The organism is Labrenzia sp. C1B70 (assembly GCF_000475395.1).
GTDB lineage: Bacteria > Pseudomonadota > Alphaproteobacteria > Rhizobiales > Stappiaceae > Roseibium > Roseibium algicola.
This window is the reverse complement of the sequence record NZ_AXCE01000014.1, coordinates 115,343-206,264: the sequence shown is the minus strand read 5'-3', so window position 1 is coordinate 206,264 and position 90,922 is coordinate 115,343. Positions and strand designations below refer to the sequence as shown.

Here is a 90,922-nt window from a genome sequence, read left to right as displayed (position 1 = left end):
AGCCGCCTTGACGGACGGTGCGCCGACATCGGCGCTTCTGCTGCTGGATGCCGAGGCGACCGGTGTTGAGCTGGCTGCGATGTCCGCTTCGGCCCCGACCGATGCCGACCGGAAACAACCGATTGATCCCGCGCACCCGGCCTACGTCATCTACACGTCCGGCTCGACTGGTAAGCCGAAAGGTGTCGTCGTTACACGCGAGGGACTCAAGAACCTTCTGTGTTGCCTGAGTACCGAGCTTCGCCTTCTGCCGCAGGACAAGATGCTCAGCGCGACCACGATCGGGTTCGACATTGCCGGTCTTGAGCTCTACGGCCCGCTGCTGGTTGGTGCAAGTGTAGTGCTGTTTGAAGGCAACCAGCGCGAAGCGGACCGTCTCCATGACTGGATCGAGCAGGAAAAACCAACGGTCATGCAGGCAACGCCATCACTCTGGCGGTCGCTTCTGGAGGTTGGTCCACTGCCGCGTTTGCAGGTTCTTGTGGGCGGTGAGGCTCTGGACGGCGGACTAGCGTCGCAGCTGCAAGCCGCAGGGCCGGTGACGAATGTCTATGGCCCGACCGAGACAACGATCTGGTCTGTGAGCGCACTTGTTCGCCCTGAAAGTTCGGGCATTCCGTCTATCGGGCAACCTTTGTGGAACTCGCAGGTCTACGTACTTGATGAGACCCTTCAGCCTGTCGCCGTAGGTATTTCCGGCGAACTCTACATTGGTGGGCTTGGGCTCGCACGTGGCTATCATGGGCGTTCGGACCTGACGAGCGAACGCTTTGTTGCCGATCCGTTTGCAGGCCATGGAGCGCGCATGTACCGGACCGGGGACACGGTCTATCGCAGAAGCAACGGTGAGCTTGTGTTCCTGGGACGCGGAGACAGCCAGGTCAAGATCCGAGGCCATCGTATCGAGCTTGGCGAGATCGAGGCGACTATCGCATCGATGACGAACATTGCGCAAGCGGTGGTCTTGGACCGGCCGGATGGAGCGCGAGGTTCTTCGCTCGTTGCCTATGTTGTTCCGGAAGAAGGGGCTGAACTCAAAACTGAAGAGCTTCGTTCCGTGCTCCAGCGAAACCTGCCTGACTACATGGTGCCTGGCGCTTTTATCGTACTCCCGGAATTGCCGCTGACACCAAATGGAAAGCTGAACCGTCTGGCGCTGCCGGATCCTGTCTGGAAACAGGGAGAAACAAGTCCGGCAACACTCCAGGAAACGTTGTTGTGCAATCTCTTCGCTGAACTGCTGCCCGGCGTAGTGCCGGGACCGGAAGACAGTTTCTTTGATATGGGGGGGCATTCGCTGCTCGCCGCACGCCTGAAGGCACTGATGAAGGAACGCATGGGCCTGGACGTCAGCCTTCGAGATATTTTCGAAACACCGACGGTGCGCGGTCTGCTGTCGCTCCGGCAAGGTCGCAAGACCGGTTTGCTGGAGCCGGTGCTGCAGATCCGGCGGGCAGGATGTCAGGCGCCACTATTCTGCGTTCATCCGGGCTTCGGTCTTGGTTGGACGTATGCCGGTCTTGCTTCCGTCCTGCCAGCCGATGTCCCGATCATCGCCCTTCAGGCGCGCGGCTACATCGGCAAGGCCGATTTGCCTTCAACGCTGAACCAAATGGCGGCCGATTACGTCGCAAGTGTCAACAAGGTGGCCAGCCCGGGCCCGGTTCGGTTGCTTGGCTGGTCGTTCGGAGGGCTGGCTGCCTTCGAAATGGCACGTCTTTTGGAAGAAAGCGGCAGAGACGTCGAGTTCCTGATGCTTCTGGACAGTTATCCGATGCACGAAGGAGACCCGTTGCCGGATCTTTCAGATAGTGGAGCGCGCGGTGCGTTCCTTGAAATGATCGGCTTCGATCCGCATGGACGCGTACCCGAAGACATTACCTTTGAGGATGTCCGGAGATTTCTGGAAGACAGTGCCCATCCTCTGGCAGACCTCAGCCCAGTCGACTTCAACAACATGCTGCGGATCGCCCGAAACAACGCGCTGCTCGCACATGGCTATCGGCCCAAGACGTTAAACTGTCCCCTGGTGCATTACGCTTCGAACGATACGAAGCGTATGCTGGGTGTTGAGGCCGATCCCTGGGAAAACCGGACAAACGGACAATTCGAGGCGCACGCACTCGACTGTACACACCATGAAATGACATCGCAGCAGGCCCTTTGTGAAATCGGTGAGGGGCTGAATGCTTTGATGAACCTTGGCGATCAGCCGTTCAGGCAGGCCGTTGCGGAAGGGAGACTAAAGAATGTCGGTTGATATCCTCAATCCCGTGGAACCTGAACACGCTGTACAGCGCGCGATACCGATGACCGGCGCGGAGTTCATCGACAGTCTCCAGGACCAGCGCTGTGTCTATTTCAATGGAGAGCGGGTGACCGACCTGACGGGTCATCCTGCCTTTCGCAACTCGGTACGTTCCCTGGCACGGCTTTACGATGCCCTGCATCAGGACCACGATAGCGGCACCAATGTCCTGACCGCACCTGCCGATGCCGATCCAACCGGTTACACACACCGATATTTCAAGGTGGCCAGATCGGCAGAGGACCTGCTCGGTCAACAGAAGGCGATCGCGGAATGGGCGAAGCTGAGCTACGGCTGGATGGGACGCTCACCGGACTACAAGGCAGCGATCGTCAACACGCTGGACGCCAACGCGGCCTATTATGGGCCTTTCGCAGACAACGCGCGTTGCTGGTATCATCTGGCTCAGCAGCGCACCTATTTCATGAACCATGCTGTGGCCAATCCGCCAATTGACCGGGCGAAGCCTTTCAGCGATGCAAAAGACATCCTGGTTCATGTTGTCAAGGAAACAGACGCGGGGCTTTATCTTTCAGGTGCAAAGGTCGTCGCGACTTCGGCAGCACTGACCCACTACAACTTTCTCAGCCACCACGCGGTCTCGGAAACCAACGAACCGCCTACGGCTTTCATGTTCTTTCTCGACATGTCGACGCCGGGCATCAAGCTGATCTGCCGGAATTCCTACGAATATGCGGCGAGCCAATCCTCGACGCCGTTCGACAGCCCGCTGTCTTCCCGCTTCGACGAAAACGACGCCATTCTCGTTCTCGACAACGTTTTCGTGCCCTGGGAGAACGTGCTGGTTTATGGGCCTGCACACAAGCCGATCGACTTCCTGATGGACACGGGCTACCTGCAAGGCACCTGTTTCCACGGATGCACCCGGTTTGCGGTGAAGCTGGACTTTCTCGCCGGTCTGCTAACCAGGGCTTTGCACATCACCAGCGGTGACGAGTTTCGCGGAAATCAGGTTCTGCAAGGGGAGGTGATCGCCCTGCGTCACCTGTTCTGGTCGTTGTCGGATGCAATGGCCCGGACACCAGAAACCTTTGCAGACGGCGCTTTCCTGCCGGGACTATCGGCCGCGCAGGCCTATCGCGCGCTTGCGCCCGATGCCTACGGTCGTGTGAAGGAGATTGTCCAGAAGATCGTCGCGTCCGCGCTGATCTATCTGCCGTCTTCCGCAAAGGATTTCCAGAACCCTGAAATCGACGGTTATCTGGAACGGTACGTGCGCGGCTCCAACGGCGTTGGCTACAAGGACCGTATCAAGCTGATGAAGCTGCTGTGGGATGCCACGGGCTCGGAATTTGCAGGGCGTCACGAGCTTTACGAGCGCAATTATGCCGGCAATCATGAAGAGGTGAAACTTCAGCTTCCTGCAATCGCACGGCGCGACGGTTCAATGGACCAGATGCTGTCGCTTGTTGACCAGTGCCTTGATGATTATGATGAATTCGGCTGGTGCAACACGGCGTGGAAAGACTGACGCGCAAGGTTGGGAGAGACGGCGATGACAAATCCATTCGACGATCCGGACGGCATTTTCCATGTGCTGGTGAATGACGAGGAACAGCATTCTCTCTGGCCCGAATTCGTGCCGATCCCCGATGGCTGGCGGTCGGTCTTCGGCCCCGGCAAGCGGCAGGACTGCGTGGACTACGTCAACGCCAACTGGACCGACATCCGCCCGAAAAGCCTTCGGGATGCTGCCCTGAACTGACATATTTCTCAAACGGTGATGATCCACCTGGAGCGCCTGGTCTTCGATGAATTTCTTTCGTCTCTTGTATCGTGAAGCGGGCGACAGCAAACGCACCTTCCTGCTGCTTTCCCTGGTGCCCGGGCTGGTCATGGGGTTGATCATTGCCGTCATCAACGCGGTGACGAACTATCAGCAGAATACCGGTCTGCAGTGGCAGTATCTCGGTCTCTTCGTGCTTGGCTGCGCGACGGTTCTTTTCACGATGAATCGCGCCCTCAACATGGCAACCGCAATCATCGCCGATTATCTGTGTCGTTTGCGGATCCGGGTGACCGCGCAAGTCCGCAGTCTGAACCTCGCAACCGTAGAAGAAATCGGCCTGACGCGTATCAGGGCAGCAGTTGGTCGTGACCATCAGACAATCGAGGAAACAGCGCCTGCGCTTGTCGGTCTGATCTATTTCGTCATGCAGTTGGTCATGTCGGCGCTCTACATCTGCTATCTCTCGCCGCTTGCCTTTATCGTCACCCTGGCGTTTCTGGCCGGCGCCATCTTCTTCTATCGCAAGAGCTACCGCGATGCGGAGGAACTGATGCGCCAGGCAAGCCTGAGCGAACAGGCCTTTCACAACAGCTTCGAGAATATTCTCAGCGGCTTCAAGGAAGTGAAACTGAACGCGCAGCGCAGCGACGATCTCTTCCACAACTACATCATTCCGCGGTCGGAGCAGGTCGAGGATCTACGGGTGGAATCCGGCCGCTCCTTCAACTATGGCCAGTCTGTCAGTGATGTCTTCTTCTACACGCTTATGGGAACGCTGGTCTTTGCCATACCGTTTTATGTGTCGGATCTCTCGATCCCGGGCAAGATTGTCACGGTGATCGTCTTTGCCAGCGGCGCGATCACCTCGATCATCCGCATGTTGCCGGTGGTTTCGCGCGCCAATCTGGCGGTCTCCAATATCGAGGAATTGAGAGAGCTTCTGGAAAAACACAGCGAAGCCTCGGAAGAGCGCAGCGAAGTGCGGCAGGCAAGGCTTTCCAAGGGCATATCCCTGAAGAAGATTGCCTACACCTACCATAGTGAAGATGGCGATCGCCCGTTTTCGATCGGGCCGTGTGATCTGGAAATTGCATCGGGCGAAATGGTCTTCATCGTTGGTGGCAACGGCAGCGGCAAGTCGACCCTCGCGAAGATCCTGACCGGTCTCTATGAGTCGGATGGCGGTCATCTGTCGTGGGACGACAAGGTCGTCAAACCTGAAAACATCGACCGTTATCGCAGCCTGTTTTCGGTCATCTTCTCCGATTTCCACCTCTTCGACCGGCTATATGGTGTGGATCTGTCGGACGAGCAGAAGCTTTATGACCTGCTGGAAGACATGAAACTGGACGACAAGGTTCACTACCGGAACAACCGGTTCAGCACGACGAACCTGTCCACCGGCCAGAGAAAGCGGCTCGCCATGGTCGTTGCCCTGCTGGAAGACAGGGATGTCTACCTCTTTGACGAATGGGCCGCCGATCAGGATCCGGAGTATCGGCGCTGGTTCTATACCGATTTCCTGATGAAACTGAAGAAAGAGGGCCGCACAGTCATCGCGATCACGCATGACGACCGGTACTTCGATGTTGCAGACAAGATCGTCTGGATGGAAGAGGGCAGGATCAGCAAAGTATCCAGTCCGGCTGATGCCATTGTGTGAAACCGTCGGCAGAGTTCTTCACGGTGGAGCCTGGCCAGTGTCCAGGTCACTTCTCAACAGGGTGAAACAGTCTGCCCTCCGATTACCATCTCCAGAGTTCCGGGAGTAAACTTGCCAGGCACCAAGGCGATCATTCTGGAGACGACCGGCTGCAGCTTCGAGGATCTCGAAGCTGCGCTGGAAATTCTCTCGGAGGACGAACTTCAGCGGTTTCACGCGTTTCATTTCGATCAGGACCGGAAGGACTACGCGCTTGCACATGCGTTACTGCGGAAAACCCTGAGTGATTTGGAACCCAGTACGGCACCGCGCGACTGGCAGTTCGCGCCAATGGCTACGGGAAAGCCGGCAGTCGCCGGACGGTCAGACCTTGACTTCAGCCTGACGCATACACGTTGCCTGGTTGCCTGCGCCGTGACGAGAGAGGGCGTGATCGGCATTGATGCGGAAACGGATCAGCGCGCGGTCGAAGTAGACATGTTGATGCGCGACGTCTGTTCACCGGGAGAAAGACAAGAGCTGGCGAAGGTTGAAGGAGCTGACAAAACCTCCAGATTTCTGGATTTCTGGACCCTGAAAGAGGCGTATCTGAAAGCTGTCGGCCTGGGCATTTCAGCCGATCTGACCACCGTCAGCTTTACCTTGGCTGACGATCGGGACATCGCAATTTCCGCGCCGCCCGACCTCCGCCGTCCGGCCAGTTCCTTCCTGATCAGCCGGCGCCCAGGGCACTGGCGTGTCGCGCTGGCGGTCTTTGGCGGAATAGACGCTAAGGACGTTGAAATCACCCTTTGTGAAATGCGGAGCTTTTGAAAAGCCCCGAAATTTGTTATTTCGCGTCTACTAAAGTCGATCGACATGAGAACATGCTTGGATAACGCACCTCACTGCGTGTCCAGCCTGGACGGTGGACGTCCGGAACCAGTTCCTTGCAGTTGAAGAAAAATGCAAAAGTATCAAGAGCATAAGTTTTCCATCGCCCCCATGATGGAATGGACGGATCGCCACTGCCGCGCGTTTCACCGGCAACTGACGCGGCATGCGCTGCTCTATACGGAGATGGTGACGACTGGTGCGGTGATCCATGGCGACCGGCAGCATCTCCTAGGCTTTTCCGATATTGAGCACCCGGTTGCCTGTCAGTTGGGCGGATCTGATCCGAAGGACATGGCAGAAGCCGCGCGGATTGTTGCCGATTTTGGCTATGACGAGGTCAATATCAACGTGGGTTGCCCGTCCGACCGGGTACAGTCCGGCCGCTTCGGCGCGTGCCTGATGGAAGAACCCGCCTTGGTAGCGTCATGTGTCGAAGCCATGAAGGCTGCCGTCGATATTCCCGTAACCGTGAAATGCCGGATCGGTGTCGACGAACAGGACACTGAAGCGGCGCTTGACGCCATGGCGGATGCCGTTTTTGCTGCGGGTGCAGATGCCTTGTGGGTACACGCGCGCAAGGCGTGGCTCAAGGGACTCAGCCCAAAGGAAAACAGGGACATTCCGCCGCTCGACTATGAGCGGGTTCTGCGCCTGAAGCAGCGTCTGCCGGACAGGTTCATCGGCCTCAACGGTGGCTTGCAGACGCTGGACCAGGCGGAACCATTCCTGGAGACCCTGGATGGCCTGATGTTTGGCCGTGCTGCCTATCACACTCCGCAGATCATGGGAGAGGTCGACCGGCGGCTCTATGGCGCCAGCGGACCGGACGTCTCGCCATGGGATGCAGTGAAGGCGCATATGGCTTATCTGGAAGATCAATTGGGCAAGGGCGTAAAGCTGGCACATATGACGCGGCACATGCTGGGCCTGTTCCACGGGCGTCCGGGGGCGAGGTCCTGGCGGCGCATTCTGACAGTGGAGGCGATCAAGCCCGGTGCTGGTCTGGAAGTGGTCGAAAAGGCGCTTACAGCGGTCAGTCCTGCAGGAGCCGAACTGGCGGCAGCCGAATAGGACTATCGCGCGGTTCCCGATCCGCTCAAGGCGTCATGATCAGCTTGTCGCCTTCGATGCGCCAACTGCGCAGATGATCAAGTGCGGTCATGCCGAAAAGGCTGGAATCGAGCGTCCCCTGACGCCCGACGAAACCGCGGATGTTGCGCAGTGTGTGATCGCCGATCGTGATCGTGTCGATCTTTACCGGCGCGACCAGTGCACGGCCGTTGGCGGTGAAAACCGGTACTGAAAATGTCAGGTCTTGTGGCCGGTAGCCGGCACGCAGCGCGTCTTCATAGGTCAGGACAACGGCACTGGCGCCTGTATCAAGCAGAAACTCCGCACGGGCACCGTTGATGCGTCCATCCAGCACAAAATGCCCGCCAGCATCGCGGACAATCAGAATGGTGCCGTCGGGCTGGGTCACGGCAAGTCCGGGTGCCAGTGCCCCAAGAACGCGGTAACCCGCCTGAACCAGTTCCGCCTTGTAGACATAGCCGACAACGAGCAGCGCACAGAACCCACCCCAGAAAACCGTGCCATGCAGGATTTCGCGGGCTTTCGGCTGGCCGAACAGGAAACTGGCCAGAAAAACGAAGGCGAGTGCGGAAAGGGCAACAACCCGGGGGCCAGTGTCATCGAAGTTGACATTCGCCGGGTCGGTCGGGTCACCAAAAAACGCATAGAAAGCGGCAACGGCCATGACCAGCACCAGAATGACAACCATCAGGCCGCGGTAGTTTCTGGGATTGTTCATCCGCGCACTCCGGGCTCAGTGGTCGGCTGAGGCCGGTTCGCCAATTCTGCGAGGATCTGGTTGCGTTTGGCCTCACTGTAACTCGCCCAGGACGCGATTTCGTCAAGAGTGCGCAGGCAGCCTGTGCAAAGGCCTGATTTGGCGTCGATCTGGCAGATGTTGATACAAGGTGACTTCATAAAGCGCATATGGCCGCAGATTGTGGCGTTGCCAAGACTGTATTGGGCGGAAAACAGCGAAAAATGACCGGATCAATAGCCGCCTGACGCATAGGTGAACGGCGCGGTGATGACCTTGATCGGCAAGGTAACTGCTGCCTGTGCCGTCGTGCCCACAAAGGACCCCAGGTCATCGCCAAGATTCGCGCCACGGTTGTGGTCGGCACCGGACCCGAGTGCGGAGCTGCCGAGTGCCTTGCGCAAGTCAGGCTGCAGCTGTGCGAGCTGCGCAAATTTCGAATGGTTCGTGCTGTCCAGCGATTCAAGCTCGGTCACATCGATAACGACCGCACCGAGTTCCGCCAGTTCCTGATCGTTGGAAAAAGCCCCGACTCGTTCCTTGCCGCCTGCAATGGTGCGCGAGATGCGCAGGGCCTTGTCATCACGCGAAACGATAACGGTAAAGGGCCGGGGCATCGGGCCAATCCGCTTGAGCTGGGACTTGAAGAGGTCGATATCGATGTCGGGTGCCGCCAGAACGATGTCGTTGACATGCTTTGCGACAAGCCGGCGGTTTTCCGGTCGTGCCTGTACCGCGGTTTCCATCAACAGCCAATTGCCCATGGAGTGGGCGAGAATGGTGATGTTGTCGGCATTGGTCTTGGCAAGTTCCACAAGCGTTTCTTCAAGGGCTCCGCGAGCAATCGCGGCGCTGTTGAGGTCGTAGACGTAATCCTGAAGCTTGCCGCGTGAGGCCCAGGTAAACAGAACTGGTACCCCCTGGAACTGACTGTCGTTGACAATCTGCGCGAACCGGTAAAGCCCTTCCGGAAAGCGCGTATTGTAGCCGTGAATGAACAGCATGATGTCACGTTCACCGCGCGGCAAACTGGCAAGCCTGGCGTTGACGGAACGCCGGAAGGCGGCCTTGTCGGCAATGTAGTCGGCCTTGCGCGCAACAAAATCGGTCTTGGGGTTTCCCGGCAGACTTTCGGGCCACTCGATCTGGCCCGGTTTGTGAGACGGCGGTACCGAAATCGAGGCTTCCGCGTAATTGACCGCGGCTGAACGCTCACCGCTGAAATAGGTGTCGGGGCGGTCGTCCCGCTGGCGGGTGGTGACGATCAGGATATCATTCACCCTGGCTCCTGCGACCGGGTCTTCGTTGAGCGCGAGCGCTCCGACTTCCGGCCTTCCGGAACAGGCGGACAAGATGGCAAAAACGATCAACAGGGTTGCTGCACGCAAACCTGTTGCTTCTCGTCTAACTGAATTGCCCGATACTGACATGTGAGCCATTCCCGCCACCAAGGCATCTACCCGCTACTCACGGCACCATAAGCATCCCTGCAAGAAAGCCAAGAGCGGTGAGTTGTTGAACTGCGCCTAAAACATCGCCAGTAGCTCCGCCAATCTTGGAAACGGCAAGCCGGCCGGTCGCATGTGCTGCGGCGGTGGCGATGGCAAGAGCCAATAGCAAGGCCGGCAGGGAGAGCAGGAAGAACGCAGGCAGCATCACGGGCAACGTCACAAGAAAAGCTTGTTGCACGGTTGACCGGGAAGGTTTTCCAAAGCGGGCACCGAGCCCTTCAGGTCTTGCTGATGGCAGACATTGCCACTGCCAGACAAGCAGCATCCGGCTGAGGGCTTCTCCCGCCAGAAAAAGCAGCGCTGCATCAGCCGGCCCGAATTTTTGCCATAGCGCTGCAAGCAGGACGGTGCGCAGAAATACCGAGATCATCAGGGCGAGAGCCCCAAAAGCTCCAATGCGGCTGTCCTTCATGATGTCGAGCCGTCTTTCGCGGGTTGCACCGCCGAAGAAGCCGTCGGCTACGTCGCTCAAGCCATCTTCGTGAAGGGCTCCGGTCGTTGCCGCAAGAACCGCGGTCAGGAGAACTGCAACGGCCAGAAGTGGCAGTTGAGTAAAACCGAGCGCAACTCCAACGCCGGCCGCGGGCAGGGCAATGATTGCGCCTGCCAGAGGCGCTGCACGGGCGATCCGAACAAAATCCGGCGGGGACATCGGGTTGTCTTCGGTGTTGACTGCAGGCAGGGGAAGCCGGGAGAAGAATCGTACGCAAGCTGCGGTGTCCGCGGCGAGTGCCTTGCCCCCGTGCAGCCAGACCTGGTGTCGATCCCAGGTTTTTCTGGACCGCGTTTCAGCCTGTGAATCAGGCCCTTGGTCGGTTTCAGAGCTCATCAGGCCGGTCCCGTGCTTGAGTTTTTATCGGGCGAAGTTATAGAACAGCGGCTAAGCGAGACCAAGTGGCCGCTCGACGGCCGCGAACAACCGGAACCCAAATAACATGTCCCTCTCCGAGACCGCGCTGCCCTTTGACGATATCCGTAATCTGGTGAAATCCATGCCGGGGCCGGACGAGGAAGCGCTCGCGAGGGTGAAGGCCCGGGATGCGGAGTTGACCAAACCTGCCGGTTCGCTCGGAAGGCTTGAGGAAATTGCCGAATGGCTGGCCGCATGGTCCGGCAAGGCTCCGCCCAAGATCACGCGGCCGATGGTCGGCATCTTCGCGACCGCCCATGGGGTTGCGGATGAAGGCGTGTCCGCATTTCCGAGTGCGGTCAACCGGCAGATGGTCGAGAACTTCGCGGCTGGCGGCGCTGCAATCAATCAGATCTGCCGGGCTTATGACATCGGCCTGAAGGTGTTCGACCTGGCGGTCGACATGCCGACCCCCAGCATCACGCGGGAAGACGCGATGGACGAAGCCAATTGCGCTGCGACCATGGCATACGGCATGGAAGCGCTTGCCGGCGGGATTGACCTGATCTGTCTTGGCGAAATGGGGATCGGCAACACCACAGTCGCTGCTGCGGTTATCAATGCGCTGTTCGGCGGCAAGGCTGAAGACTGGATCGGGCGCGGCACCGGTGTTGACGACGAGGGCCTTGCCCGCAAGCGCGAAGCTGTCGAAAAAGCGGTTGCTCGACTGAACGGCGAACGTGATCCGCTGGAGATCCTGCGTCGCATCGGTGGCCGCGAGATTGCAGCCATGACCGGCCTCATCATTGCCGCACGCCTGCAGCGCGTTCCGGTGATTGTCGATGGCTTTGTCACGACGGCTGCTGCCGCTGTTGTCTATGCGATGGACCCGGCCGGTCTCGACCACTGCCTCTTCGCCCATGTTTCGGCAGAGCAGGCCCATGCGAAGGTGCTCGAGCACATGAGCAAGGATGCGCTGCTCGATTTTGGCATGCGTCTGGGGGAAGGCTCCGGTGCAGCTCTCGCTGCAGGTATTGCCAAGGCAGCCGCCGAAATGCACTCCGGCATGGCCACCTTTGCGGACGCCGGTGTGTCCGAAAAAGACGACTGAAGCTCTTTCAGGAATTGAAGCGGCCTGAAACCGCTGATGCGGATCAGGCCGATCTTGCCTTGCCGGACGGTACGCCGCTGTCCTTGTCGTTCGGGTCCACCCAGATGACATCCGGCGAATAGTTCATGATCCTGGCTCTCGGCAGGGTGACGATCACCTCCGTGCCTTCGCCGGGCCTGGACTTCAGCGAGAACTTGCCGTCGTGCATGTTGATCAGCGCCTGGACGATGGACAGGCCAAGACCGGTCCCCGGTTCTGCCGTCTTGATGGCATGAGACCCCTGACCGAAAGCTTCCAGCACCGTCGGAATTTCGTCTTCCGGAATGCCGGGGCCCGTATCCTTTATCGAGACGTATTGTCCGCCATCTGACGTTGGTCCGACCTTGATCCAGACTTCGCCGTTCACCGGTGTGAACTTCACGGCGTTGGACAGGAGGTTGAGCACCACCTGACGCAGGGCTCGCTCGTCCGCCCAAACGCGCGGCAGGTCAGGCTCGTGGGTGTGGTGAAGCGAAATCGTCTTGGCCTTCGCCCGAACCTTCATCATGGTTCCGCATTCCTCGACGATATCGTCCAGGAAGATCGGTTCCTCATGCAATTCGTGCCGACCGGCTTCGATGCGGGACAGGTCCAGAATTTCGTTGATCAGGTTGAGCAGGTGTTGTCCCGAGCCGTGAATGTCTTCGGCATAGGACTGGTAGTTCTTGTTGTGCATCTTGCCGAGCACTTCATCCTTCATGATTTCGGAAAATCCGAGGATGGCGTTGAGCGGTGTCCGCAGTTCATGGCTCATCGTGGCCAGGAAGCGGGACTTGGCAAGGTTGGCAGCTTCTGCGCGGCGACGTGCTTCGTCGGACATCGCGTTCGCAGTTTCCAACTCGGCGATCAGGTGATCCTTGTCGGCCCGGTATTCCAGCATGGTGTTGGCGTTCTTCAGAAGCTGGTTGCCCAGGATCAGGAAGAAACCCTGCGCGCCGATCGCCATGGCGGCGAGCGTATAGTGGATCGGGTTCACCTGCTGCAGGAAGCTGACGGTGACGATCAGTGTCATGGGCAAGGTGCTGGCAAGCAGGCATTTCGGCAGGGTGGCCGACTGCATCGTGTTCATGGCAACCACGATCAGCAGCGTCGCGAAATGAAAGATGACAAATCCGTCGCCGGATTCACTGGTCTGAGGCAGCAAAAAGAAGCTGGCCCAGCTGCAGCCGTAGACGAAGTCACCAAAGGCGAACCTGCGCCGCCAGTAGATGCGGGCTTTCTGGTCGGACGGAGCCTTCTCGTAGGAATGGCTGGTGATCACCATCATGAAGTGGGTGCAAAGCGTCGCCGTAAACCAGGCGCCGATGAAGAGCGGGTTGATCCACAGAACGGAGATCGCGGCAACGATCAGGGCGAGAAGGGGGACCGCGTAGGCAGCGTTGATGCGGGTGTCGGCAAACAGATGCTGCCGTTCCAGATCGAAAGACGTGTACCAGTTTTCAGGCGTACCAAGGCGGCTGCGCACATCGTTGGCCGAGCGCGCCATCTCACGACGGCGCTTGGCGCGCTGTTCGTTGATGGTGACTTTGTCGTCGCCGGTTTCTGACGCAACCGATGCCATTTGCTGCCCAAAGTTTTGATTTTGTTATCGCGCTGCCGCGTGTTTATTCAACCTGACTCACCATTCCTTAAGATCGTCCTCAAGATCGTGGTAAGGGAAGTGTTAACAGGCTGTGCCAAGGTGCAACTCATTGTCAGAAAAGACGAATTCGAAAACACTCGACAGACTTGCGGCTGACGTTCGGTCGTGCCGCATCTGCGTTGAGAAACCTGAAAAGTCGGCATTGCCGCATGAGCCCAGGCCAGTTCTGCAAGTGTCTGGAACAGCAAGGCTTTGTGTCTGCGGACAAGCGCCAGGCACACGCGTTCACCAGAGCGGCAGACCGTTCACCGATCCCTCAGGTGACCGGTTGAGAAACTGGATGGGCATCGACGAGGATATTTTCTACGACGCCGGTAAACTGGCCATCGTGCCGATGGGGTTTTGTTTTCCTGGACTGGACGCAAAAGGGGGCGATCTGCCGCCGCGCGCCGAATGCCGCAAGGCCTGGCATGACCGCTTGTTTGCCGCCATGCCGCAGATCGAACTGGTGCTGGTTATCGGCCAATACGCCCAAGCCTATCATCTCGGTTCAAACCGCCAGAAATCCCTTACCGAGACAGTGTCGAACTGGCGTCAGCATTTCGCTCGGCAGATGGACGGCAAACCGGCGGTCCTGCCGTTGCCGCATCCTTCCTGGCGCAACAACGCGTGGCTGAGAAAGAACCCGTGGTTTGAAACCGAGCTGCTGCCGGTTCTGAGAGGCGAGGTTCAGCGCCTTACAATGGTGCAGTAATTTCTGGAATTCGAAAATAATTCTCATTTCGGTGAGAATTGACATTTTCATTGAAACTCCGTTACGAGTTTTTATCTTCAATGAAAATGATTTCCCAACATGTTGCGGTCTGCGCGGTCGGGAATCTCTGTTGCTCCTGGGCGGATCTTGAATTCATGATTGATCGTATCGACCGTCGTATCCTGTCCATTCTCCAGGAAGATTGTACCGTTCCGGTGGCTGAAATCGGCCGCAGGGTGGGGCTGTCGACCACGCCGTGCTGGCGGCGCATCCAGAAAATGGAAGAAGACGGGGTCATCACCGGCCGCGTCGCCTTGCTGGACCCGGCAAAGGTCAATGCGAAGGTAACGGCCTTCGTCGCCATTACCACGAGCCAGCACTCCGAAGACTGGCTGAAGAAATTCGCCGATGTCATCCGGGAGTTTCCCGAAGTGGTCGAATTCTACAGGATGGCAGGTCAGGTCGACTATCTGCTGCGTGTCGCCGTGCCGGACATCGAGGCCTATGACGCCTTTTACAAGAAGCTGATTTCCCGGATCGACATCTCGGATGTCTCGACCACCTTCGCCATGGAGCAGATCAAGAACACCACGGCCTTGCCGCTCAGCTATGTTGCCCCGGAAAAACCTAAACCCGACCGGGACAAGTGAACTGGCCGGCAACACGTTCCGTTCCGGCCAGCGAACTCCTCAGGTGCATTCATTCTTCTGGTTGGTTCACGTGGACGTTTTGGGCCAATAGGTGCCGATGCTCCAGATGTTTCCTTCAGGATCCTGGCAAATGAATTCCCGGCTGCCGTAGTCCCGGTTCGTCAACCCCTCCAGGATTGTCGCCCCAGCAGCAGTGGCGCGGTCGAACAGTTTGTCGGCATTCTCCACCGCCAGATAGATCGCCTTGCCGCAAGGGCCGTCCGGATGCCCGATGATCTTTGCAAAAGCGTCGTCGCGGGCCTGACCGACCATGATCATGGCTGATCCGAAAGCCAGCTCTGCATGCACCACAGTGCCGTGGTCGTCCCGGTGCACTTCGTGTTCGACAAACCCGAATGAATCTGCGAGCCACTTGATCATCGCATTGGCATTGCCGAACCGGAAAACGGGATAAATTCTGCTTGCTTCATGAGACATGTCGTACCTCCTTTGATGAAGGAGGTGATAGCTCTTCGCGATTTTGCGGGATTGAAGTTTTGTTACCTACCAGGTGTTGGCAGTGCCATTCAGCAGCCGTGCGCGCCAGGCTTCCGGTGACTGACCGGAAAACTCGGAAAAGTCCCGAATGAGATGGGCCTGATCGGCGTAACCACAATCGACCGCCAAACCGGCCCAATCGATGTCGCAGCAGTTCTGAGCATGTTTGAGCACCTTGCCGAAGCGGATCACCCGGGCAACCGTCTTGGGTCGAAGGCCGATATCCTTCCGAAATTTTTGTGCCAGGTGCTTTCGGCTCCAGCCAATCTCCTTAGCCAACGATGTGACTGAGACCTGGCCTCCGGTTTCAAGTAGCCGTCGCAACACATGGTCCGCCGGGGTCAGTTGGACGGTGTCTTGCCGTAGGCGTTTGATGACGTAGGCAAGGGCAAGATCAAGCCGCGCATTCCAGCTTGTCAGATCCTCGATCCGGCGGACAAATTCAGCCAGTTCCGGTTCCGCGACATCGGCAAACGGCAACATCTGGTCCGTCAGCAGGTCCATTGGGAACCGGAAAAAATGACGGGCACCGACGGGAGTAAAGTTGATCTGCAGGCATTTGGCACGGCCATTTGACTGAATGAAAACCGGAGAACTACTGAGCCCAGCCAGAAAGGTGGGACGCTCATTTTCAGCGGTTGGATGCTGACCGAGTGCGATTTCAAACGGATCGCCGAAACTCAGGATGAGCGGAATGGTCAGCGAGGCGGTTTCAACCTGCCTGTTCGTCTGCGGGTTTCGCTCTTCGTAGCCGATGATGTCGGTGAAAAGGCTGCGCAAGTCCGGCGGTGCTGTCCGGCGCCAGAAACCGGCATCAATGCCGGGGGGAACTGAGGAGGAGGGGGGTGAGGCGTCTTGCGAGGTGGTCATGATCCTTCCTTGTCGGGGCAGGATAGGTTCAACTCGGGTCGTGGTCACCCATAATCATTCAGTCTTACCGGGACCCAGCGGATGGCGCGCGCGAAATCTGGCGAATTCGGCATCGGATACGGTTTTCCCGGTAAAGATTTCGATGTAGTGGGGCATGCGCTGAAGCCTGGGGCCAAGCGGCTCGCTCGGCCGATCCTTGACGATGGAAATATAGCCGATCTGCGTCAGATACATGGTGTTGGCTCTCACGTCGGCCGAGGCGTGTTCATAGCCAAAACGTTCGAACATCGCGGTAAAAGCCTCGATCCGCACCCGGTCGGCTTCTTCCAGCATGGGCGTCAGGTCCGGATCCGCGTGTGCCCAGTTGCGCATTGCAAATTCCAGCCGGGAATCGAACAACTCCGGCAGCAGCCACAAATCGAAAAGGTTCAGGATCGCCTCGGTGATTGTCTCCGCGTAATCCTCGGTCCGTTTGACCAGATTGCCGGTGTTTTTCGTTTGCCACTGGGTGATCAAGGCGTCGAGCAGGTCGTTCCGGTCTGAGAAATGGCCATAGAAACTGGTGCGCGACAGACCGAGCCTGTCGGCCAGGGGCATCACCTTGACGGCATCAATGCCATGTTCAATCAGCGCCTGATAGGCAGCTTCGATCCAGATTTCACGCGTGCCGCGCCAACCGGACGTTTTTTCGATCAATAGGTCGCTCATGTGCTTGCGATAACAAAGCACCGGCGTACCGGCAATCAAAATTGACACCAATGTCGACAAAAGCGACACCTATGTCGCTTTTCAGACTTTTCAAAGATGATCGGTGGGAATTAATCTTTGCAAACCTGAGGAAATCCGTGACGCGGTGGAATGCCCGGAGAGGAAAGAGATGTCGAAAGATCCGTTGTTGCAGCCCTATCAGCTGAAACATTTGACGCTGAAAAACCGGATCATGATCACGTCGCACGAGCCTGCCTATCCTGAGGATGGCATGCCGAAGGACCGGTATCGCGCCTATCACGAGGTCCGGGCAAAGGCCGGTGTCGCACTGACCATGACCGCCGGCTCCGCGGCCGTCTCTCGCAACTCGCCGCCCGTCTTCAACAATATCCTTGCCTACAAGGACGAAGTCGTGCCGTGGATCAAGCGGCTCACGGATGCCTGCCACGAACACGATTGTGCGGTGATGATCCAGCTGACCCATCTTGGTCGCCGAACACACTGGAACAAGGGGGACTGGTTACCCGCGGTTTCGTCCAGCCATGAACGTGAAGCGGCGCACCGGGCCTTTCCCAAGCAAGTCGAAGAGTGGGACATCGCCCGCATCATAGCCGACTATGCCGACGCGGCTGAACGCATGAAGGCCGGCGGAATGGATGGCATAGAGCTGCAGGCCTACGGTCACCTGATGGACCAGTTCTGGTCGCCGGTCACCAACACGCTGGATGGGCCGTACGGTGGTTCACTGGAAAACCGGATGCGCTTTTCACTCGAAGTCATCGAGGCGGTTCGGCAGAGGGTTGGTGACGACTTCATTCTGGGCATCCGTTTTACCGCGGACGAGGATCTGGACGGAGGCATCACGGAAGACGAAGGTCTTGAAATTGCCCGTCGCCTGAAGGCTACGGGACAGGTCGACTTCCTCAATGTCATTCGGGGCCACATCGACACTGATCCGGGGCTCACCGACGTGATTCCCGTCCAGGGCATGCGCAACGCCCCGCATCTGGATTTCGCCGGCCGCATCAAGAAGGAAGTCGGCATGCCGACCTTCCATGCAGCCAAGATCCCCGATGTTGCAACAGCACGCCATGCGATCGCCGAAGGGCTTCTGGACATGGTCGGCATGACGCGGGCACATATGGCCGACCCGATGGTGGTCAGGAAAATTGCCGAAAAGCGGGAAGGGGATATCCGCCCCTGTGTGGGAGCAACCTATTGTCTCGACCGCATCTATCAGGCTGGTGATGCACTTTGCATCCACAACCCGGCAACCGGTCGGGAATTGACCATGCCCCACGAGATCCCACTCGCGGACACGAAAAAGAAGGTGGTCGTCGTTGGCGCAGGGCCCGCCGGCATGGAAGCGGCGCGCGTTGCAGGCGAACGGGGGCACGATGTGATCGTGTTCGAGGCAGCGCCACATGCCGGTGGTCAGGTCCGGCTGACAGCGCAATCCGAGCGCAGGCGCGAAATGATCTCCATAATCGACTGGCGAATGGACCAGTGCCTGGCGAAAGACGTGAAGTTCCGTTTCAACACTTTTGCAGAAGCAGAAGATATCGCAGGAGAAAACCCGGATGTGGTGATCGTCGCAACAGGAGGCTTGCCGCATACGGAAGTCCTGAGCGAAGGCAATGATCTTGTTGTCTCTGCCTGGGATATCATTGCTGGTGACGTCAAGCCGGGCAAACGTGTTCTCGTCTACGACGATGCCGGTGATCATCCCGCACTTCAGGCGGCCGAGATGATCGCAAAATCCGGCGCTCACGTGGAGATCATGACGCCGGACAGGTCCTTCGCCCCGGATGTCATGGCAATGAACCTGGTGCCTTACATGCGATCGCTGCAGGACAAGGACGTTCGTTTCACGGTCACCTACCGCCTGAAAGCTGCAAAGCGTTCCGGGAACTTGATCACCGCTGTTGTCGGAACAGACTATTCCAGCCACACGGAAGAGCGGGAATTCGACCAAATCGTCGTCAATCACGGTACTATACCGATGGACGAACTCTATTTCGAGCTGAAGTCGATGTCGAAAAACCTTGGTGCAGTTCAGCAAGAAGCGTTGATTTTTGGCCGCCCGCAGCCTCTCGAGGCCAACCCGGATGGCACATTCGCGCTTTTCCGCATCGGCGATGCGGTTGCGGCTCGCAACACCCATGCGGCAATCTATGATGCGTTACGTTTGGTCAAGGACATTTGACGTGATGCTGCACCGCACGCGGAAAATTTGGGCAGCGTCTTACATGGATAACCAAATGACGCTTTTGCGCTACGGCGGTGGGGTCGGGTGGGCCTAACGTTCCCGGCAAGGACAGGCCGGGAGACTCGGCCAAAGAGGATGTGTCACCATGTTCAGCGATGCGGAAATTCTATCACTTCTGATGGGCCGACGAGCCGGGTATTCTTTGCCCCAGGCCTTCTACACCGATGCCGACGTCTACCAGGCGGACCTGAAGAACATCTGGCAGAAGGAATGGATTTTCGCCATTCCGTCTGCCGAGCTGCCGAAGTCGGGAAATTACGTCACGCTTCAGATCGGTGATTACAACATCATCATCGTGCGTGGAGCCGACGGTGTCATTCGCTCATTCCACAATTCCTGCCGTCACCGCGGCAGCCGCATTTGTGCAGCATCCAAAGGTTCGGCGCCCAAGCTGGTCTGTCCGTACCACCAGTGGACCTACGAACTCGACGGCAAGCTTCTGTGGGCGCGTGAAATGGGGCCGGAGTTCAAGCCGGAAAACCATGGACTGAAGACCGTACACTGCGTGACCGTTTCAGGCATGGTGTTCATCTGCCTTGCTGCCGTTGCTCCCGACACCACGGAACTGGAAAAGCAGGCTGAACGCTATCTCGGCCCGCACGACCTTTCCAACCTCAAGGTTGCCCACCAGTCGACCATCGTCGAGCAGGGCAACTGGAAGCTTGTTCTGGAGAACAACCGCGAGTGCTATCACTGCTCCGGGTCGCATCCGTCGCTATGCCGGACATTCCCGGACGATCCCAACCTCGTCGGTGGTGACGATTCAACCTCTTCCAACGTCGGCAAGGCGCATGTGGAACGTTGCGAAGGCGCAGGGCTTCCGTCCAGGTTCCTGATTTCGCCGTCCGAGCAATGGCGTTTCGTGCGCATTCCGTTCCTGGGAGATGCGGTCAGCTACACCATGGATGGCAAGGCAGCCGTTTCCAAGCGTATCGGGTCCGTGCCCTTCGACAACGCGGGGTCTTGCCTGTTCTTCCATTATCCGAACACCTGGAACCACTTCCTGTCCGACCAGGTGCTGACATTCCGCGTTCTGCCGATCAGTCCCATGGAAACCGAGGTGACAACCACCTGGCTGGTGCACAAGGACGCTCAGGAAGGGGTCGACTACGACCTCAAGCGGCTGACGGAAGTCTGGGTACACACCAACGATGAGGATCGTCAGATCGTTGAGGAAAACCAGATCGGCATCAAGTCGCCGGCCTATGAACCGGGGCCGTATTCTCCGGCTCAGGAAAGCGGCGTCATCCAGTTCGTCGACTGGTACGCCCGAACCCTGGAAAACGGTCTGATGGGCCGTTTCCGTGTCGCGGCGGAGTAGTACGATGATCCCGATGCCCGGACGCGATACGCCGGTCTGGTCCGACAGTGAAGTTCTGGAATGCGTGAGTGTTCTGCCCGAGGCGCCGGGGGTGAAAACCTTCACCTTCCGTCCGCCATCAGGCGCGACTTTCGTCTATCGGGCAGGCCAGTTCATCACGCTCGATCTCCCGGTGCCTGGCGGAAACGTTCAACGCACCTATACGATTTCCTCTTCGCCGGTGACCAACGCCTATATCTCCGTAACGGTAAAGGTCCAGCAGGACAGCGTCGGTACGAAATGGATGCTGGAGAACCTTGTTCCCGGCATGCAGATCAAGGCTTATGGACCGGCTGGACTGTTCCATCTGCCGCGCAATCCGGACAACAAGTACCTGTTCATTTCAGCCGGCTCCGGCGTTACGCCCATGATGTCGATGGCGACGACGCTCTTCGAGCGCGGTGAGGATCCGGACATTTGTTTCATCCAGTGCGCAACGCGGCCTGTTGATCTGATCTTCCGCAAGCGGCTTGAGTACATGGCGAGCCGCGTGAACGGTTTGCAACTGCACTTCGTCGTCACGAAGAGCGATCCTTACGAGGTCTGGACCGGTTATCGCGGGCACTTCAACCAGCTGATGCTGGGCCTGATGTGCAACGACTATCTGGAGCGCGAAGTCTATTGCTGCGGCCCCGAAGGATTCATGGAATCCGTGCGCGAAATCCTGAACTCGCTCGGTTTCAACATGGAAAACTATTTCCAGGAAAGCTTCCAGGCGCCGGCAGAAACCAAGGCTGAACTGACAGAGTTCGATGACGTCGTACCTCAGGATGACGTGCAGGCCCAGATCGTCTTTGCCAACTCCAAGGTGTCTTCGTGGTGTTCGGAAACCGACACGGTTCTGGCCGTTGCAAAGGATGCAGGGCTCAATATCCCGTCGGGCTGTACGTTCGGTGTGTGTGGCACCTGCAAGGTGAAGAAACTTTCCGGTGAAGTTCACATGGTCCACTCCGGTGGCATCAGCGATGAAGATATCGAGGCCGGTTTCATTCTGGCGTGCTGCTCCAATCCGATCGGTACAGTCGAGGTCGATATCTGAGCCGGAGATAGTCGAGGAAATATTCAAAATTTGCGATGTATCAATGGCGCGGGCATGAAGAGCGGAGTATTCTGGTCTTCATGCTCGGGAGGACGTCGCATGTTTGAAAGTTTCAGGAAGCCGTTTCGGATCGCAATTGCTTTTGTGGGCCTCGCAGCTTGCGGCACCGGAGCCGTCAGCGCCCAGACAATTCCGGAAGGCGTTACCGCCTACCAGGTTTCAGCGGCCTTTGATGATGTGCGTTTCGATGTTGAAAATGCCATCGTCAATCATGGCCTGGTCATCGATTACGTCTCACACATAGGCGACATGCTGGACCGCACATCACAAGATGTCGGTGGTCAGAAGCAGATCTTCGTCAAGGCGCAGGCCATGTTGTTCTGCTCTGCCAATCTCTCGCGCAAGGTGATGGAGGCTGACGCTGCGAACATCGCCTATTGCCCCTATTCGGTATTCGTCTACGAAACTCCGGACCAGCCTGGCACCGTAACAGTCGGATATCGTCATCTCGGCGAAACAGGCTCTGAGGAATCCAAGGCGGCTATCGGTGAAGTGAATGCCTTGCTGGATGCCATCGCCAAGGAAGCGGCAGGTCAGTAAGCGGCAGTCGATAATAGATCGACAGCAACATTTGACTAGATGTCTGCAGCCTTGTTGAGGCGGTTCAGAACCTTCTCGGACGAAAGCTCCCAGGCAGCCGCATTGCCGACCTTGCGGGCTGTCCGGTTTTCGGATGTTGCCAGGTCTTCGGCAATCGCGAGAGCGGCGCCATGCAGAGGCAAGGAGCGTTTGCCGATTTGGCGGAGGGCCCAGTGCACCGCTTTCCAGACAAAGTTTCGCTCGTCCGTGGCAGCAGCGCGGATCAAGGGAAAGTAGTCTAGAAACTCGGTTTCGGGCGCTGTCTTGGCGTGGACGGCGCGCCAGGCGATCAGTGCAAAGGCGGCCCGCCGGACGAATTCGCGTTCGTCTGCGGCAAGTGCCGGAACCAGTTCATTTGAACCGGCACGACGGGCCAGAACATTCATGAGCTGATCGCACAGATCCCAGGAATTGATGTCGTTCAGCCATTGAAGGGCGAGCTCGGGTGCCAGGTGCCTGGGTGGGGTCAGAAGGATTGCCAAGAGCCGCGCTTCGTGAAAGCCGCTGGCCCAGAGTTCCCGTGCAAGGTCCGGGGAAGGGCCTATGGATCTGGCCAACGGTCGCAGCGCAGAGAGTGGAACGCCGAAGGCCCGATCTGTTTCGATGCCGAACCGCGCCATTCCAGCACGGTTCGGCTCCGTTCCCGCTTCACGCAGATCGTTCAATACGTTTTCAAGCGTGAAGGTCGTGTCCGGGACTTGGGGCATATGGGTGCCCGTTTATGACTTGTCGGCATTTTCCAGGCGGGCAATCAGGCTGGACGTATCCCAACGTTTGCCACCCATGGCCTGAACTTCGGCATAGAACTGATCGACCAGCGCCGTAACAGGCAGGCGGGCACCGGTATCATTTGCGGTCTTCAGGCAGATGCCGAGATCCTTGCGCATCCAGTCGACCGCAAAGCCATAGTCAAACTTGCCGGCATTCATGGTCTCCCACCGGTTTTCCATCTGCCAGGATTGGGCAGCCCCGCCTTTAATTGCGGAGATGACCTTGGCGACGTCGAGATCCGCTTTCTTGGCAAAGTGGATGGCTTCGGAGAGGCCCTGCACCAGGCCGGCAATGCAGATCTGGTTGACCATCTTGGTCAATTGCCCTGCGCCGCTTTCTCCCATCAGACCGACGAATTTTGCGAAGCATTCGATGACCGGCTTGGCCTTGTCGAAAGCATCCTGATCTCCGCCGCACATTACTGTCAGGACGCCGTTTTCGGCACCTGCCTGGCCACCGGAAACCGGAGCATCGATGAAGCCGCAGCCCTTGTCCTTGGCCGCTGCATAAAGTTCACGGGCAACTTCGGCAGACGCGGTGGTGTTGTCGACAAAAATCGCGCCTTCTTTCAATCCATGAAAGGCACCATCTTCGCCGGTCGTCACGGAGCGCAGATCATCGTCGTTTCCGACGCAGGAAAAGACGAAGTCGCAACCTTCAGCTGCTTCCTTCGGGGTCTTGGCGAAGTTGCCGCCATATTCGGCAGCCCATTTCTCGGCCTTCGCAGTCGTGCGGTTATAGACCGTGACGTCGTGCCCACCCTTGGTTTTCAGGTATCCGGCCATCGGATATCCCATGACGCCCAGACCGATAAATGCAACCTTTGCCATGACGACGCTCCCTTCGCATGCGAAGGCCCGGCACGAGCCGGGCCTTTAATTGAACTGGTTCATCATGGTTTTAGGCCATTTGCCTCGTGCTGTCAGCTTAGATCCAATAGGGCCCGCGCTGCCAGAGCCGCAAATGACGTTCCCGCTTCGCCGACTGGGCGTCCAGGTGCCGCTGGGTGCGCGGATCCGGACGGGTGTTGCTGGAGAACCGGGTTGCTTCCAGGAAGCTACGTGCGTAAATATCAAACATATTCTTACATCCTCTCGCTGCGTTGTGTGAGAGTAATGTGGCTGTTTACGGCTGCTGATGCCAGTCAGGAAGATTTTCAAAATGTAAGGTGAAATTACATATGGATTGGCGATCTCTCCCATCCCTGAACAGTCTGAGAACCTTTACTGCCGTTGCCGAGACCTGCAGTCTCTCGGCCGCGGGAAGAGAATTGAACGTCACTCACGCGGCCGTCAGTCAACAGGTCAAGGCTCTGGAGCAGTTTCTGGGGTTGAAACTGATTGTCCGTGAGGGCAGGGGCATTGCATTGACCCCTGAAGGCAAGCAGCTCTTTGAAGGTCTGAGCGAAGGCTTTGAAATCATCAGGGAGACAGTCGATGAATTGACGCGGGAAGATCTGGTCCGTCCGCTCAACATCACCATGACGCCGTCCTTTGCCATAAGTTGGCTGATGCCGCGGATTAGCGATTTCCGGCACAAGCATCCCGACATCGAACTGATGCTCAATCCGACGGCCGAAGTGGTTGAACTCAGACCTGGCGGCGTCGACCTGGCGATCCGTTTCGGCAAGGGCAACTGGACAGGGCTTGAATCGGAACTGTTCATCCCGACGAATTTTGCGGTGATCGGTGCCAATTGCCTGATCGGAGACAAGAAGATCGAAAGCCCTGAAGATCTTCTGGAGTTTCCCTGGTTGCAGGAATACGGCACCAACGAATTGACCATCTGGCTGGAGCGCCAGGGCGTCGTGCCCAAGGGCAAGCTCAACATCACCCATTTGCCCGGCTATATGGTGCTGGAAGGGTTGCGGCGGGGCGATGGTATTTCGGCCACCGCCAAGACCTTTGTCGAGCCTGAAATCGAGGCGGGTAACCTCAGGGTCCTATTTGAAGACGGCGTTTATCCGGGGACGGGATACCATCTGGTAACCCGCCCCGGTGTCAACCGTCCACCACTCAAGGCCTTCATGAGCTGGCTCAGGGCCATGCGCGCCGAACAGCTCGCCGATTAGCCTGGGCAGACGTCAGATTGCAGTGAGGGCCTGCTCCATGTCCGCAATCAGGTCGTCGCAATGCTCGATGCCGATGGACAGCCGCAACAGGTTCTCCGGAATGCCGGAGCCTTCGCCCTCGATGGTGAAACGATGCTCGACAAGACTCTCGGTGCCGCCGAGGGAGGTTGCTCGCTGGAACAGGTCAAGCGCACCGGTGACATTCAGGGTGGCCGTTTTGTTGCCCTTGACCTGAATGGACATGAGCGAGCCAAAACCGCCGGTCATCTGGCTTTTTGCAAGTTCGTGATGAGGGTGGCTCTTGACGCCGGGATAAAGCACGGCTTCCACTTTCGGGTGTTTTTCGAAGTGTTCCGCGAAAACCTGTGCCGATCTATTCATGCGCTCCACACGCAAGGCAAGTGTCCTGAGGCCCCGGAGCAAAAGCCAGGTTTCGAATGAGCCGAGCACGGCGCCGGCCAACTTGCGTTCCTCGGTCAGAAACGCCCAGGCTTCGCTGCCGGCATTGTCGGTTGTGACGACGCCACCCAGAAGGTCTGAATGACCGTTGAGGGCCTTGGTCGCCGAATGCATCACCAGGTCCGCTCCGAGCGACAGAGGCTTGAGGATCAGTGGCGTAGCGGCGGTCGCATCGACGGCAAGCAGGGCGTCCGCCTGTTTGCACTGGTTGGCGATGTTCTTGATGTCGGCGACCTTCAAGAACGGATTGCTGGGCACTTCAAGCCAGACAAGATCCGGGCGAGTGACGGCTATTTCGTCCTGGAAGGACTGAAGGTCGCTTGCATCAGCTTCTACGAGGGCAATGTTGTTGCGTGCACACATCTTGCGCAGGAACAACGTGGTCCCCCAGTAAATGCCGGACTGGGCAAGCAGTGTGCCGCCTGGCTTGACGATGCGGGCGACAGCAGCGACAGCAGCCATGCCGGATGCAAACAGCCGACTGTCTTCTCCCCCTTCAAGAGCGGCGATCAGTTTTTCGGTCTTCTTGAAAAGCGCATTGTCGTCACGGCTGTAGATATGACCCGGGTTGACCAGCTCATAGGTTTCGTCACGCACGAATGTGGTAGCAGTCTGTATCGGCGGCACGATGGCGCCTGTTGCCGCATCAAAACCGCCACCACCATGGGCCAGCAGGCTGTCGAGGTGAAGGCCATGGGCAATGGAGGGCGTTTTCGGCATGGGAGAGCTCCGTGAATGGGGGTCCCTTCGGGTTATCGCCGTCTGCTTCGATAATCAAATGAAATCAATCCATTTGGGAGAGCGGTGCCGACTTGCCTCCAAAGGAATATCGAGAAGGCGAAGGCGGGAAAGGTCACAGAAAAACGGGCCGGAACTTGAAAAGTCCGGCCCAATTAATTCGAACGCTGAAAGTCTGCTCAGCGTATCAGGTGCCGCGTCAGGCGTGCTTCGATTTTGTCCCACAGACGGCGCAGCATCTCTACCAGGAACAGATAGATCACCGCTGCCCAGATGTAGGCCTGGAAATCATACGATCTCGAGTAGGCCCGTCTGGTTTCTCCAAACAGATCGAACACCGTCACGATTGCCGCAATGGCGGAACCCTTGAGCATGAGAATGATCTCGTTGCCATAGGGGCGCAGGGCAACGATCAGCGCCTGCGGCAGGATGATCTTGAAGAAGGTAATCTGCTTGTTGAGGCCGAGAGCAGCAGCCCCTTCCCACTGACCTCTGGGCACGTTTTGAATGGCACCGCGCAGGATTTCGGCCTGATACGCGGAGGTGTTCAGTGAAAACGCGAAGATCACGCAGAACCAGGCTTCCCGGAAAAGACCCCACAGGCCGACTGCCTCCAGCTGTGCCTGGAAGGTGCCTGCGCCATAGTAGACGAGGAAGGTCTGTGCCAGCAGCGGTGTGCCGCGGAAGAAATAGACGAAGCAATAGGCAGGCTTCGATAAAAGCCACCATTTCGACGCCCGTGCAGCTGCGATGGGCACGCTCAGCACCGCACCTATCAGCAACGACAGGCCGACGATCTGAAGGGTGACCAGAAAACCGCTGAGGTACTCGGGCCAATACTTCAGCACGAAAGGACTGGCGACGTTTATCGCCAGATAGTAGAGCAGCCAGGCACCGGAGACGATCCAGAGCGCCATGAGGACATGGCCGAGAATTCGCGTCTTGGTCCAGCCACGGGGCGGTGCGGGCGGCCGTTTCAGGCCTGTGGCGGGGTTTGCGGAGATCATCGTGCCGTATCTCCGCGTTTGCTCCAGCGCTCGATACGCACGAGACCGGTGGACGATATCATTGCCAGGACCAGGTAGATCAGGCAGGCGATGCCAAAGAACATGAAGGGTTCCTTGGTCACCCTTGCGGCGATCCCTGACTGGCGCATGACGTCAGACAAGCCGACCACCGAAACGAGCGAGGTGTCCTTGAGAAGGACGAGCCAGCTGTTTCCAAGTGCGGGCAGTGCGAGCCGGATCAATTGCGGCAGTACCACCAGTCGAAGGGTTTTGCCTTTCGACAGTCCAAGCGCATATCCGCCTTCGTATTGTCCCTGCGGGATCCCGCGAAAGGCGGAAAGAAACGCTTCGGAAGCGTAGGAAGAAAAGACGAAGGACAGTGCGATGACACCGGCGACAAACGAATTGACTTCAAAATAGAAGTCGAAACCGGCCATCTTCAGCAAGACCTGTATCGCGATCTGTAGGCCGAAGTAGACCAGGAACAAGGTCAGCAGTTCCGGCAAGCCCCGGAAAAGAGTGGTGTAGATATTGGCCGCCAGGCGCAAGCTGGGTTCCGATGACTTTTTCGCAAGCGCAATCAGAAATCCCAGAAACAATCCGAACGGCAAAGTCACTATTGCCAGGCAGACGGTTACAACCACGCCCCAGGCAATTTCGTCTCCCCAACCCTCTGGTCCGAAGGAGAGTAGCGTCAAAGCTTCATTCATAAGCCGGCGCTTCTTTCTGTTTGTCGTTGTTATTCCGGCCGCCCCTCCGGCCGTACTGCGGGATTTTTCCCTGCAGGTGGTGCAGCGCACTGGGCGCGCTGCACCGGAATGCGATCAACTGGAGGCCAATCAGCCGCCGTAAACGTCGAACGTGAAGTACTTGTCGTTGATTTCCTTGTACTTGCCGTTCGCCAGGATGCCTTCGATGGCCTTGTTGAACATTTCCTTCAACTCGCCGTCGTCCTTGCGGATGGCAATGCCGGCGCCTTCACCGTTGATCACCGGATCCGGCGTCAGGGTGCCCAGCAGCTTGCAGCAGGCACCGTCATCGGTCGCCAGCCAATCGGACAGAACCACAACGTCGTCAATGACGGCATCGACACGGCCGCTGGCAACGTCGAGCTTGTATTCATCCGGCGTCGGATAAAGCTTCAGGTCTGCGGACGGCAGCTTTTCTTCGGCATAGTTGGAGTGGGTGGTGGAGGACTGTGCACCAAGTGCGACACCCTTGAGGTCTTCATCCGACGTACCGGTCAGAGCGGAATCCTTCGGCACGGCAATTGCCGGCGGGGTGTTGTAGTACTTGTTGGTGAAGTCGACCTTTTCCTTGCGCTCTTCGGTGATCGACATGGAAGCGATCACGGCGTCGAACTTGCCGGCCTGCAGGGCGGGGATCATGCCGTCCCAGTCCTGGGTAACGAATTCGCACTCGACTTTCATTTCTTCGCAGAGTGCCTTGGCAATATCGATGTCGAAACCTATCAGCTGGCCGTCTGCGGTCAGGGAGTTGAACGGAGGATAAGCGCCTTCGGTGCCGATACGCACCTTTGACCAGTCTTTCGCCTCAGCGCCACTCACGGCAGCCAGTACTGCTACTGCGGCCGCAGCCATACGCAATACACGCATATTTTGTTCCCCTAATATCTTCTTCGCGGCGCAAGCGGGTTCGTCCCGCCTTCTTGCCCGAGCGCTCTATTCCATACACTTCGGTTCAAATTTCAAGCATGCCTACGAAAAAAACACAGCGTGATTTCGCCGAATTTTCAATTTTTCCGGCATGTCGTTGGGGAAGCGTCAAGTCATTGTGGAAACCTGACTGTTCCCTGAGGCCTTTTCTTCGTGCTGTAGAAGCATGCCACCCTGAACCAAATGTCGGCCGAAGGGCAGAAATCAGGCCTTTGAGTCGGCTGTTGCCTCTGCTGCTTCAGCTTCCCGGGAAGCGTCGTGAACGTCGAGAACGGATTGCAGGGTAATCACCGGGCGGGAAAACGCATCCCCTGCATCTGCCCCACGATAGGGTGTCGGCGACACAACCGGCTGCTTTGTCAATTCGGCGATCTTTTCTTCGTGAACAGCCCTGTTTCTGGGGGAAAGGTTGTCCAGACCGAGTTCGGTCAGCCCGTGATCTTCAAGATACTTGTGCCGAATTCGCTCTTCTTCAGGCAGTTCACGCCACTCTGCATATTGTTCCGCAAGAATGCTGCGGAATTGCAGAAACCGGCTTTCGGTTTCGCTTGGCTGCTTTTGGAGCGCCTTGGCGGATTGCGGTGGCACGGAAGGCGTGGGCGGCAGAGCAGATGTCATCAGATCCTCTTTCTGGCTGCAAGCATTGTCAAATATGCAAGCAAAAATTGTGCCGAGAGGGGATATTAAAAACCCTGATGAATCTCATGAACTTATTGAATTTGAAGCTGGAAGCCGAACTTCCTAGGAAAAGACTACCCGGTGACACATGGTTATTTCTGCCGGGTTTCGGAAAAGGGCCCAGCAATGTCGGACTACGAACTTTTCATCGGAAACAAGAACTACTCCTCCTGGTCTTTCAGGCCGTGGATCGCTCTCAGGCACAAGGATATTCTCTTCCGGGAGACCCTGGTTCCTTTCGATTTCGAGAATGGAAATCCGGAATTCGCGGCATTTTCACCAAGCAGAAAAGTACCGGTGCTCAAGGATGGTACCCTGACGGTTTGGGACAGCCTGGCGATCCTGGAATATGTCGCCGACTGCTTTCCGGACAAAGGCCTGTGGCCAAAGGACAAGGCCAAACGCGCCTGGGCACGGTCCATCTCGGCGGAGATGCATTCCGGTTTTACCGCTCTTCGCAGCGAATGTTCCATGAACATGCAGCGCCCTGTCGCGGCAAAAGCCGTCAGCGACGCGGTTAAGGGTGAGGTCAACCGCATCGTGACCGTCTGGAAAGAATGCCTGGCATCATCAGGCGGTCCTTTCCTGTTTGGCGATTTCACGATTGCCGACGCCATGTATGCACCCGTCGTCAGCCGTTTCGAGACCTACCAGCTATCCAACGACCCTGTGGTGAGCAAATACAGCGAAGCCATGAAGGCAACCGAGGCCTGGAAAGTCTGGGAAGAGGCCGCACTCAAGGAAACCTGGGTCGTCGATACCGAGTGAGGTTCCTGTCAGCCCGGCGCCAGCCGCCGGGCGGCTATCAGGCCGTAACCGCGTCGCTGGCCAACGCAGTGTCCTCACGTTGCTGAAAATCACGGCTGCCTGAATCAGGTTTGCCAGCGTACTGGAATGCGCCTTCGTCTTCGAAGAAGCTATAAAGGCTGTCGACAAACCGGCGTACTTTCAGCGGAATGAACCGATTGGAAGGATAGACCGCATGGACCGGGTGCGGCGGGTATTGCCATTGTGGCAGCACCACTTCCAGGTCTCCCGTTCGCAGGTACGGCTCGATGAGCCAGCGATTGGAGAGCGCAATTCCGAGACCGGCGAGTGCCGCACGGCGCAGGGTCGAAGAGTTGTTGACCAGCATTGTCGGCGTGATCTTGATAGACAGCTTTTCACCGATCGGACTGATGAACGGAACCCGGTTCCCGGTCGCGATGTTCTTGTAAAGCAAGTAATCGTGATCGGGCAGCTCGTCGGGGTGGACAGGGCGTCCACGCTTGTTGAGATAGTCTGGTGATGCCACTAGGCAGCGCTGAGCAAGCCCCAGCCTTCGAACAATCAGCCGGTCGTCCTCGATCTCGCCCATGCGGATTGCCACATCGAGCCGTTGCTGGATGACATCGACAAACTGGTCGGACAACGACACATCCAGCAGGATGCCGGGGTGATCCTTCTTGAAGCGGATCAGGAAGTCCGAAAGGATTGTTTCCGCAAAGCCAAGAGGCAGCCCCACCGATAGCGGGCCGGACATCTGGGCCTCCTCGCTCTGAACCGAGCGGTCGGCCTCATCGAGGCGCTCCAGAATATCCCTTGCATAGGCATAATAGCGTTCCCCGGCTTCCGTCAGGCTGAGTTGACGTGTGGTCCGATTCAGCAGTCTGATGCCCAGATCGTCTTCAAGCGCCCGAACCTGCTGGCTGACGGCAGGTTGCGAGATGCCGAGAAGTTTTGCAGCTGCTGAGAAGCTGCCGAGATTGACAGCCTGCACAAAGCCGGAAAGGGAGGAAAGCTTGTCCATGGCGGCCCCAGTTGGAGAGCGAATGAGGAGCGACCTCATACATAAGCACGGGTTATGAGTAATATAAGATATTGGCCGCTTTAAAAACAAAGCCAATGAAACACTTTTAGGACTGCCGGACCGATCCAACGGTTCGAGCGTCAAAGTTTTCCATCAGGTCGAGCCGGGAGGCCAATTATGACCACTTCACAGATTTCCATTTCCAGACGTTCGCTGCTCGGTGCGGCTGCCGGGGCAGGGGCGCTCGCCGCTGCCGGTGGTGTCACTTTTCTTTCCGCACCCGCAGAGGCCGCTGTCGATCAGGCCGGAAAGCCGATGGCAGGTGCACTCCGCTACAAGGTCGGCGATCTTGAAATCACCGCCTTGCTCGACGGGTATCTCGATGTCACGCCGGAACTGGTGATCGGCTACGACGCATCAGAAGGTCAGCGCCTGAGAGATGCAGCCATGGTTGAAGGTGAGGCGTTGCGTATTCCCGTCAATGCCTACCTCGTCAACACCGGTGACCGGCTGATCCTTGTCGATGCCGGCACTGCGGATGCTCTGGGCCCGACCATGGGGCGTCTGCCGGATGCCTTGGCAGCCGCAGGTGTAGCGCCCGATCAGGTGGACGCGCTGTTGATCACCCACATGCATCCGGACCACCTCTTCGGCGTGATCGATGGTGACGGCAACAAGGTGTTCAAGAATGCGGAACTGATCCTCCCGGAGGTGGACAAGGCTTTCTGGTTCGATGATGCGGCAATGAACGGCGCTCCCGAGCAGTTCAAACCCTTCTTCCTCGGTGCACGCAAGGCTGCCGATGCCTACAAGGACAGCCAGACCCTGATTTCCGGCGACAAGGAAATCCTGTCCGGCATCCGGCCGATGGCTCTTCCGGGTCACACGCCTGGGCATACCGGCTATCTGTTCGACAGCAACGGCGAAACCCTCGTGATTGCGGGCGATATCGTCCATATGGCCGTCTATCAGTTCAACCGGCCGGACTGGGGTATCGGGTTCGACATTGATCCCGGGCAGGCAGTGTCGACACGCAAAACATTCCTGGACCAGGCCGCCGCCGACAAGTTGTTCTTTGCAGGCGCGCATATTCCGTTTCCCGGTATGGGCCGTGTTGCAAAGGACGGTGAGGGTTATCGCTTCGTCCCGGCCAACTGGCCCTACGCCTACTAACGAAGAAACTCTTTCTGGCCCGGCAACGCTGCCGGGTCAGCGCAGTCCGAACCCGGAGAAGGGCAGGAAGGACACCAGCTCACCCTTGCGGATCGAGGTCACGTCTTCAGGTATTTCGATAAGACCGTCGGCTTCGCGCAGGCCAGTGATCAGGCCGGAGCCGTCGCGCTGGAATTTATGCGCTGCAAGTGATCCGTCTGGACGAGGCTTCAGATAAGCACGGTAGAACTCTCGGCGGTCCGGCTTTTTCTTGGGAACTTCGAAGGCTGCCGGAACCTGAAAGGCCTGCGGTTCCAGAAATGCACCTCCGCCAAGAACGCTGAAGACCGGCCGTGCGTAGAGCAGAAAACAGACCATCGCGGCAACCGGGTTTCCCGGCAGTCCGAGGACAACGCAGGATCCGATATTTCCGAACATCATCGGGCGGCCAGGCTTGATAGCAAGCTGCCACATGTGGCGTTTTCCGATCTTGTCCAAAACCTTGAGCATGTGATCTTCCTCGCCGCGGCTTGCTCCGCCGGTGGTCAGGATCACGTCATGGCTGGCTGCTGCCGTCGAAAGCACCTCTTCAAGTGCGTCGGCGTCATCTTTCAGAATGCCCAGATCGTCGATCTCGACAGGCAGCGTTGCGCACAGGCTGCGCAGCAGAAAGTGGTTGGAATCGTAAACGTCTCCGAGCGTGATGAGATCGCCAGGCCGGCGCAGCTCGTCGCCTGTCGACACTAGGGCCACCTTCAGTTTCCGGTAAACGGAAACGTCTGCCTGTCCGGTGGACGCGATTGCCGCGATATCTTGCGGGCGCAAGCGCTGACCGGGGCTCAGCAGCGTCGTTCCCTCCGCCACGTCTTCTCCCGCCTTACGGCGGTTGGCACCCGTTTTCAGGCCTTGCGGCACGATCACGAAGTCCTGCCCATCCTGCTGGTGCGTTTCACAATCTTCCTGCATGGCGACCGTATCCGCACCGGGTGGCATCACCGCTCCAGTAAAGATCCGGGCTGCTGCCCATGGGCCAAGATCGGCGTTGCTCGCGTGCCCTGCAGCTATCCTCTGTTCCAGACGGAAGAAACCTCCGGCTTCCTCGAAATCGGCGTTGCGGAAGGCGTAACCGTCAACGGCCGAATTGTCGGCCAGTGGCACATTGCGGGGAGCGGTCACCGTATCTGCAAGGATGCGTTCGGCGGCATCCTGCAGGGGCACGGTTTCGGTCTCGGCAATGCAATGCAGCCGCTGTTTCAGGATCTCCAGCGCCTCGTGGTGGCGCAGGCGGTCCTTGTCGTGCAGGAAGCAGTCATCCAGAAGCTGTTTGCCGGTCATGTTGTCGACCTTTTCAGCCCGAGATGGGTCTCGATGAAATTCGCCATGGCGGCGATGTCATCCAGATGAAACACCGGCAATACCTCGTCCGGCAAATCGTGATCGGTTGCGATGGCCAGAATGTTCGGATCGGAGACTGCAAGGGGACCGCGTTCGCTTGCCTCGGTTCTGCGTGCCTCGATCTTCGGATGGGGTTCGCTCTTGTAGCCTTCGATGAGGATCAGGTCGCAGGGGGCAAGCCGCTCCAGAACGTCTTCCAACGGCGGCTCGTCTTCCTCTTTCAGTTCATGCATCAAGGCCCAACGGCGTCCGGACACCAGTGCAACTTCCACTGCACCTGCTTCGCGGTGCCGGAAACTGTCCGTGCCCGGCTTGTCGATATCGAAGCCGTGATGAGCATGCTTTACGGTCGAAACCTTCAGGCCCCGCGCGGTGAACTCGGCCACGAGGCTGGCCACGAGTTGTGTCTTGCCGGAATTCTTCCAGCCGGTGATGCCGAATACAGGGGTGGTGGTCATCTGGAATGTAAGCTCAGCGCGTCTCTGACAGTCGAAAGGTCATCAGGTTTGTTGGCATTGAAGAAGGGGTCCATCCCGCTGTCAGGATCCGCATCGAAGGCGACTTCGACACTGTCGTAACAGTCGACAAAGGCAAGCACCTTGCCTGTCTTGCCGGACTGCAGCCAGTCCTCGAGATCCGCTTTCAGGCTGACAGGCCAGAGGCCGAAGACAGGGTGGAGCTTGTCCGCTGAGGAGGCGAGGGCAATGACCGGTCTGTCGGCGGGGACTGCGGCACAGAACCGGCTGACAAGGCTGGTAGGGAAAAACGGCGTGTCACCGGCTACCGAAATCACATGGCTGATATCCGGTCGCTCGTTGTGAGCATAAGTCATGCCGGCCAGGACACCTGCCAGTGGCCCTGCAAAGTCGCCTACCGGATCAGCGGCAACAGGCAGCTGAAAGCGCGCAAACCGGCCAGGGTCACCATTGGCGTTCAGGATTATACCGTGCAGCTGTGGTTTCAGGCGGGCGAGGATCATATCAAGCATCGTCTTGCCACCAAGATCCATCAGGCTCTTGTCGCCGCCGCCCATTCTGCGGGATTGGCCGCCGGCAAGTACGCAACCAAGCACCTTGCTGCTCTCAAGGGTCTTCTTGTGTCTGGTCATTCTGCCGGGACGCTCCCTTTTCGGCGGGCCGTATGCGGCTCGTCTTCCGCGTCGCTTGCGGACATGTCGAACACGATCCTGTCGTAACCGGACAAGGCAACGAACCGCTTGCCGCGTGCGCGGCCGATCAGCGTAAGGCCGGCCTTGCGTGCGAGTTCGACGCCCCAGGCGGTAAACCCCGAGCGTGACACGAGGATCGGAATGCCCATCATCACGGTCTTGATGACCATTTCGGAGGTCAGTCTGCCAGTGGTATAGAAGATCTTGTCGTGCGCGGGGATGTCGTTCAGGACCATCCAACCTGCGATCTTGTCGACCGCATTGTGGCGGCCGACATCTTCCATGTAGACCAGCGCACGGTCTTTCTGGCACAGAACACAGCCATGGATCGCCCCCGCCTCCAGATAGAGGGAAGGCGTTGTATTGATGGTTTTGGTCAGCGCATAGAGCCAGGAAGTGTTGAGACGGGCGTCCTCGTCGAGTTGAACGGTATCGAAGCCGTCCATGACATCGCCGAAGACCGTGCCCTGGGCGCAGCCGGAGGTGCGCACCTTCTTCTTCAGCTTTTCCTCGAAATTGGTTTCGCGCTCGGTGCGAACCACCACAACATCCAGATCGTCGTCATGGTCGATGCCGGTGATGACATCGTCCTCGGCCAGCATGTTCTGGTTTTTCAGATAACCGACGGCGAGAAGGTCCGGATGATCGCCAATGGTCATCATGGTGACCACTTCCTGAGAATTCAGGTAGAGGGTCAAGGGTTTTTCCGTCACGACACGCGTTTCGACCGGCTGTCCGTCCTGATCGATACCGGTTACGGACGTCGAAAGACGCGAATCTTCCGGGTCGGGTTGCAGCACATATGAGCCTGACACAGGCAAACGACTCCATTTGCTTCGATTGTCTCAACACTATGGGACGCGATTGCCGCGGGGCAAGGTGTTACTTTGCCGTTTTGGTTCGCGAAAGTGCCATGAAGGCACCGCCGGCCAGCAGTCCCCAGAATGCACCCGAAACACCCAGGAGACTAACCCCGGAAGCCGTCACCATGAAGGTAATGATGGCGCTGTCCCTGTCAGCGGGAGCCTTTGTGGCTTCGCTGATGGAAAAGGCAAAAGCCCCCAGCAGGGCCAATCCCGCAACGGCTTCGATCAGGATAGTCGGCGTGGCCGCGACAAAGGCCATTACCAGCCCTGCGAATAGGCCGAACAGGATGTAGACCGCACCTGCGGTCACGGCCGCCCAGTAACGCTTTGCCGGATCCTGGTGCGCATCTTCACCCGCGCACATTGCTGCCGTGATGGCGGCAAGGTTGACCGCATGTCCGCCAAATGGGGCGGACAGCATACTGAAGACGCCGGACAGAGTGAAAAGCGGACCGCTTTTGGGGTGGTAGCCATAGGCGGACAGCACGGCAACACCCGGGATGTTCTGGGACGCCATCGTTACGATGAAGAGCGGCAGCGCGATACTGATCAATGCTTCCAGAGAAAACGAGGGTGCGATCCAGACTGGTTCGGTGATCGGCTGGACGTTGCTCAGGTCGATCGGGCCGCTGCTCGAAAGGCCGATCGCGAATGTCATGACCATGGCAAGGGGAACCGCGAAGAGCCTGAAAAAGCGCAGGGCAATCGCCCAGACGGCAATGATGGCTAGTGCGCTGTAAGGCAGTTCTGCGACAGCTCTCACCGGCGCAAGGCACAGTCCGAACAGGACACCTGCCAGCATCGCGTTGGCAAGTGGTGCCGGAATGGCTGCGACCGCCCGTCCGAAAGGCTTGATCAGGCCCGCGAGTACGATAAGCGCGCCACAAACCAGAAAAGCACCAACGGCTGCCGAAAAGCCTCCTTCTAGCGGGCCGGCTGTCGCAAGGAGCGCGGCACCGGGTGTCGACCACGCGATGCTGACGGGGATCTTCGTGGCGAGGGAGGCAACGATCGCGCAAAGGCCCATGGAAATGGACAGTGCCATCAGGCCGCTGGTTGCTTCGGCTGGGGAAGCGCCGGCTGCTGTCAGCCCTTGAATGACGATAGCGAATGAACTTGCAAAGCCGACAATGGCGGCAAGAAAGCCGGCTGATACCGGCTGAAGGCCGGCGAACCTGCCTGACATGATGCAATCCCCCAGTTAACAAGGGCGCACAATATCGGCATGCCTGGCAATCGGACTAGGACCTTGCGGCCACGGACCGGATAATTTTGCGAAACATGTGATGAGCTGGGGCTCCGCGGCAGAAAACCCGGAGCGGCTCAGATCATCAACATGTCGTTGGTCAGGCGGCCTTCCTGAAGTTCCTGCGCGAAATGTCCGAACGCCCGGTAGGCTTCTTCCCGCGTTACGTCGGCAGGGTGGTCAAGCAGAGGGCGCAGCACGTCATGCTTGGAAGCGGCCAGGCCATCGGTCAGATCCCGGAAGAACATCAGTGAATTCGGGAACAGCCGGAAATCCGCCGGTTCGTGAATGATGCCCTCGATGGCTTCAAGACGCGGATCGTTCATCACGCAATAGACGGTATCAAGCACCGGGCCGGTCAGGCCTTCCAGAACCTGGATGATGTGCTGATCGACCAGCAGAAGCGCACCGGTTACGCCGGCCTTTCTGTTGATCCGCCGAATACGCAGCAACGTCTTGTCGATTTCGTCGGGCAGGGGCAGACGCATCTTGCCCCAGCTGATCTTGCTTCGGTAGCAGGCGCGGTAAAGTTCCATGGCGTATCCATCCTTTTGCCGATGAAACCAGCCTGCGCTTCAATTCCTCACATTTGCTTAAAATTTGAATCAAATACGAAGAAGAGCTTTTCGTGTTACCGAAGCGTCGCCAAGTTCTCCGCAAAAGTGTGCTTTGCGACCCGGTGAACAGAACAAGAAAACTGTGCAAAACAACGTGCGCACATCTTTGTGTGGATAAGGAGGTCAGGCACCGGCTTCGAGCTTGAAATCCAGACTGGCTCTTACGGCAGGCCACTCGTGAGGAAGAATCGAATAAACCGCCGTATCTCTGAGCGCTCCGTTGGGCGAGCGCTGGTGGGATCGCAGAACACCATCCAGTTTGGCACCTAATCTTTCGATGGCGGCGCGGCTCTGGTGATTCATGAAGTGCGTCCGGAATTCGACCGCGATGCAGTCCAGTTCCTCAAACGCATGTGCCAGCAGCATGCGTTTGCATTCCGTGTTGAGGCGAGTGCGCTGCACGGCCTTGCGATACCAGGTCGAACCGATTTCGACGCGCTTGTTGGCCGCATCGATGTTCATATAGGTGGTCATGCCGACGGCTTTGCCGGTTGGTGTCAACACGGAGAAAGGAAGCATTGAGCCGGCGTCCTGAAGCGACAGCCGTCTTTCAATTTCCGCCCGAACGGCATCCGGCTTCGGGACGCTGGTATACCAAAGCTTCCACAGTTCGCCGTCGGCGGCAGCTTCAGACAGATCGGCGGCGTGGGATAGGCTCAAGGGCGCAAGTGTGCCGGTACTGCCCTTCAGGGTTACGGGGAGAGGCCAGGCCATCATGTGTCTCCAGTCGAATTGGCAGGTCAGAACGGGCGCTCTTCACCGCTCCATTTGAAGAACTTTCCGGTATCGGTAACAGACAGGGAACCGGCAATCTTCAAAACGCCCCGCGCCACATCCACCGGGTCATTGTCTGCCAACTGGCCGCCCATGTCTGTACGCACCCAGCCCGGATCTATCAGTGCGACCGGAATGCCTTCGGATTCCAGATCTGTCGCCAGCCCCTGCATGACCTTGTTCACTGCCGCCTTGGAGGTACGGTAGGCGAGGGTGTCCGACTTCCGGTATCCCATCCAGGCCATCTGGCTGGAGATGGTCAGGATCCGACCGGATCTCGACCGGCGCAAATGAGGCAGGAAAGCTTGTGAGACCGCCAAAGGTGCAAGGGTGTTGACGGCCAGGGTTTCGGCAAAACCCTCGAAATCCATATCGAGTGCGCTTTGACGTTCCGGACTGATGATGCCCGCGTTGTTGATCAAAAGGTTCAGCGGGGTGTCGAGGTCGCCGGCGACCGCGCGAACGGCGGCATGGTCTCTCACATCGAAAACCAGCGGATGAAAATCTTTGCCGAGCCGTTCCGCTGTCTCGTCAGCCGACTGCTGCGTGCGGACGGAGCCGTAAACGGTCCAACCACTGTCCAGTGCGGCGCGGGCAAGTTCATAACCGATCCCGCGATTGGCTGCGGTGATGAGGCAGGTTGGCATGTCAAATTCCTGAAGCTGGAATGTCTTGGGAAGGACGCTGTATAAGGCCGAAACAAATTAACCGGGCCGTCTGGCTGTTCAACGAAAACATTGTCTCCCTTTTAGGAGGGGTAACAATCGCGAGATCCAGCAGCAACCATGGCCAATGCCATGGGTATGAAAGCTTCTGAAGCTTGCGGCTTTCAACTGCGCAGGGCTTGTGTCGGATTTTCACCCCTTCTATGAGTCGCGGTCTGAAACCGGAATGCGCCGTGCTTCATTTTGGCAGGTTGCCTGAAAGGAGCGGCGAACTAGAGTTCGCACCGGAAATAGCCGGTTGAACACAGTGGCCGGTGTACGAAACAGGACCGAAAGATGACCGACACCATAAAAAGCGCAGTCATGGAACGACTGAGGCAGATCAAGGGACCAGACCTTGAAGGCGATATCGTCTCGTTGGGCCTTGTCTCGGACGTGTTTGTGTCCGATGGCCGTGTTGTTTTTTCCATCACAGTTCCCGCAGAACGCGCGCAGGAGCTTGAGCCTCTGCGCCAGGCTGCTGAAAAGGTGGTCAAGGAAGTGGATGGCGTCGAAACCGTGATGGTCGCGCTGACTGCCGAACGGGCGGCGGGCGGCGCTCGCAATGCGGTACCACAATCAGCTGCCAATCCAGCCCCCCAACAGCCTCGGCGACCTGCGGAAGAGCAGGCGCCTGCAAAACCGGGCGTGCCGGGCATCAAGCACATTGTCGCGGTTGCGTCCGGCAAGGGCGGTGTTGGCAAATCCACCACCACGGCGAACCTTGCCTTGGCGATGGCCTCACTCGGAAAGAAGGTCGGCGTCCTGGATGCCGATATCTACGGTCCTTCGGTGCCGCGGCTGTTCAATGTCTCCGGCAGGCCGGAAGCTTTGTCGGGCAGAATGCTCAAGCCAATGGAAGGCTATGGCATCAAGGTGATGTCCATGGGCTTCATGGTGGAAGAGGAAACGCCAATGATCTGGCGTGGACCGATGGTTATTTCCGCGCTTACCCAGATGCTGCGCGAAGTGGCCTGGGGCGAACTTGACGTCCTTGTGGTCGACATGCCTCCAGGAACCGGCGACGCCCAGCTCACCATGGCCCAGCAAGTGCCGCTGGCCGGAGCCGTGATCGTGTCGACACCGCAGGACCTTGCCCTGATCGATGCCCGCAAGGGCCTCAACATGTTCAAGCGTGTCGATGTTCCCGTGCTGGGGATTGTCGAGAACATGAGCTACTTCCTGTGCCCCGATTGCGGTGGTCGTCATGATATCTTCGGCCATGGCGGAGCGCGCGCGGAAGCGGACCGGCTGAAGGTTCCGTTCCTGGGCGAAGTTCCCTTGACGATGAAGATCCGTGAAACCTCCGATGCCGGAACACCGGTGGTGGTGTCCGATCCGGAAGGCTCGGTCGCAGGCATCTACAAGGACATTGCTGCCAAGGTACTCGACAGCATTGATCGGGAGAGCGCGGAACCCACACGAGCGGCCCCCAACATCGTCTTCGATTGATACAGGGCAGGGTCGATCCCTGGGTAATTCCTGATTAGGCGACGAGACAAGTTTTGGCCACGGCGAGAGCTGTGGCCTTTTTTCGTCCGGGTTTAGCTGGCTACAGGACAGGCGGTGGTGATCGCAGATTTATCCGTGAAATGCAGCAATTTTCACCCGTTGTGGAGGCTCGGATCAAGCTTGCAAAGTTGAAACAATTTCAAAGCCAATGGGGGGAAACATTAGCGCTTTCTGCCATCTTTCGATGTTGGGCCTGTAACAATTCAGGTTTTCACGTCCGGATCACGCGGCGAATATATATTCGAACCTGAATATATCGCCCGCGAGGGTGAAAACCAAAAGGTTCCTTCCCGGGCATGCTCACCAGCCGAACTCAGACTTCCAGCACCGATGCCAAACCATCCCTGGCGGTGCTTGTAGCGATTTCATCGGTCAGCCCGCTTGCCATGCAGATATACCTGCCGTCTCTGGCAGGAATGATGGTGGTCTTTTCCGCAACCGCGGGCGAGATTCAGCTGTCGATGTCCGCTTATTTCATCGCGGTTGCGGTTTCCCAGTTGTTCTGGGGACCCTTGTCGGATCAGTTCGGCCGCCGGCCGGTAATCATTCTCGGCATGGCTTTGTTCGTAATCGGCAGCGTGTTCTGTCTGTTTGCACAAACAATTGAAGCCTTGATCGCCGCCCGGGTTCTTCAGGCAGCCGGTGGCTGTACGGGAATGGTCCTTGGCCGTGCGATCCTGCGTGATCTCTACAGCCCCAAGCAGGCGGCCAGCATGATCGGCTATGTCACCATGGGCATGGCGGTGATGCCGACAGTGGCACCAGCAATCGGCGGAATTCTGGATCAATACTATGGCTGGCAGGGCGGGTTTGTGCTGCTGCTGATGTTCGGAGTGGCGGTTCTGTGGGCAAGCATTGCGCTTCTGCCTGAAACGCACCTGAACCGAAAAGCGGCCGGTGGGCGGCAGATCCTGAAATCCTACGCGACCCTCTGCCGTGAGCCGCTCTACTGGAGCTACAGTCTGACAGCGGCGTCCAACGCGCTTGCCTACTTCGCCTATCTGGGAGGGGCTCCCTTTATTGCCGCCGATCTCCTGTCCCTGAGTGCGCAGGAAATGGGGTTCTACTTCATGTTCGTGGCGCTCGGTTATATCGCTGGAAACTTCATCTCCGGCCGGTTTGCCGAGCGAGTTGGCCTGTTTCGGATGATACTGTCCGGCACTCTCATCGGCGTTGTCTGCGTGGCGATAATCTCCGGGTTTGCCTATTTCGGAGCGTTGAGCGCACCCAGCCTCTTCCTGCCGATGTTCCTTCTTGGTCTCGGCAATGGTGTCTGCCTGCCAAGTGCATTGTCCGGTGCTGTCAGTGTACGGCCTGAGTTGACGGGAGCTGCTTCCGGCCTGACGGCGTCACTTCAGGTCGCCATGGGCGCGCTGGCCGGATCCATTGTCGCCTCGCTGTATGCCGATGGCCTGCTGGCCTCCTCGCCCTGGGGCATGATCCTGATGATGGGACTGGGCATCGGGTGCAGCCTGATCGCGACCGTCTGCATCAGGTTCTACACCACGCGCGCCGACCTCGTTCCGGCAGAATAGTTTTGCCGGCTTTCAAGGTCGCTGAACTTGCTGTTGCCTGGGTAACTGAAGGTTTGGCTGTTTAACCGCCGGTGACGCTCATGTGCCGGGAAACTGCAGGCTGGTTGCGGTTCCGGTCAATTACGAAATCATGCCCTTTTGGCTTCCGTCCGATGGCCTCATCAATCGCATCGTTCAGAAGGTCGTTGCCTTCCGAAGCGCGCAGAGGCGCGCGAAGATCCGACATGTCTTCCTGACCAAGGCACATGTATAGCTGGCCGGTGCAGGTGACGCGCACCCGGTTGCAGCTTTCACAGAAGTTATGCGTCATCGGCGTGATGAAGCCGAGACGACCACCGGTTTCCTCGATAGTCACATACCGGGCGGGTCCGCCCGTCTTGTAGGGGATGTCCGTCAATGTGAATTGCTCGCCCAGGCGCGCACGCACGGTCGAAAGTGGCAGATACTGGTCCGTGCGGTCGCCGTCGATCTCGCCAAGTGGCATGGTCTCGATCAGGGTCAGGTCGTGACCATGCTCATGACACCACTCAAGCATCGTCACGATCTCATGCTCGTTGACGTCTTTGAGAGCAACCATATTGATCTTGATCTGGAGGCCTGCGGCAGTCGCTGCGCGGATTCCGTCCATGACCTTGCCAAGGTCGCCCCAGCGGGTGACTGCCTTGAATTTCTGCGGATCGAGCGTATCGATCGACACATTGATCCGGCGCACGCCGCAATCGTAGAGTTCCTGCGCGTAGCGGGCGAGCTGCGAGCCGTTGGTGGTCAGGGTCAACTCTTCCAGAGCGCCACTGTCCAGATGCCGGCCAAGGCTGCGGATAAGGCTCATGATATTCTTGCGGACCAGCGGCTCACCACCGGTCAGGCGCAGTTTACGGACGCCTTTTTCGATGAAGGCAGTGCACAGGCGGTCGAGCTCTTCAAGGCTGAGCACTTCGCGTTTGGGCAGGAAGGTCATGTCTTCCGCCATGCAATACACGCAACGGAAATCGCAACGATCGGTCACGGACACGCGAAGGTAGGTGACGGCGCGGCCGAACGGGTCGATCATCGGACCATGTGATTCCGCTGTTCCGATTGCCGCTTGTGCCGGGACCACAATCTTGCCGTCTGTCACGTTTCGCTCTCCCTCGATTTTTATCTTATCCAGATCATATGGCGTCGATGCGGGCAAGATCAATTGAAACCGGACTGCAAATGTCCGGTTTACGGCATCAGGTAAACTCGTGAGTGTACTCTTGTCAAATCAATTGGAAAGATGCCGGAATTCGCTCGCCTGCGCGACCAGGAACCCGCATCGAAGCGCCCACTGACGAGTGCTTGGTCCGGTCACAATCCTAGGAGCTCCACTTTACTTGCCGCTCTCCCGGAATTGGAGCCAAAAAATCCGGCACACCATTGATCCGATTGTGTTTTGCGGCGTATCTGAGCTGTAGCAAGCGGCAGGAGCAGCATGACAACACTTGTTTGGTTTCGACAGGATTTGCGCATTAAAGACAATCCGGCCCTGTTCCAGGCGGCCCGCGAGGGGCGTGTCCTTCCGGTCTTCATCCTTGAACCAGCAGAGCAGACCGGTGAAACGCACCCGCTTGGCGGGGCAAGCCTCTGGTGGCTGCATCACAGCCTGGCGTCATTGAAGGCGGATCTGCCAGGTCTGATCTTCCTGCGGGGGAGCGCGAGACACCTGATCCCACAGCTTGCAAAGGAAGTCGAGGCCGAGGCCGTCTTCTGGAATCGATGCTACGAACCACATGCAATCGAGCGGGACACCGATCTCAAGAAGGTGCTGAAAGAAGACGGGTTTGAAGTCAAAAGCTTCAAGGCGTCCCTCTTGTTCGAACCCTGGGAACTGGAGACAAAATCCGGCGGCCCCTTCAAGGTGTATTCGCCGTTCTGGAAGGCTGCTCAGCAAAAGACCATCGATGACATCTTGCCAGCACCGAAGAGGCTGGAATTTGCGGACTACGATGGCGGTGAAAAGCTTGAGAGCTTTGACCTCTTGCCCACGAAACCGAACTGGGCAAAGGGATGGGAGGATTGCTGGCAGCCCGGTGAAGCCGGTGCTGCGGAGCGGCTGGAAGGCTTCTTCGAGGAAGGCTTAAAGGGCTACGGCACATTGCGCAATCGCCCGGATCTTCCGAACGTGTCGCGCTTGTCGCCGCATCTCCACTTCGGCGAAATCTCACCCCGACAGATCTGGCATGCAACGCAGAAGGTAATGGACCGGAAATCGTCGGTTGCCGGTGACGGTATGAAATTCCTGTCCGAGATTGCCTGGCGGGAATTTGCGTACCACTTGCTCTACCATTTTCCGAAATTGCCGTCGGACAACTGGCGTTCAACATTTGATTCCTATCCCTGGCAGGAGCCGGGCGACGCGTTGGAGAAGTGGCAGAAAGGACAAACGGGATATCCGATTGTCGACGCCGGCATGCGCGAACTCTGGCAAACCGGATACATGCACAACCGGGTGCGCATGATCGTGGCGAGTTTCCTGATCAAGCATCTGCGTATTCATTGGCACCATGGCGAGGCCTGGTTCCGGGACACGCTGGTGGATGCGGACCTTGCCAACAATTCCGCAAGCTGGCAGTGGGTCGCTGGATCAGGCGCTGATGCTGCTCCCTATTTTCGGGTCTTCAACCCGATTACCCAGGGAGAAAAATTCGATCCGGACGGTGTGTACATCCGCAAATGGGTTCCAGAGCTGCGCGATCTGGACACGCACTATCTCTTTGCGCCGTTTGATGCTCCGGCCGAAACCCTGAAAAAGGCCGGTATCACGCTTGGCGAGACCTATCCGAAACCGCTGGTCGACCATGCCAAGGCACGCAAGGCAGCGCTTGACGGCTATGAAGCGGTGAAGCAGGCGGGACAAGACGCCGCTTGACGGTGCCGGTGCTACCGGTATCGTCCGCGCGCAAGTCCCGGCGACATGTGCCGGGTGGAATCAAAGGACCCGGAGATGACCGACCCGACTGCTCCCTGGCCGACGGAACTACGCGTATCGAAAGACAAGAAGAGCCTGACTGTTGCTTTCAACACGGGTGAACGGCACGAATTGTCTGCTGAATATCTCCGGGTGTGTTCGCCTTCGGCGGAAGTGAAGGGCCACAATCCGTCCCAGAAGCAGACCGTGCCCGGCAAACGCAACGTCGAGATCATGAAGATCGAACCTGTCGGCAACTATGCTGTCCGTATCCATTTTGACGACATGCATAACTCCGGGATTTTTACCTGGACGTATTTCCTCGAGCTAGGCAGAGATCCGGAAGCACACTGGGGTGTCTACCTGCAGGAACTGGCGGCCAAGGGCCTGACACGGGATCGTTGATTGAGAGCAGGCCGGGCTCGCTGAAACCAGCTGGAATCAGCTATGAAGGGCGTGGCTCGACCCAAGCCATCCCCCTCCATCAGGAGCAGCAGCCGAACTGCAGGGTCGTTTCATACTGGCAACCAGACGATCGTGCGTTCGCATATGGAGGGACTGCGGCTGATGCACGCGATCTGGAGGTCGCACCATGAAACTCACTGCACCCGTTTTCCGCCTGAAGCGTGAAGCCCGATCACTCGCCCGCAGCAAATCCATCGCGTTGAGCCGCGCATTGGACGCAATTGCTGTTCGCGAAGGTTTCATAAGCTGGAGCCATCTCGCGTCTGCTGTACGCGACAAAGGCCCATCGGTCAGGCTTTTGTCAGCGCTTGAACCCGGCGATATGGTCATCCTTGGTGCACGGCCGGGGCACGGCAAAACAGTGCTGGGGCTCGAGTTGCTTGCAGAAGCGGCCAAGGCCGGTAGAACGTCCGTGTTCTTTTCGTCAGAATGTTCTTATCGCGATGTTCGTATGAAGCTATCCGCCAGCGGATACCGCGATCCGGAAAAATCGGGAACGTTCCGGATTAGGCTTTCCGACAACGTCTGCGCCGAGAAGATTAAAGAGACGCTGGCTGATGCTGTGCCGGGCTCCATTGCCGTCATCGATTATCTTCAGGTCATGGACCAGCATCGCTCGCAACCTCCGCTCGGTGCGCAGATCGAGGAGCTGAGACAATTTGCAAACAAGCAGCGTATCACGCTCGTCTTCCTGTCGCAGGTCCACAGAAGCTTTGATCCCGAGATCCGGTCACTGCCAGGGTTCTCCGATATCCGCACGACCAATCCTGTCGATCTATCGCACTTCGACAAGGGCTGTTTCCTGCACGACGGCGAGATGATGCTGTCCGGACATTGAGCTGCCCTTCCGGTCTTTTGGATCACCGGCCGGTGTCCTGCTGAACGCAGGGCACCGGTTGCTTGAACGTCTTGAAACGTTCCGGGCTTTCGCGGGCTAATTAGAGTTGTGGCTGGCTAAAGTCCGAGTTCACTCAGGCCAGGATGGTCTGCTGGGCGCGGGCCCTGAGGCCAGTGCATCTTGCGATCATTCGCGGAAATGGCGAGATCATTGATGCTGGCAAATCGGCGATGCATCAGGCCATTGGGTGCGAACTCCCAATTCTCGTTGCCGTAGGAGCGGTACCATTGTCCGGCCGCATCGTGCCATTCGTAGGCAAAGCGAACCGCAATCCGGTTGCCGGCAAAGGTCCACAGTTCCTTGATCAGGCGGTACTCCTGTTCCCTCTGCCATTTGCTGGTGAGGAATTCCACCACTTGCTCCCGACCGACCGGAAAGTCCGACCGGTTCCGCCAAATGGTGTCCGGTGTATAGGCTAGCGAGACCTTCTCCGGGTTCCGGCTGTTCCAGCCGTCTTCCGCAGCACGCACCTTCTGGCGGGCGGTCTCAAGGGTAAAAGGCGGCAGCGGGGGGCGCTGTTCTGTCATCGCGCTAGCTCCAGAGTCTGAATTTGAGGAGACGAGGCCAACCCCGCATGAAGGCGGGCGTCCAGCGGCTGGGGGGCCGGGGTCAAGGCTGATGTGATCACAAGTACCCCGGCAACAAGTGCGCCGAAGAGATAGAAGCCGCGCGGATATGCAGGTCTTGGTGAGAACATGGGTTTGCCTCGCAGTGTTAAACAGATAAATGTGTACCGATCTGTTCAGTTACGAGTTATATATGTACCGATCTGTACACGATGGCAAGGCGCTAACTTCGTGCCTGAGATCATTAAAACGTGAGGAGGTCGTGTTTCGGCTGTTTGGGCAGCACCTATTTTGGGTATCTTGAACGATCGCTGATGTTTGACTATTTACAAGTCAGTACAGAAAGGAAGCTCATGCGACCAAGCAAACGCGATGAACTGGTACGCAAGTCTCTGGCTGTCTTTTACAGAGACGGTTTCCATGCGACCGGCATGGATACACTTGTTGCTGAAACAGGCATCTCCAAGACGACGATGTTCAAGCATTTCAGAACCAAGGATGATCTGATCCTGGCGGTGTTGAGATACCGGGACGAGACTTTCCGGAACTGGTTCCTGCGCAGGCTGGATGAACGCGATCTTTCGCCAAAGCAAAAGCTCCTCGCAGTTTTTGATATTCTGAAAGAGTGGTTCGAAGAACCCGGTTTCAAGGGATGTATGTTCATCAAGGCATCGGCTGAGTTTCAGGACCCCGTACACCCTGCATATGCCCAGTCCACCGAACACAAGCGCCTGCTTCTGTCGGCACTCAGGAGCCTTGCGGAAAAGGCGGGGGCTCGCGAGGCGGATCTGCTGGCACGACAGATCCTCCTTCTCAAGGAGGGGGCAATCGTAGCCGCTCAGATGGGGTTCGACCCGGATCCGTCAGGTGCGGCAAAGAACGCGGCAGCGGTACTGATCGATGCCCACATCCCGGAAAATTGATCAAGTCTGGGATTTAGAAGTGAGCATCAAATAAAAAAGCCGGGCAGGGCCCGGCTTTATTTCTTGATAATTGGTGCCGCAGTTTAGCGCTTCACGATGACCTTCGAACCAACAGTCACGCTGTTGTAGAGGTGGATCACGTCTTCATTTGCCAGACGGATACAGCCGGAAGAGACAGCCGAACCGATGGTCCACGGCTCAGTCGTGCCGTGAATGCGGTAGAGCGTCGAGCCGATGTACATCGCGCGAGCACCCATCGGGTTGTTCGGTCCACCCGGCATGTAAGCCGGAAGGATACGGCCTTTCGCACGTTCACGAGCACGCATCTGTGCAGGCGGGGTCCAGCTCGGCCATTCAGCCTTGCGGGTGATGCGGTGCGTGCCGGCCCACTGGAAGCCATCCTTGCCTACGCCGACGCCGTACTTCATGGCCTTGCCACCAGGCAGGACATGATAAAGACGGCGCTCGGAGGTATCGATGACGATCGTGCCTGCAGGGTACGGACCATCATATTTCACGCGCTTGCGTTTGACCGGGGACGGGCCGCCCGGATGATATTTCGGAGTGACCCAGGTGTTCGTGCTGTGGTCAAAGTAGCCATATCGCGGAGCTGCCTGAGCGGTCAGCGCAAAAGCGCCCGCCAGAACCGCAACCATTACAAATAAAAGTTTCTTCATTCCGATCCCCCATCAGCATCGGGCTCGTGCCTCAACGATGCGATTCTCAATCAAAGTGACGTTACGAAAATGTCCTTGCCGCACTATTAATTATTATGTCGCAAAACGGCGTTCGGGAAAATCTCACGTTGATGTGACCACCGACCATGTCCTGCGTCTGTGCTGAAATTGCAACGGATTTTTCGTGAAAAACGCGATGAAGACGCGTTCGCTCGCTGAGATTGTGGAATTTGCCCGCCTTGGCATAAATCGTCAGCTATCTTTGATCCGGATTGGGCGATTCCGCGCCTGATGCCGAATCGTATGACCGCGATCCAAATCGCGCCAAAACGGCGCGTGGTTACTGTTGTTGGTGTGTCGACAGACAAAAAAGAACCCGCGGCAAAAGCCGCGGGTCTGGTGTATCCAGCTGAAGCCGCATTCAGCCGAGGTTCAATTCCTTGAAGAAGTCGTTGCCCTTGTCATCAATGACGATAAAGGCCGGGAAATCCTCGACTTCGATTCTCCAGACGGCTTCCATGCCCAGTTCCTCGAACTCGACCACTTCCACCTTCTTGATACAATCCTGCGCAAGGCGAGCGGCCGGACCGCCGATGGAGCCGAGATAAAATCCGCCATGAGCCTGGCAGGCGCGGCGCACCTGAGCGGAACGGTTGCCTTTGGCCAGCATGACCATGGAACCGCCGGCTGCCTGGAACTGATCGACGTAAGCATCCATGCGTCCTGCGGTTGTCGGACCGAACGAACCTGAAGGCATTCCCTCCGGTGTCTTGGCCGGGCCAGCGTAATAGATCGGATGGTTCTTGAAATAGTCGGGCAGGGGCTCGCCGCTTTCCAGCCGGTCGCGCAGCTTGGAATGGGCAAGGTCGCGGGCAACGATCAGCGGTCCGGAAAGTGACAACCGGGTCTTGATCGGGTGTTTGGAAAGTTCGCCCAGGATTTCGGACATCGGCCGGGTCAGGTCGACCTTGACCACATTGTCGGACAGGTGGTCGTCGGTGACCTCCGGCAGGTATTTTTCCGGGTGCATCTCGAGCTGTTCCAGGTAAATCCCGTCTTTCGTGATCTTGCCGACGGCCTGCCGGTCCGCAGAGCAGGACACGGCGAGGCCGATTGGCAAGGACGCGCCGTGACGCGGCAGGCGGATGACACGCACATCGTGGCAGAAATACTTGCCGCCGAACTGGGCACCGACGCCGGTTGCCTGGGTCAGTTTGTGGATCTCGGCTTCCAGCTCAAGGTCACGGAAGGCATGTCCGAGTTCCGACCCTTGCGTCGGCAGGCCGTCAAGATAGCGGGCCGAAGCCAGTTTTGCTGTCTTGAGGTTCATTTCCGCAGACGTGCCACCAATGACGATGGCAAGGTGATAGGGCGGGCAGGCCGCGGTGCCGAGCGTGAGGATCTTTTCCTTGAGAAATTCCACCAGCCGGTCATGGGTCAGCAGGGATGGTGTGCCCTGGAACAGGAAGGTCTTGTTGGCCGAACCGCCACCCTTGGCCATGAACAGGAACTTGTAGGCATCTTCACCTTCGGCATAGAGCTCGATCTGTGCCGGCATGTTGTTGCTCGTGTTCTTTTCCTCGAACATGGAAATCGGCGCAAGCTGGGAATACCGTAGGTTCTTTTTGAAATAGGCGTCCCGGGAACCTTCGCCGAGTGCGGCTTCGTCCGACCCGTCGGTCCAGACCCGGCGGCCCTTCTTGCCCATGATGATTGCGGTGCCCGTATCCTGGCACATCGGCAGAACACCGTGGGAGGCGATGTTCGCGTTTTTCAGGAGATCAAACGCAACGAATTTGTCGTTCTCGGTCGCTTCCGGATCTTCCAGGATCTTCTTCAGCTGTTCCAGGTGGCCTGGACGCAGGAAATGGTTGATGTCCTTGAAGGCCTCTTCGGCAAGAAGGCGTAGACCTTCAGCTTCGACAACCAGTACCTCTTCGCCGTTGAACTCGGCTGCCTTGACGTGGTCCGACGTCAATTTCCGATACGGGGTCTTGTCTTCTCCCTGAGGGAAAAGGGCGCTGTGCTGATAAGCTGGAGGTGTGAGCGGAGCGTTCATAGGAGGCTTTCCTGATCTGGCTGCTTCCCGTCACATCGGGAAGCGCTGGAACGTTGAGTGCTGTTCTCATACGGCAAAAAGGCTGCGGACGCCAAGTGCCGCAGCCTGATCAAATGGTCGGAGCCGGAAGTCTTGGTTGCCGAAGGCGATGTCAGCGGATCGCCGTAAGATCCAGGGTAACGGTGACGATATCTCCGACCGTGTCGGTGCCGACGCCGCTGCCAAGCTGATAGTCGAGCCTGTTGACGATGGCCGTCCCCTTAGCTGTGGCGGTGTCACCCGCGATGTCCAGGGTGAAATCCATCTCGACCGGCTGGGAAATTCCCTTGATGGAGAGCGTGCCCTGTGCCCGGTAGCTGTTGCCTTCGACAAGCTCGACGGTGTCGGACGTGAATTCGGCCGTCGGGAAGTCCCCGGCGTTGAACCAGTCCTTGCCAGGCAGGGTGCCATCGAACTGGGCGTTGCCGGTGGTGGCGCTCATGGGTTTGATTTCAGCGCTGATCTTGGCGGTTTCAGGGGCCGCAGGATCAAAATCGATGTCTGCTTCCCACGACGCGAAGACGCCAGTCAGCGTGCCGCCGCCCTGTTTGACTTCAAAGCCGAGCTTGCTCTTGTCCGGATCGACTTTCCAGGTGTCGGCAAACGCCGGTGCGGTGAAGGTCGTCGCCGACAGGACTGCAACGGCATATGTAAAATGCTTCAATGTCATCTGCGGATTTCCAGTTCGTGTTGTCAGCTATCGGCCTTGGCGGGTGCGGTTGAAATCATGCGTTTCAACGTGGCGTCGCGGGCGATGAAGTGGTGTTTCAGCGCAGCTGCGACATGGACGGCAATCAGCGCAATCAGCAGATAGGCGCCGTATTCATGCAGCAGCTTGAAGAAGGTTTCCGCCTGTTCCTGCGAACCAAGCACACCTGGAACCGGCAGATGCGGCACTGGCCAGGTGTTGAACAGGATGGTCGGAATGCCCCACGGCGAGGCCGACACCATGAACCAGCCGGTCAGTGGCAGTGCAAACAGAAGCGCGTACAGGCCGACATGTCCCAGATGCGCCCCGGCCTTTTCCAGCGGGTGCATGTTGTCAGGCAGTTTCGGCGAAGGGTTGAGAAGGCGCCAGACAAGACGGACCACGGCAAGCGTCAGCACCACAAAGCCGATCGACTTGTGCAACTGATAGAGTTCAAAGGTTGCCTGTTCAGTCGGGGGAAGCTGGTGCATGTAGAGGCCGAGGCCAAGCATGCCGATGATCAAGACTGCCATCGTCCAATGAAACGCAATGGCGATTCTTCCATACCCGGTTGAAGTGTTGCGCAGCATGGCGGCTCCTGGAAAACGGAGGCCGGTCTGTCCGGCCTCCGAGGGTGTTCACTTAGTTGGTCGCGTCGGACTTGAGCGCTTCGGAATGGAAGGTCACGGTAATGTCGTCACCTACATAGGGAACATACATGTCCATTCCATAGTCGGAACGCTTCAGAACTGTGGAAACGGCAAAACCGGCAGCTTCCTTCTTCGCCATCGGGTGCTCACCAAGTGCAGTGACATCAACGGTCAGGGTCACCGGCTTGGTGATGTCCTTGATGGTCAGGTCGCCGGTCACTTCCAGCTGGTTGTCGCCGGTCTTTTCGACCTTGGTGCTCTTGAAGGTCGCCTTCGGGAATTTTTCAGCGTCAAAGAAGTCCGCGCTCAGGAAGTGCGCGTTACGCTCTGCCCAGAACGTGTCGAGGCTGCCGACGTCGATCGTGAATTCGATGGAGGAATTGGCAGGCGTGTCCTTGTCGATCAGCAGCGTGCCTTCCCATTCGCCGAAACGGCCTTCGGTCGTGGAGTAGCCAAGGTGGTTATAGGAGAAAGCCAGGTTGGCGTGGGACTTGTCGAAGTCGTAGGCCACCGGTTCGGCAAGGGCGGTGCCTGCAACGAGGGAAAGGGCAAGCGCAGAAGCTGCGAGACGGATCATGATCAAACCTCATAGATGTTACCAGAAGCGTTCGCTCATGAACGCTGCAGACTGGAACATAGGAAGAAAATTGTGCGGTGCAATTTGACTGACTGTTCGTAAATGCTGAACAATAATTCAGTTGATTTCTTCACCGTTAACTGTGTGGCTTTGGAAAGCTTTTCAAGCGTCAGGGGGATAGAAAGTCGACCCTGCGGTATTGGGTGAGAATCGCGATAGAGTTCCGAGCCTGAAGTGAATTGTCCAGTCATTCAATTAAGGGTTGTCGCGGCCGGTAAGCACATGAAATTGCGAGGGAAGTTGCAGTGTCATCATTTCATCAAGAATTTCAGGCACCTGTTTCATCGACTTCCCTCTAGAGTGGCCGTTTGCCAGCCCTATCCAAGCTCCGGATATCACTCTGGAGACACAGGAGACCTAACCGTGAAACAAGCCGTCGTTGTGTGCCACCGCGGAGCCAGCCTTCAGGCTCCGGAAAACACGATTGCCTCGCTCGAGGGAGCAATTGCGCTTGGCGCCGAGGTTGTCGAGTTGGATGTTCGGCCGTCCAGGGATGGCATCCTCTACGTGATGCACGATGCAACTGTTGACCGGACGACGGATGGAAGTGGCCGAATTTCGGATATGACTTCCGACGAAATTGACCTTCTTGATGCAGGGAACTGGTTCAAGGAGACCTTCAAGGGCGAGCGAGTTCCAAGGCTCGACGCGTTTCTGGATACCTGCAAGGGCCGTATTGGCACCTATGTTGAGATCAAGGAAGGCGATCCGGCGGAAATTCGCGACATGCTGGCAGTCCGCGGCATGCTGAGCGACGCCTGGACGTTTTCGTTCGATCAGGCAATCCGCGCTGAAGCCCGTGCAAAGGTACCGGATCTGCGACGCATGGTTCTTTACGCTCACGTTGGTTCGGTCGAGCGCGCCGTTGCCCAGGGTGCACATATCCTGGAATTCCATGAAGATGACCTGGAAGAGAACCTCATAAACGAGGCAAAGCAGGCCGGATTGATTACGCAGATGTTCTACGCCGGGTCTGAACGAGCCGTTTTCGAGAAAGCCGTGCGCTGCGGCGTCGAACAAATGAACATCGACCAGGTCGAAATTTTCAAGTCCGTGGAAAAAGAGCTTTTGGCAACAGTCTGACGCTCCAGCGTGATGCAACTTGCACTGCGACGGAAATCATTGACTGGCGTGGCCGGGAACTTACGGGTTCCTGGCCGATTTGTTTTGGATTGATTGAAAAAATATTTTGAGCCTCATACGCCATTTCGATCAGGGATCGCAGGTATCTATGATTGTGATTTTTCTCTAGTAATCCTAAAATACAATCTTAAATAGTTTTAATATTAAAATTTTATCTAATATGGAAAAAAGTTGGAAACGTTAGATGATAGAACAATTTTTACTAAAAGAATGAAATAAAAAGGTTTCCCATTATAATTCAAGTCTTGTTAACGGGGGCGGAATAGCTTGCCGAGCTTCTGAAGCCGGGCCAAGAGAGGGCTCCCATGTCCAACAAAATAAACGTCAATCGCTCAGGTCAGGCCAGTTGCATGGCAGCAAAAGCTGATGACGTTGGACAGTTCTGGGATCGCCGGATGCGGTTGGCAGCGTCGCTTCTGCTGGCTGCCCTTATGGCCTTCTGGTTTTCTCAACAGGCATTGTCGCAAGACGTGGAGACGGGTGGCACGCCGTGGCACTGGTCGGTCGAACGCGTCAGCGGCCGGGTCATGGTGCAAACGCGTACCGGCGAGACCTTTGCTGTCAAGCGTGGCATGACGGTGCGCAAGGGATGGAAGATCAAGACCGGCGGTGGGCGTGTAGTCATCAATCGGGGTGAAGAAACATTCGTTGTTTCTCCAAATTCTGTTGTGACGCTTGAGCCGAAGGGCGTCCTGATCAAGCGAATGGTCGTCTACCAGGACCGTGGTCAGGTAGATGTGGACGTAAAGCGCCGGTGGTATCGGCATTTCAAGGTGGAAACCCCTTTCCTTGCCGCTGTTGTCAAAGGAACTCAGTTCAGGGTTAAGGTTGGCAACAGGACTGCGTCGGTCAATGTGGGGCGGGGCGTTGTCGGTGTTCATGATTTTGCATCCGGAGATCGTGCCGACGTGGGCGCCGGTCAGGCGGCCGCAACCAACCCTTCGCGCCGCGTCGGTCTATCCGTCAGCGGGAAGAACAAGCCTGAAGTGCGTTCTGGCCCCAAACGGGCCCCTTCATTCGAAACGCGCGTAGTGAAAAACGTGCCAGCTACCAAAGCTGAAGCAAGAGTTGCCAATGGCGGCAACCGGGGCAATGCTGGAAATTCCCGCTCGGGGAACAACGGCAATGGCAACTCCGGTGGCAATGGCAACGGGAATTCCGGTGGCAACGGCAATGGCAATTCCGGTGGCAACGGCAATGGCAACTCCGGCAGCAACGGGAATGGCAATTCCGGCGGCAACGGCAATGGCAACTCCGGCAGCAACGGGAATGGCAATTCCGGCGGCAATGGCAATGGCAATTCCGGCGGCAATGGCAACGGCAATTCCGGTGGCAACGGAAATGGCAAGGGTCGGTAACGCCACTCCGTCTGTGAAAAGGCATCGCCCGGGATATTAAGTCTCGCTGCTGCTGAAGGCGTTCCAGGAATATGACGACAAGCAATCCGTATTGCCGGACGCAAGTCGTGGAGGTCGGGCTGGGTAACTCCGTATGTTACGGAAGATTACCTAGCTCCTTTCTGTTTTGAAGTAGTCGTTTATCGCAACTAGTGACGAGCATAGGCAATATTTTCCGCCTGTCTTCACGTTGGGTTAAACGCTGAAATGCTACACAGGATGTGTAGAGCTCAATAAACCTGTCCGTGGGTTCTGCGCACGGCATTGACATTCAGTCGTAACGTGTTGAAGAGCAAGATGAAAAAAGACGCTATGTATTCAGTTGAGCGGAAAGCAGGATCACTTCTGCGGGTCCTCTTGCTTGCAGCTCTGGTCCTGTTTCCTGCTGCTGCGAATGCTTCGGACTGGGTCGTCAAACGTGTGTCCGGCATCGTTTATTTCGTTGCGCCTGGCGTGGAAGCATTCCGTGTCAAAAAGGGCATGGTGTTTGAAAAAGGCTACACCATCGGAACCAGGGCAGGTGCCCGCGCTCTCATAGGCAGAGGCGGCGAAACCATTGCCGTTGGGCCAAACACCACCTTTGCCATGTCATCATTCCGCAGCAATGGAACAAAGACCACACTGTTGCAGAGAAAGGGAACGATCGAGGTCGATGTAGAAAAACGGCAGCAGCCGCATTTCACCGTCGAAACCCCGTTCTTTGCCGCTGTGGTCAAAGGTACGCGATTTGAGGTCAATGTGCAGGGCAAGCAGGCACGCGTTTCCGTCGAACGTGGCGTCGTCGCTGTGGAAGATTTCGCCTCCGGCGACAGGGTGGACCTGACAGCCGGTCAGGCTGCAGCCAGTGCACCGTCGAACCGGGTTGGCCTGTCTGTAAGCGGTCGCACCAAACCGACCGTAAAACCTGGAGCCAAGCGCGCGCCTGCATTCGAAACGCCGGCCGTGAAAAACGTGCCAACAAATGCAGCAGAAGCGAAATCGGCGAACTCGAACGGGAATGCCGGCAAAGGCAACAACAATTCCGGCGGCAATGGCAACGGAAATTCCGGTGGAAACGGTAACGGGAATTCTGGCGGAAACGGTAACGGCAATTCCGGTGGCAATGGCAACGGCAATTCCGGTGGCAACGGAAATGGCAATTCCGGAAGCGGTAACAACAACGCAGGCGGAAACGGTAACGGCAATTCCGGCAACGGAAACTCGAGCAATGGCAATTCCGGGAGCGGAAACAACAATGCCGGCGGGAACGGCAAAGGCAATTCCGGAAACGGAAACGGAAAAAACAAGAATTGACGGTAATCAGGATGCCGCAGGTGCGAGGCTTTGCCTCTGACACCTGAAGTGCGGACTGAGAAAGTGGGCGGTGGGTGTGCTGATCGGAAGCTCTGAACAGCGGAAACGGATAGCGAGCGCGGTCTTGATCGTGGTCGGCGTGATCGCCGCTGTGGCTGTTCTGCGCACGGTTGCCCTGACAACGGCGTTCGACCGGTTTCTCTGGGAGTTTCGTTTCCACACGATCGAAAGACCGGTCTCTGGCGACATCGTGGTCGTGGATATCGATGCCAGAAGCCTGAATGAACTCGGCGTATGGCCATTGCCGCGCCGTCTTTATGCCGACCTGACAGATCATCTGGCTGAAGCGGGCGCCCGCGACATCGTATTCGACATCGATTTCAGCTCAGCTTCCAATCCTGAAGATGACACGCTGTTTGCAGCCGCGATCGAGCGCGCCGGTAACGTCAGCCTTGCCGTGTTTCGGCAAGCTGCTTCGGCTGAACAGCACGCTGGGGAAGTCGTCAACCAGCCGATCGAACAGTTTCTGAATGTTGCCTGGCCGGTCGTCGTCATGGTTCCGATGGAAACCGACAGCCGCATCTGGCGAAATCTGTACGGTTTCGAAATCAATGGGAATTCGGAGATCTCTGCCGCGGCTCTCCTGGGTGAGTACACCGGAGACGCAGCCGGAAGTTTCGGCATTGATTACAGTATCTCACTGGAACAGATTGAGCGGGTATCGCTTGTTGATGTCCTGAACAAGTCAGCGGCCCCAGGTCTGTTTCTGGACAAGAAGGTGATCGTCGGTGCAAGTGCGCAGGAGCTTCGCGACCTGTTTCCTGTTCCCGTCTACGATGTCTTGCCGGGAAGTGTAATCCAGGCTCTCGGCGCCGAAACGCTGTTGCAGAACAGGGCCATGGAAGTCAGGGGTGAGGGGATTGCGGTCCTGTGGGCACTCCTTGTTTTCTTCGCTCTGCTTCTGACTAAAATCGAAGGCTGGTCCCTCAAGATCAGCATTCTGGCACTCTGTGCGATCATGTTTGAAATTGGTGCCATTGCCATCCAGAAGTCGGCTCCCGTTCTTGTGCCGACCGCAAGTTCGCATCTCATTCTGCTTTTGGCAGCCGCAAGCATCATCTTGCGGGAACTGGGCTTTCACAAATTCCTCTCACACATCGCCAACGTCAGACGCCGCAACAGCGAGCGTATGCTCGGACTTGTCTTCGACGACAGCTTTGATGCAATCGTTGTCGTTCAGAATGACGGTCGTGTCTCCGCTGCAAGCCAAATGGCCCGATCATTGTTCCAAAGCGATGCTCTTGTTGGTAAGCCTGCCAGGAATGTACTGCCGCTGGAGCTGGTTGAAGAAGCTTTGTCAGTGCTTGCCGACCCTGGAAACCGTCAGCCGGTGGCCAAGATCCTGGACATGCGCCTGGACGACGGAAGACGCCGGTTTATCGAATATGTCGTCACGCGCTCTGAACGCACGATCGCGAAAACGAAAAAACTGCGCGATATGGAAACCGAAGCGGTCGCCTGTCTGACATGTCGGGATGTGACGGAAGAAAAGGAATCCGCGGAACGCCTTGCTTATCTCGCACGGTTCGATCCAAGCACCGGGCTTTTCAACCGGAACGGTTTTGAAGAAGAAGTTGCCGCAACGCTTAAGCTGGCTCGCGGCACAGGCCAGGAAGTATGTCTGGTTCAGTTCGCAATTGCCAATTTCGATCAGATCGTTGCTTCGCTCGGATTTTCCTACGGTGATCAGCTTCGTGAAACGGTCGCGATGCGTCTGAAAAGCCATCTTTCCGCTCGCACGACATGGGCAGCCATTACAGCAGATGTTTTTGCAGGCGTATTTCGCTGTGAGCCGGATCAGGATCTGGCGCTGATCGAGTCACTTCAGGAAGTGATCGGCGAGGACTACAAGATCGAAGGCGCCAGGATCTCGGTGCAGCTCAAGTTCGGGTACATCGTTTCCAGTGGGGACATGACACCCGAGCATCTTTTGAAGAAATCCGGCAATGCCCTGGCAAAAGTCCGGCGAAACAATCGGTCGCCGGTCCTGCGTTTTCTGCCGGAGATGGACGCAGCGCTGCAGCGCCGGCGCCAACTGGAGACGGAACTCTTCAAGGCAATCGTCCGTGACGAGCTGCACATGGTCTATCAGCCACTCACAAATCTGGCCGACCGGTCGATCTTCGGTGTTGAAGCCTTGCTGCGATGGGACCATCGGGAATTGGGACCGATCTCGCCCGCCGAGTTCGTCCCGATTGCCGAGGAGAACGGTTATATCGTGGAATTGGGCGCATGGGCACTGAACAGGGGAATGAAGGAAGCGCTGACCTGGTCGAGCCACCTCCGTCTGTCCATCAATGTGTCGGCCATACAGTTCAGTCGCGGCAATCTTGTTGCCACTGTCGGCGAGGCACTGCAAAGAACGGGCTTTCCTTCGGACCTACTTGATCTGGAAATCACGGAATCCCTGTTCATCGATGAAACGCTCGACCTGAAGTTTGCCATGGAAGAAATGCGGGCATTTGGCTGCAACTTCTCACTGGACGACTTCGGGACCGGCTATTCTTCACTCGGCTACCTGCCCAAGTATCCGTTCTCGAAGATCAAGCTCGACAAGACATTTGTTCGCCAGTCGATCGCCAGCAAACAGGACATCTCCGTGATCGAGGCAGTGCTGCATATGGCGAAGGGCTATGGAATGTCCGTCATCGTCGAAGGTATCGAAACCGGTGAACAGGCAGAGCGGCTTCGCGAACTGGGCTGCAAGTACGGTCAGGGCTACCTTTTCGGGCGCCCCATGAGTTCCGCCAATCTCCAGTCGACACTGCTCAACGCAGCGTAATGCGTCCCGGCGTTGGGCCGGGACGCAAGGCAATTACATGCCGAGGCCGCCGATGCAGCTGTATTTCACGTTCAGATAATCGTCCAGGCCGTACTTCGAGCCTTCGTTGCCCATGCCGCTGTCCTTGACGCCGCCAAAGGGGGCAACCTCCGTCGTGATGACGCCTTCGTTGACCCCGACAAGACCGTACTGAAGCTGTTCCATGACGCGGAAAGTGCGGCCAAGATCCTTGGTATAGAAGTAGCAGGCGAGGCCGAATTCGGTGTCATTGGCAAGTCGCACCGCTTCTTCTTCGGTGTCGAACTTGAACAGAACGGCAAGCGGGCCAAAGGTTTCTTCGCGCGCCACCTTCATATCGGACGTCGCCTTGGTGATCAGTGTCGGCTCGAAAAACGTTCCCGGGCCGTTGGGGCGGTGTCCGCCTGTAATAAGTTCACCACCCTTGGACAGCGCATCCTGCACGTGATCGGCGACCTTTTCGACCGCAGCTTCGTTGATCAGCGGGCCTTGGGTCGTTCCGGCTTCAAGACCGTTGCCGACCTTCAGCTGCGCCGCCATCGCGTCCTTCAGCTTCTGGGCAAAAGCGTCGTAGACGCCTGCCTGGACATAGAGCCTGTTGGCACAGACACAGGTCTGCCCGGAGTTGCGGAACTTGCTGGCAATTGCTCCTTCGACGGCCTTGTCGAGGTCGGCATCGTCGAAAACGATAAAGGGCGCGTTGCCGCCGAGCTCCATGGAGATCTTCTTCATGTTGCGGCCAGCATTCCCGGCCAGCAGCTTGCCGACACGGGTTGAACCGGTGAACGTCAGTTTCCGCAGGACGGGGTTCTCGCACATCTCCTCGCCAATCGCCGGAGCGTCACCTGTGATGATGTTGATCACGCCCTTGGGAAGACCGGACTTTTTCGCCATCACGCCGTAGACCAGCGCTGAATAAGGGGTGAATTCGGCAGGCTTCATCACCATTGTGCAGCCGGAGGCCAGGGCTGCGCCAAGCTTGCGGGCAATCATCGAATTCGGAAAATTCCAGGGAGTGATCGAGCCGACGACCCCGACAGGTTCCTTGGTCACCAGAATGCGGCGGTCTGCCCAGGGCGAGGGGATGGTGTCGCCATAAACCCGTTTGCCTTCCTCGGCAAAGAAACGGATGTATTTCACACCAAGCGCAATCTCGCCTTTGGCTTCAGCAAGCGGCTTGCCCATTTCCGTGGTCAGGAGGGCGGCCAGGTCGTCCAGGTCGGCCATGATAGCATCGCAGAGAGCGTGCATATGGTTGGCCCGCGCCTCGGCCGTCAACGCTTTCCAGGCGGGAAGCGCGGCCTCGGCAGCCGCAATCGCCCTTGCGGTTTCAGGGCGCCCGCAGAAGGGAACGGTTCCGATCGTCTCTCCGGTCGCAGGGTTGGTTACGGCGACCGTCTGTCCGCTGTCCGCATCGCTCCATGCTCCGCCGATAAACACTTTTTCCTTCAAGAGTGCAGCATTCAATGACATGGGTAGTTTCCTGAACCGTGAGAGGGGCAGACGCTGGTGGTCTGACGGATCGCCCGGCAGTGAGTGCATTCTGACGAACGCGAGGAGCGGAGCCAGAAAGGCTGGAGGGTCCAGCTTTCGGGCCTTCGCTCGATTCCGGCCAGGAAATCGTTGACCTAGAGATAGGGGGGAGGCGCGAGGTCTGGCAAGCGCTTTTCCCGGCCAAGCGTACTGTGCTGGAAAATAGTAGGCAGACAAACAAGCAGTCAGGCCATGGTCTGGCGACCCAAAAGGGGCGGGGATGCAGGTGATGCACTTAACGCCTGCGCCGAAGGACACCAGTCCCATTGCTTTGCAGAATTTTGAGCCAAGCAAATCAAGCGCTTGAAAACGGCCACCTTTTGATTGGCGGCCGTCACAAGAAGATTGGTCAGTCAGCGAAATGGATCAGCCTTCAAGACGATCCTGTAGCGTGGCAATCTCGTCGGCAAGTGCCTGAGCTTGGCGTTGAACCCTGTCGAGGGCAACACGCATGCTGACGAGATCGGAAGTCGTGCTGCTTTCCGAAACCGGCGGTGTCCCCCGGCCAACCAGCAGCCACGTCGGGCTTACATTCAAGATACCGGCAAGCAAAACGAGCTTGTTGGAACGCGGCTCGGACCGGTCACTTTCCCAGCTCTGCAGAGTGGATGTCTTGATGCCCAGCCGGCGTGCAAGCTGGGCGGTCGAAAGATTGGAGGCATCGCGCGCCTTGCAGATCCGTTCACCCAGAGTGTAGTCACTGCTGTTCACCGACATGATTGCACCCCCGTCATTCACGGCTGTCTCCGTCACCGAAAAAACGGTTTCCTCCGGATGGGACGGAGTATTTCTCATAAATTGTTTGGTCATGGCGGGCACACTCGCACGAGACACGAGTGCACCGCAACCGTTGGCGGGCAATTTGTCGCAATCGCGGTTTCCAGCGGCGGCTACACGCTTCGCCCCTGTCAGATTTGCGGGGAACGGGAGTGGGCTCAATACTCGCGTTCAAAAAAGATACCGGCCTTAGAAGATCCGTCCGCACCGACTTCACCACGGACCTTCAGGCCGCGGTCCAGGTCAATGTCGACCTTCACCCGGCTGGAACCGGTACCCGTGCCTTGTTCAACGCCGACGTAGATGTTGTCATTGATGTATTTGCCGACAGCGACAGAAGGGCCGTTGTCCCCGTCCGTGTTGATGTCGATGGCATCCAGGCCCAGAGACTTCCGGATCGTGGCAAGCGGTCCGTTGTCGCTGCCCCCGGTGAGGGTGGCTATGGCCGCCGCAAGCCGTGCCACCTGTGTGGGCGACAGGTTGCCGACGCTCTTGCCGAACAGAAGCAGTGCCAGAACTTCATCTTGCGGAAGTTCGGGGGACGAGGAGAATGCGATCTGGGGATCGTCTGCCTCGCCGCTCACGGTAACGGTGATGGTGGTGTCGCTCACGACTGTCGTTGCCGCAAAGTCGAGGACAGGCGTCAGTGAGCCCTCGAAGGTGGCGTTGCCGCGAGAGAAGATCAGGCGGCGTGTGAGAATGTCGAGCTGGCCACGCTTCAGTCCGAAAGCGCCGATTGCCTGCGGCGAGGCCGTTGTGCCGACGATCTTGAGATTGCCCTGTAGTTCCGCATCAAGACCACGCCCGCGAATGAAGATCCGTCCCGGTGCGGACAGGACGATGTCCAGACGCGGCGGGAAGGTCTTTTGCTGGGTCTGTGTTTGGGAGACTTCGCCACCAAGTTCTGCAACCTGCTGCTGGATCGCCTTGGAAGCATTGATATGCCGAACGTCAACGGGAGGTATCGCACCGGGCAGATACTCGGGAATTGAGACGTCCGCCTTGTTGATCGATACCTGACCGCTGATAAGGGCTGACGCGCTGGTAGAAGCAAGCGGACCGGAAACCTTGAGATCCGCATCCACTTCCGCAGTCACCAGACCAGGATCGACGTAGCGACCATTGTCCAGTTTCAGGCTGAGATCCGCCGGAAATCCGTCCTTCATGCCAACAGTGCCTGACGCAGACATGGAGCCGCCCGTCGCAAGGTCACCGGCAATGCCGTTCAGCGACGCTTCGTTCTGGCTGACAGAAGCCGTGCCGCGAATGTTCTGAACAGTGATACCTGTCGACAGGCTGGTGATCTTCAAACCGTTGGGCGTGGCGGTGATCTGGTAAGTGGGGGCTGCTGCCGAACCGCCGACATTGCCGCTCAGGGCGATTGTACCTTCACCGCGCAAACCTGCCTCGATCATGGGGCGTCTGAGAGCCGCAGTCGGCACGTTGCCATTCAGGGTAAGAGCAATCGGATTGGGTTTCTGCAGCCCGACCGTTCCCGCAGCCGTGAGGTTCAGTCCATTCGGATCGCTGACCTTGGTCGTCTGGTCGATCCGGTTATCCTTCAATGTGCCTGAGGTCGACAGACTGAGCGCGGCCAGACCGTTGTTTCGCAACTCGTTAGCCGTCAGACCTGTTCCGGAGATCGACCAGGTCGCCTCTGGAGCCGATGAGCTGCCTGTGGCAGACACTTTCCCGGAAAGAGCACCGCCGAGACCAAGCGAGGGGACAAAGGCGTTGGCAAGATTGAGCGGAATGGATGTCAGGTTGGCGTTCAGGTCAAGCGTCTCGCCGGCCTTGCCGGACACCGCAAGTGAGCCATTTCCAAGCTGAAGCTCCAGTGGTTCGATCGTCGCTTCACCGGCAGCATAGGAAATGGTTGTCGGCTGCTTCAACTGGCTGGCGATACCCTGATATCGCATGGCAAGCTCGGACAGGGCGACGACGTAGGAGCCAGCTTCCGGTTCGTTCACCTGCGCTGCAAGCGTCACGCCATCCTTGCCGTTCTTGTCCAGCTTGACGTCCGCCGTGATTGCGGTGCCGCCATTTTGAGGCTGGGCCTGAAGGCTCACCGCATGAACCGGGGTCGCATCTGTCAGGATGTCTGACAGCTGAATGTCCGCAGTGACGGTTTCCGGCTCGTATGGGGCAGTAAGATTGGCCTTGAGCTTCACGCTGCCGAGACTGACTGCGGGCACGCTGATATCGCTTCCGGTAACGTCGAGTGCGAGTTGCCGCGTTTCCGGATTGGCTGTCACTGTGCCTTGAACACGTCCGGCGATTTCCGTCAGAAGGAGAGGAGAGAGCGAGGCAAGGTCCGGAGCATCGATGTTCAACGTGCCCTTGAGCGTTTCAACAGGCTTGTCGAGATCTGCCAGAGAAAGTTCACCGGTCACGGTGTTGCCGGCCAGTTTGACGGAAAGCGGGCTGACACTTGCCCCACCGTCTTTGCTGGTAAGCTCGACATCAACGGCAATGGGTTGGCCGTTCAGGCTGGCACTGCTGGTAACCTTGGCTGTAGGCGCGGCGGGATTGGCCGTTGCCTCTGCAGAAAGTTTCAAGTCATCCAGCGGTGTGCCTGCAAGCATGATCTGCTTTGAAGAGGCAACCGCCTGCACTTCAAGCGCGTCGATCGGACCTTCCGTGCTCGCTTCGAGTTCCAGCGAGCCGGCAAGTTGCGGATCGACCTTTGCGAGATCGGCAAGGCTGGTCGTCAGGCTGGAACTCAGTTCGTTCTGCCGGTAACGGGCATTCCCTTTCGCATCCAGCGCCTTGTTCGAAACAGCGAGACTGGTGACGGAAATATCGTCCACGCCTTGAAGATCGACAGACACGTCGATGCGTGTTTCACCTTCAAGAAGCGCGTCGGCCTGAGGAATTGCCGTCCCGACATCCCTGGTGACGAGAGCGCTGGTGATCGTGCCCGACAGCTGGCTTGGATCAAGATCCAGCGAAAATGTTCCGTTCAAAGCACCGGCCAGATCGCGGCCTGCCAGGCCCGACAGAGGGGAAAGGTCGGCAAGCGAAAGCCTGCCCGATCCATTGACAGCGTCGGCTGACAGGTTCGTGTCCGACAGAGCAAGCGAGGCGACAGCGGTTGAAAGGGTCAGATCCTTGATCTCGGCCGATTGGGTTGCGCCGTTCACGGCGCCCGTAGCCTTCAATTCAAGCAAACCGGTCAAAGGCTCTGTTTGCGGGGTAATGCCTTCCAGCCTGTCAATGGCGAGCGACAACGAGAAGGGTGACGTCAGCGTTCCTTCGGAGAGATCTGCTCCATTTCCGAAGGACGACAGCGTGATGGCTCCAGTCCTGGCTTCCGTTGTCTGCAGTGACTTCAGGTCAATCTTGGTTTGCCAGTCGACCGCGGAGCGTTGTCCGGAAACACGTACCGTTCCGGTCAACGGACCGAAGGCAATGCGCCTCTCGCCAAGGTCGAGCGCAATCAGCGCGTCATTCCCGGCACTTACGGCAAGATCCGCCGTGGCGTTGACGGCATCGTTCTCAAGATCGGCCTTTGCTTCCAGGGAAAGTGTTTGTGTTTTCAAGGTCAGGTTGGCCGAAAGAGGGGCGAATTCCGTAGAGAACCTGGCAGCTCCTTTGGCATTTGTCGTTCCGAGCAGAAAGGCTTGTGCCGCGGGAGGTGCAAGCGGCGCGAGATCGCCGTCCAGATCGAAGGCCAGATGCCGTTCGGATGCATTTTCCTCGATTTTTGCCGAACCGGTGACGGTGGTCCTGCCATCGAGAGCCACACTCAGGTTCGCTGCCCAGTCGGTCAGGGGACCATCACCTTTGAGCGACAGATCCAGCGCGGGCAGGTCGGGAACTTCAAGAAGCCGTGCGGCGAGACCCCCACGCGGTTCGGACACTTCAATATCGAAAGCAAGCGTTTCGGCGGCGGGTTCAAACTGTGCCTTGGCCACAAGACCGGCTTCTATGCCGTCGATCCGGTGCAGATCGAGATCGGCAGTGACAAGTGCCGGGTCGAGCGCGAAAGAGCCTGATCCTGCGGCCGTCAGGGAGACAGGTACTCCCAGCAGGGGAGCACCGAGGTTGATTTCGTCAAGGCCCAGACGTTCGAGAGTGACGTTAAATGGCAGCGATACACCGCCCGATGAGTTGCTCTCCTCGGTCACTGCCACCTCTTCAGCCGGTGGCTGGACAGGTGTTCTTTCCAGATCTATCCGGGATGCGGTGAGAGAAGAAATATCGAGATTGCCGGCAAGGAGCCGCATGGGATGCCAGTCGGCGGCAATGTTCTCGACGTTCAGCCAGGTTCCTTCCTTGTCGGCCAGGGAGACCTTGCCGACTTCAGCCTTCAGCCCAAAGCTGATGTACAAATCTTCGATCGTGATGGTCTGATAGTCGGACGAGGCAAGCGTGCTGACGACGCTGGACACAAAGGTGCGGCCCGCCGGCACTTGCAGGGCACAAAGGGCGAGGACGGGAACAGCAATCGCAACCGCGATCAGGAATCCGAAGATTCGCAAGGAAAGTTTCAGAAAACGCATCTGCGTTAGAACGCCTGGCTCAAACCTACATAAAGGGCGAAGTCCGGGTCATCCTGTCCCGGATCCAGCGGCACCGCAGCATCGACTCGAAGCGGGCCTATTGGAGTAAAGTAGCGCAGACCAGCGCCAACGCCCACCTTCAGGCTCTCGGAAAAATCAGGAATGCTGTCTTCGTATGCATTACCTGCATCAACAAATCCAACGATTCCAATGGTTTCGGTTACCATGACGCGAACTTCACCGGAAAGCTCGATAATCGAGCGTCCACCGGTAACTTCACCATCCTTGCGTGGACCGACGTTGCGATAGGCGTAGCCCCGGATGGACCCGCCACCACCGGCGATGAACCGCCGGCTGGCGGGAACCGATTCCACAGACGGCGCCAGGATCGACCCTGTGGAGACGCGTCCTGCAAGAATGAAGCGCTTGGCCTGATCGAGCGCATAGTAACTGGAAACAGTGCCTTTGATGAAACCCATCGCGTTGCTGTTCAGGGTATCGTAAGCGGGCTCCGCAAACAGGGCTGCGAAAATCCCCTTGGACGGATTGAGCTTGTCATCACGGTTGTCGAAGGTCAGGTCCGCCGGCAGTCCAACCAGCAGATAGTCGCCATCGCCGAAGGCGTCTTCTTCATTGGCGTAAAAGACCTCGGCGCCCGCGCGGCCTTTCAGCTGCTCGGAAAATTCCCTGTTGAGATAGGCGTCATAGGTAATCGACCGGCTCTTGTAGGCGTCGGGATGTTCCTGGCGTGCCTGGAGGCTGGTCGAAAAGCTGGTAAGCGGGCCGAAAACGCCTGGCTTTTCAAAGGCGATTCGCGCCGAGTACTCCATGTCGAGGACGCTCTCGTTGCCGATCCTGCCAACGGACCCTTCAACAGAGAGCAATTCGCCGCGGCCGAAGAGGTTTCTTCTGCGCCAATAGGATTCGACACCAAAGCCCTCGGTACTGGACCAGGAAGCACCGGCACCGATCACGTGGCGCTTGCGCTCGCTCACCTCGATGGTGACCGGCATGGTACCGTCTGGGCCTTCGATTTCGCCTTCCACGAGCCGGATGGACGAGAAGATGCCGAGTTCGTTGAGCCGTTTGCGTGCACGGGCCAGGTCTTCAGGCGAATAGACGCCTCCGACCGGAAGCATTGCCTGCTGGACGACGAAATCCGGGTCAGTGACTTCCGTACCTTTGACCGAGACCGGGCCGAAACGTGCCTGATGGCCGGCATCGGCGATCAGCGCCACGGCGAGGGTGTTGGTGCTATGGTCCGCCGTTATCCGGCGTTCCGCGATCCGCGCCTTCGGATACCCGCGATCGCGCAGAACCGCGATCATGCGCTTTTCCGCCGTCAGGATCTTGCCGGAAGCAGCGACCTCGCCTTTCGCGAGGCCCCAGAAGGACGGGTCGGTGGACAGATCGCCGTCCTGGGACGAAACGTCGATATTGCTGAAGGTGAAGACCGGCCCCGGATTGACCAGGATCTCGACCTTCACCGGCCGAGCGTCAGGCAAATCACTTTGTTCAAGAGCGGTTTCAAGCGGAATGCCTGCAAGCGTGATATCGACAGTTCCACCGTAGCGGCCATCGGCATAAAGCTGGGCGATCAGCCGTTCGCGATCAGAAAGAGAGCGTGCGAGCAGGCCTGCCTCGCCGGAGGGGGGCTTTTCCTGTTGCTGCACCAGCAGCGAGGCGTCTTTCAATTCCTTGGTGAGATCATCCGCACCATTGGAGATTGTCAGGTCTGCCTCGTAGGGCAGGGGATCGGGAACAGCGTTGGCTTCGTCTTCCGCCGATTCGAAAAACTTCCAGCCGAATATTTCAAAGGAATTTGCGGGAAGGGGAGCAGCAAGAAGAAGGGCACAGGCCAACCCAGCGCCAGCCGGGCGCAAGGCAACAAAAGAAACACCGCCAGCCAACCAGGCTGCCAATGAGGAAAATGCGTTGAAACGCTTGCCGGCGAACCTGCCGGACTTGCAAGACGGTAGACCCTTCACTCACTGCCGCCTGTTTAATTGGTCAGCCGAATTGCATCTGATAACAGCGCAATTCAACCATCTGCGTTTGCAGCCCCTACGTTACGCACCTTAAAGGGCCATGGTTAAGCGAATACAAACACGATAGACCATGGCGCCGGAACGAGTTCAAGAGAGAAGGTGGCACAAGACTTTAGTGAATGTGCCGCAAGAACGCGCGAAAATATTCTTGCGCGCGCTTTCGTGCCGGCCGGTTATTACTCAAAAAAGCGCTTCTTCCTCCGGAAGGTCAAGCAGACGGCGAGCAGCCGTCAAGGTGTTGACCATCAGCATGGCAATCGTCATTGGACCAACGCCACCGGGAACCGGTGTTATGGCACCTGCAACCTCTGCTGCTTCTGCAAAGTTCACATCGCCAACCAGGCGAGCCTTGCCTTCACCCAGGTCCGGAGCCGGGATTCGGTTGATGCCGACATCGATAACGGTCGCGCCCGGTTTGATCCAATCGCCCTTGATCATCTCCGGCCGACCGACCGCCGCGACGACGATGTCTGCGGAACGCACGACGTCCGGCAGGTCTCTTGTGCGGCTGTGAGCGATCGTGACAGTGCAGCTTTCCTGAAGCAGAAGGCTCGCCATGGGTTTGCCGACGATGTTGGATCGGCCCACCACGACTGCGTTGAGACCCGAGAGCGTGTCACCGAGTGTGCGCTTCAACAGCACCAGACTACCGGCAGGTGTGCAGGGCACCAGCGCACTGTCCCGTTCTCCGGCAGTCAGCAGTCCAACATTGACAGGATGGAAACCGTCGACGTCCTTTTCCGGGCGGATGAGGCGCAGCACCTTGCTCTCGTCGATATGTCCCGGCAAAGGCAGCTGCACCAGAATTCCGTGAATATCAGGGTCGTTGTTGAGCTGGTCGACAAGTGCCAGCACAGCGTCCTCGCTGGTGTCGGCAGCGAGCGTGTGTTTCACGGAGTGAAAACCGCAGGCTTCGGCGGCCTTGTCCTTATTGCGTACGTAGACCTGGCTGGCAGGATCCTCACCCACCAGGACGACCGCCAGACCGGGGCGTTTGCCGCTGGTTTCCAGCAGCTTGGCTGCCCGGTTGGTGATTTCCTGCCTGACACTTTCCGCGATAGCCTTGCCATCGATGATCTGAGCCTTGGGCATTCGGCCTCCTCATTGGTCGCACGTCTTCTTAAACCGGCGACAAGCTATAGAGCTCTGTATCGAAATGAAAAAGGCCGAATGCGTCTTTTACTGCTCTGGTTTCGCCATGCGTGCCTTTTTGACGCCGCCGGCCCGGTCAAAGTGATTCTGCGAAATCGTGAAGTTCCGAGATAGCGCAAACGATGTGATAGAGCGAACTTGCCGGTGCGGGTTCATCGACGAAGGTTCCGTCGGGAGAGAGCTTGTCTCGCCACAAGCCGGCGGGGACATCTGCAAAATAGACCTTCAGTGCCTGGACGGCTTCCGGAATATCCGCCAAGTAGGCGTCCCTTTCTGCGCCGGTTGAAACTTCTGCCAGAGCGACGGCGGCCTTGATCCATTCCGTCTGTCCCCACAGGCGTGCCATGGGGTCACGGACGGAAAAATCGTCGTTCAAGGCCATGAAGGCGACACCGCGGCTTTCATCTATGCCGTAGGTCCATGCAATGTCATAGAGGCGCCGCGCAGCAATCAGGGCGCCCGCATCCATTCTCGATTGCCCCCATCTTGTCAGGAGCCACGCCCATTCGAACTGGTGACCGGGCTCCATGACACGGCCCTTGTCACCATCAAACGGGGTCCAGTCGCTGTTGAAGAATTCTCGAAGCCCGCCTGAAACCGGGTCGATGAATCGCGTCAGGGCAAGTTCGGCGATTTCATCGGCAAGGTCTGCCCAGGCAGAATCTGAGGAGACTTTTTCCCATGCGAGGCACGCTTCGAACATGTGCATGTGCGGATTGGAGCAAAGCGGCACCTTCGCGGGAGAGGCTTCTTGAAATCCTGCTTCCGGATGACGATAGGCCGTCATCAGATGAGCCAGCAGCTTGTCGGCGTGTTCGCTTGCGCTGGTTTTATAGGCGGGAAGATCCGCTGCCAGCTTGGCGAAGCCAAAGAGGGAAAAAGACTGATTGTAGAGGTCGAAACTCGTATCTGTGACGGTGTTATTGATGTCAACGCAAGAGGCGTAGTGTCCGTCCGGCATCAGGAAAGTGCTCGTGTACCAGCCATAAAGTTCGGCCGCTAATTCCTCGGCTGGTCCCGTCCACCCGCGCTTCTTGCCTTCCAGAAAGGAATAGATCTGCCTGCTCACGACCCGCGCGCGCCGCGTGACTGGAAGGCCGGCACCAGTTTTGAGGTCGATAACGTCAAGACTGGTTTTTGTTTGCGGGTCGATACCGGCAGATGACCAGAACGGCAAGGCCGAATCCCGCAGCCAGATTGTTAATTCTGACGAGAGAATTTTAATGTTTTTAATGTCGTTATGCCGGTTGCTGGCGGTCATAAGATACCCCGAAGACAGATGTTGGAAGCTCTGACGCTGAATTCGATTATCGACGCTCACATGCCGAACAGAAGACGATAAATTGGAAATTTATCAATTCACTAGGAAAAGACGGTGTAGTGTTACAGCAAAGTCACAGCTGGGAGGTTTCTCCCGGGGAAAGCTGCGATGCGTCTTGGACAACCTTGCAAGAGGGTGTTACCAGACTTGGCAGCAATTTGGGTGGATTGGGTACTAATGCGTTTTTTGTCAGTATTGGCGGCTGCCGGAGTTCTGTTTGGGTGCTCCGCCCTGCCGGGCGAGGGCCCGGCTGCGATAAATATTTCGTCGCAAGATGTCGAAAACAGTGCACAGACGGGGGATTACACCGTCGTCGTTGTCGAGCCGTCCAACATTGACACTATCAAGAATTACCGCCCACTTGCTTTTGCCAACCAGTTCCACGGAGTTGGAAGTGGCGGGTCTTCAACGCTCCTCGGCGTTGGCGACACGCTGAATGTCACTATCTGGGAAGCGTCGCCGGACGGCCTGTTCAGCAGTGGCGGTGGCGGGTCGAGCAACATTCCATCCGTTGTTGACGAGAGCGGCTATATCTTTGTGCCGTACGCTGGCCGTATACGGGCAGCAGGCCTCAGCATTGAGGGCTTGCGCCAGTCGGTGCAGCAGAAACTCGTTGGCAAGGCCGTTGAGCCGCAGGTTCTGATTTCCCTCAGAGACAAACTGAGCTCAACCGCGGTTGTCGTCGGCGATGTCGCCAAGCCGGGCGTTTATCCGCTGCCGCTGCGAAATACCCGCCTGCTCGACCTCGTTGCGCAGGCAGGTGGCGCGCGCGACGCGACCTATGAGACCGTGGTTACGCTGAAGCGCGGCAACCGCGCCGGTACCACCCGTCTGGAAGATCTGATCGACTATCCGGAAAATAACGTTCTGATAGCGCCGAACGACAACATTCTTCTGTCGCATCGCCCGCGTACTTTCTCTGCATTCGGTGCCCTCAAGGCAAACCAGCTCGTTCCGTTCAAGACGAAGACCGTCACAATGGCCGAGGCCCTGGCGACGGTGGGTGGTTTGCGGGATGATCGCGCGGATGCAAACGGTGTGTTCCTGTTCCGCTTCGAAGATGCTGCACTTGTGCGAAAGCTCAAGCCTCTTCTCGCGGACAAGTTGACGGGTCAGAGCGTTCCTCTTGTCTACAAACTGAGCCTTCGCGATCCGAAGGGCTTCTTCATGTCGCAGAAATTCGAAATGCGGGACAAGGACATCCTATTCGTTTCGAACCATCCGACTGCTGAGCTTGGCAAGTTCCTGCAAATCATCGCTCCGCTCATCAGCAACTACTCTGTGGTAAGTAACATCACGGATTAACAGTTGCCGTACGAAGATTTAACGGCTCAGATAAACATCGTGGGCCGTTAAAGCCGGTAGGTTGGCAGATTGCATGGTTTCAGTCAGTTCAATGGTGGTGCTGTTTCTGCAAGGGCCGCCTGGTGTTTTTGCGCGAACCATTGCCGACAGCCTTGAAAAAGCAGGGGCGTCCACACGCCGGGTGAACCTGTGTGCCGGCGACTGGATCGGTTGGCACGACCGCAGATGTACATCCTATCGCGGTTCCTTGCGAAACTGGCCAAACTGGCTTCGAGCCTACTGTCTCGACCAGAAGATTACCCACATCGTCTATTACGCGGATCGTGTGCCTTATCATGTCGCAGCGGCGGAAGTGGGGGCGGAACTCGGCATAACGTGTCTGACCTTTGAGAACGGCTATCTGCGTCCGGACTGGATAACGCTCGAGCATTGCGGAATGTCCGCGCACTCCCGGTTTCCGGATGATCCGGAACTCATCATGAAAGTAGGCAGCAGCCTTCCGGATATCGACCGGCAGGCACTCTACAAGTACCCGTTCATCAACGAAGCGGTGAACGAGGTAACCTACAATATGTCCAACGTGATCTTCGCGTTGTCATATCCCAGGTATGTCCGTGACAAGCTCTATCATCCGCTGATCGACTACCTGAGCAATATTCCGCGATTCTCGCTCGCCAAAAGCCGCAACAGGCACGCCCACCACGTGATTGACGACATTATTGCGACTGGCCTGCCATACTACGTCTTTCCTCTTCAGCTTCAGAGCGACTATCAGCTGCGCTATAACTCCCAGTACGACCATATTGCGGATGCTGCAGAGGAGGTCATCAAGTCGTTTGCAGAAAACGCACCTACCGCGGCGCGCCTTGTCTTCAAGGTCCACCCTCTGGACAATGGCATGGAGCCCTGGGGGCGAATCCTGCGGACGCTCGCCAAGAAATATCGGGTCAAGAAACGTGTGGTTCTGGTGGATGGTGGCAACCTGAACCGGCTTTTGGAACACGCAGCAGGCTCATTGACGATAAACAGCACCACCGGTCTGCATGCCCTCAGGGCGAATTGCCCCACGAAGGTTCTCGGCATCGCACTTTATGATATCGCAGGGCTGACCTGCCAGAACCCTCTTGATGATTTCTGGCGGAACCCGACGATGCCGGATCAGGATCTGCTGGATGCGCTTGAGCGGTTGCTTGCAGCGTCCATTCAGGTCAAGGGATGTTTCTACACCAAGGAAGGCAGAGAGGCGGCTGCCGACATGATGGCGGAACGGATGATTGCGGACACGGTTAATTTGCCGCAAGCCTTCTGTGAAATGCCGCCTCGTTTGCAAAAGGCGCAGGCGAGAGGGATCGCGACGACCTTCTCCGAACAACTGGAACGGCGTGGCAAAACCGAACGGTGGACACATGTCTGGCGCGGTTGAGCCGTCTGTGGCAACGGAAACTCGCCCAAACGTCGTAAGACGGGCCTTATTTCTGCAGGGACCGTTATCTCCGCTCTACAAGCAAACGGGTGATTGCCTCAAAGCCCTCGGGTTTGATGTTCACCGGATCAACTTCTGCGCTGGTGACTGGCTACATTGGCACGGAAAGGGCTGTATCAGTTTCAAGGGGCAGCCATCCGATTGGCCGGCCTACATAGAAGACTATCTGCGCAAACACGAGATTACAGATCTCGTTCTTCATGGGGATCAGCGCCTTTACCATCGCCTTGCTATCGAAAAAGCAGTCCGGCTAGGCGTTTATGTTGCCGTGACAGAACTCGGGGCGTTGCGGCCCGGCTGGATGACGCTGGAGCGAACCGGTTTGTCCACGCTCAGTCACTTTCCTTCCGACCCGGCTGCGATAAGGCGTATAGCCGAGACTGCGGGGGCGGTAGATCTCACCCCGCGTTATCCCTCCAGCTTCTGGCTCCAGACAGCGCCTGACGTGGTTTATAACCTGACGAATGTCTTCCTGAAGCCGCTCTATCCAGCCTATCAGCGGCACACGATCTATTCCCCGGTCGCTGAATATCTGCGCGGAGCAGTTAGGCTGTTGAAGGAAAAGCGGAGGAACAGGGCAGCAGAACGCCAGCTTGCGGAATTGCAGGAGAAGGCAGTTCGCTATTACGTGCTGCCATTGCAGCTGGAGGGAGATTTCCAGTTGCGCAGACATTCTCCATTCCGCAGTTTTGAAGAGGTTCTGGAAGTCGTTTTCCGCTCCTTGGCCGAAGTGGCAGTTGACGACGTTCACCTTGTGCTGAAGAGCCACCCTCTCGATGTCGGCTTCGAAGACTGGCCGGGTGTTGCAGATCAACTTGCAGACCGCTTCGGCTTGCAGCACAGGGTACATTTTCTCGATGGCGGCGGCCTTGCAAAGCCGTTCGAGCAGGCGCTCGGGGTCGTGACACTGAATTCCACCGCCGGGCTGGAAGCCTTGCAAGCTGGTGTGCCGGTGAAGACGCTGGTGCCGGCCCACTATGATATTGCCGGCCTGACCCACCAGGGTGATCTGGCGAGTTTCTGGAATAATCCGGATCAGCCGGATCGTGACCTTCTCCTCACTTACGTTCAGGCGCTGGCAGCTTCAACGCAGGTACGAGGGTCGATCCACAATTCGGAAGGTGTCGCAGTCGCGGCGAAAAACATTGCCGAAAAGATTGCCAATAGAGACTTGAACGCCTTCGGAGCCTATGTCGATCCTCCTCCCAGGCTTGCCAGGGCACGCGCGCTCGGAGTGCCGTTGTGATCGGTTGGTTGAAGGGGCATAAGTCGACGTTGAAGATTGTCGACCCGGAGCTTCGGCCGTTGGAAGTCAGGCTTCAAACGGCTCTCGAGGGCGGGATCCTTGGGAGTTCAGATACCAGTCCATATCAGGCAGTTTGGCTGAAAAACGCCAATGCGTTCAGCAGAATGAAGCCTGTCACAGGTAGCCTTCTTCTGGTCCTGGAAGGTCCGACCCCTGCACAAGCCCGGCGGCTGCCCTCCAGCTTAATTCTTTTGCCATTGAGCCGCACTGAGCTGAAAGAACGCTCTTTGATGAGCGTCGTCTGTGACACGCTAATCCGGCAGTTCGTCACACATGGCCTAAACATTGCGTCGGTTTGCGATTTTACGGGCACCTGGCGTGAACAGTTGCTCTCCAGTTCCGCGGCGGGCGAAACTGCGATTGCTGGGGTCGAGGGTCTTTCGCTTCAGAGGCTTTTGACCGGAGACGAAGTCCAGCAAGAGGGAGCGTTGTTCTGGACCGAGCTCAAAAACAGGGCCGCTCTTGAGCAGATAGCCATCGACGATTTGCTGAACTGGATACTGTCGTGCCGGACTGCCTGGTTCTCACCTTATACAGGCGATCTTCTGCACCCAGGTGATGCGCTGGAGATCCACTCGCTTATGCAGGAGCAGTGGCAGGACAACGCCATGCCCGGCCATTGTTACGGCGCGCAGTATTGGAACCATCCTTCGATCAACGCCACCTTTTCCGGAAAAGGCGGGGCGGTCACGTTTCACGAAACCCAACAGGACGCGGTCTCAGCCGCAAGGAGTGACGGCGGGCGGATATATTCCTGGGCAGGGCGCACCGATCCCGCGTTCGAGCAGATCTGCATACAAAACGGGATTCAGTTGTCGCGCATAGAAGACGGTTTCTTGCGCTCCGTCGGTCTTGGTGCAGGCCTTGCAAGAGGGGCTATGCTTGCGGTCGATGACCTCGGCATCTACTACGACCCGTCTCGGCCAAGCCGGCTTGAAGTTCTACTGAAAGAGTACGAGCTTTCACCGGCAGAACGGGAACGGGGCGAAACTTTGATCGACCTGATCATCCGCGCCAGGGTCTCCAAATACAATTTCGGCAAGACGCGTTCATTTGCCTATCCGGCCAACAAGGAAAAGATCCTTGTACCGGGGCAGGTTGCGGACGATGCGGCAATCAGAAAATCCAGATCTGCGACAATCGATTGCGCCAACACACCGAACGTGAATCTCGAACTGCTTCGCCTCGCCCGTACCCGTCATCCCGAGGCGTTCCTGGTTTTCAAACCACATCCCGATGTTGAGACCGGCTTGCGTAAAGGCAAGGTGTCCCGTGAAACCGCGCTGGAATACGCCGATGAAATTGCCGAAGATGCGAATATCATCGACCTCATAGAGGCAGTCGATGGTGTCGAGACTTTTTCTTCGTTATCGGGGTTCGAAGCTCTACTGCGGGGCAAGAAGGTGTGTGTCCACGGAGCGCCCTTTTATGCCGGCTGGGGCCTTTGTGAGGATTTGACCCGGATTGAAGGTAGGGGCACAAGCCGCACCTTGCCGGAGCTGGTCTATCTGGCTCTCGTGAAGTATGCCCGCACAATTGACCCGGTTTCCTTGTTGCCATGCTCACCGGAGTTTCTGGTTTCGCGGCTTGCGGAGCAACGGACAGACAAGCGGCACCTTCTGGTAACCGCGATCAAGCGGCACTCGTCCTGGCTAGGCAGAAAACTTGGAATCTAACCCTCATGGGAGAGGCAAGAATGGCAGGCGAAACACAAAAGGTCATCGTGTTGACCGGTGCCAGCGGCGGCATTGGGCAGGCGCTTGCTCGTGAATACGCTGGTCCCGGCATCTATTTCGCCCTCATTGCCCGGGACGAGGCGCGTCTGGAAGCTCTGCTGAAAGAAATCTGCGAGCTTGGCGCTGACGGTGAAATCAGTGCCATCGATATTCGTGATCGCGAAGCACTGCATGGCTACCTCAGTGATCTGGATGCACGGCATCCTGTCGATCTGGTCATTGCAAATGCTGGTGTGACTGCCGGGCTCGGTCCCAACCGAACGCGCGAAACGAATGCCGACAGCGATCGGCAGATAGATGTGAACTATCGAGGCGTGGTCAACACTCTCACGGGCCTCATCGACAACATGCAAAAACGCCGGCGTGGGCAACTGGTGCTTATCTCGTCTCTGGCCGGAATGCGTGCCTTGCCGGATATGCCGAGCTACAGCGCCACGAAGGCGGCACTCATTGCCTACGGGCATTCCCTTCGCGGTTGGTTGAAGCCCTTCGGCATATCCGTGACGATCATCTGTCCGGGGTTCATCACTTCACCGATGTCTGCGCGCCACAACGGAGCCAAACCATTCGAAATGCCGGCTTCAAAAGCAGCTTCATTGATGCGACGGGCCATCGACCGTCGCAAGCCGTTCTATGCGTTTCCGTTTTTGCTGGCCTGGGGCATTCGCCTTCAAAATCTGTTGCCGACGAAGATCGGCGATCTCTTCATGGGCGGTTTTGATGTGACGATTGATCAGGATCCGCGTTATCGAGAGAACTCTGACAGGTAGGCTTCCATTGAACCGGACACGACAGCATATCCGTGTCCGGCAATTGCGGGAGGCATGATGCCCAAATCTTTTAGCGCGTAGCCTTGATAAGCCTGTCGACGGCGGTTCCGTCCGCGCGCATGGCGTCGAGTTCGGAAGCCGTTGTCTCAACAGCGCGCCGGATCTGGTCTTCGGTATGTTCGCTCGTAATGAAGAAGCGAATGCGCGCTGATTTTTCAGGCACGGCCGGAAAAATGATCGGGAGGGCATTGATTCCCTTTGCGAGCAAACGATTGGAAAGTGTTGCGGCACTTGCAGAATCGCCGACAATGACGGGAACCACCGCGTAGCCGGCACTGGGGCCGGTGTTCAGTCCGGCTTCCTTTGCGAGCTCCAGAAAGAGTGCTCCGTTCTTCTGAAGCTTTGCGACCCGCTCAGGTTCCTGCTCGAGCAGTTCGGCAGACGCAATGGCAGCGCCCGCGAGCGCGGCGGAAAGTCCAACGGAAAACACGAAACCCGGCGCAGACACTTTGAGGTAGTCGCACAGGACCTTGGATCCGGCGATATAGCCACCGCAGGATGAGAAGGTCTTGGACAGCGTCCCCATCCAGATTTCGACTTCAGTCGGGTCTATTCCTAAATGCTCGGCGATGCCCTTGCCGGTCTTGCCGAGGACACCGATGGAATGTGCTTCGTCGACCATCAGCCAGGCGTCATAAGCCTGTTTGAGCTTCACGACCCGCTTCAGGTCCGGGAAATCTCCATCCATCGAATAGAGACCTTCCACAACAACAAGCACCTTGTCGAACTTGTGTCGATGATCTGCGAGCATCTTTTCCAGAGCATCAAGATCATCATGAGGGAAGTTCATGCGGGTCGCGCCGGACAGGCGAACACCTTCGGCAATCGAGTTGTGCACGAAAGAGTCTGTCAGGACCAGATCACCCTTGTGGACCAAATGGCCGATCGTCGTGACGTTGGTGGCATGACCGGACACCATGACGATCGACGATTCCACACCGTGGATCCTCGCCAGCGCTGCTTCCAGTTCTGCGTGGAACGGGCGCTCGCCGGCAACAATACGGCTTGCGGAAACGCTCGTGCCGAATTTGTCGACATAGGCCTTTGCGGCCTCGTTGACCTTGGGGTGCCCGTTCAGGCCGAGGTAGTTGTAAGAAGCGAAATTGTCGTAGTTGCTGCCGTTGATGACGCTCGTACCCGCTGCCAGCCCGTCGTGAGGTCGGAAAAACGGATTTTCGATCCCCATCATATCTGCCGCAGCTCTGTGCATCTGCAATTGCTTGACCTGCGGCAGCTCCTTGAAGTCATAGACCTTGCGCTTCGGGGCTGCCGCTTGTGGACGTGCCGACGAAGACGTCGCCCGTCCACGCGCAGAACGGCGGTTGGCTTTCAAGCTGTCCATCAGCTTGGCGCGATCATCAGCGCCCATACCAGTCAATCCTTTTATGATGCCGCTTACAGGAAGGAACCAAGTTCGCGGCTCTTGTTCTCAACTTCGGCAGCAATGTCGGAAAGATCTTCCGTTTCCTGACGCTGGTCATCCACGTGCAAGCTGGCGAGCTGCTGCGTTTCATCCGAAATTCCGGAGGCATTTTCTTCGCCCAGAACCCGGTTTGCAACTCGGCTGGACAGGTCGATCAACGTCGCTCCGTTTGCGAGAGACATCAATGGAATGTCGATCCCCAGCTGCCGTTCCGCACTCATGCGCAGCTCGAGAGCCATCAGGGAATCCATGCCGATGTCCGACAGCGGCTTGTGCGGATCGATCTCTTCAGGTGCAATCCGCAGGATCTTGCCGATTTCGGCGGCCAGAAGCTTGGCAACAGTCTGTGCGGCAGTGACCTGATCCATGCCTTCCAGCATGGCTGCAAGGTCGATCGCTCCGTCTGCGCCGGTTTCGTCCTCGTCACCAAGGCCAAGCAGACCGACCAGAGGTGTGCCGACCAGTGCCAGATCCTTGCGTGCCGCCTGCCAGTCGATACGCGCATATCCAAGCGCCGCAAGGCCAATGTCTTCCTGCGAAGGCTGCACCATAAGGGCCATGAGCCCGTCGAGCGCTTCCTTGGCAGTCAAGGCATGGCGTCCGAGCTTGCGGGACAGCATCTCGTTGACATCTTCGTTGCGGGCCAGATACCCGGCGTCGGAGATTGCACCCCAGGCGACAGCAAGGCCCGGCCGGCCTTCGGCCCGGCGTTTGCGTGCAAGACCTTCCAGGTAGCCGTTGGCGGCGACGTAGTTGGCCTGACCAGGGTTGCCGACAAGGGTCGTGGCGGACGAATACAGCACGAAATGATCGAGCGGATCGTCGGATGTCAGTTTGTCCAGCAGTTCCGCGCCGCGGACCTTGGGCGCCAGCACTTTTGTCAGGCCGTCATGATCCATGTTGGCGATCAGCACGTCATTCAGCACCATCGCCGTGTGGAACACGCCCTTGATCTGATGTCCTTCAGCCCGGATCTCTGCAAGCGCCTTCTTGACTGCTGCTTCGCTGGTGATGTCGCAGGCATAACCCTTGATCGAGATGCCGCGCTTGGTCAGTTGCGCGTGAACCTCCTGGGCGTCTTCACTTGAAGCGCCCCGGCGGCTGAGAACCGCAAGCGACTTGGCACCGTGATCGGCAAGGCGGTGGAGCAATGCTGCACCGAAGCCGCCAAAGCCACCGGCAACGACGTAAACAGCCTCACCGTCAAACGAGATCTCGCGCTTGGTCGGCACGTTTTCGGGAACCGCGGGCGGGCGGATCACGATCTTGCCGATATGGCCCGCCTGCTGCATCAGCCGGAAGGCGTCGACCACATCTGCGGCTTCGAACAGGCGATGCGGCAAGGGACGTAGCGTGCCCGCTTCGAATAGCTCGACAAGCTTGACGAACAGGTCGACGGCCAGCTTTGGCTGACGGGTCAGAAGCTGGTCGGCATCGATACCGAAGTAGGTCAGGTTCTGACGGAACGGACGCAGGCCGATCCGGGTGTTGCCGTAGTAGTCGCGTTTGCCCAGTTCCAGGAAGCGGCCGAACGGTTTCAGAACCTCAATGCTGCGTTCCATGGCTTCGCCGAACAGCGAGTTGAGAACCACATCGACGCCTTCGCCGGCAGTTTCTTCCATGACGGCGTCAACGAATGCCAGACTTCTGGAGTCCAGAACGACATCTGCCCCGAGCAGCTTCAGGGTGTTGCGCTTGTCTTCGGACCCTGCAGTCGCAATGATTTTCGCACCACGCCACTTGGCAATCTGCAATGCGGCCAGGCCGACGCCACCGGCACCTCCGTGGATCAGGACCGTTTCCCCTTCAGAGAGCGCCGCCAGATGCACAAGGGCATAATAGGCAGTGAGGAAGGTGACCGGGATCGTCGCAGCTTCTTCCGCGGAAACCGTACTCGGCATCGGCGCACAGCCACTTTCGTCGACCGTAACATGAGATGCAAAGCAGGCCGGGGCGAAGGTGATGACCTTGTCACCCGGTCGGAAGCGGGTCACGTCCGGACCACAGCCCACAACATGACCACAGCACTCCATGCCGAGTGTCGGTCCGGCAAAGCCATCTTCGAGAGCTTCTTCCGGCAACAGGCCAAGTGCCCACATCACATCGCGGAAATTGAGACCGCTGGCTTCAACGGCGATTTCCACGTCCTTGCCTTCAAGCGGCTTGCGCTCAACGGCGTGCCAGGAGAGCTGGTCCAGGGAGCCTTGGCGCAGGATATCCAGCCGCATGGCGGGTTTGGCGCCTTCCGGCAACGTGACGCTTGATAGGACGCCACCTTTTACAAGGCGGATACCGGAACGGGTTTTGCTGTCGAGAACGATTTCCCGTTCGCAATTGGCTACCAGGATTTCGTCGGCCACACGTGCAGCAGCTATCCCTGGCTCCAGATCCGGTGAGACGTCGATCAGCTTCAAGTTCGCGTCCGGGTATTCGTTCATGACCACACGGCCAAACGCCCAGATCCCGGCTTGCTCGGGAGCGGCTGGCTTGCCACCGGCTATATCCTGCGCGCCGGCTGGTGCCAGAACAGTGAACTCGCCGCCGTTTGGTCCCAACGCCTTGAGAAGTGTCATCAGGCTGAAGGCACGACTATCAACAGATGCGAGAGCGTCGGCCGGGGCAGCATATGCACCGAGCAGGTGAACGACCCGGCCGTTATGTGCGGCAACAAGCGCGTTGAGCGCTTCGTCGGCCACCTGGGCATCAACTTTGTCGCCAAGCGCAACACTCCAGATGTCGTCGCCGAGCTGTTCGGTAACTTCACCCGGAACAAGAAGGGTGGCAGTGTGCCCTTTTCGGGTCAGGCAAGCCTTCAGACCTTCGGCGAGACGGTGAGACGCGCCCTCTGAGCTGGTCAGGAGAAGATATTTTTTCTTCTCGGCTTCAGCTTCCGGTGCTTCTTCGTCGGTGTCCGATGCTTCTTCAGCGCGATCACCCGCACGTGCGCACAGGAGATCGGCTTCAATCAAAGTGCTCTTCAGCGGTACGGTCTGGACCTCGGCCAAACCCGCAGCTTCCAGCGTCTTGGTCCAGTCTGCCTGTTGCCTGGAAATCGGGAACTCGGCAGTTGCGCCTTCGTCCCACCAAGACGAGCCGACGCCCATGATAAGGTCGGTGAGCGGATGAGGCAGCGGTTCTGCGCCAAGCACCAGCCCGCCTGGAACCATGGATTTCGTAAACCGCTTCAGCGTGTCGGCATCGATTTCCGCAAGAGACGTATCGAACAGTACGATGTCGAAATGCCGGTCGAAGGTAAAGGATGCTTCGCCTGGTTCAACAAACTCTGTCGCCGAACTGCCCTGCCACAGACGCTCGCCCCTGCCAACTGCGGAGGACGTTGCATCTGTTACGGTCAGCGCCATGTAGGTGGGATCAAGCGCTGCATCGATCGCTGCAGCGAGGCCACCGTTTGCCCCAACCAGAAGGACCCTTAGTGCCTGGTCACTCGGCCAGCTGGAAATCAGGCTTTGCACACCTGACTGCAGGGCCGACGACAGGGCCCGCTTGCCAGGAGAGGAGGAGCGGTAGGCATCGAACAGGCTGGAAGAATATTCCTTGCCGGAAGCTTCCTGAAGGCCGAACTTCAGGATATCGGACAAACCCGTCCAAAGTCGTGCCAGCAATGCTGCCTCGGCGATATGTTCGCCGCCGCCATCGGTCAGGGCTTGCAGAAGCGCCGATGCATCCGGATTGCCAGACGGATCCGTGAGTTCAAAACCTTCGTCGCTTTCCGTGCACAGTCCGCTTTCGGCCAGCCAGCCAAAGAGACTTGCCGCAAGCGGCACTGCCGTTTCATGCAGACCGCCGGCCGCGACAAGCGACGCCAGTTCAATTTTCCGATCTGCGAATAGATCGAAAAGAGTCTTGTGCGCAATCGTGCGACCCAGCGCTTCGATCAGAACACGGCTGTCGTCGAGTTCCTGGTCGTCGGCGCCCAGAAGGTCCAGATTGCCTGCCAATGAAGGCAAGCCTTCGAAGGTTTCCTGAAGCGGCGAGATACGGTCCTGCGCAGGAAGCAGCGTCGCAATCTGGCGGTAGACCAGATCGTCGGGACGTGTGTCCTGTCCAAGAGTAACCGCCTTGAACCGGGTCTTGGTCAAGCGGGCGATCGTCAGGCCGTCGGCATCCAGGAACTCGAAGCTTGCTTCGATCGAGCGCGGAGACGCCTTTGTGACTTCGATACGCACGGAAGCCGGCAGGGTTTCCGGTGCCAGAAGACGCAATGTGCCAAGTCGGATCGGCAGGAAGGATGTGTTTTGCGGAACGTCCTCGACACCATCCAGGAGCGCAAACAGGCCATGGAAACCGGCATCCACCAAAGTCGGGCAGAGCGAGAACGAGTAATCTGCGAGGATCTCGTCCTGCGGCAACAGCGTAACGGTCGCGCTGGTATTCGAGTGCTTGACCACTTTATCGGCACGGCGGAACGCTGGACCGTAATTCAGGCCAAAGCTCTTGGTGACCGTGTAAAGCGTTTCGTGATCGAGTTCCGACAGAACGCTGTCGCCGGGTTTCGCCCATGGAGTCCTGGAAGTCGTTGAAGGCGTCAGGAATGTTCCCCGGGCATTCAAGGACCAGTCGTTGTCGGACAGGCGCGGTCGCGACAGGATCTCGACCACATGATCGTCAGGCGAGATACGGACCTGGGTTTCCCAGACTTCATCGCCTTCGATTACCAACGGACGAAGAATGTCGAAGTCGCGCAATTCGATCTGGTCGCTCCGGCTCCACCGGAGCGCTGCGCGCAGGCTCATCTCGATATAGCCCGCGGCCGGATAGACGATGCTTTCCTCGACCTTGTGATCCTGCAGGAAGGGCAGGGAACCGCTGTCGATGTGGTTGAACCACTCCGCAGTGTCCTGACGCAGACGGTATCCCAGCAGCGGCCAGGTCTGACCGAACATGAAATCGACGCGTTCAGGGCTGTTTTCCGGGCGATACTCGGAGTTCTGCCAGGGGTAGGACGGGAGCGGAACCAGATGCCCTGGGCGTTCGCCGACAAACCGGATCAGGTCGGTCTGGCCGCCATGTGCCACAACGGATGCGGCGATCTTGTCAAGCGGATTGCCTGCTGCGGCAGCTGCTTTCTTGGAAGGTTCCTTGAGCGTTTCAAGAACCTTGGCCTTCTTGCCTTTGGCCCGCAGGACGTCGTTTACATAGGTGCCGAGAACAGGCTTGGGACCGATCTCGATCAGGACAGAGAAATCATCTGTTGCCATGTTTTCCATGGCGGCGGCAAACCGGACTGGCTGACGAACGTTGTGCCACCAGTATTCTGCATCGACGCGGACATCGCGTTCATCCGGCGTAACCGTCGAATAGAATGGAAGCGACACGTCTGTGGGCGCAAGACCATCCAATGCAGCAAGAAGAGGCTTCTCGATCGGGTCAACCAGAGCGCTGTGGAACGGATACGCCAGGTTCAGGCGCCGCATGGCCCACTTTTTCTTGCGGGCAAACTTCGCAAAAGCATCCAGGCTTTCGCTGTCGCCGGAAATTGTGACGCTTCGCGGGCTGTTGTCGGCAGCGAGTTCAAGTCTCGGCAGTCCGCTTTCCGCGATGGCGGCAACTGCCTGATCTGCCGGCAGAAGCAAGGCAGCCATGGACCCGAGATCCCTGACGACTTCCTGTTCGCTGGAACGGGCACGGATGACGCGGACTGCTTGTTCGAGGTTCAGGGCGCCTGCACACCAGGCTGCGGCAACTTCACCGACCGAATGACCTGCGGTCCCGGCAGCAGTAATGCCGCGCTGGCGCAGTGATTCCACAATGCCGACCTGAATTGCAAACAGAAGCGGCTGCGCGATTTCGGAGCGCTCAAGATCGGCTTCAAGGTCTTCTGCAAAAAGCGTTGTGACGAGCGACCAACCGCTCAGACCCATGAAGATCTTGTCGACCTTGTCAAATGCGGTCCGGAATGGCGTGTCGGCCTGGTAGGCTTCCTGGCCCATACCGGCCCATTGAGACCCGTTTCCGGAAAAGACAAACCCGACCTTCGCATTCGACTTGATGACGCTGCCAGACACGACATCTGCGTTTTCATCGCCGCTCTCTGCGAATGAACGCAGTGCGTCGAGTTTTTCCGCCTTGGTCTTGCCGAGAACAACAAGTCGCTCAGAAAGCAGATCGCGACCGTGGGCACTCGAGGCAATCACATTGCCGGCTGTTTCATCCGCCTCGTTGTCGAGACGTTCGGCGAACTTGCCGGCTAGTTGCTGCAGGGCTTCCTTGGACCGGGCACTGATGACCAGCGGCGCGTCAACCGGTGCTGTCGAAGCTTCGGCGGTTTCAGGATCAGGATCGCCTATGACGGCGTGAGCGTTCGTGCCACCGAAACCGAAGGAATTGACCCCTGCAAGTCTGCGGGTGCCATTGCGCTCCAGGGAAATGGCTTCACCGGCAACCTTGAGGTTCAGCTCGTCAAACGGAATATCCGGGTTCGGATTTCTGAAGTGCAGCGACTGCGGCAAGAGGTCTTCTCGCAGCGCCATTACGGATTTCAGAAGTCCGACCAGACCGGAAACAGGCTCAAGGTGACCGACGTTGGTCTTGACGGACCCGATGGGCAGCGCCTTGTCGCGTTTCTGGCCAATAACCTTGCCAAGCGCATCCGCTTCTGCAGGGTCACCAACGCGCGTACCGGTGCCGTGTGCCTCGACGAAGGCAAGATCCGTGGGATTGATTTCCAGGCCTTCGTAAATTTCTCGCAGAAGGTCTGCTTGCGCATACGGGGACGGAAGCGACAGGCCGACAGTGCGACCGTCGGCATTGATGCCGGTTGCAAGCAGCTTGCCGTGGCTCTTTGCACCTTCCGGAATGCCAGCACGCGCAGCACGCAGAACGACTACTGCGCCGCCTTCGGAGCGCACGTACCCATCGCCATTGGCGTCGAATGCCTGGCAGAGGCCTGTCGGCGACAGCATTGTGGCGCGGGAGAAGCCGACAAAGGCAAACGGGCTGAGCAGAAGGCTGACGCCGCAGACGATCGCGGTATCGATCTGGCCGGACTCGATGGCGGAAACCGCTTCGTGCAATGCGACGATGGAAGAGGAGCAGGCGGTGTCGACCGTGAAGCTCGGGCCTCTGAGGTCGTAGATGTAGGAAATGCGGTTGGAAACGATCGACAGCGTGTTGCCGGTCATGAACTGCATGTCGGCCATGGCCGGATCGACCAGGAAGCGATGGTGGTAATCGAGAGACGACGCACCTACATAAACGCCGGTGTTCGAGCCGGCCAGGTCACTGGGGCGGATATTGGCGTGTTCCAGAGCTTCCCAGACCAGTTGCAGCAGCAATCGCTGCTGCGGATCCATCTGCACGGCTTCACGCGGAGAAACACCAAAAAAAGAGGGGTCAAATCCCCACACATCATCCAGCTGCCCGGCAGCCCAGGTGTAGGTCTTTCCAGACGTGCTTTGGACCGGGTGTCCGAAGCGGGCCAGCGGCCAGCGGTCTTTGGAGACAGACGTAACTGCGCATTCGCCGTTTTTCAACAATGACCAGAATTCGGCAGAATCGTTGGCGCCGGGAAGGCGGGTAGAATAACCAAGAATATCGATATTTGATGTAAGCGACGCCACAGAACAACCTGTTTTTATTAGTTGGGTACAGTCAAGCTATTGATTTTCATAAGAAAACTTACAGTTTATAAACAGTCATTTCCGCATGCTCCCTCGAGATAAATCGCAGACCGGCGCGACCCAGTCCCAGTGCTGCCATGCGTAAGCTTATCCCATGCCAAACAGCGTTTCCAGCTACCTTGCAAACGCAGGGTTTGGCAACCTTTATCCCATGGAGAAATGCTGGAAAAGGCTAGATACATAAAAAATCGTATTTCTTCTGAGTGTTGTTAAGAAGCGTCGATGCGTTGCAAGAACAGATTTTGAAAATCTCTTGAAAAACAAACGCCCCGCGCGAGGGCGGGGCGTTTTTTGGTGTTCGGCTGCGGATCAGACGTTGCTGTCCGGGAAAGACGCCTTGCGTTCGGTCATGAAAGCCAGCAGCGCCTCGTCGATGCCCGGGTCAAGTTCGGGGCCCGTGTAACCCGCCAATTGTTCCTTCCAGCGGGCATTGGCACGTTGTGCGGCATCCAGTTGCCCGTCTGCGAGCCATTGCTCGTAGGAGTTATTGTCGGCGATCGAGGACCTGAAGAAAGCGCTCTCGAAATTGCGCTGCGTGTGCGCAGCGCCGAGGAAATGGCCACCGGGACCGACTTCCTGAAGCGCGTCCATCGCCAGAGTTTCATCAGAGATTTCGATGCCCTTGGCAAGTACATGCATCATGCCGAGCTGGTCGGCATCCATGACGAACTTTTCGTAGGAAGAGCACAATCCGCCTTCCAGCCAGCCGGCTGCGTGAAGGCAGAAATTCACACCTGATTGCAAGGTGGCCAGAATGGTCTGCGCGGATTCCTGCGCAGATTGCGCATCCGGGCTCTTGGATGCGGTGAACGAGCCACCTGAACGGAACGGCAGGTTGAGCCTGCGGGCGAGTTTTGCTGCCCCGTTGAGAAGCAGGGAGCCTTCCGGGCTGCCGAAAGTCGGGGCGCCGGATTGCATGGAGATCGAACTGACGAATGCACCGAAAACGACCGGAGCACCGGGACGAATCAACTGGGTCAGGGCACAACCGGCCAGAGCCTCTGCCAACACTTGCGACAGCGTACCGGCAACGGTTACCGGGCTCATGGCGCCTGCCAGGATAAACGGCGAAACGATACAAGCCTGATTGTGCTTGGCGTAAACCTTGAGAGCACCAAGCATGGTGGCGTCGAAAACCAGAGGCGAATTGGCGTTGATCAACTGGATCATGACGCAGTTCTGATCGACGAAGTCCTCACCGAAGGTGATCTGCGCCATCTTCACGGAATCTTCGGCGCGTTCCGGTGCGGTGACCGACCCCATGAACGGCTTGTCGGAATATTTGATATGGGAATAGACCATATCGAAGTGCCGCTTGTTGACCGGAAGGTCGACAGGCTCACAGACGGTGCCGCCGGAATGATGCATCCACGGCGACATGTAGGCGAGCTTCACGAAGTTGCGGAAGTCCTCGATCGTGCCATACCGCCGGCCCTTGTCGAGATCGGTGACGAAAGGGGGGCCGTAGACCGGAGCAAAGACAAGATTGTTGCCGCCGATTTCAACGTTGCGCGCAGGGTTGCGGGCATGCTGGGTAAATTGGGAAGGGGCCGTCTTTACCAGCTCCTGAAGCATGCCCTTTGGAAAGCGGACACGTTCGCCGTCGACTTCCGCACCGGCTTCTTTCCAGATACCGATAACTTCGGGGTCGTCACGGAATTCAAGTCCGATTTCAGCGAGAATGCGGTCGGTATTGGCTTCGATCCGTTCCGCGCCTTCATCGCTCAAAATGTCGAAGTTCGGAATGTTGCGTGAAATGTAGGGAATGGCCAGGCCGGCAGGTCCGGCTTGCCGGCGCTCGCGGCGGGCGCTTCTTCCTCGACGGCCAGATGGGGCGGCGTCTGACATCTTATGCTCCCAAGATGATTTTGGTTGCGCGTAGTCTTTATCAGGAGCCCTGACAACCCGGCTCCATAACCGTCGCACAATACCGTAAAAGCGTCATGGCGCTTTGTTGCTTCATTTTCGCCGGAAAGTCCATTGACTTCGCACAGTGAAAAGTGGTTTCGGAATTGGCGACCAAGCGAAGGTCGAGGTCACCTTGCCGTACAGAAATACCGCCTTTACGCCTAACCGCGCAGGCCAGGGCTTCGTAGAAGATAATTTGCGCACATGGATTTCCCGGTGCGGTCTGCTATTGCAGAAACAGGCCTGAAAACGGGCGAAGACGACACCAACAAGACGAAAGACTGCTGAATGTCCAAGCTGGAAGAGCTCCTTGCCCAGAAGGGGGCGTTGCTTGCCGATGGTGCAACCGGAACGAACCTGTTCGAAATGGGTCTCGTTTCCGGTGACGCCCCGGAATTATGGAACACGGATGAACCGGAAAAGATCACTGCGCTTCACAAGTCGTTTGTCGATGCGGGATCCGATATCATTCTGACCAATACCTTCGGTTGCAATCGTCATCGGTTGAAGTTGCACAAGGCGGAGGGGCGCGTCAGGGAACTCAACATTGCCGCCGTCAAGCTGGCGCGCGATGTGGCCGAAGCTTCCGGACGGACGGTTCTGATCGGAGGCTCCGTCGGACCGACCGGCGAACTTTTCCAACCCCTTGGCGCACTCAGCTATGAAGAGGGTGTTGCAGCCTTCGAGGAACAGATGGAAGGCCTTGTTGAAGGTGGTGCCGACATTTTGTGGGTCGAAACCATGTCAGCCGTCGAAGAAATGAAGGCAGCCGCTGAAGCAGCGCAGAATTTCGACTTGCCATTGGTCATTACTGCCAGTTTCGATACAGCCGGCAAGACGATGATGGGTCTTTCCCCCAAGGGGCTTGGCGACCTTCAGAGCCAGTTTGCCTGCACGCCCGTCGCGATCGGGTCCAATTGCGGTGTCGGTGCGTCGGATCTGCTGGCAGCGATCATGGACATCACCGAAGCCTATCCTGATGCGATAATCGTGGCGAAAGCCAACTGCGGCATCCCTCAGATCAAGGGCGATGAAGTGGTCTACACCGGAACGCCGGAGCTGATGGCAAAATACGCACATATGGCCCTTGATGCCGGTGCGCGTATTGTTGGTGGTTGCTGCGGTACGTCGCCGATCCATCTGGCTGCAATGCGCGCAGCTTTGGATGCCCACCAGGCGGGTGCCCGGCCGACGCTGAACGAGGTGATTGCCGAAATCGGTCCGCTTGTTTCGCCTCCGAACAAGGAAGCTGATGCCGCCCGCGCAGAAAACGACGGTTCGGGCTCCGGCCGACGCAGAGGGCGCAGGCGCAGCTAGATCTTGCGCTCAAGCCACAAGTCAGGGTTTTTAAAAGGCGCCAATAGGCGCCTTTTTTCGTCGAAAGTCCTGCAACAGTGTTGCAGCTGTCACGTAAGCCCTCTAACGCATCCCGATCGTTTTGCGGAAGGTCGGCAAGTCGCGATGCTGCATGAGCAGGAACTGCGCGCCGTCCGATCCGCAAGCTAACGGAACCGCTTCGAGCCTGAAGCCAGAAACGGACACATGTTTTGCGCCCTGTTGGACTTGCACTGATTGCTCTGGCTGCCCTGATCCCTCTTTTCTGGTTCGCCCCGTTGGCTGCATCGCGAGATCCGGTGGCGCTTTTCAGCCAGTATCTTGGAACCGCTGCATTGATCGTGATGGGGATCAACCAATTCCTGGCGACGCGCGTGCCGGGGCTGGAACTCGTGTTCGGGCCGCTCGACCGGATCTACGTTTTGCACAAATGGCTCTGCATCATCGCGATGGTGGGCCTGGGACTGCACGACATCATCGATGCGGATATGGACGGTTTGCGTGGTGGGCCGCTGGCCGACGCTGCTGAAGACATAGGTGAGGTTAGCCTTTACGGTCTTCTGATCCTGGTGCTGGCATCCGTCATCACCTTCATTCCCTACCACTTGTGGAAGTGGAGCCACCGGCTGATCGGCGTCTTCTTTTTCATGGGAGCATTCCATTACTTCTTCATTGAAAAGCCGTTTGCGAACGCAGACCCGCTCGGGCTTTACGTTTCTGCGTTCTGTGTGCTCGGCCTTGTTTCCTATGTCTGGATGTCTGTTCTGCGGCCGTTGGCACCACGTGGCCACGCCTACAAGGTTGCCTCCGTTCGTCACATCAATGGCCTGACGGAAGTGCTCCTGGAGCCTAGGGGGCGAGGGCTGAAACATGTGGCCGGACAGTTCGCCTTCC

At 57.7% G+C, this 90,922-nt stretch carries 74 protein-coding genes and 1 pseudogene (1 of these 75 only partly in view); 33 read left to right on the top strand and 42 right to left on the bottom strand.

The window, feature by feature from the left end; genetic code table 11:
• From Q666_RS52980 to dusA, 6 genes are all read left to right on the top strand, one after another.
• A partial coding sequence (locus Q666_RS52980; protein WP_022999504.1) for an alpha/beta fold hydrolase occupies positions 1 to 2,260 on the top strand: 2,260 nt, incomplete at its 5' end.
• Positions 2,250 to 3,800, top strand: coding sequence for a 4-hydroxyphenylacetate 3-hydroxylase N-terminal domain-containing protein (locus tag Q666_RS52975; protein ID WP_022999503.1), 1,551 nt, complete (start codon positions 2,250 to 2,252; stop codon positions 3,798 to 3,800). The genes Q666_RS52980 and Q666_RS52975, both read left to right, overlap by 11 nt.
• A 24-nt stretch (positions 3,801 to 3,824) precedes the next feature.
• Complete coding sequence (locus tag Q666_RS52970; RefSeq protein WP_022999502.1) at positions 3,825 to 4,034, top strand: MbtH family protein; 210 nt, start codon at positions 3,825 to 3,827, stop codon at positions 4,032 to 4,034.
• Positions 4,035 to 4,080: 46 nt separating this feature from the next.
• On the top strand, positions 4,081 to 5,721 hold the full coding sequence (locus Q666_RS52965) for a cyclic peptide export ABC transporter (RefSeq protein ID WP_022999501.1): 1,641 nt from the start codon (positions 4,081 to 4,083) through the stop codon (positions 5,719 to 5,721).
• 111 nt (positions 5,722 to 5,832) lie between these two features.
• The gene (locus Q666_RS0133535) at positions 5,833 to 6,534 is read left to right on the top strand and encodes a 4'-phosphopantetheinyl transferase superfamily protein (RefSeq protein WP_022999500.1); all 702 of its coding nucleotides are present in this window, start codon (positions 5,833 to 5,835) and stop codon (positions 6,532 to 6,534) included.
• Positions 6,535 to 6,666: 132 nt separating this feature from the next.
• Positions 6,667 to 7,668: a tRNA dihydrouridine(20/20a) synthase DusA gene (gene dusA / locus Q666_RS52960; RefSeq protein WP_035908943.1), complete on the top strand. Its 1,002-nt coding sequence runs from the start codon at positions 6,667 to 6,669 to the stop codon at positions 7,666 to 7,668.
• Between the two features lie 25 nt (positions 7,669 to 7,693).
• Here dusA and Q666_RS52955 read toward each other — a convergent pair whose 3' ends face one another.
• The 4 genes from Q666_RS52955 to cobS form a co-directional block, all read right to left on the bottom strand.
• Positions 7,694 to 8,407 (bottom strand): TIGR02281 family clan AA aspartic protease, encoded by a 714-nt coding sequence (locus Q666_RS52955; protein ID WP_022999498.1) that lies wholly within the window; start codon positions 8,405 to 8,407, stop codon positions 7,694 to 7,696.
• Positions 8,404 to 8,586 (bottom strand): DUF1289 domain-containing protein, encoded by a 183-nt coding sequence (locus Q666_RS65580; RefSeq protein ID WP_208993834.1) that lies wholly within the window; start codon positions 8,584 to 8,586, stop codon positions 8,404 to 8,406. Before Q666_RS65580 ends, Q666_RS52955 begins: the two co-directional genes overlap by 4 nt.
• A gap of 72 nt (positions 8,587 to 8,658) precedes the next feature.
• Positions 8,659 to 9,813 carry an alpha/beta hydrolase gene (locus Q666_RS52950; RefSeq protein WP_022999497.1) on the bottom strand — a complete coding sequence of 385 codons (1,155 nt, stop codon included), beginning with the start codon at positions 9,811 to 9,813 and terminating at the stop codon, positions 8,659 to 8,661.
• A 79-nt stretch (positions 9,814 to 9,892) separates the two neighbouring features.
• On the bottom strand, positions 9,893 to 10,765 hold the full coding sequence (cobS, locus tag Q666_RS52945; RefSeq protein ID WP_022999496.1) for an adenosylcobinamide-GDP ribazoletransferase: 873 nt from the start codon (positions 10,763 to 10,765) through the stop codon (positions 9,893 to 9,895).
• A 106-nt stretch (positions 10,766 to 10,871) separates the two neighbouring features.
• Between cobS and cobT the strand changes: the two genes are divergently transcribed.
• Positions 10,872 to 11,897 carry a nicotinate-nucleotide--dimethylbenzimidazole phosphoribosyltransferase gene (gene cobT, locus Q666_RS52940; protein ID WP_022999495.1) on the top strand — a complete coding sequence of 342 codons (1,026 nt, stop codon included), beginning with the start codon at positions 10,872 to 10,874 and terminating at the stop codon, positions 11,895 to 11,897.
• Positions 11,898 to 11,940: 43 nt separating this feature from the next.
• Here the strand turns inward: cobT and Q666_RS52935 are convergent, their stop codons facing one another.
• Positions 11,941 to 13,497, bottom strand: a complete 1,557-nt coding sequence (locus Q666_RS52935; protein WP_022999494.1) for a HAMP domain-containing sensor histidine kinase — start codon at positions 13,495 to 13,497, stop codon at positions 11,941 to 11,943.
• Positions 13,498 to 13,627: 130 nt separating this feature from the next.
• Between Q666_RS52935 and Q666_RS0133530 the strand changes: the two genes are divergently transcribed.
• The gene (locus Q666_RS0133530) at positions 13,628 to 14,272 is read left to right on the top strand and encodes a uracil-DNA glycosylase family protein (RefSeq protein WP_031268820.1); all 645 of its coding nucleotides are present in this window, start codon (positions 13,628 to 13,630) and stop codon (positions 14,270 to 14,272) included.
• Between the two features lie 158 nt (positions 14,273 to 14,430).
• Entirely contained in the window at positions 14,431 to 14,922 is a 492-nt protein-coding gene (locus Q666_RS52930) for an Lrp/AsnC family transcriptional regulator (RefSeq protein ID WP_031268819.1), read from the top strand.
• 66 nt (positions 14,923 to 14,988) lie between these two features.
• Here Q666_RS52930 and Q666_RS52925 read toward each other — a convergent pair whose 3' ends face one another.
• From Q666_RS52925 to Q666_RS52915, 3 genes are all read right to left on the bottom strand, one after another.
• Positions 14,989 to 15,399 (bottom strand): VOC family protein, encoded by a 411-nt coding sequence (locus tag Q666_RS52925; RefSeq protein ID WP_022999491.1) that lies wholly within the window; start codon positions 15,397 to 15,399, stop codon positions 14,989 to 14,991.
• 66 nt (positions 15,400 to 15,465) lie between these two features.
• Complete coding sequence (locus tag Q666_RS52920; RefSeq protein WP_051990150.1) at positions 15,466 to 16,329, bottom strand: helix-turn-helix domain-containing protein; 864 nt, start codon at positions 16,327 to 16,329, stop codon at positions 15,466 to 15,468.
• A 54-nt stretch (positions 16,330 to 16,383) separates the two neighbouring features.
• A complete protein-coding gene (locus Q666_RS52915) occupies positions 16,384 to 17,037 on the bottom strand; it encodes a TetR/AcrR family transcriptional regulator (RefSeq protein ID WP_022999489.1) in 654 nt (217 codons plus the stop codon).
• A 169-nt stretch (positions 17,038 to 17,206) separates the two neighbouring features.
• On the opposite strand from Q666_RS52915, the gene Q666_RS52910 reads away from it, so the two are divergent.
• From Q666_RS52910 to Q666_RS52895, 4 genes are all read left to right on the top strand, one after another.
• Positions 17,207 to 19,243 carry an NADH:flavin oxidoreductase gene (locus Q666_RS52910; protein ID WP_022999488.1) on the top strand — a complete coding sequence of 679 codons (2,037 nt, stop codon included), beginning with the start codon at positions 17,207 to 17,209 and terminating at the stop codon, positions 19,241 to 19,243.
• Positions 19,244 to 19,391: 148 nt separating this feature from the next.
• Positions 19,392 to 20,627 (top strand): aromatic ring-hydroxylating dioxygenase subunit alpha, encoded by a 1,236-nt coding sequence (locus Q666_RS52905; protein WP_031268817.1) that lies wholly within the window; start codon positions 19,392 to 19,394, stop codon positions 20,625 to 20,627.
• Between the two features lie 4 nt (positions 20,628 to 20,631).
• On the top strand, positions 20,632 to 21,705 hold the full coding sequence (locus Q666_RS52900; protein WP_022999486.1) for a hybrid-cluster NAD(P)-dependent oxidoreductase: 1,074 nt from the start codon (positions 20,632 to 20,634) through the stop codon (positions 21,703 to 21,705).
• 99 nt (positions 21,706 to 21,804) lie between these two features.
• On the top strand, positions 21,805 to 22,305 hold the full coding sequence (locus Q666_RS52895) for a DUF302 domain-containing protein (protein ID WP_022999485.1): 501 nt from the start codon (positions 21,805 to 21,807) through the stop codon (positions 22,303 to 22,305).
• Between the two features lie 35 nt (positions 22,306 to 22,340).
• Here Q666_RS52895 and Q666_RS52890 read toward each other — a convergent pair whose 3' ends face one another.
• The 3 genes from Q666_RS52890 to Q666_RS66240 form a co-directional block, all read right to left on the bottom strand.
• Positions 22,341 to 23,051 (bottom strand): DNA alkylation repair protein, encoded by a 711-nt coding sequence (locus tag Q666_RS52890; protein WP_022999484.1) that lies wholly within the window; start codon positions 23,049 to 23,051, stop codon positions 22,341 to 22,343.
• Between the two features lie 12 nt (positions 23,052 to 23,063).
• Positions 23,064 to 23,945, bottom strand: a complete 882-nt coding sequence (locus Q666_RS52885; protein WP_022999483.1) for an NAD(P)-dependent oxidoreductase — start codon at positions 23,943 to 23,945, stop codon at positions 23,064 to 23,066.
• Between the two features lie 97 nt (positions 23,946 to 24,042).
• Complete coding sequence (locus tag Q666_RS66240; RefSeq protein WP_022999482.1) at positions 24,043 to 24,195, bottom strand: hypothetical protein; 153 nt, start codon at positions 24,193 to 24,195, stop codon at positions 24,043 to 24,045.
• 100 nt (positions 24,196 to 24,295) lie between these two features.
• Between Q666_RS66240 and Q666_RS52880 the strand changes: the two genes are divergently transcribed.
• Positions 24,296 to 25,186, top strand: coding sequence for a LysR substrate-binding domain-containing protein (locus Q666_RS52880; RefSeq protein WP_022999481.1), 891 nt, complete (start codon positions 24,296 to 24,298; stop codon positions 25,184 to 25,186).
• A gap of 12 nt (positions 25,187 to 25,198) precedes the next feature.
• On the opposite strand, the gene Q666_RS52875 is transcribed toward Q666_RS52880, so the two are convergent.
• The 5 genes from Q666_RS52875 to Q666_RS52855 form a co-directional block, all read right to left on the bottom strand.
• Complete coding sequence (locus Q666_RS52875) at positions 25,199 to 26,365, bottom strand: PLP-dependent aspartate aminotransferase family protein (RefSeq protein ID WP_022999480.1); 1,167 nt, start codon at positions 26,363 to 26,365, stop codon at positions 25,199 to 25,201.
• A 197-nt stretch (positions 26,366 to 26,562) separates the two neighbouring features.
• Positions 26,563 to 27,390, bottom strand: coding sequence for an ABC transporter permease (locus Q666_RS52870; protein WP_022999479.1), 828 nt, complete (start codon positions 27,388 to 27,390; stop codon positions 26,563 to 26,565).
• Positions 27,387 to 28,100, bottom strand: coding sequence for an ABC transporter permease (locus Q666_RS52865; protein WP_031268816.1), 714 nt, complete (start codon positions 28,098 to 28,100; stop codon positions 27,387 to 27,389). The genes Q666_RS52870 and Q666_RS52865 overlap by 4 nt, the downstream gene beginning before the upstream one ends.
• Before the next feature lie 129 nt (positions 28,101 to 28,229).
• Entirely contained in the window at positions 28,230 to 29,006 is a 777-nt protein-coding gene (locus tag Q666_RS52860) for an ABC transporter substrate-binding protein (protein ID WP_031268815.1), read from the bottom strand.
• A gap of 264 nt (positions 29,007 to 29,270) precedes the next feature.
• The gene (locus tag Q666_RS52855; protein ID WP_022999476.1) at positions 29,271 to 29,684 is read right to left on the bottom strand and encodes a hypothetical protein; all 414 of its coding nucleotides are present in this window, start codon (positions 29,682 to 29,684) and stop codon (positions 29,271 to 29,273) included.
• A 186-nt stretch (positions 29,685 to 29,870) separates the two neighbouring features.
• Between Q666_RS52855 and Q666_RS52850 the strand changes: the two genes are divergently transcribed.
• Positions 29,871 to 30,512 carry a glutathione S-transferase family protein gene (locus tag Q666_RS52850; protein ID WP_022999475.1) on the top strand — a complete coding sequence of 214 codons (642 nt, stop codon included), beginning with the start codon at positions 29,871 to 29,873 and terminating at the stop codon, positions 30,510 to 30,512.
• Positions 30,513 to 30,549: 37 nt separating this feature from the next.
• Here the strand turns inward: Q666_RS52850 and Q666_RS52845 are convergent, their stop codons facing one another.
• Entirely contained in the window at positions 30,550 to 31,533 is a 984-nt protein-coding gene (locus tag Q666_RS52845; RefSeq protein WP_022999474.1) for a LysR family transcriptional regulator, read from the bottom strand.
• 177 nt (positions 31,534 to 31,710) lie between these two features.
• On the opposite strand from Q666_RS52845, the gene Q666_RS52840 reads away from it, so the two are divergent.
• Complete coding sequence (locus Q666_RS52840; RefSeq protein WP_022999473.1) at positions 31,711 to 32,706, top strand: MBL fold metallo-hydrolase; 996 nt, start codon at positions 31,711 to 31,713, stop codon at positions 32,704 to 32,706.
• A gap of 36 nt (positions 32,707 to 32,742) precedes the next feature.
• Here the strand turns inward: Q666_RS52840 and glp are convergent, their stop codons facing one another.
• The 8 genes from glp to Q666_RS52800 all read right to left on the bottom strand — a co-directional run bounded on the left by glp (position 32,743) and on the right by Q666_RS52800 (position 39,398).
• Positions 32,743 to 34,020: a gephyrin-like molybdotransferase Glp gene (gene glp, locus Q666_RS52835; RefSeq protein ID WP_022999472.1), complete on the bottom strand. Its 1,278-nt coding sequence runs from the start codon at positions 34,018 to 34,020 to the stop codon at positions 32,743 to 32,745.
• On the bottom strand, positions 34,017 to 34,538 hold the full coding sequence (gene mobB, locus Q666_RS52830; RefSeq protein ID WP_022999471.1) for a molybdopterin-guanine dinucleotide biosynthesis protein B: 522 nt from the start codon (positions 34,536 to 34,538) through the stop codon (positions 34,017 to 34,019). The genes glp and mobB overlap by 4 nt, the downstream gene beginning before the upstream one ends.
• Complete coding sequence (mobA, locus tag Q666_RS52825) at positions 34,535 to 35,188, bottom strand: molybdenum cofactor guanylyltransferase MobA (RefSeq protein WP_031268813.1); 654 nt, start codon at positions 35,186 to 35,188, stop codon at positions 34,535 to 34,537. Before mobA ends, mobB begins: the two co-directional genes overlap by 4 nt.
• Positions 35,185 to 36,063, bottom strand: a complete 879-nt coding sequence (fdhD, locus tag Q666_RS52820) for a formate dehydrogenase accessory sulfurtransferase FdhD (protein ID WP_035908935.1) — start codon at positions 36,061 to 36,063, stop codon at positions 35,185 to 35,187. The genes mobA and fdhD overlap by 4 nt, the downstream gene beginning before the upstream one ends.
• Positions 36,064 to 36,130: 67 nt before the next feature.
• A complete protein-coding gene (locus Q666_RS52815) occupies positions 36,131 to 37,300 on the bottom strand; it encodes a benzoate/H(+) symporter BenE family transporter (RefSeq protein WP_022999468.1) in 1,170 nt (389 codons plus the stop codon).
• Positions 37,301 to 37,437: 137 nt separating this feature from the next.
• On the bottom strand, positions 37,438 to 37,896 hold the full coding sequence (locus Q666_RS52810; protein ID WP_022999467.1) for a BLUF domain-containing protein: 459 nt from the start codon (positions 37,894 to 37,896) through the stop codon (positions 37,438 to 37,440).
• Between the two features lie 204 nt (positions 37,897 to 38,100).
• Positions 38,101 to 38,691, bottom strand: a complete 591-nt coding sequence (locus Q666_RS52805; protein ID WP_152533382.1) for a GNAT family protein — start codon at positions 38,689 to 38,691, stop codon at positions 38,101 to 38,103.
• Positions 38,692 to 38,717: 26 nt separating this feature from the next.
• Positions 38,718 to 39,398: an SDR family oxidoreductase gene (locus tag Q666_RS52800; protein ID WP_022999465.1), complete on the bottom strand. Its 681-nt coding sequence runs from the start codon at positions 39,396 to 39,398 to the stop codon at positions 38,718 to 38,720.
• Between the two features lie 354 nt (positions 39,399 to 39,752).
• On the opposite strand from Q666_RS52800, the gene Q666_RS52795 reads away from it, so the two are divergent.
• Both Q666_RS52795 and Q666_RS52790 read left to right on the top strand, forming a co-directional pair.
• Positions 39,753 to 40,907: an Mrp/NBP35 family ATP-binding protein gene (locus Q666_RS52795; RefSeq protein WP_023014558.1), complete on the top strand. Its 1,155-nt coding sequence runs from the start codon at positions 39,753 to 39,755 to the stop codon at positions 40,905 to 40,907.
• A 356-nt stretch (positions 40,908 to 41,263) separates the two neighbouring features.
• Positions 41,264 to 42,502: a multidrug effflux MFS transporter gene (locus tag Q666_RS52790; RefSeq protein WP_022999463.1), complete on the top strand. Its 1,239-nt coding sequence runs from the start codon at positions 41,264 to 41,266 to the stop codon at positions 42,500 to 42,502.
• Between the two features lie 61 nt (positions 42,503 to 42,563).
• On the opposite strand, the gene moaA is transcribed toward Q666_RS52790, so the two are convergent.
• Entirely contained in the window at positions 42,564 to 43,553 is a 990-nt protein-coding gene (gene moaA, locus Q666_RS52785; RefSeq protein ID WP_031268810.1) for a GTP 3',8-cyclase MoaA, read from the bottom strand.
• Positions 43,554 to 43,955: 402 nt separating this feature from the next.
• Here moaA and Q666_RS52780 point away from each other — a divergent pair, with 402 nt between their 5' ends.
• The 3 genes from Q666_RS52780 to Q666_RS52770 all read left to right on the top strand — a co-directional run bounded on the left by Q666_RS52780 (position 43,956) and on the right by Q666_RS52770 (position 46,734).
• Complete coding sequence (locus Q666_RS52780; RefSeq protein WP_022999461.1) at positions 43,956 to 45,392, top strand: deoxyribodipyrimidine photo-lyase; 1,437 nt, start codon at positions 43,956 to 43,958, stop codon at positions 45,390 to 45,392.
• Between the two features lie 75 nt (positions 45,393 to 45,467).
• Positions 45,468 to 45,836, top strand: a complete 369-nt coding sequence (locus Q666_RS52775; protein ID WP_031268809.1) for a DUF971 domain-containing protein — start codon at positions 45,468 to 45,470, stop codon at positions 45,834 to 45,836.
• A 187-nt stretch (positions 45,837 to 46,023) separates the two neighbouring features.
• Positions 46,024 to 46,734 carry a DNA helicase gene (locus Q666_RS52770; protein WP_022999459.1) on the top strand — a complete coding sequence of 237 codons (711 nt, stop codon included), beginning with the start codon at positions 46,024 to 46,026 and terminating at the stop codon, positions 46,732 to 46,734.
• Between the two features lie 116 nt (positions 46,735 to 46,850).
• Here Q666_RS52770 and Q666_RS52765 read toward each other — a convergent pair whose 3' ends face one another.
• The gene (locus Q666_RS52765) at positions 46,851 to 47,321 is read right to left on the bottom strand and encodes a nuclear transport factor 2 family protein (RefSeq protein ID WP_022999458.1); all 471 of its coding nucleotides are present in this window, start codon (positions 47,319 to 47,321) and stop codon (positions 46,851 to 46,853) included.
• Positions 47,322 to 47,713: 392 nt separating this feature from the next.
• Here Q666_RS52765 and Q666_RS52760 point away from each other — a divergent pair, with 392 nt between their 5' ends.
• Complete coding sequence (locus Q666_RS52760) at positions 47,714 to 48,283, top strand: TetR family transcriptional regulator (protein ID WP_022999457.1); 570 nt, start codon at positions 47,714 to 47,716, stop codon at positions 48,281 to 48,283.
• Between the two features lie 83 nt (positions 48,284 to 48,366).
• Here Q666_RS52760 and Q666_RS52755 read toward each other — a convergent pair whose 3' ends face one another.
• From Q666_RS52755 to Q666_RS52735, 5 genes are all read right to left on the bottom strand, one after another.
• Entirely contained in the window at positions 48,367 to 48,960 is a 594-nt protein-coding gene (locus tag Q666_RS52755; protein ID WP_031268808.1) for a L,D-transpeptidase, read from the bottom strand.
• Positions 48,961 to 49,381: 421 nt separating this feature from the next.
• Positions 49,382 to 51,019: a fumarate hydratase gene (locus Q666_RS52750; RefSeq protein WP_031268807.1), complete on the bottom strand. Its 1,638-nt coding sequence runs from the start codon at positions 51,017 to 51,019 to the stop codon at positions 49,382 to 49,384.
• A gap of 151 nt (positions 51,020 to 51,170) precedes the next feature.
• Positions 51,171 to 51,728 (bottom strand): YceI family protein, encoded by a 558-nt coding sequence (locus Q666_RS52745; RefSeq protein WP_022999453.1) that lies wholly within the window; start codon positions 51,726 to 51,728, stop codon positions 51,171 to 51,173.
• 23 nt (positions 51,729 to 51,751) lie between these two features.
• Positions 51,752 to 52,336 carry a cytochrome b gene (locus Q666_RS52740; RefSeq protein ID WP_022999452.1) on the bottom strand — a complete coding sequence of 195 codons (585 nt, stop codon included), beginning with the start codon at positions 52,334 to 52,336 and terminating at the stop codon, positions 51,752 to 51,754.
• A 52-nt stretch (positions 52,337 to 52,388) separates the two neighbouring features.
• Positions 52,389 to 52,973, bottom strand: coding sequence for a YceI family protein (locus tag Q666_RS52735; protein ID WP_022999451.1), 585 nt, complete (start codon positions 52,971 to 52,973; stop codon positions 52,389 to 52,391).
• A gap of 423 nt (positions 52,974 to 53,396) precedes the next feature.
• Here Q666_RS52735 and Q666_RS52730 point away from each other — a divergent pair, with 423 nt between their 5' ends.
• A complete protein-coding gene (locus Q666_RS52730; protein WP_022999450.1) occupies positions 53,397 to 54,116 on the top strand; it encodes a glycerophosphodiester phosphodiesterase family protein in 720 nt (239 codons plus the stop codon).
• A gap of 365 nt (positions 54,117 to 54,481) precedes the next feature.
• Positions 54,482 to 54,988: pseudogene (locus tag Q666_RS66940) on the top strand (hypothetical protein); the annotation flags it as partial.
• Between the two features lie 201 nt (positions 54,989 to 55,189).
• Here Q666_RS66940 and Q666_RS66780 read toward each other — a convergent pair.
• The gene (locus Q666_RS66780; RefSeq protein WP_286133758.1) at positions 55,190 to 55,540 is read right to left on the bottom strand and encodes a hypothetical protein; all 351 of its coding nucleotides are present in this window, start codon (positions 55,538 to 55,540) and stop codon (positions 55,190 to 55,192) included.
• Between the two features lie 330 nt (positions 55,541 to 55,870).
• Here Q666_RS66780 and Q666_RS52725 point away from each other — a divergent pair, with 330 nt between their 5' ends.
• Together Q666_RS52725 and Q666_RS52720 are read left to right on the top strand one after the other, a co-directional pair.
• Positions 55,871 to 56,866, top strand: coding sequence for a FecR family protein (locus tag Q666_RS52725; protein WP_022999448.1), 996 nt, complete (start codon positions 55,871 to 55,873; stop codon positions 56,864 to 56,866).
• A 76-nt stretch (positions 56,867 to 56,942) separates the two neighbouring features.
• On the top strand, positions 56,943 to 59,708 hold the full coding sequence (locus Q666_RS52720) for an EAL domain-containing protein (protein WP_208993832.1): 2,766 nt from the start codon (positions 56,943 to 56,945) through the stop codon (positions 59,706 to 59,708).
• 33 nt (positions 59,709 to 59,741) lie between these two features.
• Here Q666_RS52720 and Q666_RS52715 read toward each other — a convergent pair whose 3' ends face one another.
• The 6 genes from Q666_RS52715 to Q666_RS52690 all read right to left on the bottom strand — a co-directional run bounded on the left by Q666_RS52715 (position 59,742) and on the right by Q666_RS52690 (position 70,918).
• Complete coding sequence (locus tag Q666_RS52715) at positions 59,742 to 61,199, bottom strand: NAD-dependent succinate-semialdehyde dehydrogenase (protein WP_022999446.1); 1,458 nt, start codon at positions 61,197 to 61,199, stop codon at positions 59,742 to 59,744.
• 426 nt (positions 61,200 to 61,625) lie between these two features.
• A complete protein-coding gene (locus tag Q666_RS52710) occupies positions 61,626 to 61,997 on the bottom strand; it encodes a helix-turn-helix domain-containing protein (protein ID WP_208993831.1) in 372 nt (123 codons plus the stop codon).
• 197 nt (positions 61,998 to 62,194) lie between these two features.
• Complete coding sequence (locus Q666_RS52705) at positions 62,195 to 66,541, bottom strand: translocation/assembly module TamB domain-containing protein (protein WP_022999444.1); 4,347 nt, start codon at positions 66,539 to 66,541, stop codon at positions 62,195 to 62,197.
• A gap of 5 nt (positions 66,542 to 66,546) precedes the next feature.
• Positions 66,547 to 68,529, bottom strand: a complete 1,983-nt coding sequence (locus Q666_RS52700; protein ID WP_022999443.1) for an autotransporter assembly complex family protein — start codon at positions 68,527 to 68,529, stop codon at positions 66,547 to 66,549.
• Positions 68,530 to 68,769: 240 nt separating this feature from the next.
• Positions 68,770 to 69,681: a bifunctional methylenetetrahydrofolate dehydrogenase/methenyltetrahydrofolate cyclohydrolase FolD gene (folD, locus tag Q666_RS52695; protein ID WP_022999442.1), complete on the bottom strand. Its 912-nt coding sequence runs from the start codon at positions 69,679 to 69,681 to the stop codon at positions 68,770 to 68,772.
• Between the two features lie 136 nt (positions 69,682 to 69,817).
• The gene (locus Q666_RS52690) at positions 69,818 to 70,918 is read right to left on the bottom strand and encodes an AGE family epimerase/isomerase (RefSeq protein WP_286133756.1); all 1,101 of its coding nucleotides are present in this window, start codon (positions 70,916 to 70,918) and stop codon (positions 69,818 to 69,820) included.
• Positions 70,919 to 71,239: 321 nt separating this feature from the next.
• Between Q666_RS52690 and Q666_RS52685 the strand changes: the two genes are divergently transcribed.
• The 5 genes from Q666_RS52685 to Q666_RS52675 all read left to right on the top strand — a co-directional run bounded on the left by Q666_RS52685 (position 71,240) and on the right by Q666_RS52675 (position 77,662).
• Positions 71,240 to 72,367, top strand: a complete 1,128-nt coding sequence (locus Q666_RS52685; protein ID WP_031268801.1) for a polysaccharide biosynthesis/export family protein — start codon at positions 71,240 to 71,242, stop codon at positions 72,365 to 72,367.
• A 73-nt stretch (positions 72,368 to 72,440) separates the two neighbouring features.
• Positions 72,441 to 73,790 (top strand): capsular biosynthesis protein, encoded by a 1,350-nt coding sequence (locus tag Q666_RS52680; RefSeq protein WP_035908931.1) that lies wholly within the window; start codon positions 72,441 to 72,443, stop codon positions 73,788 to 73,790.
• Positions 73,774 to 75,096 (top strand): capsular biosynthesis protein, encoded by a 1,323-nt coding sequence (locus tag Q666_RS0133520; protein WP_031268800.1) that lies wholly within the window; start codon positions 73,774 to 73,776, stop codon positions 75,094 to 75,096. Before Q666_RS52680 ends, Q666_RS0133520 begins: the two co-directional genes overlap by 17 nt.
• Before the next feature lie 290 nt (positions 75,097 to 75,386).
• On the top strand, positions 75,387 to 76,832 hold the full coding sequence (locus Q666_RS65025) for a beta-3-deoxy-D-manno-oct-2-ulosonic acid transferase (RefSeq protein WP_022999436.1): 1,446 nt from the start codon (positions 75,387 to 75,389) through the stop codon (positions 76,830 to 76,832).
• A gap of 20 nt (positions 76,833 to 76,852) precedes the next feature.
• Entirely contained in the window at positions 76,853 to 77,662 is an 810-nt protein-coding gene (locus Q666_RS52675) for an SDR family NAD(P)-dependent oxidoreductase (protein ID WP_022999435.1), read from the top strand.
• Positions 77,663 to 77,732: 70 nt separating this feature from the next.
• Here Q666_RS52675 and Q666_RS52670 read toward each other — a convergent pair whose 3' ends face one another.
• The 3 genes from Q666_RS52670 to Q666_RS52660 form a co-directional block, all read right to left on the bottom strand.
• Entirely contained in the window at positions 77,733 to 79,091 is a 1,359-nt protein-coding gene (locus Q666_RS52670) for an aminotransferase class I/II-fold pyridoxal phosphate-dependent enzyme (protein ID WP_022999434.1), read from the bottom strand.
• A 26-nt stretch (positions 79,092 to 79,117) separates the two neighbouring features.
• Positions 79,118 to 86,725 carry a type I polyketide synthase gene (locus Q666_RS52665; RefSeq protein ID WP_022999433.1) on the bottom strand — a complete coding sequence of 2,536 codons (7,608 nt, stop codon included), beginning with the start codon at positions 86,723 to 86,725 and terminating at the stop codon, positions 79,118 to 79,120.
• Positions 86,726 to 87,094: 369 nt separating this feature from the next.
• Complete coding sequence (locus tag Q666_RS52660; protein WP_022999432.1) at positions 87,095 to 88,633, bottom strand: trimethylamine methyltransferase family protein; 1,539 nt, start codon at positions 88,631 to 88,633, stop codon at positions 87,095 to 87,097.
• Between the two features lie 348 nt (positions 88,634 to 88,981).
• Between Q666_RS52660 and bmt the strand changes: the two genes are divergently transcribed.
• Positions 88,982 to 90,010 carry a betaine--homocysteine S-methyltransferase gene (gene bmt, locus Q666_RS52655; RefSeq protein ID WP_022999431.1) on the top strand — a complete coding sequence of 343 codons (1,029 nt, stop codon included), beginning with the start codon at positions 88,982 to 88,984 and terminating at the stop codon, positions 90,008 to 90,010.
• 230 nt (positions 90,011 to 90,240) lie between these two features.
• Positions 90,241 to 90,922: the 5' portion of a ferredoxin reductase family protein gene (locus Q666_RS52650; RefSeq protein ID WP_022999430.1), read on the top strand. Its footprint extends 662 nt past the window's final position; 682 of the gene's 1,344 nt are visible here — the first part of the coding sequence; its start codon is at positions 90,241 to 90,243; its stop codon lies beyond the right edge, outside the window.

Bases quoted from the DNA above. Each gene is read 5' to 3' on its own strand.
- Q666_RS52860 (WP_031268815.1), bottom strand. From the start codon at position 29,006: ATGCGTGTATTGCGTATGGCTGCGGCCGCAGTAGCAGTACTGGCTGCC.
- Q666_RS52680 (WP_035908931.1), top strand. From the start codon at position 72,441: ATGGTTTCAGTCAGTTCAATGGTGGTGCTGTTTCTGCAAGGGCCGCCT.
- Q666_RS52810 (WP_022999467.1), bottom strand. From the start codon at position 37,896: ATGGAACTTTACCGCGCCTGCTACCGAAGCAAGATCAGCTGGGGCAAG.
- Q666_RS52740 (WP_022999452.1), bottom strand. From the start codon at position 52,336: ATGCTGCGCAACACTTCAACCGGGTATGGAAGAATCGCCATTGCGTTT.
- Q666_RS52965 (WP_022999501.1), top strand. From the start codon at position 4,081: ATGAATTTCTTTCGTCTCTTGTATCGTGAAGCGGGCGACAGCAAACGC.
- Q666_RS52805 (WP_152533382.1), bottom strand. From the start codon at position 38,691: ATGGCCTGGCCTCTCCCCGTAACCCTGAAGGGCAGTACCGGCACACTT.
- Q666_RS52760 (WP_022999457.1), top strand. From the start codon at position 47,714: ATGCGACCAAGCAAACGCGATGAACTGGTACGCAAGTCTCTGGCTGTC.
- Q666_RS52685 (WP_031268801.1), top strand. From the start codon at position 71,240: ATGCGTTTTTTGTCAGTATTGGCGGCTGCCGGAGTTCTGTTTGGGTGC.
- dusA (WP_035908943.1), top strand. From the start codon at position 6,667: ATGCAAAAGTATCAAGAGCATAAGTTTTCCATCGCCCCCATGATGGAA.
- Q666_RS52975 (WP_022999503.1), top strand. From the start codon at position 2,250: ATGTCGGTTGATATCCTCAATCCCGTGGAACCTGAACACGCTGTACAG.
- Q666_RS52815 (WP_022999468.1), bottom strand. From the start codon at position 37,300: ATGTCAGGCAGGTTCGCCGGCCTTCAGCCGGTATCAGCCGGCTTTCTT.
- Q666_RS52755 (WP_031268808.1), bottom strand. From the start codon at position 48,960: ATGAAGAAACTTTTATTTGTAATGGTTGCGGTTCTGGCGGGCGCTTTT.
- Q666_RS52935 (WP_022999494.1), bottom strand. From the start codon at position 13,497: ATGGCATCGGTTGCGTCAGAAACCGGCGACGACAAAGTCACCATCAAC.
- Q666_RS52765 (WP_022999458.1), bottom strand. From the start codon at position 47,321: ATGACAGAACAGCGCCCCCCGCTGCCGCCTTTTACCCTTGAGACCGCC.
- mobB (WP_022999471.1), bottom strand. From the start codon at position 34,538: ATGACCACCACCCCTGTATTCGGCATCACCGGCTGGAAGAATTCCGGC.
- Q666_RS52955 (WP_022999498.1), bottom strand. From the start codon at position 8,407: ATGAACAATCCCAGAAACTACCGCGGCCTGATGGTTGTCATTCTGGTG.
- cobS (WP_022999496.1), bottom strand. From the start codon at position 10,765: ATGAGCTCTGAAACCGACCAAGGGCCTGATTCACAGGCTGAAACGCGG.
- Q666_RS52725 (WP_022999448.1), top strand. From the start codon at position 55,871: ATGAAAAAAGACGCTATGTATTCAGTTGAGCGGAAAGCAGGATCACTT.
- Q666_RS52875 (WP_022999480.1), bottom strand. From the start codon at position 26,365: ATGCCGAAAACGCCCTCCATTGCCCATGGCCTTCACCTCGACAGCCTG.
- Q666_RS52675 (WP_022999435.1), top strand. From the start codon at position 76,853: ATGGCAGGCGAAACACAAAAGGTCATCGTGTTGACCGGTGCCAGCGGC.
- Q666_RS52775 (WP_031268809.1), top strand. From the start codon at position 45,468: ATGACCGACCCGACTGCTCCCTGGCCGACGGAACTACGCGTATCGAAA.
- Q666_RS52705 (WP_022999444.1), bottom strand. From the start codon at position 66,541: ATGCGTTTTCTGAAACTTTCCTTGCGAATCTTCGGATTCCTGATCGCG.
- cobT (WP_022999495.1), top strand. From the start codon at position 10,872: ATGTCCCTCTCCGAGACCGCGCTGCCCTTTGACGATATCCGTAATCTG.
- glp (WP_022999472.1), bottom strand. From the start codon at position 34,020: ATGACCGGCAAACAGCTTCTGGATGACTGCTTCCTGCACGACAAGGAC.
- Q666_RS52970 (WP_022999502.1), top strand. From the start codon at position 3,825: ATGACAAATCCATTCGACGATCCGGACGGCATTTTCCATGTGCTGGTG.
- bmt (WP_022999431.1), top strand. From the start codon at position 88,982: ATGTCCAAGCTGGAAGAGCTCCTTGCCCAGAAGGGGGCGTTGCTTGCC.
- Q666_RS52920 (WP_051990150.1), bottom strand. From the start codon at position 16,329: ATGACCACCTCGCAAGACGCCTCACCCCCCTCCTCCTCAGTTCCCCCC.
- Q666_RS52795 (WP_023014558.1), top strand. From the start codon at position 39,753: ATGACCGACACCATAAAAAGCGCAGTCATGGAACGACTGAGGCAGATC.
- Q666_RS65580 (WP_208993834.1), bottom strand. From the start codon at position 8,586: ATGAAGTCACCTTGTATCAACATCTGCCAGATCGACGCCAAATCAGGC.
- Q666_RS52750 (WP_031268807.1), bottom strand. From the start codon at position 51,019: ATGAACGCTCCGCTCACACCTCCAGCTTATCAGCACAGCGCCCTTTTC.
- Q666_RS52925 (WP_022999491.1), bottom strand. From the start codon at position 15,399: ATGTCTCATGAAGCAAGCAGAATTTATCCCGTTTTCCGGTTCGGCAAT.
- Q666_RS65025 (WP_022999436.1), top strand. From the start codon at position 75,387: ATGAGCGTCGTCTGTGACACGCTAATCCGGCAGTTCGTCACACATGGC.
- Q666_RS52895 (WP_022999485.1), top strand. From the start codon at position 21,805: ATGTTTGAAAGTTTCAGGAAGCCGTTTCGGATCGCAATTGCTTTTGTG.
- Q666_RS52745 (WP_022999453.1), bottom strand. From the start codon at position 51,728: ATGACATTGAAGCATTTTACATATGCCGTTGCAGTCCTGTCGGCGACG.
- Q666_RS52885 (WP_022999483.1), bottom strand. From the start codon at position 23,945: ATGGCAAAGGTTGCATTTATCGGTCTGGGCGTCATGGGATATCCGATG.
- Q666_RS52865 (WP_031268816.1), bottom strand. From the start codon at position 28,100: ATGAATGAAGCTTTGACGCTACTCTCCTTCGGACCAGAGGGTTGGGGA.
- Q666_RS52845 (WP_022999474.1), bottom strand. From the start codon at position 31,533: ATGGACAAGCTTTCCTCCCTTTCCGGCTTTGTGCAGGCTGTCAATCTC.
- Q666_RS52770 (WP_022999459.1), top strand. From the start codon at position 46,024: ATGAAACTCACTGCACCCGTTTTCCGCCTGAAGCGTGAAGCCCGATCA.
- Q666_RS52735 (WP_022999451.1), bottom strand. From the start codon at position 52,973: ATGATCCGTCTCGCAGCTTCTGCGCTTGCCCTTTCCCTCGTTGCAGGC.
- Q666_RS52790 (WP_022999463.1), top strand. From the start codon at position 41,264: ATGCTCACCAGCCGAACTCAGACTTCCAGCACCGATGCCAAACCATCC.
- Q666_RS52900 (WP_022999486.1), top strand. From the start codon at position 20,632: ATGATCCCGATGCCCGGACGCGATACGCCGGTCTGGTCCGACAGTGAA.
- Q666_RS52800 (WP_022999465.1), bottom strand. From the start codon at position 39,398: ATGCCAACCTGCCTCATCACCGCAGCCAATCGCGGGATCGGTTATGAA.
- Q666_RS52780 (WP_022999461.1), top strand. From the start codon at position 43,956: ATGACAACACTTGTTTGGTTTCGACAGGATTTGCGCATTAAAGACAAT.
- Q666_RS52870 (WP_022999479.1), bottom strand. From the start codon at position 27,390: ATGATCTCCGCAAACCCCGCCACAGGCCTGAAACGGCCGCCCGCACCG.
- Q666_RS52660 (WP_022999432.1), bottom strand. From the start codon at position 88,633: ATGTCAGACGCCGCCCCATCTGGCCGTCGAGGAAGAAGCGCCCGCCGC.
- Q666_RS52890 (WP_022999484.1), bottom strand. From the start codon at position 23,051: ATGCCCCAAGTCCCGGACACGACCTTCACGCTTGAAAACGTATTGAAC.
- Q666_RS66240 (WP_022999482.1), bottom strand. From the start codon at position 24,195: ATGTTTGATATTTACGCACGTAGCTTCCTGGAAGCAACCCGGTTCTCC.
- folD (WP_022999442.1), bottom strand. From the start codon at position 69,681: ATGCCCAAGGCTCAGATCATCGATGGCAAGGCTATCGCGGAAAGTGTC.
- Q666_RS52850 (WP_022999475.1), top strand. From the start codon at position 29,871: ATGTCGGACTACGAACTTTTCATCGGAAACAAGAACTACTCCTCCTGG.
- mobA (WP_031268813.1), bottom strand. From the start codon at position 35,188: ATGACCAGACACAAGAAGACCCTTGAGAGCAGCAAGGTGCTTGGTTGC.
- Q666_RS52840 (WP_022999473.1), top strand. From the start codon at position 31,711: ATGACCACTTCACAGATTTCCATTTCCAGACGTTCGCTGCTCGGTGCG.
- Q666_RS52715 (WP_022999446.1), bottom strand. From the start codon at position 61,199: ATGTCATTGAATGCTGCACTCTTGAAGGAAAAAGTGTTTATCGGCGGA.
- Q666_RS0133520 (WP_031268800.1), top strand. From the start codon at position 73,774: ATGTCTGGCGCGGTTGAGCCGTCTGTGGCAACGGAAACTCGCCCAAAC.
- Q666_RS52670 (WP_022999434.1), bottom strand. From the start codon at position 79,091: ATGGGCGCTGATGATCGCGCCAAGCTGATGGACAGCTTGAAAGCCAAC.
- moaA (WP_031268810.1), bottom strand. From the start codon at position 43,553: ATGATCGACCCGTTCGGCCGCGCCGTCACCTACCTTCGCGTGTCCGTG.
- Q666_RS52915 (WP_022999489.1), bottom strand. From the start codon at position 17,037: ATGAGCGACCTATTGATCGAAAAAACGTCCGGTTGGCGCGGCACGCGT.
- Q666_RS52880 (WP_022999481.1), top strand. From the start codon at position 24,296: ATGGATTGGCGATCTCTCCCATCCCTGAACAGTCTGAGAACCTTTACT.
- Q666_RS52905 (WP_031268817.1), top strand. From the start codon at position 19,392: ATGTTCAGCGATGCGGAAATTCTATCACTTCTGATGGGCCGACGAGCC.
- Q666_RS52855 (WP_022999476.1), bottom strand. From the start codon at position 29,684: ATGACATCTGCTCTGCCGCCCACGCCTTCCGTGCCACCGCAATCCGCC.
- Q666_RS52910 (WP_022999488.1), top strand. From the start codon at position 17,207: ATGTCGAAAGATCCGTTGTTGCAGCCCTATCAGCTGAAACATTTGACG.